The organism is Sutcliffiella rhizosphaerae (genome assembly GCF_917563925.1).
GTDB classification, from domain to species: domain Bacteria; phylum Bacillota; class Bacilli; order Bacillales; family Bacillaceae_I; genus Sutcliffiella_A; species Sutcliffiella_A rhizosphaerae.
This window is the reverse complement of record NZ_CAKJTJ010000001.1, coordinates 1-115,343: the sequence shown is the minus strand read 5'-3', so window position 1 is coordinate 115,343 and position 115,343 is coordinate 1. Positions and strand designations below refer to the sequence as shown.

Below are 115,343 nucleotides of genomic sequence, written 5' to 3'. Positions count from 1 at the left end.
CTTCATGGTGATGTACAAGAGCTAACTGTTGCGGAACTACTGCCTGGAGCCTTTTCACCGGAGGACTTAAATGCATAATATAACTAATACGGAATATAAATCAGGCTTTGTTTCTATAATTGGCAGACCGAATGTAGGTAAATCGACATTTTTAAATCGAGTGATTGGTCAAAAAATTGCCATAATGAGTGACAAACCACAAACTACTAGAAATAAAATTCAAGGTGTATTTACACAAGATGATGCACAAATTGTATTTATTGATACACCAGGTATCCATAAGCCGAAGCATAAATTAGGCGACTTTATGATGAAGGTTGCACAAAACACGTTAAAAGAGGTAGACCTTATCTTATTTATGATTAATGCAAAAGAAGGTTTAGGTAAAGGTGACGAATTTATTATTGAGAAGCTTAAGGAAACATCTACACCTGTTTACTTGGTAATCAACAAAATTGATGAAATTCACCCTGATGACCTACTACCACTAATGGAGACATATAAAGGCTTGTTTCCATTCAAGGAGATTATTCCGATTTCTGCTCTGCAAGGGAACAATGTAGAAATTCTATTGGAGCAAATAAAGAAATTTCTTCCTGTTGGTCCGCAATATTATCCAGCAGACCAAGTAACCGATCACCCGGAACGCTTTATCATTGCTGAGCTCATTCGTGAGAAAGTACTTCATCTAACAAGAGAAGAAGTTCCACACTCCATAGCAGTGGCCATTGATTCGATAAAGAAACGGGAAAATAAAGATATTGTCGATATTCAAGCGACTATCGTTGTGGAGAGAGATTCACAAAAAGGGATCGTTATTGGAAAACAAGGAAAAGTGCTAAAAGAAGTGGGACAAAAAGCCAGAACTGATATTGAAGCATTATTAGGTTCAAAAGTATTCTTGGAACTTTGGGTAAAGGTACAGAAAGATTGGCGTAATAAACAATCACAACTTAGGGATTTCGGCTTTAAAGAGGATGAATATTAATCTAAAAAGACGAGCGTAATCGAAGTATTTGCCCTTGCAATAAATTTACAATATTTATCTAACATGTTTTGACCCTCCTAAGGTCATCATAGTCATATAGGAATTGGAACAAGTATGCTGGTCTTTATTACAGAAAGGGTGGGATTTGCAATGTTGGATTTTACCTGGAAAATATTTAAGGAAACAGGTAATATTGATACTTATCTGCTTTTTAAAGAGCTTGAAAAAGATAATGTTGATTTGCCCGAACAATCAGAGGAGCTAGCTAATCGCGACTTACCAATTTCATAATATTTATTGACTGATGCCATAAGGCAATCTGCATAATTAACTGTAGATTGCCTTTTATTATGCATGACATTACAATAAATAATATATTAATGACGGATGGTGTCCAACTTGTTGCATAAATGTGAAGGAATTGTAATCCGTACAAATGCCTACGGAGAAAATAACAAAATATTAACTATCTTCTCAGAAGAACTTGGTAAAGTTGGTGTGATGGCAAGAGGGGCAAACAAGCCAAGCAGTCGCTTTACTGCTGTTTCACAACTGTTTTCACATGCGACTTTTGTATTTCAAAGAGGTACTGGTTTAGGAAGTCTCCAACAAGGCGAGATCATGGACTCCATGAGATCTATTAGAGAGGATATTTTTTTAACAGCCTATGCCTCATACATAGTAGAATTAATGGATAAGGTAACTGAGGAAGGAATAAGGAACCAAGCCTTGTACAAGCTGTTATATCAAGTACTGCATTTTATGGACGATGGATATGACCCGGAAATTTTGACCTTTATTTACGAATTGAAAATGTGTGATAGGATTGGTATCACGCCTCAATTGAATGGTTGTGCATCTTGTGGTGCTAAAGAAGGGAACTTTGCCTTTTCAATCAAAGAAGGTGGTTTTCTCTGTAATCGATGTTTTCATAAAGATTCTCATTTAATTAAAATTAGCCCTGCAACTTTAAAAATTTTAAGAGCTTTATATTATTATGATTTAGACAGAATGGGCAATATTACATTGAAAGAGGAAACTCGAAAAGAAATCAGATTTGTCATCGATGAATATTATGAAGCATATTCTGGTATTATGTTAAAATCAAAACGTTTTTTGAAGCAAATGGGGGCTTTGAAGGCGAATTTTGAACAAAATGACCGTACGTGATTGACTTTATTATGGAAATCATTTATTATCCAATTACGTTCATTATGATTGCTTTGAAGGAAAGTAGTACTTATCCAACCTGATTAAAGCGAACCTGGGATAGTGCGAGCCGGGGAATACGGGCGATAAAGAAGGCGTTCTGGAGCAATACGGATAAAGTGGTAGAAGGATATTTTCTTTCTACAAGTAGGGTGGAACCGCGGGAGAACCTCTCGTCCCTATGCTAACAATTGCGTTGGCGTAGAGACAAGAGGTTTTCCTTTTTCTTTTGCCAACAGATTCTTCAAAGGATGGTGTCACAATGAATATCCAAAACATGATATTAACCTTACAAAAGCATTGGTCAGAACAAGGCTGTATCTTAATGCAAGCTTATGACGTCGAAAAAGGAGCAGGTACGATGAGTCCGTATACTTTCTTAAGAAGTATTGGACCAGAACCTTGGAACGTTGCCTATGTGGAACCTTCAAGAAGACCTGTCGATGGGCGTTACGGAGAAAACCCAAATCGTCTTTACCAGCATCATCAATTTCAAGTCATTATGAAACCTTCACCTGACAATATTCAAGAGCTTTATTTAGAATCTCTTGAAAAGTTGGGCATTGACCCACTTAAACATGACATTCGCTTTGTGGAAGACAATTGGGAAGCTCCGACATTAGGTGCTGCAGGTCTAGGTTGGGAGGTTTGGTTAGATGGAATGGAAATTACTCAATTTACTTATTTCCAACAAGTTGGTGGTATTGAATGTAAGCCAGTTTCAGTAGAAATTACGTATGGTATTGAGCGCTTGGCTTCATATATCCAAGATAAAGAGAATGTGTTTGATCTGGAGTGGACAGAAGGATTTAAGTATAGAGATATCTTCTTACAACCGGAATATGAACATTCTAAATATACATTTGAGACATCCGATGCTAATATGCTGTTTTCTTTGTTTGATATTTATGAAAAAGAGGCGCATCGACAAATGGATCATGGACTTGTCCATCCAGCCTATGATTATGTTTTAAAGTGCTCCCATACATTTAATCAATTAGATGCAAGAGGTGCCATTTCTGTAACGGAAAGAACAGGATATATCGGCCGTGTTCGTAATTTAGCAAGAAAAGTTGCCAGAACTTTCTATGACGAAAGAGAAAAATTAGGCTTTCCTATTTTAAAAAAGGAGGAGAATCTACATGAGTAAACGGGATTTTTTGTTTGAAATTGGTCTGGAAGAGATGCCTGCAAGATTTGTAACCGACTCCATGAATCAACTTCATGAGAAAGTGGCTGCATGGCTAGCAAATAACCAATTACCTTATGATTCAATTCGTGTGTATTCTACTCCGAGAAGATTAACGGTCCTTGTAGAAGGTCTGGTAGAAAAGCAAGAGGATGTTACTTTAGAAGCTAAAGGTCCAGCAAAAAAAGTAGCTCTTGCAGAGAACGGAGAATGGTCTAAAGCAGCCCAAGGTTTTACGAGAGGTCAAGGCCTTAGTGTGGAGGATATCTACTTTAAAGAAATAAATGGAGTGGAATATGTCCACGTTCAGAAACATGTAAAAGGTAAAGAAACGAAAGAACTTCTCTCTTCCATTTCAACGGTGGCAACAAGTCTCCACTTTCCAAAAAACATGCGCTGGGCAGACGAAGAACTACGATATGTGCGTCCGATAAAATGGTTAATTGCATTATTTGGAACCGAAATAATACCAGTTGAGATTGCAAAGGTAGTAGCCGGACGAAAAACCTTTGGACATCGTTTCCTTGGTGGAGAAATGGAACTAGCAGGTGCAGCGAGCTATTCAACCAATCTGTTGGCTAATTATGTAATTGTTGACCCGGTTGAAAGAAAAGAAGCGATTAGACAACAGCTTTCCCGTCTTAGTGAAGAAAACGGATGGAATATTCCAGTTGATGAAGACTTGTTAGAGGAAGTGAATAACCTTGTCGAGTATCCAACTGCACTATTTGGTACGTTTGAGTCTGAGTTCCTATCGTTGCCGGAGGAAGTCCTTATTACTTCTATGAAGGAACATCAGCGTTATTTTCCGGTAAAAAGTAAAGACGGTAAACTTCTTCCTTATTTCGTAACAGTCCGTAATGGAAATCATGAGAATTTGGACATTGTTGCAAGAGGAAATGAAAAAGTATTACGAGCAAGATTATCAGATGCAGCCTTCTTTTCAAAAGAGGATAAAAAACTAGTTATTGATGAGGCTGTAAAAAAGTTGGATAAAATCGTATTCCATGAAGAAATCGGGACAACAGGAGACAAAGTTAGACGTGTACAATCCATCGCATTATCACTTGCAAAACTGTTAGACATGGATGAAGAAGCGATTATTCACTTAAGTCGTGCAGCATCTATTTATAAATTCGATCTAGTTTCACATATGGTATATGAATTTCCAGAATTGCAAGGAATCATGGGAGAAAAATATGCCATTGAAAAAGGAGAAAGTCCTGAAGTTGCTCAAGCGATCAATGAACACTACATGCCACGCTCTGCAGAAGACCAAACTGCTTCAAGTGACATCGGTGCAGTGCTTAGTATTGCAGAAAAAATGGATACCATTGTCAGCTTTTTTGCAATTGGAGTAACACCGACAGGATCACAGGATCCTTACGCATTAAGAAGACAAGCATCGGGTATTATCCAGACATTAATCAATAAAGAATGGGCGGTTTCAATTGAAACTACTGTTTCTTCACTGGTTGACAGATATATTAGTGACGGAATCGCAAAAAATGCTAAAGAGAATATTCTTGCAGAGTTATTAGCGTTCTTTAAATTAAGAGTAAAACACAATTTATCAGACCGTGGAATCCGTTATGATATTGTAGATGCCCTTCTTGACCTTCCTTTAGATAATGTTTGTGCTACTGTAAGAAAAGCAGAAACATTAAACATAAAAAAGGATGATGCAAGCTTTAAAGAAACGATGGAATCATTTAGCAGAGTTTGCAACATCGCAAAGAAAGCAACTTCCTCCGAACTAGTTCAAGAAAGCCTATTACAACAAATAGAAGAACAAAACTTATATAACCAAATTAAAGAAAAAAGGGAGCAAATAACTAGAGCTGCTAATTCACAACAATTTGCCTTGGTTTATGAAGAGCTAGCTTCCTTAAAAATGGTAATCGATGAATTCTTTGATAATACGATGGTGATGGTAGATGACGAAAAGATCCGCTCGAACCGATTAGCTCTCATGGTAGAATTGGCAGATTTAATTTCCATTTTCGGAAATGTAAATGGGATTCTTGTAAAGTAAGTGTATATTTTTCAAGTAATAATATCTAAAGAAGCTTTGATTAAGACAAAGTTCACCCCTTGTGATAAAATAGTTCAACAGAAATAGGCTGGCTAGTATCAACTAAAAGAGGTCAGCCTCTTTTCATTTTTTCTGTTTAAAAGTATAATTAGTATATATTTTTAACTAAATAGTATGTCATAAATGATAGCAATAAATAATGTTATTTCTACATAAGTTGAACTTGCAAACTTTTTTATATAAGGCGGTGAACGACAATCGAACTGAATAAAAGACAAGAAACAATCCTGCAAATTGTGAAAGAGCAAGGCCCTGTGACCGGTGAAGCCATTGCAGAACAGTTAAGTTTGACAAGGGCGACCCTTCGACCGGATCTTGCAATATTAACTATGGCAGGCTATTTGGATGCAAGACCACGTGTGGGATATTTCTATACTGGCAAAACTGGATCGCAATTGTTGTCTGAAAAGATAAATAAAATTCAAGTGACTGATCATCAGTCCATTCCGGTTGTTGTGCATGAAAGTGTATCGGTGTATGACGCCATTTGTACAATGTTCCTTGAAGATGTGGGAACCCTATTTGTAGTAGATAAGTTCTCTATTATTGTCGGTGTACTCTCAAGAAAGGATCTTCTGCGTACAAGTATCGGAAAACAGGAGTTAACTTCTATACCTGTAAATATTATTATGACAAGAATGCCCAACGTGACCTATTGTTTCAAAGAGGACCTGATTATTGATGTCGCGAAAAAATTGATCGAGAAACAAATTGATGCTCTTCCAGTCGTTAAGCAGACGGATAAAGGCTATGAAGTAATTGGTAGAATCACAAAAACCAACATTACAAAAGTACTTGTCGCCTTGGCACATGATGAAATCATTTAGATTGGAGGAGAACTATGGAGAAGAGAACGGTATACATTGTATCAGATTCTGTTGGGGAAACAGCAGAGCTTACAGTAAAGGCAGCTATTAGCCAATTTAATGGGGCAAACTTTCATTTGAAAAGAATTCCATATGTGGAAGATATCGCGACGATAACAGAAGTGATTTCAATTGCTAAGTTAAATAAAGCACTTGTTGCATTTACGCTTGTCGTTCCTGAAATGAGAAATCATCTCATTGAAATAGCTAAAAATGAAGGAGTACCAGTTTACGATATCATTGGACCGCTTGTTGACTTAATGGAACAAGAATATGGAGTTACACCTAAGTATCAGCCTGGCCTTGTGCGTAAGTTAGATGATGACTACTTTAAAAAGATTGAGGCAGTGGAATTTGCCGTAAAATATGATGATGGGCGAGATCCAAGAGGTATTATCAAAGCAGACATAGTTTTAGTAGGTGTATCAAGAACTTCTAAAACCCCACTATCACAGTATTTGGCCCATAAACGCCTGAAAGTAGCAAACGTCCCAATCGTTCCCGAGGTTGACCCACCGGAAGAACTTTATAAGGTTAACCCTCAAAAATGCTTCGGTTTAAAAATAAGTCCAGAAAAATTAAACGATATCCGGAAGGAACGCTTAAAGGCTTTAGGGTTAAATGACAAAGCAGCTTATGCGAATCTAGAAAGAATAAAGGAAGAATTAACATTTTTTGATTCTGTCGTAAATAAAATAGGATGTGAGGTTATTGATGTTACCAATAAAGCTGTAGAAGAAACAGCCAATCTTATTGCTAATATTTACAATAGCCGCCTAAAATAAGAGCGCTTCTACAAGTGCTCTTTTTTATGGTCTAGACGGTCTAAATATCACTAGTTAAATTAGTAGTAAAATACATAAGTTTATATTATAATAAAAAATTGTGATAAAAAAATTAATCCATTAGGTTTAGAGTGGTGGATTATCGAATAAACTAAAACTAACAATATGTCAAGGACACATCTAAAGTTTCGTTCGACAACTGCAAAAAAGATATCGAAAAAAGAAGGTTTTTGGGAAGGGATGTAGAAACCATTTAACATGCAAAATAATCGTAAACCTACAATATGGGTGGACGCTGATGCTTGTCCTGTAAAAGAAGAAATTAGCAGAATAAGTCATACATATAAATTGGATGTGTATTACATTGCTTCCTATTCCCACGTCATGACCAATAAAACGGAAGGACACTGGACATATGTTGATGATGAAAAAGAGTCAGCAGATATGTATATTCTAAATCATGCGAAAAGACTAGATATCGTAGTTACCCAAGATATTGGTCTTGCAAGTATGCTTGTGTCACGAAACGTTTATGTTCTCTCTCCACGTGGAAAACAGTATGAAGAGAGTGAAATGGAAACGAGCCTTCATATGAGATTTCTTTCCGCAAAAGAACGAAGAAAAGGGAACCATTCAAAAGGTCCAAAAGCTTTTACAAATACAGACAGGGAAAGATTTGTCCATACACTTAAAAAAACTTTGTCGAAAATTGCAGGAATTCTCGAATAGAGAGAGAATTAATAGTCACGGAGTGTTGTTATGAATTATCGAATTCCTGAACAAACCATTGATCAAATCAGACAGTCTAACGACATAGTTGATGTTATAAGTGAATATGTGCAATTAAAGAAACAAGGCCGTAATTATTTCGGACTTTGTCCTTTTCACGGAGAAAGTACCCCCTCTTTTTCAGTTTCTCCTGATAAACAAATCTATCATTGTTTTGGTTGTGGTGCAGGAGGAAATGCTTTTAATTTTGTGATGGAGATAGAAGGTATAAGCTTTGTAGAGGCTGCACAAAAGCTTGCAAAGTCCGCCAATGTGGAAGTGGATGTACCTGATACTTCTAACTTAGAACAAGCCAAAAAGCCAAGTGATACAAAATGGATGATGGACGCCCATGCTTTACTTCATAAATTTTACCATCATTTATTGTTAAATACAAAAGAAGGGCAAGAAGCGTATGACTATATCACCGGGAGAGGCTTTACCGATGAAGTATTAAAGAGGTTTGGAGTTGGTTATTCTCTTAATAGTTGGGATTTTGCATTGAAATTCCTTAGTAAAAGAGGATACAGCTCACAGCTTCTCGAAAAGGCAGGCTTATTAATTGAAAAGGAACATACTGCGGAGTACTATGATAGATTCAGAAATAGAATTATGTTTCCGATTCATGACCACAAAGGGAATGTCATAGCTTTTTCCGGGAGAGTATTATGTGAAGGAGAACCGAAATACTTAAATTCTCCAGAAACCACCATATTTAATAAAAGCAAGATACTTTATAATTTTCACCAGGCACGCCCTCATTTTAGAAAATTAGAACGTGTCATTCTCTTCGAGGGATTTGCTGATGTTATTGCTGCAGACGGGGCAGGATTTCCAAACTCTATCGCTACAATGGGGACTTCTCTTACAGAGGATCATGCAAGAATAATCCGAAGACACGTCGAAAATGTCACCATCTGTTATGATGGAGACAATGCTGGTGTGGAAGCGGCATACAAGGCGGCATCACTTCTTATCCAGCAAGGTTGTTATGTAAGAATTGCTATGCTTCCTGATAAAATGGACCCTGATGACTATATCCGCAGCAAAGGACCTGATTCCTTTAAGCAGGATGTAATAGGGGCAAGTTTAACGTTTATGTCATTCAAGCTATTGTTTCTGCGTAGAGGTAGAAACATGAAGGATGAAGGAGAAAGAATCCGGTATGTAGAAGATGTGTTAAAAGAAATCAGCATGCTTAACAAGGCGGTTGAGCGTGATCACTATCTACGTCAATTATCAGATGAGTTTTCCATTTCACTGGATGCTTTAAAGGAACAGCAATTCCAAGTTTATAAATCTCTTAAGCAAAAAAAGGATTATACTGAACAAAATAGAATAAATATAGCTAATAGGCCAAAAGTATTCACCCAGGCACTAAAACCCGCCTACTTAAATGCTGAAAGATACTTAGTGGCACATATGTTGAAAAACAAAAGTGTATCTGAAAAAGTTCAAGATTCCATTCAAGGGTCCTTTATTTTAGAAGAGCATCGTGCCATAGCTACCTATCTTTATGCTTTTTATGAAGAAGGATATGAGCCTAATGTCAGTATTTTCATGGAACGCATCCCAGAGCCGGATTTAAAGAGGGTCATTTCTGAACTGGGAATGTTGCACCTTGAGGAAGAAATAAGTGAGGCAGTCCTGCATGATTATATGAAACAGGTGTTTAATTATCCAAAGTTGTTAACAATAAAAGATAAAGAACAAGAAAAGAAACAAGCAGAAGCACAAAGTGATTTTCTAGGTGCTGCAAAAATCGCGATGGAAATTATCCAAATGAAAAAAGAGTTAAAACAATAAATATACCTCTTTATCGCGTTCAATGTTGGAAGGAGGGGACATTTGATGCCTGAAAAATCAGCGCAATCAAAAGAGATGGAAACAGAATTAACCATCGACCAAGTAAAAGAACAGTTAACAGAGATAGGTAAAAAACGTGGTGTCCTAACCTATGAAGAAATTGCCGAGAAGATGGCTGGATTTGAGATAGAATCAGATCAAATGGATGAATACTACGAATACCTTGGAGAGCAAGGGGTAGAGATTATCAGTGAAACAGAAACTGATGATGATCCAAATACCCAACAACTTGCAAAAGAAGAAGAGTTTGATCTTAATGACCTTACAGTACCTCCTGGGGTGAAAATCAATGACCCAGTTAGAATGTACTTGAAAGAAATTGGGCGAGTAGACCTTCTTTCCGCCGAAGAGGAAATCAATTTGGCAAACCGAATTGAAGAAGGCGATGAAGAAGCAAAAAGACGCCTTGCAGAGGCAAACCTTCGTTTAGTAGTTAGTATTGCAAAACGATATGTCGGTCGTGGGATGCTCTTTCTTGACTTAATTCAAGAAGGTAATATGGGGCTTATCAAAGCAGTAGAAAAATTTGATTACCGAAAGGGCTTCAAATTTTCTACATATGCCACATGGTGGATTCGACAAGCTATAACACGTGCAATTGCTGACCAAGCAAGAACGATCCGTATTCCAGTTCATATGGTAGAAACGATAAATAAATTAATTCGTGTTCAACGTCAACTCTTGCAAGATTTAGGACGTGAACCATCACCTGAAGAAATCGCAGAAGACATGGACCTTACCCCAGATAAAGTACGTGAAATTCTAAAGATTGCTCAGGAGCCTGTTTCACTTGAAACACCGATTGGGGAAGAGGATGATTCTCACCTAGGTGATTTCATTGAAGACCAGGATGCTACATCACCTTCAGATCATGCAGCATACGAACTCTTAAAAGAACAATTGGAAGATGTTTTAGATACGCTAACTGATCGTGAAGAAAACGTATTAAGACTCCGTTTTGGCTTAGATGATGGTCGTACAAGAACTTTAGAAGAAGTCGGTAAAGTGTTCGGTGTTACGAGAGAACGTATCCGTCAAATTGAAGCCAAGGCGCTTCGTAAATTAAGACACCCTAGCCGCAGCAAGCGTCTAAAAGATTTCCTTGAATAGAAAAATGCGTTATGGAAATAGTTTGCTTTTTATAAAAGAGTAGACTATTTCTCTTTTTTTGCAATTCAGTAATTTTTAAATTTTCAGTTATCTGCTGATACACCTGCATTAGGAGTGTAAGATGTGAATAGACAAAGGAAAGAAACCATTATCCAGGAAATAGAATATTGGAAAAAAAGTCGCCTATTACCGGAGCAATACTGTAATTATTTGATGGCACTATATACAGAGGGCGAAGAACCCATTCGTTTAGTAAAAAGAAAAATATTTAAACAAGTATATGCGATACTATTGTGTTTGTTGGTACCAATAACATTTCTTGTCATTTATTTTACTGAAATGCAAGTTGATTTGCAAATGCTCCTAGTAACTTTTTTTGTTTTCCTTTCTATTATTGGTTTTTTTGTTTTTCGGGAAGAACAATTACTTCAGCACATTACAGTAACGATAAAAGCGATTTTAATTCTTATCCTAACGATAAAAGTATTGGATATTATGGAGATTCAAATGCCAGGAACCTTTATATTCATAACAATCCAAGCTTTAATATGGTTTTTGATAGGCTACTTGAAGAAATGGTACTACCTAAATATTGCAGCAATATTAACGATGGTTTTGTTAGTGGTGAAAGTTATCGTAATGTAGTTTTTAAATAATTTTATAATTTTAAAAAGTTGTGAAAATTCCCTTGAATCCATTATAATACAAATGAAAGCGTATTCAATAGGTGTTAGATGGAAGAAAATGATTAGCTCTGGCTTTTGTTTTCTAAACAACAAGGGGGGAATAGTTTTGAATTTTGATTTGACGTCAGAACAAGCGATGATTAAGAAAACAATTAAAGAGTTTTCTGATGAAGTGGTGGCACCTGGTGCACTACAACGTGATCGTGATAAAAAGTTTCCGATTGAGATTTTCAAACAATTATCAGATTTAGGAATGATGGGTCTCCCATTTCCAGAAGAATATGAAGGGGCAGGAGCAGATACTGTAAGCTTTGCCATAGTGGTCGAAGAATTGAGCCGAGCATGTGGATCCACTGGGATAACTTATTCTGCACATGTCTCTCTAGGTGGAGCCCCACTTAACCTTTTTGGTACAGAAGAACAGAAGCAGAAGTATTTAGTGCCAATCTGTAGAGGTGAATCGTTAGGTGCATTTGGGTTAACGGAACCAAATGCCGGATCAGATGCCGGTGGAACCCAAACTACCGCAATAGAAGATGGAAGCGACTACATCATTAATGGGAATAAATGTTTTATTACAAATGCAACATACTCCAAACATCTTGCCTTGACAGCCATAACAGATAAGCAAGGGAATGAAAAAGAAATTTCTGCAATTATTGTTCCGACTGATGCAAAAGGTTTTGAGGTTATAGATAACTACGAAAAAATGGGACTAAATGCTTCCAATACAACCGAACTGGTTTTAGAAGATGTCCGAGTACCACAAGAGAATTTACTGGGTAAGCGCGGAGAGGGCTTCAGACAGTTTTTAATTACTCTAGATGGTGGGCGTATCGGTATAGGTGCTATGGCGGTTGGTATTGCACAAGCCGCTTTTGAGCGAGCGCTCGCTTACTCTCAAGAGAGAAAACAATTTGGACGTTCCTTATCCAGTTTTCAAATTAATCAATTTAAGTTGGCTGATATGGCCATGAAACTTGAACTGGCAAGAACGATGGTATATAAAGCCGCTTGGTTAAAAGATCAAGGTAGACCTTTTTCAAAAGAAGCATCTATGTGCAAACTATATGCATCAGAGGTTTGTATGGAAATTGCAGACCAAGCCGTTCAACTCCACGGTGGTTATGGCTACATGAAAGAATATCATGTAGAGCGTTTTATGCGTGACGGAAAGCTATTAGAAATAGGAGAAGGGACATCAGAAGTGCAAAGAATGGTGATTGCCCGCTCTTTAGGAATATAATTACAAAAATATTTTGCCATGACACATGCCTTTTCTTTGATTGAGGTATAATAACTATTAAGTTTCAAGAAAACCTTCATCCGAAAAGATGAAGGTTTTTGTCTAAACTGTGAATTTCAGAGAGAAGTTAGCATTTTAGTCTTTTCCTATAGTAAAATATAAAGTAAAATAGAGAGTGCTTGTATAAGAATTGACTCACGTACATGTACATAAGGAGGTTTGAATAGCATGAATCGTAACCCACTTATTCCTTTTGCATTCATTGCAGTACTAGGTTTAGGACTCATGTTCTTATTATCTTTCGTTGGACTTAATCAAGCGGAAAAAATTGCGTCCGGCGAAGATGAAGTAGTAGATTTATCTGCAGAAGAAATTTATCAGCAAGGCTCTTGTATCGGCTGTCATGGTGGAAACTTAGAAGGAGCAGGTGCTGCGCCGGCATTAACGGATGTTGGTGAGAAACTTTCCGAAGAGGAAATTAAAGACATCATTATTAATGGACAAGGTTCAATGCCAGCTAACCAAGCGACACCTAAAGAAGCAGAAATTCTTGCTGAGTGGCTTGCTAATGGAGCTCAAAGTGAAGAAGGCGAAGAAGGCGAAGAATAATTTAGTTCATTAAGAAAACGTTTTACTATATAGGCTATGTTAAAGTGGACGGTCTAACCCTTGCAAGTCTTGATGAAAATCAACTTCCAAGTTTAACAGTGCTATAAAATAAAAAAATCCTTTGCATTTGTGAAGGGTTTTTTTTACTAAATATGAAAGAATAATGGAAGCCCCTCAAGTTCCTAAACAATTCATCATGAAGGTAAAACCTAATGTTATGCTTTTCAGGACTGAGAGGGGTGCTAAAACTTTTTGTAATAAATACAAATACATAAGCAGTGAGGAATTTATAAATGAATGAACTAAAGCTTTCAAAAAGATTAGAAGCAGTAGCTGCACACATTCCTAAGGAAAGTATACTTGCTGATATCGGATCAGATCATGCCTACTTGCCATGTTATGCATATTTACAAGGGATAATAAAAAGCGGTATCGCTGGGGAAGTAGTAGAAGGCCCTTACCAATCTGCCCTTCAACAAGTAAGAAAAACAGAATTAGAACATGTTATTGAAGTTAGAAAGGGAGACGGCTTAGATGTTATTTTTCCTAATGAAGTAACTTGCCTTACCATTGCTGGTATGGGAGGGACATTGATTCAATCCATCCTTGAAAAAGGCAAAGAAAAATTAGAAGGTGTTCAAACGCTTATTCTTCAACCAAACATTGGTGCAAAAAAAATTCGGTTATGGTTACTTCAAAATAAATGGGAGCTTGTAGCAGAGACCATACTTCAGGAAGACGGAAGAATTTACGAGATTTTGGTTGCCAAGCGTGGGGAAGAAACACAGCCTTATAAAGATAATAAATCTGCTTACTTATTGGTTGGTCCATTTTTAGCAAAGGAAAGAAATGAGATATTCCTTAAGAAATGGTCTCATGAACTTGCCCACTGGAAAAGAATCGTAGAACAACTTGAGACTGCTGCAAAATCAGAAGCGAATGAAAAGAAAATGAAGGAACTAAATGAAAATATACGATTGGTGGAGGAGGTATTGAAGATTGAAAACAGTTAATGGCTATGAAGTAATTCAATGGTTTGAACAATTCTCTCCCAAGAAGTACGCAGTCGAAGGAGATAAAATAGGTTTACAAATAGGCACATTAAATAAGGCTATTAAAAAAGTAATGGTGACATTAGATGTTTTGGAACATGTTGTGGATGAGGCAATTGATAATAAAATTGACTTAATAATTGCTCACCATCCTCCGATTTTTAAAGCATTGGCTACTGTAACAGATTCAAGTCCTGCTGGAAAAATCGTTACAAAATGTATCAAAAATGATATTGCGGTTTATGTAGCACATACGAATCTAGATGTTACGAATGAAGGCGTTAACGATTTGTTAGCAGATGCTTTAAAGCTTAATGATACAGAAGTGTTAGTTCCTACCTATGAAGAAGGACTTCGGAAATTAAGTGTATTTGTACCTGAGAGTCACGAAGATGAGGTCAGAAATGCACTTGGTAACGCAGGAGCAGGTCATATTGGACACTATAGCCATTGTACCTTCACTATCAAAGGAGCAGGTCGTTTTCTTCCGCTAGAAGGTACCGATCCATTTATCGGGGAAAAAGGGCAGCTTGAAAAGGTTGCAGAAGTGAAAGTGGAAACTATCTATCCCGTTTCGTTGGAGAAAAAAGTATTAAACGCCCTGATCAAAACTCATCCATATGAAGAGATAGCATATGATATATTCATGTTGCAAAACGAAGGAGAAAAACTTGGTCTCGGTCGGGTAGGAAAGCTAGCAAAATCCATGACATTGGCAGAATTCGCAGAGTATACAAAAGTATGCTTGGATGTTCGAAATGTACGTGTAGTAGGAGATGTTAATAGTAGTATCAAAAAAGTTGCTGTTCTTGGTGGAGATGGAAACAAATATATTCATGCTGCCAAGTATTCAGGAGCAGATGTCTATGTGACAGGAGATCTATATTTCCATACTGCCCATGATGCAATGGCACTTGGACTCAATGTAGTAGATCCAGGGCATTACGCAGAAAAAATTATGAAGCAAGGTGTGGCAGATAAATTGCAAGCTACTGCAGAACGGAAGAAGTGGCAGCTTGATGTAATAGTGTCTAAAACAAATACAGATCCTTTTACATTTATGTAGTAAAACAAAAAGAAGCGGCCAACAAATGGCTGCTTACTTTTTGTTTTCAATGCCGCATCCCCTCGAGGTCATTAACTAATTCGTCAAGAAAGGAAATATCAAGACTAAGATAGGCTATATGCAATCATTATGAAGTTTTCGCTTTTTTTACTTTAGGTAATATTTTTTTTAATGGTACAGTTTTTTCTGTTTTCCATGTTTCTTGATTAAAAGGATCAAATTGCTGAATAAATTGAATGACTTCTTTAGTAATAGGAGTCGGAGTGGAAGCTCCTGCCGTTACTGCTACAGTTTTCGCTTCCATTAGCCATTCCACATTAAGTTCACTTATATCGGAAATGCGATAAGCTTGAGTGCCAGCAATTTCCATTGATACTTGCGCGAGCCGGTTAGAGTTGTTACTCTTTGGATCTCCCACGACGATCGTGACATCCGCCTGTCCTGCTTGTTCCGCAACTGCTTCCTGTCTAACTTGAGTAGCTAAGCAAATTTCTTTATGCTGCTCCACATGCGGATATTTCTTCTGAACTTTTACCATAATGTCAGCTACATCCCACTGGCTCATAGTTGTTTGGTTTGTAACAATAATTTTTTCGCTATTGATGGAAAGCTGATCGACATCTTCCTCATTTTCAACTAGGTGGACGATGTCAGGAGCAACCCCTATAGCTCCTTCAGGTTCTGGATGTCCTTTTTTACCGATATATATTACTTCGTATCCTTGTGCTTCTTTTTCACGAATTAAATCATGAGTTCTAGTAACATCTGGACATGTGGCATCAATCGTTGTTAATCCTTTCTCCCGTGCTAGTCGCTTAACTTCTGGTGAAACACCATGGGCAGTAAAGATTACAGTGCCTTCTTGTATCTTATCTAAAATTTCAAGGCGGTTTGCACCGTCCAATGTGATAATACCTTCTTCTTCAAAAGCATCTGTTACATGTTTATTATGAACAATCATACCTAAAATGTAGATTGGGCGAGGCAATGTTGTATCTAATGCGGCATTTCTAGCAATCACCATCGCATCCACAACGCCGTAGCAATAACCGCGAGGGGCAATCTTAATAATCTCCATTAGGTTTACCCTCCTAACATCAATAAAGAGAGTGGATGAACACTCTCTCATTACTTACTCTTATTATAGTATAAATTAGAAGGATAGTACAAAAGAAGATATTAGGAGCCATCAGATATACAGCTTAGGGGCAGGAGTTCCTTTAGGTTTATCTTCCGCAGCTTCTGTTGACTCTGGCTTTTTGGTGACACGTTTCTTTTTCTTCTTAGGTACTTTTTTTTCAGTTGAGGCTTCTTCTGAAGCATCCTCTTTTGAATCCTTTACTTCTTCTTCCTTCTCACTTTCTTCCTCTGCATCATCTACATTTTTAAGCTCACTATACAGTTTAAGCATAGCTGGTACATTGCGTACAAGAGGTCCATATTGCTGAACCATTGGCATAACTCCCTCTGCCATCTTCAATGCTTTTTGAACATTTCCAAGCATACCAGTTAGATTGTTCGGATTAACGAGTTGTTGTAGGGTACCAGCATTAGCTAATTGTCCAAGACCTCCTCCAGTATTGGCAAGCTGTCCAAGACCGCCACCACCACTTGCTAGTTGCCCAAGACCACCCATATTGCCGATGCTTCTTGCACCTGTTCTTCCGAGTAATCTTGCAAGTAGTCCGCCACCTCTACTACCTCCTCCAGCATTCATGATTCCTCCAGGATTCATTCCACCTCCCACATTTCCCATACCTCCCATAAAAGGTGACTGATTTCTCATCATCATCATGGGATTCTGCATATTGGACATGCTTGGATTGCGCATATTAAACATATTAAATAAGTTTTTAGGTGCTTGTTGCATAAACGGAGAGGGGTTATTACGAAATAAAGATGGTTGCTGCATTGGCGACATAGGTCGATTTGGTCCAAATAACATGGTAATCCTCCTTTCATAAATATCTTTCGTCTATATGCTCTTCTTTAATTTATGCGACAAAGGCTTGACATGTTTATTGTATGTAAAGAATGGGCACAACCGTAATGTAGCCAAAAGGGGAAAAGTCCTTTATAATAGTTGTTTGGGGTTTAAATCGGGAGACATACTCGTATAGAGAATATGCGAGACATAGATCTGGTAAATGTAAATATGATCAATACTTCAATAAAACAACTATTTATATATCTAGAAATATATATGATTTTTCTGATCAAATGGAGAAGGCTCGCTCACACTAACTTAACCTATTAGACACATATGCAACCACGGAGGTAAAAATTATATGACAAAAAATTTCGAAAGATTTCCATTAAAACCGTTTATCCTTAATGCGATAAAAGAACTTCGCTTTCAAAAACCAACCGAAGTGCAAGAAAGAATGATTCCAGCACTATTAAACGGTGAAAGCGCCATTGGGCAATCACAAACAGGAACAGGGAAAACTCATGCATTTCTTCTTCCAATCATAAACAACATTGATCCAACCGTTCAAGAAGTACAAGCAGTTATTACAGCACCTACAAGAGAACTTGCAAACCAAATTTATCAGGAAGTTTTGAAAATTACCAAATTCAGCGAAGAAGATCAAATGATTAATGCACGATGCTATGTTGGTGGAACGGATAAACAAAGAATGATTGACCGTCTAAAACAGCAGCCGCATATTGTAGTTGGTACTCCAGGCCGTATTAAGGATCTTATGGTAGAGAATGCATTGCTTGTGCATACCGCGAAAACAATTGTGGTTGACGAAGCAGACCTTATGCTTGATATGGGGTTCATTGAAGATGTGGACAAAATAGCAGCTGCCATGCCGGAAAAATTACAAATTCTCGTTTTTTCTGCGACAATTCCTGAAAAATTAAAACCATTTTTAAGAAAATACATGGAGAATCCAAAGTACACACATGTTGCTCCAAAACAGATTACAGCAGAAAAAATTAAACATCAAATTATCCCACTAAAATCAAAAAGCAAAACAAAATTACTTCATGATATTTTAGTGAAATATAACCCATTTCTTGCTATTGTGTTCACTAATACGAAAAAGAAGGCTGATGAAGTTGCAGATTCCCTATTAGAGCAGGGACTGAGAGTGGGGAGAATTCATGGTGACTTAAACCCTCGAGAGCGCAAAAAAATGATGAAACAAATAAATGATCTCGAATTCCAGTATGTTGTGGCAACAGATTTAGCGGCAAGAGGGATTGACATAGAAGGGGTTAGTCATGTCGTTAACTTTGAACTTCCAACAGATTTAGACTTTTATGTACACCGAGTTGGTCGTACAGCGCGTGCAGATTATTCTGGTATTGCTGTAACAATTTACGAACCTTCTGACGAAGCGGCACTAAGTCATATTGAAAACCTTGGCATACAGTTTACACAAGTTGATTTAAAAGCTGGTGAACTGGTGGAAATTGGCCCAAGAAATAAACGGAAAAACAGAAAAAAACAAGTGAATGAGGTGGATATCGCAGCTAAAACTGCCGTTAAGAAGTCCACCAAGGTAAAACCGGGTTATAAAAAGAAACACAAGTATGAAGTGGAGCAATACAAAAAAAGACAAAGACGCTTGAAAAAAAGATAAGAACAAGCAATTTCATAACCATTCCCAACATCCATATGTTAAAATTAAAAATGAATTTTAATGAGGTGATGTTTGTGGAAAACTTATTAATCGGCTCTCACGTATCGATGAGCGGCAAAAAGATGTTATTGGCAGCAAGTGAAGAGGCTGCATCATATGGTTCAAATGTATTTATGATTTATACAGGTGCTCCTCAAAATACTAGAAGAAAAAAGATAGAAGATTTAAATATAGAGGCTGGCCTTACGCATATGAAAGAGCATGGTATTCACGAAATAGTAGTACATGCTCCGTATATTATTAATATTGGTAATTCACAAAAACCAGAAACGTATGAGCTTGGTGTTAATTTTCTTGCAGAAGAAGTAAGAAGGACCGACGCAATTGGAGCAAAACAAATTGTTTTGCATCCAGGTGCACATGTTGGAGCTGGAGCGGAAGCTGGAATTGCCCAAATTATAAAAGGTTTAAATGAAGCCCTTACGAAGGAACAAAATGTTCAAATCGCGTTAGAGACAATGGCAGGAAAAGGATCTGAATGTGGTAAAGCCTTTGAAGAACTAGCGACTATCATTGATGGAGTTCATCTAAACGAAAAGATTTCGGTATGCTTGGATACATGCCACGTTCACGATGCGGGCTATGATATTGTAAATGACTTTGATGGTGTATTAAAACATTTCGACGATTTAATCGGACTTGATCGTTTAAAGGTTTTACACATTAATGACAGTAAAAATATTAGAGGTGCTGCTAAAGACCGTCATGAAAATATTGGATTTGGGAACATCGGATTTGATGCCATCAATTACATTGTGCATCATGACCAATTAAAGCACATTCCAAAAATCCTTGAAACGCCTTATGTTGGTGAAGATAAAAAAGATCGTAAACCTCCATACAAATTTGAAATAGAAATGCTTAAAAACAAGCAATTTGATGAAGAATTGTTAAAAAACATTATTAATCAATGATTGTAGAGCCTTTATAAGTTTAAAATGAAATAAAATTAAGCCCAAGAATGCTATTTTTCTTATTAGCATCCCTTGGGCTTTTTATATTTGGTATTTCATACACCATTATTTTAGCATGGTGAATTTTATTTACTTTGTAAACTCCAAAAACAATTGATTTACTTTTTTGGCGGTTTCATGGCCAGTAATTTTTGCAACTTCTTTCATGAGTTGAATTCTTTCAGACGTATTAAAGACATTTACTTTTTTAGAATTTAACAATGCAGCGACTTTCGTTGCTTGATCATTTGTTAGTGAGATGTCGTATTCGCCACTATACTTTAATAATTCCTGAGCTGTAATTGTGTGGAGCTTTTTGTTTACGATTTGTTGATAAATATTCATCTGTTATCCCTCCCATCATAGCCTATGTTAAAAAAACTAAAAGGCTACCTTTACGAAATAATATGACAACGGTTGGGAAATTATTGTATAATTAAAATATTCCATAAACGAATGATATTCATTGGTAACAAGGGGGAGTCACCTTGTCGTTTATTATAGATAAGAAGGAACAGAATATTTTTCAAAAACTAAGTTCAGATTTAAGAATTATCTTGAATGCAAATGGGTTTATAGAAGAGTGGAATGAACAAGCAAGTAAGTTTTTGGATTCTATTGGGGAGGAACGTTCTTTTTTTCTAAGTTTTCCTTCTAGTAACCGAAATGAAGTATATACATATTTGCAACAAATTATCAAAGCAGATGGAAAAAGTTTAAAACGTTTTTTGTTTCATCGGTTAAATGGTACATATTACGAAGTTGCCTATTCGGGGCTATATTCCGATGGGAGAATCTATCTGAGTGGGCATATCATTGAAGGTAAAGATAGTTCAGTTGTATTGCCACTCCATTATGGAACAATAGAACAGTCACTAAAAGTTAATGAATTTATGACGAACCTATTAGATATTGCCATACTTGTCCTTTCAAAGGGAGGCAATATTGAATACATAAACAATAGATGTATGACATTACTAGAACTGGATGTTGATGAAAGCTACAATAATCTTGCCTTTCAAGATCTTTTAACACCTGTTTTCTTAAAAGAAAAGCTATATGAGATCTATGAAGAGGTATTGGCAAATAAGACATTTAAAGAGCGTATCTGCTATGATGATGATATGCTTTTTCAAATACAAGGAATTCATTTTGAACGCTCTCAAAAAGTATTTTTTATTATTCATGACAGATCGTATCAACAAAGGTTTGAAAACCTCCTGATATACAAACAACAAATGGAATCAGTGTCACAAATTTCAGCAGGGATGGCTCATGAACTAAGAAATCCGCTTTCGGTCATTAAAGGATTCATACAACTTTCCCAAATAACAAATAATTGGAACAAGTATTATGACACCATCATGGCAGAAATTAATAGGATGAATGCTATCATTGAGGACTTTCTTGCCGTTTCCAGAAAAAAAGTGAAAAAGCAGTCGGTCCAGCCTCAGGCAATATTTCAGTCATTAGTGTATATTTTTCAATCAGAATGTCTTCTACATAATATAGATTTCGACTTTGAGATAGATGAAGTGGAAGAAAATGTGATCGTGAATGAGGCAATGATAAAGCAAGTGATGCTAAACTTTCTCCGTAATGCAATTGAAGCATATCCTGCAGACCAAAAGAATAAACTGTTTCTACTTCGAGCTAAACGAATAGATTCTTTTTATGAGATAAAGGTGATTGATAACGGTAGAGGGATGAACGCGGAAGTTTTAGACCGAATTGGCAAGCCTTTTTTTACTACAAAGGAAAAAGGGAATGGGCTTGGAATTCCACTATGTAAAAAAATTATTGAAGATCACGACGGAGAGTTGTTTATCGATAGTAAATTAGGAGAAGGGTCGACTTTTTGTTTCCGACTGCCCCTAGTGAAATAAAGGGGATATTGAGTGTAATTAGTAGGATTAGTGCCTGATTTTAACCTTGATTGATAACGATTGTCAGTTGGAGTAGAGTAATTTATTGCAGGATGATTTAAGAATGTTTAAATATGAAGCCTGAATAAGGCTTTTTTTGTTGAATAATTAACAACGTAGATAATTGTGGCATGGATCATTTCCTTCTAACTTCAGTCGCCTTATGTTTTACTTCTCTCCAGTAATTCAAACTGGCATCATGATTTACTTTTTCCTTCACGTCATGTATACTAATCTATTGTTATAAAATCGTAATGATTCTTATCTTTAAGGTGTGATTATGTTGGAAAATGTATTGGAAATAAAAAATGTATCTTTTAAATATGAAAAACAGAACGTGATAGAAAATATAAACTTAAGTATCCCAAAAGGAGCTTTTTTAGGGTTGGTTGGTCCGAATGGATCTGGAAAATCTACTCTGTTAAAATGCATTCTTGGCCTGTTGCGTCCGAATAAAGGAACAATCGAGCTTTTTGGGAAAGATATTCGCAAATTTAAAGATTGGAGCCAAATTGGATTTGTTTCTCAAAAAGCGAACAGTTTCAATTCAGGTTTTCCTGCAACCGTTTTTGAAGTGGTATCAACTGGTTTAGTATCAAAAGTGGGTTTATTCCGCTTTTTTAATAAGTCACATAAGGAGCAAATTTTGGAGGCTATTCATTCAGTTGGAATGGAGGAATTTGCAAATAGAAATATTGGTGATCTCTCTGGTGGTCAGCAGCAACGGGTTTTTATTGCAAGGGCATTGGTAAGCGAGCCGGAGCTCCTAATTTTAGATGAGCCTACAGTTGGGGTAGATATAAGAAATGTGCAAAACTTCTATTCGATGCTAGCTCATTTGAATAAGAAGCTAGGTATCACGTTAATTCTTGTCACACATGATGTTGGAACAATTACGGAAAAGGTAACGCATGTTGCTTGTTTAAATAAAAATCTACATTTCCATGGCGTAACCGATGAATTCGAAGCTATGCGTAATACTGACCTTTCTCAGTTTTATGGTCATGATGTTCATGTTCTGAGTCATAATCATCATGATGGAGGGCATAGATCATGATTTCAGCGCTGATGCAGTTTGAGTTTTTAAGGAATGCATTTTATACAGGAATACTGATTGGTTTTCTTGCTCCATTGTTAGGTGTGTTTGTAGTTGTGAGGAGACTATCATTGATTGCCGATGCACTTAGTCATGTCACACTTGCTGGCATAGCCGCAAGTTTGCTGGTGGAAAAGAGATTTGGCTTGATGGTAGGAGTTAGTCCCATTTATTTTGGAATGGCTTTTTCTGTAACAGGGGCACTATTTATTGAAAAATTACGTGCGGTGTATAAGCATTACCAGGAGCTTGCGATACCAATCATTCTTTCTTCGGGGATTGGGTTAGGAGTTATCTTTATTTCATTAGCAGACGGCTTTAATACGGATCTATTCAACTTTCTTTTTGGGAGTGTAAGTGCGGTCAGCCGCAGTGATTTATGGACAGTGTTAGTTGTTGCGGTTACAGTGGTTATTACAATTGTTCTTTTTTATAAAGAATTTTTTGTCCTATCCTTTGATGAAGAACACGCAAAGGTGTCAGGCGTTAATAGTAAAGTGTTCCATCTCATATTTATTGTAATGGTTGCATTGGTGATTGCTGCTTCCATGCGAATTGTTGGAATCCTTTTAGTGTCTTCCTTAATGACGCTTCCAGTCGCAGCAAGTATGAGGTTAAGTAGGGGATTTAAACAGACTATTTTTCTGGCGATTTTATTTGGTGAGATAGCGGTAATCGGTGGACTTATATTATCGTATTATCTTGATTTGGCTCCAGGAGGGACAATTGTCATTATTTCAGTTGTTATATTAACGATGACAATTATCTGGAATAAGATAAGGGGGACAAAAAAGTGAATGTTTCACAGGCACTAACGTTAATGAAAAATCAAGGATATAAATATACAGGCAAAAGACAAGAAATGCTTGAACTTTTCTCAAAAGAAGATAAATACCTTACTGCCAAAGATGTATTAGATTCGATGAAGGATCATTATCCTGGACTAAGTTTTGATACCATTTATCGTAATCTTGCCTTGTTTGTGGACTTGGAGATTTTGGAATCAACGGAGCTTTCAGGTGAAAAGCACTTTCGTTTCACGTGTTCGACAAGTCATCATCATCATCATTTTATTTGTTTAATGTGTGGAAAAACAAAAGAAATTGATACTTGTCCGATGCAAAACCTGACTGAAAATTTAAAAGGATATGATGTTACAGGTCATAAATTCGAAATATATGGCAAATGCCCAGCGTGTGTTTGATGGCACATTTTTTCCCTCCTATCATATATAAATAACTAACACCTATTTCGTTTGAGTGCCCTCGAAAAATGGTGATTGCACACGAATCATGTCTTAAATGAACTAAGTAAGGGTGATTCTTTTGATAACAGCGAATCGACAGCTTTCTTCCTTGAGGAGAGAAGATTTGTTAACCATTATGATGAAACTAAAAGAGATGGGTTCAAACGGAAATAAAATCAGCACAGAGGAATTTGTAAAAGAGATCGAAACCCATCTAACGCGTGCGATGTCGAAATAAGAAAGTTGTGTTTTGCAATCTATTAATAGCAACAACTATAAAAAGGCTGCATGATCTCTTAAAAGAGGGTCACGCAGCCTTTTTTGTCAATTTTAACAGTGTCAGCTTAAGCACAAAGGCGTGCTATTATTTTTGAATCGCCATTCTCTCTAAAAGAGATTGAACCACTTGGTTAGCTTCTAACCAATTTTGCACCCGATAAACATTTTGAGGGATTGGTTCTCTATTGTAAGGAGTGTCAAATAATATAACAGGAATTTTACATTCCTCACTAATATCACATGCATTGTCATGTTTATCTTCGAAAAAGAGATCGATACGATGTTTTTTCACTGAGGCGATTTTATTATGTGTACCAATAAGCTCCAAGTGATTATAATCTATTGCCTGCTTAGAAAACCAATTTTGAGTTATTTCAAATAAATGTTGACGTCTTGCACTAATAAAGTATAAATCAAACTCATTCTTCCATTTTTGGACAATGGATTGGGCTCCTTGTGCGAGAGGAGCGTCTTTGTATATAACGGGTTCCATCTCATCCATCCATTTCCAAAATTCTTCTTCTGTCAAGCCCATTAATGGCGTAAGGTCATATTGCTTCATATCATCTAAAGTTATGTTTCTGTTAAGTGTTTCATTAATAAAGGGTACAAACGTTGTAGGACAAGTTAACGTACCATCAATATCGATGCCAAATCTCTTCTTCATAGTATCCTCCTGTCATATGCCTTTTATTATTTTATCATAATTTTCCCTTAGTCAAATTAATATGTAGACTATATTTTTCCTTAAGCATAGAAAAAACTTAGCAAAGATTAACATCCATGTTTTTGTGGTACTTGTTAATACTAAGTAATGCTCCTAACTTCTTAGAAAGCGAGGGATACGAATGGCGAGTGAATTTGAGAAAAACGAAGAGAAACTTGACCGTTATGATTCAGACGTAGCTTACGAAGAGCCTCATATTTCTAGAGCGAAAGGACATCGTGATTTCTTAGAAGAGCATGCTGCCGAAATAGGAGTTAACGGTGTTCCTGTCGTGGAATCGAATAGAAATAGGGACAGAGAAGCAGTATTTGAAGAAGAGCGCAGTGATGTGATGGGGATGAGTGGACGAGGGCTTGGGATATTAGGATTGGCTTTATCCATTCTTTCCTTGTTCTTCCTTCCAATAATCATGGGTGCTGCAGGTATTATCGTCGGCTTTATCGCACGTAAGCGAGGAGCGCAAGGGTTAGGAGCATGGGCGATTGGGATCGGTATCGTTTCCATCGTTGTAGGAATTTTTGTTTTGCCATTGTTTTAACCACTCAGCCTATGACTGAGAAAAAAAGCTTGACACCAATTTTGGTGTCAAGCTTTTGCCTTTTCTGCTTCTTGTTTTTCAAAATATTCTTCCGCAATTTTGTCGATCTCTTTCTTTAGTTCTTCTACCATAATCGCTTCAGGAACTTTTCGAACAATTTCCCCTTTACGGAACAGCAGACCTTCTCCGCGTGCACCAGCAATTCCTATATCTGCTTCTCTTGCTTCGCCAGGACCGTTAACTGCGCAGCCAAGCACCGCCACTTTAATTGGGGCTTTAATTTTAGAGATATATTCTTCCACTTCATTCGCAATGCTAATTAAATCAATTTCAATACGACCACAAGTCGGACATGAAATTAATGTTGCTGCATTGGAAGAAAGACCAAATGATTTTAGTAATTCACGAGCAACCTTTACTTCTTCTACAGGGTCTGCGCTTAAGCTAATACGTAAAGTATTCCCAATCCCTTTATTTAAAATGGCACCTAAGCCAGCGGCACTTTTTACAGTTCCAGCAAAAAGAGTACCGGATTCCGTGATGCCTAAATGTAGAGGATAATCGAAAGCTTTTGCAGCCTTCTCATATGCTTCAATAGCTAAGTTCACATCTGACGCTTTCATGGAGACAATGATGTCATGAAAATCGAGATCCTCGAGAATTTTTATGTGATGAAGAGCGCTTTCCACCATCCCATCCGCCGTAGGATATCCATATTTTTCAATGATTCTTTTTTCAAGAGATCCGGCATTTACTCCAATACGGATAGGAATCCCTTTTTCTTTACACGCCTTTACTACTGCTTCCACTTTTTCGCGTCGCCCTATGTTTCCAGGGTTAATGCGGATCTTATCAACTCCACCTTCAATAGCTTTAAGGGCTAGCTTGTAATCAAAATGAATATCTGCTACAAGTGGAATATTAATTTGACGCTTTATATCGGCGATTGCATTTGCAGCTCGCTCGTCTGGACATGCAACACGCACTACCTGGCAGCCTGCTTCTTCCAATCGTTTAATTTCTGCTACCGTTGCCTCAACATCATGGGTCTTTGTTGTTGTCATACTTTGTATAAATAATTCGTTACTTCCACCTATTGTGAGGTTACCTACCTTCACTGGGCGTGTTTTTGTACGATGTATTATTTCATTCACGAATGAATCGCTCCTTTAGGAATGATCTAGAAATCAAAACATATCTACCTTCAGATTACTTGTTCATGTAAAAAAAAGCTAGTATTAACCACTAGCACCAAACATATTTTAACAATCGTCTGACCTTATGACAAGTGAAAAAGATAGGTGTTTTCGCAAACCTTGTTGTTTTTATGAACTTAATTAGAATTCCTATCCTGCATTTAGTTTACAAAAAGCTTTCAAACAACATGCAAGTAGAAAACTGAAAAGATCCCTGTTAATAGACAGGGAATTTGTATATTTTACCTATTTGAATTTTTTCAGGAGAAATTCCTTCATTCAAAGTTTGAAAGTCCTCAATTAGTTGTTGAATGGAAACGGGTATGGGTTTATTAGCAATTTTTTCGGCAATGGTGAGCACAGTATCACCTGCCATAACTTCCACTTCTAAGTAAGGTTCATTTGAAGAAATCTCTTCAAATTGGTTAGAAGAGTCGTCTGTGAGAGGAGCAGAGGCAATGGCTGATGTTCCTTCCGGTATTGTTCCAGAAGTTAAATCAAAATATATGCTGTATATAGTAATACAAATTAAAGCTACAACTAGTAGGCGAATCATTTTATTCCCTCCCAAACATGAAAACATAATTCATTCTATGCTTGTCCGGGAATAATATGACGAAAAAAACACCGAAGAATCGGTGTTCTAAAAGATTGTAACTCGTTGCTTGAAAACTACTGTTAGGAAAGGTGCTCGACAATAACGTTTATTAGGTGAAATTAATTAAAATCGTAAAAGCAACTTACATCTTATTTGATGGCGGTTGTGGTTTTCTCACTTTAACTTGTTTAATAACTAGGAAAAGGATAAAGAGACAAATTGTGAAACTGATGATGGGATAAAGAGTCTCGGATCCTAGAGAAGCAATCTGAAATGCCTGCAAAAGAGAAAAGATAATGGTAGGTAATGTCACCGCATAAGCCGATAATAACCATAAATGACGATATTGTAGGTTATGGCGACCAGTCCATTTTTTAATAATTAATCCAAACATTGCCAAAATACTAATTTGAACAAACTTTATTCCACTGAAATATATATAACCCAAAACGATAAAGATGACCATTAATTGGTCAAGGTCTGCAGTTGATTCATCTAAATTATCTAAAATATCAAATGCGTTGGTTCCAAAACTAATAAAGAGGGGAATAGAAGTAACTAGTACAAGAAAAAATACGTAAAGTATTGTTTTGCCTATTCCTTGAAAGCGGAAAGCAGCCATAGTTTTTGGAGAATAAAGACTTTTTATTAATTGTAAGAATATACTCAATCCAGTCAGTCCTTTTGTTTAAATATCACTTCTTATCGTACCTTATCTCGTCATAGTGGACAATAAAAAATCATCAATGATTCGTATGTAAATTTCAAGTTACAGATTGTAAAGTTAATGTAAATTTATTGTGAATGATATTTACAAAGTCGTTACTTTACGTTAATAATTGTAGGGGGTTTTTTATTGTAGTTTTTTGTCGACTGTAATTAAGCTTTTAGATTAAGGGGTTGAAAGTATTGGACTTGGATGTTCAAAAGATTATTTTTGAATTTATTGGTGGTCTTGGTATTTTTCTTTTCGGGATAAAATACATGGCTGATGGACTGCAAAAATCAGCGGGTGATAAGCTGAGGGATATTCTAGATCGTTTTACGACAAATCCGTTTATGGGTGTATTAGCGGGTATTTTTGTAACGGTTCTTATCCAATCCAGTTCTGGAACGACTGCCCTGACAGTTGGTTTAGTTAGTGCAGGGTTTATGTCTTTACGTCAAGCAATCGGTGTTATAATGGGTGCTAACATCGGTACGACTGTAACTGCTTTTATTATTGGGATAAAGATTGATGAGTATGCCTTACCAATCATTGCGGTAGGAGCAGTTCTTTTATTTTTCTTTAAAAACCACAAAATTCAATATCTAGGGCAAATCGTCTTTGGTTTTGGAGCTCTTTTCTTTGGGTTAAAAACAATGGGTAACGGTCTAAAGCCACTAAGTGAGCTGCAAGCATTTGCTGATCTTACCGTATCATTGAGTGATAATCCTATTTTAGGTTTAGTTGTAGGTACAGTATTTACGCTAATTGTTCAAAGTTCCACAGCAGCAATCGGTGTACTTCAACAGTTATATCAACAAGATGCAATTGAGCTTAGTGCTGCATTGCCTGTTTTAATCGGGGACAATATCGGTACGACAGTTACAGCAGTTCTTGCTGCAATCGGTACTAGTGTTGCTGCTAAACGTGCTGCTATGTCTCACGTAATGTTCAATGTAATCGGTGCGATTATTATTATGATATTCTTGATACCGTTTCAAATATTCATTGAGTATTTACAAGCAACGTTAAACCTGAATCCAGCAATGACCATTGCTTTTGCGCATGGTTCATATAACGTAGCGAATGTGATTATTCAGTTTCCGTTTATTGGTTTACTCGCCTTGATTGTAACGAAAATTATTCCTGGTGAAGACCATATTATGGAGTATAAGGCAAAACATCTAGACCCTATATTTATCGAGCAATCTCCTTCTCTTGCGTTAGGGCAAGCAAAAGAAGAAGTACTTAGAATGGGTGAATTCTCCATAGCAGGTCTAGAAACTAGTCACGAGTACTTAAAAACAGGAACGTCCAAATATGCTGAAAAAACATATCAAATAGAAGATGCCATTAACAATTTAGATCGTAAAATTACTGACTATCTTGTGAAGCTGTCTTCAAGTTCTCTTACCGATAATGAATCTGAAGAGCATTCTGTTTTAATGGATACAGTTCGCGATATTGAACGAATTGGAGACCATTTTGAAAATGTTGTAGAATTGGTTGATTACCAAATTCGAAACAAAGTGGAGCTTACAGAGGCTGCAGAAGTAGATCTTGAAGAAATGTTTAATTTAACAATTACTACAGTAAAAGAAGCAATTGAATCCTTAAAAACAAATAACAAAGAATTGGCTAATGATGTAAGGAAGAAAGAGGACCAGATTGATAAAATGGAACGCTCACTTCGTAAAAAACATATCATTCGTATGAATGAAGGCTTATGTACCGGACAAGCTGGAATCGTTTTTGTTGACATCATTAGTAACTTAGAACGTATTGGAGATCATGCAGTAAATATCGCTGAGGCAGTATTAGGTGAAGATCACGAATCTTTATAAGCATCCATTACGTATGGAAACCAGACTCTTTTTATAGGGTCTGGTTTTTAATATCATGAAGAGAAGGATGGTAAAATTGTGGATATATTATACTGGATAATTATTATCGCATTATTTGTTATAGCGTTTATTGGTCTTATCTATCCGATTATCCCGAGTGTTCTCTTTTTGTTGGGCGGGTTTATTCTTTATGGCATCTTTTTTTCTTTTGAAAAGCTAACCTTATTATTTTGGGTCATTACCGCTTTATTTGTTGTGTTACTATTTGTCGCAGATTATTTTTCAAATCTTTTAGGTGTTAGAAAATTTGGTGGTAGTAATGCTTCTATTTGGGGCAGTACGATCGGGCTGATTGTCGGGCCATTTCTGATTCCTGTTGCAGGAATCATCCTTGGACCATTCTTAGGGGCTATACTAGGAGAGATATTGTTTCAGAAGAGTGATTGGAAAACATCTGTAAAGGCAGGGTTTGGTTCTGTTGTTGGTCTTTTTAGCAGTGCAATCGTAAAAGGGATAATCCAAGGTATTATGATTGTTGTCTTCATCATTTTTATTTAATCAGCCATTTCTAAGACTAGTATAAAAGCATCATGAAGTGATTTAATAAGGTTATACTAAAATTGTTTAACTTAATTACTTTGGTGTAATAGCAATGATAGGACCTTAAAAGGAGTGAAAGAATTGAAATCAATAGGAGTATTGACAAGCGGTGGGGATTCACCTGGAATGAATGCAGCCGTTCGTGCTGTTGTTCGAAAAGCAATCTATCACAACCTCAATGTCTATGGCATTTATCAAGGGTATGCAGGATTAATGGATGGGAATATTAAAAAAATGGAGCTAGGTTCTGTTGGTGATATTATACATCGTGGAGGAACCGTTTTGTACACCGCAAGAAGCGAGCAATTTAAAGCATTGGAAGGACAACAAAAAGGAATGGAACAATTAAAGAAACACGGGATAGAGGGACTTGTGGTCATTGGGGGTGACGGTTCATACCGCGGGGCTCAAAAACTGACCGAACATGGATTTCCTTGTATAGGACTCCCAGGCACAATTGACAATGATATTCCTGGAACTGATTACACAATAGGTTTTAACACAGCTCTACATACAGTCATTGATGCTATTGATAAAATAAGGGATACAGCAACTTCACATGAACGCACTTTTATTATTGAAGTAATGGGGCGTCATGCAGGAGATATTGCACTTTGGGCAGGTCTTGCAGGTGGTGCGGAAACAATTATTATCCCAGAAATAGACTATAAATTGGCGGATGTCGTAGGAAGAATTCAAAATGGACAAAAACGTGGCAAGAAGCATACCATTATTGTTTTAGCCGAAGGAGTCAGCAATGGGATTGACTTTGCGAAACGGATTGAACAAGAAACTAATTTAGAAACACGCGTATCTGTTCTTGGTCATATTCAAAGAGGTGGAACGCCAACTGCGTTTGATAGAGTGCTGGCCAGCAGAATGGGTGGCCATGCTGTAGAATTACTAATGAGTGGAAAAGCTGGAAGAGCAGTTGGTATGGAGAGGAATATGCTTGTTGATTACTCATTCGATGAAGTCTTTTCCATGCCCCACAAAGTGGATGAAAGTATGTACCGCCTTTCACAAGAATTATCTATATAATAATAATCTTTTCTACTGGAGCAGATTGATTGAAAGATTGTACAAGTTTTGGTAATCTGAACATAACAGATATTAAGAAGCAATCTTCTTATGATTCTGAACCTTACATAAAAATTAGGAGGAGATAATTATGGCATACGAATTACCACAATTACCTTATGCTTATGATGCATTAGAGCCTCACATCGACAAAGAAACAATGAACATTCACCACACGAAACACCATAACACTTATGTTACTGGAATCAATGCTGCTTTGGAGGGTAACACTGAACTTCAAGGTAAAAGTGTAGAAGAGTTAATTTCTAACATGGAAGCTGTTCCTGAAAACATTAAGACTGCAGTTCGTAACCACGGTGGTGGCCATGCGAACCACAGCCTATTCTGGAATATCCTAACTCCTGGTGGTGCTTCTGCTCCAACTGGTGAATTGGCAGATGCTCTTACAAGCAAATTCGGTACATTTGAAAATTTCAAAGAAGAATTTTCAAAAGCTGCTGCTACTCGCTTTGGTTCTGGTTGGGCGTGGTTAGTAGTAAACAACGGTGAGCTTGAAATTACTAGCACACCAAATCAAGATTCTCCATTAATGGAAGGTAAAACACCTGTTCTTGGATTGGATGTTTGGGAGCATGCTTACTACCTAAACTACCAAAACCGTCGTCCTGACTACATCAATGCGTTCTTCAACGTTATTAACTGGGATGTAGTAGGTAAGCTTTACAACGAAGCAAAATAATTTTCTAGTGAAACCTCCGTATATTTTGATACGGAGGTTTTTTGTGGAAAGAAACATAAAATGATATAGTATTCAGTGTTCATATAAATTCTGAAACCTCCACTCTTTTTAGAAGCGGAGGTTTTTCTTTTTGTACATAACTCCCGTTTTTTTTAGCCACAATAAGCGTAGATAAAGGAGCGGGGTAATGATGGCAGTATTTAAAAAAATTATTGGTGATGTAGAGGTAAACAGAGACTTGATGCTACTATTAGTAATCGGGGGGCTATACTCACTCAGTATCGCCTTATCTAATACTTTTGTTAACGTTTATTTATGGAAACAATCCGGCGAATTTAGTCACTTAGGGTTTTATAATTTAGCAATCGTAGTGTTTCAACCACTTACCTTTATTCTGGCAGGAAGGTGGGCAAAAAAAATCGATCGTGTCATAGTGTTACGACTTGGTGTTGTATTCTTGGCACTTTTTTATTTGTTTGTCCTATTTATTGGAGATAAAGCATCTTCATACTTGTTGGTACTTGGAGCTTTATTAGGAATCGGGTATGGATTTTACTGGCTGGCCTTCAACGTATTAACGTTTGAAATAACAGAACCAGAAACTAGGGATTTTTTTAACGGATTTTTAGGGATATTGAATTCTGTAGGTGGGATGATTGGCCCATTTGCAGCGGGATTTATCATTTCGAGACTAGACAAATTCACTGGTTATACCGTTATCTTTTCTGTATCCCTTGTACTATTTTTTGCTGCTGTTATTTTTAGTTTGTTCCTAAAAAGACGTGGCGCAGAAGGTGTGTATGAACTAAAACGAATTCTCCATGAAAGAAAGAATAATCTTAACTGGAAATACATTACAAATGCTCATATTTTTCAAGGCTTAAGAGAGGGTACTTTTATTTTTGCCGTTTCCGTATTAGTTTTTATTACAACAGACAGTGAACTTGCTCTTGGTACATTCGGATTAATAAATTCCGCAGTAGCCTTTGTCTGTTACTACTTGGCTACACGATTGATCAAAAAACAGTATAGAAAGAAAGCGATACTTACAGGTGGATTAATACTATATGCCTCCATAGGCTTTTTAGTTTTTGACATTACGTATACGAAGCTGATTATGTATGCAGTGACCATTGCAATTGCTTATCCTTTGTTGCTCGTCCCATATGTCTCTCTAACATATGATGTAATCGGGAGAGGTTGGAGGGCAGCTGAAATGAGAATCGAATATATTGTAGTAAGGGAGTTATTTCTTAATATTGGAAGAGCAACGTCCATCATTTTGTTTCTCATAGCCGTTACATTCTTTGATACGGATAAAAGTATCTCAGTTCTAATGTGTTTTATCGGGGCGGGACATGCGCTAATCTATCCATTTGTGAGAAAAATCGACATGGATTCCCTTCAGCCAAATCAGCTAAATGAAGAACCACAACCAATTGTGACAACTTTAAGAGATGGAGAAGGAGAATCATCCCCATAATTCCATTTATTAATAGATATTTTTTTCAAATTCTTATACAATAAAGATAGACTGAAGACACCTAACCATACATCATTTAGGTGTCTCTTACTTTTTGGAAAAAATCTAAATGAAAAGGTGTATGGAATGACCAAACAGAAACAAAAAAAGAAGAAAAAAAATTATGTGCCGTCAAGATTGAATCTTTTGTTTTTTGCGGTATTTCTTCTTTTCTCCGCACTTATCCTTAGACTTGGATTTGTGCAAATTGTATTTGGGGAAGATTACCGAAAAGAAGTAGACAGAACTGAGAATGTAACCGTTAATACGCTCGTACCGAGAGGGAAAATATTCGATCGCTTTGAAAATGTCGTAGTGGATAACACTCCGTTAAATGCAATTACATATACGAGGATGCAAACTACCACATCGAAGGAGCAGCTAGAAGTAGCCAAAAAGCTTTCAGAGATAATCACGATGGATACGGATAATATACCGCTTCGGGATAGACAGGACTATTGGATACTAACTCGTCCAGAAGAAGCAGAAGCGCTCATTACAGATGAAGATAGGGATAAAGTAGCAAATGGAGAAATCGAGGAAAGTGACCTTTACCGCCTACAATTAGACAGAATTTCAGAAAGTCAACTAGCTGAAATTACAGAAGAGGAAGAGGAAGTACTTGCCATTTTCCGTGAATTTAATAGAGGCTATTCCCTTACTCCGCAAATTGTAAAAAACCGTGATGTATCAGCTAAAGAATTTGCAATGGTAAGTGAAATGTTATCTGAGTTACAAGGGGTAGACATTACAACTGACTTTGTGCGGTCTTACCAATTTGGCAGCACATTAAGCTCTATTTTTGGAAAAGTTTCAACTTCAGATTCAGGTCTGCCTAGCGAGCGTGTAGACGAATACCTTGCGCGTGGATATAATCGTAACGACCGAGTTGGCACGAGTCAGCTTGAAGCACAATATGAAAATGTCCTTCAAGGTAATAAAGCAAGAGTAAGAAATGTAACAGATACTGCAGGTAATCTACTTCATCAGGAGAAGGTTTTCGATGGGCAGCGCGGAAAAGATCTTATCCTTTCAGTGGATATGGAGTTTCAACAAAAAGTAGAAGAAATCTTGTCTAACGCAATAATTGAAACGAGAGCAAACCCGAGCGCTGGGGCGAGATTTTTGGACCGTGCATTTGTAGTCGTCATGAATCCGAAAACTGGCGAAGTGTTATCTTTGGCAGGGAAACAATTACTTCGAAATGAAGAAACGGGACAAATGGAAATCAATGATCATGCTTTAGGTGCTATACAGGAAGCTTACGAACCGGGATCTACCGTAAAGGGTGCAACAGTTTTGGCGGGTTATCAGCATGGAGTCATTGCCCCTTATTCTTCCTTTTATGATACACCACTTTATATTGGGAGAAGTGAAGCTGCACTAAGAAAGGCTTCCTATACGAACATGGGTAGTATTACAGATTTAACAGCTTTGGAACGGTCATCAAACGTATATATGTTCCGCATAGCCATGGCCATTGCAGGAGCAAATTATACCCCAAGGCAGCCATTATTTATTCCGCCTTCCGCTTATGATACATTCAGAGCATACCTTGCCCAATTTGGACTGGGAGTAGAAACGGGAATTGACTTACCAAGAGAGTCCTCCGGAGTAGAAGGTCCGGATAAAAGCTTACCTGGTCTATTGCTTGACTTGTCTATCGGACAGTATGATACGTATACAACGCTTCAACTTGCTCAATATGTTTCCACTATCGCTAATGGTGGCTATCGTATGAAGCCGCAGCTTGTTAGGGAAATAAGGGAACCGAGTAATGATGAAGGATTGGGACCAGTAGTTAAGCCTTTCCAACCAGAAGTACTCAATCGTGTGGATATGACAGATGCAGAAATTGCACATGTTCAAGAAGGCTTTAGACGTGTATATCATGGAACAAGTGGAACTGCCAAGAGTTCCACGGCAAAAAAATATAAGCCTGCTGGTAAATCAGGTACGGCAGAGTCAGTTTATAGGGTTCAACATGATGATGGTAGTAGATCAAATTATGAGACGCTAAACTTCAATCTAGTAGGTTATGCACCTTACGATGATCCGGAAATTGCATTTGCCATTATGGTTCCTTACGCTTCAACAGACTTTAATGTTACAGGGGGTGTAAGTACCCGTATTGGAGATGCGGTTATGGAAGCATATTTTGATTTGAAAAATAAGCGTGCTCAAGGTCAACCTAAGTTGGAAGATCAACAAACAGATGAAGAAAATGAAGAATTAACAGAAGATGATATAGAGTAAACTAGTTTTAGCCCGAAAGAATATCTTTCGGGTTTTTTATGTGCCAAAATTTATTCATTTTCCCCATAATTCGTGTAAATACTCCGCAAATAATCGACATTTACAAAATCTTTACACTTGATTCATACGGGATTAACACAGAAGTTATATTCTAATATTCGTAGGGCAAGATAACAGAAACATCAAACATATCCTTAGGGGGAATAATGAAATGAAAAGCTTTAAACGTTTTTTATTACTGGCTATCGTAGCATCTTTGGCAGTTTTTGCTGCAGCATGTGGTAGCTCCAACAGCGGATCTTCTGAAGGGGATCTTGAAGGTAGTGTCGTAATTGATGGATCTGGAACAGTATTTCCATTTATGTCTGTCGTGGCTGAGAAATACATGACTGAAGCGCAAGAAGGTGTTTCTGTTGAAGTAAGTCGCGCAGGAACTTCAGCTGGATTCAAAAAATTCTTAGTTGAAAATGGTACAGACTTTAATAATGCATCTCGTCATATTAAAGAAGAAGAATCAGCAGAAGCAGATGCACTTGGAATTGAAGTGAAAGAATTGAAAGTTGCCCTTGACGGTTTAACAATCGTTATTAACAAAGATAATGACTGGGCTACTGAATTAACAGAACAAGAGATTATTGATATTTTCTTAGCAGATGGAAATAAAACAAATTGGTCTGATGTACGTTCTGATTTTCCAAACGAGCCAATTAAAACATACGGTCCAAATGAAAACCACGGAACTTACGAGTTCTTCTGGGAAACGATACTAGAAAAGCAAGATTTAGTAGGTTCAGCTAACTTACAACAAGAATACTCTACTCTAGTTGATCTTGTTTCTAAAGATAAAAATGCAATTGGGTTTTTCGGTTATGGTTACTATGCTAGTAACACAGATAAATTAACAGCAGTAAAAGTAGACTTCGGAAACGGACCTGTTGAACCATCTCTTGATACAATTGCAGAAGATGGAGATTATGCTAACTTCACTCGTCCGGTATTCACCTACTTAAATACTGGTCTTGCAAAAGAAAAAGAACAAGTTTTAGATTTTGCTATCTATATGATGCAAAACGCACAAGAAGTAGCAGGGGAAACAGGGTTTGCTCCTTTAACAGATGAAGAAGTAAAAGCAACTGTTGAAGAACTTGAAGGATTAAAGTAAAACCTGTTTTGAAGGTGAGTGGCATTTTGCCTGCTCATCTTCTCTATGTTTGTAAGATAGGGTGAAGGATGAAAGGGGATTTCAAAATTGGCTAATCAAAAGGCTGACATTAGTGTAAGGGAGTTAATCAAACAGAATAAATCTACCCTTAACACTAATAGACTTATTGAAGCACTTGTTCCAAAATTCTTATTAGTAATTGCAACAATATCTATTTTCACCACAATAGGTATTGTTTTTACACTTTTATTTGAAACAGTTGAATTTTTTACAAGAGTTCCAATAGTTGAATTCTTTACTGGAACAGTACTTAAACCGTTAGGTGATAATGCACAGTTTGGTGTTTTACCTCTTATAACAGGTACTTTAATTTCTTCAGCAATAGCTATGTTTGTAGCAATTCCTATAGGTTTAATGTCTGCCATATTCTTAAGTGAATATGCATCTGATAGAGTAAGAAGGGTAGTAAAGCCTATTTTGGAAGTACTTGCAGGAATTCCAACAATTGTTTATGGATTTTTTGCATTCACTTTTGTTACACCTTTGCTGCAAAAAATCATACCTAGCTTGGAGCCAACAAACATTTTAAGTCCAGGGATTGTAATGGGAATCATGATCATTCCGATGGTTGCTTCATTATCGGAAGATGCGATGAGCTCCGTGCCAAACTCTATGAGAGAGGGTGCGTTGGCACTCGGTGCTACAAGATTAGAGGTTTCTTGGAAAGTAGTTGTTCCAGCAGCGATGTCTGGAATTGTTGCATCATTTGTTTTAGGAATTTCTCGTGCAATCGGTGAAACGATGATCGTAACGATTGCAAGTGGAAGCACGAAGAATTTTACGTTTGATGTTACACAATCAATGCAAACAATGACCGCATACATTGTGGAAGTTACCGGTGGGGATGCACCAGCTGGTTCAACTTTATATTATAGTTTGTATGCTGTAGCGATGACATTATTTTTATTCACTCTGATAATGAATCTTATCGCTCAGTATATCTCTCGCAAGTATAGGGAGGAATATTAAGATGAAGTATGTTGATGCTGAACAAGTTCAAAAGAAAATGAATGCAAGATTAACGGTAAATAGTATTGCAAAATCAATATTTTTAGTTGCAACATTAATTGGTCTTGTTGTTCTTGTTATTTTATTTTACCGTGTAATTTCACAAAGTATGGGCTGGATTGATCTTCAATTTATTACGAATAAACTTTCCACAATGCCTGAAAGAGCTGGAATTATGGGAGCTATTCTCGGTACGTTATGGCTGATGATTGTAGTTGCACCAATTACGCTGTTTCTTGGAGTAGGCACAGCAATCTACTTAGAAGAGTATGCTAAAAAAGGTCGTCTGCAGCGCTTTTTACAAATCAATATCTCTAATTTAGCCGGTGTTCCTTCCATCGTATTTGGTATATTGGGATTAACGATATTTGTAAGAGCAGCAGGGCTAGGAAATATTGTACTAGCTGGTGGACTTACGATGGCATTGTTAGTTCTTCCTATCGTGGTTGTGTCTAGTCAGGAGGCTATCCGCGCAGTTCCAGGATTTTTACGTGAAGCATCATATGGAATGGGTGCAACGAAATGGCAAACAATTAAAAATATTGTTTTACCAGCTTCGATACCGGGAATTTTAACTGGAACAATTCTAGCTTTATCTCGAGCTATTGGAGAAACTGCACCACTTGTTGTATTGGGGATTCCAGCATTATTAATTCCACTTCCTGATGGAATTTTTGATAAGTTTACAGTTCTCCCAATGCAAATATATTACTGGACAATAGATGCAGCGTTAGTTGCAGAATATGCAAACTTGGCAGCCGCTACTATCGTAGTTTTATTGTTCATCTTATTAGTAATGAACTCTATTGCAGTAGTTATCCGTAATAAATTCCAAAGAAGATATTAATTCAAGGAGGAATCATCCATGCAAATTGTGACATCAATGCGAGAGAGTATGAATGGAACATCTACTTCCGATACCCCTGTTGAAAAAAATATGGTTTACGAGACAAAGGATTTTCACTTATGGTACGGAGATAAATTGGCATTAAAAAACATTAATTTACCTATATATGAAAATGAAGTGACTGCAATCATAGGACCATCTGGTTGTGGAAAATCCACGTATATAAAAACATTGAATAGAATGGTCGAGCTTGTACCAACTGTACGTATCTCTGGTGATATTCTTTACAGGGATAAAAGCATTCTTTCGAAAACTTTTAAAGTTGAAGAATTACGTACAAGTGTAGGAATGGTATTCCAAAAACCGAACCCATTCCCAAAATCAATTTATGATAATATTGCTTATGGACCACGTATACATGGAATCCGAAACAAAAAAGTATTGGATGAAATCGTCGAAAAAAGCTTGCGTGGAGCAGCTATTTGGGATGAGGTAAAAGATCGATTAAAAGAAAATGCGTACGGTCTTTCTGGAGGACAACAACAGCGTATTTGTATCGCTCGCTGCCTTGCTATTGAGCCGGATGTAATTCTAATGGATGAACCAACATCTGCCCTTGATCCAATCTCTACTATGAAAGTAGAAGAGCTAGTTCAGGAACTGAAAAAAGAATACAGTATCGTTATCGTAACACATAATATGCAACAGGCAGCAAGAATTTCTGATCGTACGGCTTTCTTCTTAAATGGAGAAGTGATAGAATATACCGCAACAGATAAGCTTTTCTCAAATCCTTCTGACAAGCGTACAGAAGATTATATTACAGGTCGATTCGGATAAAAAACCAGAGAGGAAGAGTCGTGTGGTACAACGTCAATTTCATGTTGATTTAGAAACGTTAAGGGATAAATTGCTTGAGCTTGGTAGCCTTGCTGAGATTGCATTAGGAAAATCCATCAATGCATTAACGAATAAGAATATTGATTTAGCACTTCAGATTATCGAAGAAGATAACAAATCGGATCGTCTTGATGAAGAAATTAATGATTTTGCAATTCTTTTAATTGCAAAACAACAGCCTGTAGCGATTGATTTAAGAAGAATTTTCGTTGCTATAAAAATTTCCACAGATGTAGAGCGCATAGCAGATTTTGCAGTAAATATCGCTAAATCTACTATTAGAATTGGAAAAGACACAAAGCCATTATTATCACTTGAGAAGATTGAAAAAATGCATAACATTGCAACGGAAATGCTCTCTCTTGCTTTAAAGGCATATTACGATGAAGATGTTGTTCTTGCAAAAAAAGTAGCAGATATGGATGATCAAGTTGATGAGCTGTATGGACAAAATATTCGTGAGCTTCTTCAGTTAACGAAAGATCACCCTGATTTAATACCAGAAATTACACAGCTAAGCTTTATTTGCCGCTATATCGAACGGATGGCAGACCATACGACAAATATCTCAGAAAATATATTTTATTTAGTAAAAGGCAGTCACTATGTGTTAAATGACTAATGCCAAGAAAAGATTGGGACTATTCAGAAGATGATTTTTGTCTTCGTGTAGTTCTATTTTTTTTAAGAATGCTCATGGCTTTATGATAAGTTCAAAATATAAAAGAGGCTGGCAGAAAGTCAAATAACTTTCTGCCAGCCTCTTTTATTACTTAATTAAAACATCAGCAGCTTCCGGATAACTCATACCCTTTTTCATGGTGAATGTTCCAGAACGAACCTTTGTTGCAATTCCTTTTTCTTCTAGATACGCATCAAATTTCTTGTCATCTTCAATGATTCCTTTTTCGGAAAGAAGAGCGGTTATCTCATACGTTGCTAGTCCGTCAGGTATGACAATCTCAAAGGGTTTATTGGCTTCTTCTTCTTTATTCACTTCTTCTTTATTCACTTCTTCTTTTTCATCTGCTTCAGCAGAAGAATCTTTATCACTATCTTGATCTTTGTCGGCTTGTTCGTTTTCTTGGTTCTCTTCAGGTTCTATACTTGGTAAAAGCTTATTATATTCTTCTTTCGATAATAGATGCAACCCATTTTCTTCGACATATGTTGCAACATTTTCTTCATTTAAAGTAGTTGCACTAGTACTGACGATGGAATATGCGACACCCATAACTCCTGTTGCGAAAAGGATACCGATGGCAAATGCTCGTAAATTAACTCTCATTTGCTACATTTCCTTTAACATTTGCAGATTGAATGATCTCTTCGACTTTTTCAATAGATGTAGAAGTAAATTGTGAAATCTGTGAAGGAGTATAACCTTTTTGATAAAGAGAGATTGCCACATCTTTTTCACTTACAGAATGAATGGCGGATTCCTTTTTTTCATTAAATTTATGTAGAGGGGTGGATCCACCTAACAATTCCTCCTCTAACACTTTCATTTTTCTTTCCAACTTATACTTATCTTGAACCACATCAAAGGAAAGTTGTTCCATCTCTTTTTCCAAATCGGAAAATTTGTCATTAACAAAAAATGAAACGACAATTAACGCTACAGCGATAACAATCAAACTTATACTTACAATTAACATATTGTCACCTCATAAAAAGTATCTCTTCTTTTTATATCATAGGAGAAGAGATGTAAAAATACTCTTTCGACAAATTCCTCAAAAACAATCGACGATTTTGTGAACATTTTGTGACTACGGACATAAACTAGCGAATCAATTTATGCTTATTACATTAAAGTTTAAAAGACGACAAAATATGGCTGTTGTAGATTAAAAAAAATACGTGATAAGATGAAAGAAAGTGAGATTCATGGAGGTAGGAATTAATTATGATATGCCATGATGAAGCAAACGAATATTTGCACCTTACATTGAATGAGGACGGCAGCTGGAAAATAGATTGGAATATTGCCAATTGGAGAATTGAATTTGCTAATTTATACTTCAATGAATCAATTTCTCACACAACCATTCGATTAATTGCTTGGAAGGGAAACTTACAGACTAATGGGAATAAGGCATACTTCGTAGATATAATTGCTAAAGGTAGTAAAGGCAGTATAGTAATTACTGAATCCATCCCATTTACTAACGCACGTGCTGAAGTAGGTGCACGAATAAAAGAATCATTTTTTCCGTTTTTTCATACGTATGACATTCCGATCAAAAAGAGCATTAATAGTGATAGTGCTTATAAATGGACATTATTTGAACTAGTAGATAAACAGGAATTCGAGGCTTACACCTCTACTTATACATACTATAGTATGACGGGAGGTGTCCGAGCTGGAAAAACAAATTCTTGATAATATTTACCACTCTGTATCCTATAATGAATTCTATTCCAATAAATTTCCACATAATTATCAGGGAGATAATTGTAGTAATTATAACATTTTAATGCTTTCATGGGAGTTCCCACCTGCTGTGACTGGAGGCCTTGGGAAACACGTTTATGAGCTATCTAAACATTTGGTAACCTCAGGGCATAAAGTAATAGTCGTGACGCTTAATACACTTGGAGCACCCTCCTTTGAAGAAGTAGAGGGGATTAGAGTTCAAAGAATTAAAGATGTAAACCCTACTTATAAAGATTTCCATCTGTATATTGCCATGGTCAATATGAATATGGTAGAAACGGTCCGAAACCTTTCTAAAACTTATAATTTTGATATTATTCATGCCCATGACTGGCAGGTAGGCTTAGCTGCCAGAGCATTAAAGTCTTATCTTAACATTCCGCTAGTTACTACCATACATGCACTTGAACTAGGAAGAAGCAACTTGGAAACCATACTACAAAAAAGAACCTACATGTATGAATGCCAACTAATCCAAAACTCAAATAGCATAATCGTATGCAGTTCGTACATGAAAACAGTAATAGAAGAAAGTTATCATAGTAACACTGACATTCATGTTATCCCTAATGGTATAACGCATCATTCATTAAAAAGCAATAGTATGGAAGAATTCTTGAAGCAGTATGACTATTCTCACCTTATTCTCTTTTTAGGAAGGATGGTACCTGAAAAGGGGGTTGAAACCCTCCTTCATGCAGCAGAGGAAATAATCTCGTTATATCCAAGTTCATTATTTATTCTTGCAGGGAAAGGGCCGATGCTTGAAGTATACAAAAATATAGTAAAAAATAAAGATCTTGAAGAATCTATACTTTTTATTGGATTTTTGAATGAAAATGAAAAGGCGACAGCGCTTTATCATTGTGACATTTTAGTAGTGCCAAGTCTATATGAACCATTTGGGATTGTAGCTTTGGAAGGTATGGCTGCAAAAAAAACTGTCATTGCAGCAAAGACTGGAGGTTTAACTTCCATTATCTCAGATGAAAAAAATGGCCTTCTATTTGAACCAAGCGATGCCGTTGATCTTGCCGAAAAGCTAAAACATTTACTTAATCATCCTGTTTTATGCAGAAAACTTGGAGAAAATGCCAAGCAAGAAGTGAGAGAAAAATATAAATGGGAAGATGTAAGAGAGCATACAGAAGCACTATATACAGAAATAGTAACCACTTCTTCCATCAAGTAGGAGGGATAAGGAGATGAAGGCTGTTATTTTGGCGGGAGGGAAAGGTTCTCGCCTCCAACCGTTAACAATGAAGCTTCCAAAGCCCCTAGTACCACTTCTTAATAAACCTGTGATGGAATATAGCATTGAATTATTAAAGAAACATGGCATAAAAGATATCATTATTACTCTTCAATATTTAGGTGATAAGATTAGAGATTACTTTAGAGATGGAAGACACTGGGGAGTAAATATAACGTATGTATATGAAGATTTACCTCTAGGTACAGCTGGGAGTGTAAAAAATGCAGAACATTTATTGGAAGAACCTTTTCTTGTCATAAGTGGGGATGCATTAACCGATTTAAATTTGATGGACGGGGTGGAATATCACCATCACAACCATTCCTTGTTAACCATATTTATGAAAGAAGTCAAAAATCCAACCCAATTTGGCATCATGGTAACAGATGATCATGGCCATATAACCAATTTCCTCGAAAAGCCCCAAAAACATGAAATATTCAGTAATGTTGTAAATACTGGTGTATATGTGATCGATCCTTTTATGCTTTGTATGATGGAAAAAGGAAAAAGGTATGACTTTAGTACAGATATTTTCCCTAAACTGATAAAAGACGGCAAGTGTTTGCTTGGATATCATGCAACCGGATATTGGAAGGATATTGGCAGTCATGAGGATTATCGTCAGGCACAATATGATATGCTGGACAAAAAGGTTTGTGTTCATATCGGTGCAGAAGAGATACTTCCAAATTTATGGATTGGTTCCAATGTTCAAATGGAAAATAATGTTACAATTAACACTCCAGCCTTTATTGGGAACGACACTTATCTTGGAGATGAAGTTGTTATTGGGAAATACACGATTATTGGTAAAAGTAGCAGAATTCAAAATGGTTGTAAAATTAGTCGCAGTATCTTATGGGATGATGTGAATATTTATTCGACGAACAAATCTAGTATTAAAAATGTCACAGTGGCACCAAAACATCAAATAAGTGAAGGATATAAAGTAGGGGTTTCTCTAAAAATAAAAAACAAAAAGAATATTTCTCCTGTAGAAGCAGGGTAAAAAAAATAAGCAGACAGGAAATTCCTGGCTGCTTATTTTGTTTCACGGTGTACAGTTACTTTTTTCAATCTTGGGCTGTATTTTTTAAGCTCAAGACGATCTGGATTGTTACGTTTATTTTTAGTAGTGATATAGTTACGATCACCAGTTTCAGTACAAGCTAAAGTTACGTTAACGCGCATCATTATCCCTCCAAACATAAAAAGCTTTCCATTCAGACCTTACTATAATATCACTTATTATTGTTGAATGCCAGTTTTTTTTAAGAGATTACTCAATATATAATTGGCTAGCTCCAGCCCAAAGCCCTTGAGGTAATATGCTGAGACGTCAACCTACTATCTCACCAACTCTTCTTATGATTGAAGGGGATGGTCAAGGCGGGTGAGCTAGACACTTTTTGAACGATTCATAGTAATTAAAGCACTATTTTGGTATCTTTATATTCGCGGGTACTAAATGGGAGGATATGTTTATGAATGAAAAAATCCTGTTAAGACGAGAAATGAAAGAAATACTTAGTAGATTAAATATTGAAACATATAGGGAAAACTCCCTCAACATTCAAGATAGATTATTTTCGTCAGATGATTGGAAAAATGCAAATACAATTGGGGTCACGATTTCTCGTTTTCCAGAGGTTGATACTAAAAGGATTATCGAAAAGTCTTGGGAAATGGGAAAGAAAATAGCGGTGCCTAAGTGTCACTCAAAGAATAGAGAGATGCAATTTTATTACTTAGAGAGTTTTTCACAACTCGAAACCGTTTATTTTGGCTTACATGAACCGATTGTATCAGAAGTGAAACCATGTCAGAAAAAAGAAATAGAGTTGATGCTTGTTCCAGGTCTTGTCTATGATTACAAAGGATATAGAATTGGATTTGGTGGAGGCTATTATGACAGATACCTACTAGATTTCATTGGTGTGAAAATAGCACTTGCATTTGACAAACAGGTTGTAAAACGTATTACAAAAGACGAATACGATGTACCAGTACATAAAATCATTACAAATGAGGGTATGTATGACTGTACTGCTGGGGAATAGTTTAGTATTAATAGTTGGAATCTTAGTCCTTGCGTTTTGCGGTTACTTTTTTAAAGCGCTAAGTTTTTCAGGAGCCATAGGTACACTTATAGTTGGAGCCTTGATTGCGTTGGGGTATCAGGGATATGGCTTATTATTGATTGGTATTTTTTTCATTACCTCAAGCTTTTGGAGTAAATTTAAACGAGGAAAAAAAGAACATACAGAAGAACTTCATGAAAAGGGTTCGAGAAGAGATATAATTCAGGTACTGGCAAATGGTTTTGTACCAGCTCTTTTTAGTGGCCTAAATTTCTTGTTTCCAGCTGAATATTGGGTGTACGGCTTTATTACAAGTATTGCAGTAGCGAATTCTGATACATGGGCTTCGGAAATAGGTACACTAAGCATAAAGAAACCCTTTTCTATTCTCTCTTGGGAGCAGGTAGAGCGGGGAACATCAGGTGCCATTTCTTGGTTAGGAACATGTGCCGCAATTGCGGGGGCTACTTTGATTGCCTGCTTTGCCTACATATTTTGGAATGCAATAACAATAGAATCAGTTATTTATATTAGCATTATTGGGGTACTAGGCTGTTTTATCGACACAATATTTGGAGCTACGATTCAAGCTTCCTACTGTTGTAATGTATGCGGCCTAGTCATGGAGAAAAAAGAACATTGTAATCAAAAAGGTAAATTACTAAAAGGTCATCCAATTGTTACGAATGATGTAGTGAATATATCAGCAATTATTCTCGCCAGTATAATCGGTATCTTTATTAAATTCATTTAGGCTGTTATCGCAAACCTTGTTCTTTACTAATAACTAGTTTACCGGTTATATAGTAATTATTATTTAGAAAAGAGCCTTTATTTATTAATAGGAAAAACATGTCTTGTGGCATGTTTTTTCTATTTTTAAGCAGAATAGGAATAGGAGGGATGATAATGGGATTTTTATTAAGGTTACTTTTTATTATTGTGGGTGCATATGCCATTTACAAAAACCGTTATAAAGTCTTAAACTACATTCTAGGAATTAGTAGCATCAGAAAATTTGTAGTAGCATTTGGAATGGATCTTCCATTTGTTCGTGACCGCTTTTTACAAACTGTCTTTCGAGGTTGAAGAGTTGGTATTCACAATAAGAAAAGTAAGACGGAAAAACAGGTAGTTTTTTCGTCTTACTTTTTTAAATTCTTTTAAAAGTGATTTCAATAAGCAATTAGTTTACGATTATACATAAAAATTACATATTATTTACAATTCATTAATAATCCTCCTGTAAAATTTTTGTCGATACATATAAAAGGGTCGTGAACAGGGGGATTTTATGTTGTTTCTTCGTTTAAAACGTAAAGTGAATGAATGGAAAGAGGTGTTTGTGTCTTTAATAGAAAAAATGAATTTGGGGACGCGTTTACTCTTACTTTTTAGCAGCTTGTTTCTGCTTTCCATTACGATAATGGGAGGAATTTCTTACTTAAAAGCAAGAGAAATAACAAATGAGAGCATTGAAAAAAGATTGATCAGAGAATCGGAATTAATGGATTACATTGCTGAGAATTTAAAATTCACTTACATTAGTGATGAAGATTATTTTATGCAGCAGTTAGAAGGAAATGTCCGTTCACAACAAAAAAAGCTAGAAGATGATGGAATCGAAGCTCATTTCTTTTACATACATCAAGGGGAAGTTACTCCGTTTAACGTTAGTGATAATTATTTGCCAACAATTTCTGACACGTTAATTAGTGAAATGGTATCACTAGAAAAAGGGGTACAACATACAACGATTGATGGTAAAAGTTATACCATTAGTTTTCAGAAAATGAATGCTATCAGTGGAGTATATGGCTTGATACTGCCTGCTAGCTCCTATCTTGGACCAGTAAATGATATTGGATATTTTACTCTTGGAGCCGCCTTCATTAGCCTTATATTATTTACCACATTTACAATTTTGTTTGTTCGTACTTTAACAAAACCACTATATAAGCTACGCGAGACGATGAGAGAAGTTAGAAGTGGAAATCTGGTTCCTTCAGAGGAAGTACGTACAACTATTCCAGAAGTATTGTCCTTAAATAAAAGTTATAACACTATGATTAGCCATATGAAGGAAATATTGATAGAAATCCAACAAACCACGACGCAATTAGAAGAAACTGGTAAGAAATTAGGAACACAGTCTGAAAGTTCCCTAGTTTCCACAGAACAATTAATTTCTTCGGTACATATTGTAAAGGAAGGTGCATTACAGACTGCAGTAAGTTCTGAAGAAAGTGTCAGACATTTTAAAGAGATGAAAGAGCAAATTTTAGAAATGCAAAAGAATATGAAAAATTTGTTTCAAAGCTCAGCAAGCATAAAATTATCAGGTGTAAACGGTTTCGAAAATATGAACACTGTTATTAAGAGTATCTCGGACCAGAAAGAAGAATTTGACCAACTTGCAAAAACAATCCAACAAGTCAAAGCTTATTCAAGCTCTATAACTGGACTAGTTGGATTAATAAAAGGAATTGCAGAGCAGACCAAGCTTCTTGCTTTAAACGCTACAATCGAAGCTGCAAGGGCGGGTGATGCTGGAAGAGGGTTTGCTGTGGTAGCTGCGGAGGTACGAAATTTAGCTGACCAAGCATCATTAGCGACGGTAGAAATTACAAATTCTATTGAGCAAATGGAAGGGAAAACCATATCGGCAGCGATAGAATTTACAGATATGCATTCGAAAATGATAATCAATCTTGAAAACGCAACACAATCAAAAACTGTATTTGAAGATTTGATGTATGAGATAGATGGGGTACACAATGAACTATATGGGATGGAAAGAGATTTATTAAAATGGGAGAAACTTTTACCAAATTTAGAAAATGCAGCAGATAGCCTTCTCTCTATTTCCCAAGAAACTTCTGCAAGTTCAGAAGAGATGTTACTAGCTAGTGACAGTCAGATGTCTCAAATGAAAGATATGAATTCAATCGGTAAAAGATTGCAGGTTTTATCAGCTTCATTAGCACAAATTTCATCACGATTTCATAAACATTAAGGAAATACTTTAACGATGAACACTTCTGCTAGGTAATAGTAGAGTTCTCATCGTTATTTTTTTACTTTTTATACTAGAGCAGATAAAATAAATAAAGAAACGAGGGAGGTGCGCATTTGAAACAGGATATAGTATTATGGCAATTGGTCCAACAATTGGTTGTAGACCAAGATTATCGCGTGTTACATATATCACCTGAACAAACTGAAATTTGGTTGGAAGGGCTTTCCAATAAAAAAGCACCAATTATCCGTTTATATAGATACGACTTGGATTGGAGCAATTGGCTTCAAAGGGATTTAGAATATGTTTCAAAGCATGTTATAAATTTTAAAAAACAGCTTGGCAAACGTAGCTTAAGCGCATTGAACATATATGTATCGACCTATCCACCAGTCGATGATTGGGAATTTCGTGTGAAGGAACCATATGAGGCAAATAAAATAAAAATAAAGTCTGTTGTGCTCCATGAAGGAAATATTGAACATGCCGTAAAACAGATCTCTCGTGATATTGGGGAAGAGCTAAAAATAAATGAACACATTGAAATGGAAGAATTGGAACTTTATCATTTAAGAGAAAACACATTGAATTTCTCAGCTCAAAAAGTTCAAAAAGAAAAGCAAATTTTTCAACAGGGGAAACCTTTCTTTACGTATATTTTTATACTCCTTCATTTGGTCATGTTCTACCTGCTAGAGACAAATGGTGGCAGTCAAAATCCGGAGACTTTAATAAAACACGGGGCCAAATTTAACCCATCTATATTGGAAGGGGAATGGTGGCGCTTTTTCACCCCAATTGTTCTCCATATTGGCTTATTGCATTTACTACTTAACACGATGGCGTTGTTTTATTTAGGTACTGCTGTGGAGAGGATTTATGGTAATGTGCGCTTTTTAATCATTTATTTGTTTGCGGGCTTTGCAGGGTCTTTGGCGAGCTTTGTTTTTACTTCTTCCTTATCTGCTGGAGCATCAGGTGCTATTTTTGGCTGTTTTGGCGCGCTACTGTTTATTGGACTCGTGCATCCAAAGCTATTCTTCCGTACGATGGGAGCTAATATTCTTGTGTTGATTGGGATCAACCTTGCTATTGGATTTACAATTCCAGGTATCGACAATGCTGGCCATATTGGTGGACTAATAGGGGGATTCCTTGCATCAGCAACTGTACATCTTCCGAAACACAAGAAACCAATCCAAAGGCTATTAGGTTTTGGATTGGCACTAGTATTAACTAATTTGCTCATAAACCAAGGCTTTCATGAAGAAAATCCAAATATGCTATTAAATCAAGCAAAAGCTCACATACAGCAAAACGAATATCAGGTGGCTCGTAACATTCTTTCCAAGTTGGAAGATAGAGAGGAAGAGTACCCAGAGACACTATTTCATTTATCCTATATAAACCTCCAGGAAGGAAATTATGAAGAGGCAATCGATCAGTTAGAAAGGCTTGTTACTCTAACACCAGAATTACATGAAGCTCATTATAATCTCTCGTTAGCATATGTACAGCAGCAAGATTGGAATAATGCGCTGGAGTCAATAAATAAAGCTATTGAATTGGATTCGACAGGTGAAAATTATCAAAATGTTAGAGCGGAAATAATGAAGCAATTGGAATCAGAATAAGAGATGGATGGTCTTGCGGGATCAGCCAGCAAATAATAGTCTATATGTAAGAATCAATCGTGTCGTTCCATATACCAATAAATAAGGGCTACCAAGAAATCAGTTTCTTGGTAGTCCTTATTTTTTCACTAAAGATTACAGTTGAATGCTCAATAAAAAATTTGAACTACTAAAAAAGCTTTTCATTTAATTGCATGTTTTACATATCTTTAGCAAAAAATGAATGAGAGCTTTGTGAAGGAGGTGTTCATATTGACTTGGCACAAACCAACCAAAATAATGTCAGGAAACTTTGATGAAGATATAAGCTATTTAAAAGAGAGAATGGCTGTCGAAAAAAGTTTTGATTTAATCTATTTGGATCTACATTATGCAGGTAGAAAAATCGGCATGTTTTTAGTGGATGGGTTCGGAAAAGATGAAATCATGTTATTTCTTATGAAATTCTTATCCGAACTTTTACCCGAAGACTTAGAGGAACATCCCCTTGATAAGTTGTTAAAGACTTACATACCTTACGTTGAAATTGATAAAACAGATGATTTGGAAAAAGTAGTGGATCAAGTATTGGCAGGACCAACTGTAATGGTAGTGGAGGGTCTTCAGGAGGCAGTTATTATTGATTCAAGAACCTATCCAGTTAGAGGTCCTGAGGAGCCAGACATGGAGAGAGTGGTTAGGGGATCACGGGATGGGTTTGTCGAAACATTGATTTTTAATTGCGCATTAATTCGCCGCAGAGTAAGGGATAGCTCGCTTAGAATGGAATATTTACAAGTAGGAAGAAGGTCAAAAACAGACATTAGCTTGTGTTATTTGGATGAGTTGGCAGATTCGAAGCTAGTAGAAGAAATAAAAAGATCGTTGGAGAAGATAGATACAGATGGTCTACCGATGGCTGAAAAAACATTGGAGGAATTTGTCGGAGGTAGACATTGGAACCCTTATCCGACGGTAAGATATACTGAAAGACCTGACACAGCAGCTGCTCATTTATATGAAGGGCATGTTTTAGTTATTGTCGATAATTCTCCAAGTGTCATAATCACACCAGCTACCTTTTGGCATCATTTGCAACATGCCGAAGAATATCGAAATAAACCTATTGTAGGTGCTTATTTAAGATTAGTTAGATTTATAGCAGTTTGGGCTTCCATTTTTATTCTTCCTTTATGGTATTTACTTGCTACTAATACCAATCTACTACCTGAACAGCTTTCTTATATTGGACCAAGTGAGATTGGGGTAGTTCCTTTAATTCTACAAATTCTTATTATTGAAATAGGGATGGATATGCTAAGGATGGCAGCTATTCATACGCCAACCTCCTTAGGGACAGCCCTCGGACTAGTAGCAGCAATACTTATAGGGGATGTAGCTGTTAAAGTGGGCTTGTTTGTTCCAGAAATTATATTGTACTTAGCTATTGCGGCAATTGGAACATTTGCTACACCTAGCTATGAGCTTAGTTTAGCTAATCGACTGTTCCGTTTGGTCTTGCTTGCAGCAACTTATATCTTCGGAGTAATCGGCTTTATGATCGGCCTTGTTTTCTTGGTCCTATTTTTACTAAGGATGAAGTCATACAATGTCCCTTACTTATGGCCGTTCATACCGTTTAATTTTCGCGGATTTAGAGACGTGTTAATCCGGTCGCCTATCCCTTTAAAAAACCGAAGACCTGTCATTTTACACCCTGAAGATCCAGATCGATAAGAGTGCACACTCAGGAAAAAACAGCACTAGAAAAAGGTAGTAATCAATTTTTTTACTCACTGTAAGCCCAAGTTTTTGGGCTTTTTTTCATGAAGAAAGGGGTGGCTTCTCGAGAAATCAAAAGCATTGAGGTCATAAGCCGTACCATCAAGTATGAGAAATCGGCTCGTCTTATGATTGCCAGTGCATAAAGTGACATTCCTGTTCACCACGACAATTTTTGAAAGTGAGTTGATGCGAAAATGAGGAAAGTTCGTGCGGAATAGCGATAAGTTGGAGCCAAACTAATTGAAATTCGTGCGAAAGGCTCTGCTTCATGATATAGTGCCATGCCATTGATCAAAATCCCGACATGTCTAGCGCTTTTCTTGGTATTGACGTTGGATTGGAATGCTTTATACTAAGTAAGAGCAGCTACCCTTTTACATAGTAATGGAGAAAAGGTGAAGTCATGAATACAATATATGATGTAAGACAACTATTAAAGCGTTATGGTACCTTTATTTACACTGGTGATAAATGGGCTGACATTGAAATGATGGAAGACGAAATCAGAGAATTATACCGATCTAATGTACTGGACGCCAAAAGTTTTCAGGCAGTCATGATCATATTAAGAAATGAATCTTCAAAATTAACATAGAAAAGGTGAGAAGAGTGGAAAACAAATGGTTGGTTGGAGTAGACCTAGGTGGGACTACTATTAAAATGGCATTCATTTCACTATACGGTGAAATTGAACATAAATGGGAAATAGCAACGGATATTAGTGAAAAAGGCAAGAACATTACAACAGATATTGCAAAAGCTATTGATAGAAAATTGGAAGAGCTTGGTGAATCAAAATCTAAATTGAAAGCGCTTGGAATGGGAGCGCCAGGACCTGTAAACATGGCTACAGGGCTAATTTATGAAGCAATTAATCTTGGCTGGGAAAACTATCCACTAAAAGACCTTCTGGAAGTTGAGACAGGGCTGCCGGTTGTAGTGGACAATGATGCAAACTTGGCCGCAATCGGGGAGATGTGGAAAGGTGCTGGCGATGGCTCTAAAGACCTTATCTGCGTGACGCTTGGTACAGGGGTAGGCGGTGGAATTATTACCAATGGTGAAATTGTGCACGGCATTAATGGAGCTGGTGGTGAAATCGGACATATTGCAGTTATTGCAGAAGGTGGAGCACCATGTAATTGTGGGAAAACTGGCTGTCTTGAAACCATAGCATCTGCTACTGGTATCGTTCGAATTGCAAATAACTTAATAAATGAAAATCCAGGAAGTAAGTTGGAAGAAGTAGCGAAGAAAGAAGGATTATCAGCAAAATTAGTATTTGACCAGTATGCAGCTGGGGAGGAATTAGCTAGTAAAGTTGTCAGTGTCGTTACGTCTCATCTAGGACTTGCACTTGCCAATCTTGCCAATGCAATGAATCCTGAAAAGATTGTCATTGGTGGTGGGGTCTCAAAAGCAGGAGAAAAGCTGCTTGAGCCAGTTCGTGAACAATTTGTGAAACATCTTTTCCCTAGAACAAAAGTTGGTATAAAAGTTGTGGAAGCAATTTTGGGAAATGATGCAGGTGTAATTGGTGGAGCATATTTAGCAAAAACAAAATTATAAATGGATGGTTTATACTTTCTTTTTGTAGGGTAAAACTAAAGAGAGAAGCGTATACAACCTGATATCAAGAGGCTTCTTCGTCGAAGAGGTCTTTTTGTTTTGAAAATTCAGAAAATATAAACATTGTTTTTCTGTGAAACTTTTTTGCTTGTACATCGTCTATATAATATAAGTCCTTTTGCGATCCGACACTACTATTCTAGCTTTCCCAAATTAAAGCAGTATTAATTATCCATTGATTTTTTGTAAAAAAAGTTTTAAGATATGTCGTAGCCTAAAAAATTGGCTTCTTAAATGTTTTTACCCACTTACATCTAATAAGAATTTTTATGAATAATAATAAAGAGCTTCCCTGTCTTTCTTAGGAGGTATAAAGATGAAGCAAGCTTTTAAATCAAAAGTGCCGTTTATCCTGATTGCAGTTGTCCTGCTTTGGATAAAAACGTATATTGTTTACAAAACAAGCTTTAATATTACAATTGAATCCTTGAAACAAGAATTTATCCTTTTTATAAACCCGCTAAGTTTCATACTTTTGATAGCAGGATTAGGATTATTATTTAAGGAAAAGGGGATGAAGCGATATTTAATCATTACAAGTTTTATCGTTTCGTTTGTCCTTTATGCAAATGCCGTTTATTACCGATTTTTCAATGATTTTATCACTATCCCCCTTCTTTTCCAATCAGGGAATATGAGCGATCTTAGCGGTAGTATTACAGAATTGATGAAACCAATAGATTTATTAATGTTTTCTGATGTAATTATTTTAATAATTTTAGCCAAATGGACACCTTCTTTTGTAAGCATGTCTACATGGAGACCAAAAGTACGTAAAATGTATTTCTTGTCCATTGTTGGTATATTCCTTTTTAATCTTGGATTGGCAGAAACAGAAAGACCACAATTATTGACGAGAACATTTGACCGTGAAATTCTTGTGAAAAACTTAGGTACGTACAATTATCATGTATATGATGCCGTGCTACAGTCTAAAACCCGTGCTCAACGCGCACTTGCAGATGGTAGTGAATTGGCTGAAATTCAAAATTATATTTATGCTAATTATAAAGAGCCTAATCAAGACTTATACGGTATCGCAGAAGGAAAAAATGTTATTGTCGTAAAACTGGAATCATTACAAAGTTTTGTTATCGATAATGAAATTAATGGTGAACCAGTTACACCATTCTTAAATGAGCTCAAAAATCAAAGTTACTACTTTAATAACTTTTATCATCAGACTGGGCAAGGGAAGACGTCCGATTCTGAATTCTTATTAGATAATTCCTTATACCCAGTTGGGCGTGGGGCAGTATTTTTCACTCATGGAACTAATGATTTTCATACAGCTACACCAAATGAGGTTCAGGAGCAAGGGTATACACCGGTTACTTTCCATGCCAATAACAAAAGCTTCTGGAACCGTGATGTAATGTATGACGCATTAGGATATGAAAAATATTTTGACATTGAAAGCTATGACGTGAATGAAGAGAATTCTGTAGGATGGGGTTTGAAAGACATTGAGTTTTTCAAGCAGTCAATTCCTCATATGCAGGGACTTGAAAAACCGTTTTATGCAAAGTTTATTACGTTGACGAACCATTTCCCATTTGTTTTGGATGAAGAAGATAAGTTCGTTGATGAGTTCGATTCCAACAGCCGGACATTAAATCGTTATTTCCCTACTGTACGCTACTTGGATGAATCAATAAAAGTATTTTTTGATGAGCTAAAAGCTGCTGGTTTATATGAAGACTCTATCATTATAATGTACGGAGATCACTATGGAATTTCTGAAAACCATAATGAAGCGATGAGTCAGTATCTAGGGAAAGAAATTGGACCTTTTGAAAATGCTCAATTACAACGAGTGCCTTTGTTTGTCCATATTCCTGGTGTTACAGACAAGAACCCAAAAGAGTTTGATACAATTGGAGGTCAAATTGACCTTAAACCAACAATCAAGCATTTAATGGGTATGGAAACGAAGAATGATATCCAATTCGGTGAGGATTTATTCTCAGCAGAACACAGTGATTTCGTTGTTTTCCGTGACGGAGGCTTCGTAACAGATGAAGTAGTCTATACGAAAAATGCTTGTTATGATAAAGAAACTGAAGAAGAAGTTGATCAATCTGCATGTGAACCATATATGGAGAAAGCAAAAAAAGAACTTCAATATTCTGATCAAATTATTTATGGAGACCTTCTCCGCTTTTATGATGGTACTTCCATCCAACTAGATGAGACAAAATTAGTGGAGTAACACAATTATAAGAAGCTGGATGCCCAATGGGTTATCCAGCTTTTTTCATTTTTAAAAAAATGGGTCTTGCGACAATCATGCTTCCCTTGGCGTTTGCGCTTTTCCTAAGATTCAATTATTCACTTCCCTGCGTTCTAAACCTTACTCTGTATCCATAAGGTAGAGTAAAAGGCATTGTTTGGTAGGTGGATAGGGTGAAGGTAAGGGTAAGAAAAGGAGATTCTATATGGTACTATAGCCAATTATTCAATATCTCTCAGCAGTTAGTCGAGGACTCCAATAAAGACAAACAATTAAATCCATTAGCGAATGGAATTGAAATTGCCATCCCAGGGTTCATTCGTATCGGTTATATAGTAAAACCTGGTGAAACGATTGAGGTAATTGCAAATTTATTTAATTTGCCAGTGGACAGTATTTATTTACTAAATCAAAATTTAAGGCTTTCGCTGCCAGTGGCTGGTGATGAAATTCTGGTCCCTAAAAGAGTAGTTGAAAGTGTAGTGCAAAATAATAAACCATATGACTTTCATTCACTTCAACGCGATATCTCTAAGTTACAAGAAATTTATCCTTTTTTAAGCTGCAGTACGATTGGACAATCTGTGATGGGGAAACCGTTGCTTCACTTAGGGATTGGAAAAGGGAGTAAAAAGGTACACTGGAATGCAAGCTTTCATGCTAATGAATGGATAACATCAGCAGTTACGATGAATCTCCTGAATGAGTACTTGCTTGGATTAACAAACTCCACTCCTATAAGAGGATTATCCATGGAAGCGTGCTATCATCAGACTCGACTATCCATTGTCCCTATGGTGAATCCAGATGGGGTAGACTTGGTGGTGAATGGGCCACCGTTCCAAACTAAGTATGATCATTTGGTGAAGGAAATAAATAAAAATCATCAAGATTTTCAAGGCTGGAAATCCAATATTCGAGGTGTCGACCTAAATAAACATTTTCCAGCTAATTGGATGATTGAAAAGGAAAGAAAAGAAGAAAAGGTACCTTCTCCAAGGGATTACCCTGGTGAGACACCATTAACAGAGCCTGAGGCAATAGCGATGGCAAAACTGGCTGAAAAAGAAAAGTTTGACCTAGTGGTGGCAGTTCATACGCAAGGTGAAGAGTTCTACTGGGGTTACGAAGGATTGGAACCGGAGGTATCGTGTAGTATTGCGTATGAATTTGAAAGAGTTAGTACGTATAAAAGCGTCAGGTATGTAGATAGTCATGCAGGGTTTAAAGATTGGTATATTCAACAGTTCAGAAAACCAGGGTTTACACTAGAGCTTGGAAAAGGTATTAATCCATTGCCACTTTCACAATATGGGACTATTTATCAAAAAACACTTGGCATATTTTTAGCCTCACTTTACCTTTAGGAGGAAGTATATTCTTCAAATGGCACTGAGTAATCTAGTGCCTTTTTATTATGAAAAAATGATTAAATATTACTATAGGAATATGAAAATGATTTTGCTTGTCTTGAAACCTTTTCTGCTTCATAATCGTAATATAGATGGACTTATTTTTGGAAAAGGAAAGAAATACATTAATTACAAGTATTTCGAAGTTTGCCGTATTTAAAAGATAAAGAAAAGGAGGGGTGCAATGAAAAAAATTCTGATTAGTTGTTTCATTTTTTCCATTATTATTATGTCAGGATGCCAATCTTCCCCTCACCCCAAAATAGTTAATAATGCACCTTTTCTTTCAAATCATATCAAAGAAAAATCATTCAACCCTTTTTTCTTTCATCATGTACAATTAGAAAAGCTAACAATAAATACAGACTCTTTCAGTTCCGTTGCTGAATGGCTTAACGATGAAACAGTCCTTTACATTACGAGTAATGAATCTGGCTCGAAAATTGAAACTTTTCACTTTTTGACAGGCGAATCAAATTTGTTTTATGAATCAGATGAACAAGTGATGTCTGTTACTGCGAATTATAACAATAGCTTGTTTTTGGTTCGGACTTCTTCTGACTATTCGAAAGGGAGGCTCACTGTCTTAAATCGTGAGGCGCAAGTACAGGGAAGTTGGGAATTTGATGAATCCTATGACCTTGTATTCTCATGGAACCCATTCACAGGAAGTGAAATCATCGTTACTTCTTTTAAGGAAGATTGGACATATACAAGCTTTATGCTTGATGTGAATTCAGGAAATATGGTAAAGAAGGATTTAGAAGATCCATTCCCTCAGTGGTTATCACAAGACAAGTTAGTATACCTTGACTGGAATGATGAGACACCGAATCTTACTGCCCCACTGTACAGTTTGGATAGGATAGAGTATAAACAAACAAAACTCTTGGATGATGTGGTGATGTTCCGAAGTTCTCCTGATTTTCTCGTTACATTAGGTGATATAGATGAGCAACATAAAGGAATGTATACTTTTTATCGCCTACCACATATGGAGCGTCTTCATTTTCAGCCAGTACCTGTACTAACATTGTACTCAAATTATTTTATTCCTTATAATGATGTTGTAAACCCATTTTTTTATACTTTTCTGCCTCATAATGGCGGCAGTATCGAAGGTTATACGGAAAATTTTCAACTTGTAGCCATTGATATGGAAGAAGGGGAAAAGAAGGTTCTGAAAGAAAATTTGGAAAATAAGCCAATACGGATTTCCCCCAATGGACTTTATTGCTTATATGGTTATCAATTAGAGCAATTGATCATTTTGCCAACAAGTGAAACCGTGGATTTGGTTGAGTTTTCTTAGAAAAGAGGAGATTAGATTGGCAATAATTGATGTTACTGTCATACCAATAGGTACGAATGGCCCAAGTGTTAGCGAGTATGTGGCAGATATACAAGATATTCTGGAAGAATTTAAAAAGGAAGGTCAAATTAATTATAAACTAACTCCTATGAGCACTATTATCGAGGGAGAGTTGCCAACACTTTTGCATGTTGTACAGGTGATCCATGAAGCACCATTCCAAAAAGGTATGCATAGAGTAGCAACAAATATCAGGATTGATGACCGTCGAGATAGAAGTGTTCAGATGGAGGATAAACTACAATCCGTTGAATCAAAACGTACAATAAAATAATGCTGTTATAAATGAAAAGAGGCTGTCCGTAAGATACGAACAGCCTCTTAATACGTTAAAAATAATTAGTGAGCGACCGGGTAACCAGATTTAATGATTGTCATAACTGTAAACCATCCGAAAACAGCCACTGTTCCAAAAGAGAAAAGTACTCCCATGAAGTTCTTTTCTTTTACGGAACGTACTAATCCAAGTACGGATAAAATAGTTACTAGCCCAAAAATAATAACTAATGGCAAGGTTAACGCCCCTTTCAGAGATCATTCTATTGCTGTGTTAATAGTTGAAAATAAGTATGTAATGGTAAATTACACTCCAACTACATTTTAAAGCTTTTTAGATTATTTGTCGAGGTCAAAAAATGACACTTCTATGTCATATGCCTTTGCAACTTTTATAATATATTCTGTACTATCTTTATCAATAATATATAATTTATTATTTTCTATCCCAATAATTGTTTCCTCAAATTGAATGAGTGCCATCTCTATATCTTCCTTTTTCCCACTTACTATTTTAAAGATAGAAACCATATCCTTGTAGACGAAATGATTGTGTTGGTCGGTCATAAACCCATAATCAGTAAATAAGGGGCTAGCATTAGGAGTTTCGAGAAAAATTAATGCATATGATTCTTCTAGAATACTTCGATCGGTTAACAGATTTTTTACCATTTTTGCTTCCAATGATGCGTTAGTTATTAATAAATTCCCATCAACATCAAAAATACTTGTTATTTCTTTGAGTTGTAAAAGAAGATTTTGAAAATATGCTGGTTGTTCTTCTCCGCACTGAATTTCTAACCCAAACATTAACCTCATTAGCAGCTTCCTTTCGTTTCTCATGTACTTGTACTTAGTGTAGAATAGATGAATAGATACATCAAGGAAAGGTGTGGGAAAAATTGAAATGGATTCAGTTACCTTTAGGCCCAATACAAACAAACGCTTACATTTTAATTAATAATAAAAAGGAATGTTTGATCTTTGATCCCGGAAGTGAGGGGAAAGCGTTTAATGCATATATAGAAGAACATTCACTAAAACCTCTTGCAATCTTACTCACTCATGCTCATTTTGATCATATTGGCGCAGTGGACGAGGTAAGAGAAAAGTGGGATATTCCTGTTTATGTACATAAAAAAGAAAAAGACTGGTTGACGGACCCTGCTTTAAATGGCTCACATCGCTTTCAGTTCGGTAAAATAACTGCCCGTCCTGCTGATAATCTTCTTAGAGAAGAAAGCAAACTGGTTATCTCTACTTTTGAAATGGATGTTCTTTTTACTCCTGGACATTCTCCTGGCAGTGTAAGTTACTATTGTCCTGCTGCAAAAGTCGTTTTTGCAGGTGATGCTTTGTTTGCTGGTAGTATTGGTAGAACTGATTTACCTGGTGGGAACCAAGATTTGCTTATCAAGAGTATTCACGATAAATTGCTGACACTGCCAGAGGAAACAACCGTACTTTCTGGACATGGAATGACAACGACGATAGAAAGAGAGATGGACAGCAATCCTTTCTTAAATGGGTTTTAACATGCTTCCATATCAGCTTAAAGAGAAAATCGACGCATCTACAGATCAAAAAATGAATTATGCAGCTTATATGCAGGAAGTTCTTTATAATCCGGTTAATGGGTACTATATGAGGGAGAAGGAGAAGGTCGGTACGAAAGGTGACTTTCTTACATCAAGTAATATTCATGATATATACGGAAAAGTTTTTGCAAAGCTTTTTGTAAATTATATTTATCAGACCGGAATCCCCCCATTTTTCTTAGAAATAGGAGGAGGGAATGGGCGGTTTGCACGCCATTTTCTTGAAGAAATTAGAGAGCTTGATAAACAATTATATCAAAGTCTTACTTATTATATGATCGAAGCCAGTCCCTATCACTTGAAATTACAGGAAAAAGAAATTCCTGCTGATGCTCCTATCCGTTACTATCGTTCGCTTGATGAAATGCCACAACATACTTTTGAAGGGATGATTTTTTCCAATGAACTGTTCGATGCCCTGCCTGTCCATGTAATTGAAAAAAATGGGTCGGATATCGTAGAAGTATTCGTAACGCTTGATTCTAACGAGGGTTTGAAAGAGAAAAAATCACCATTACAAAATAAGGACATTAGAGAATATTTGACTAGTAATAAATTGGACTTAAGTGAGGGACAACGGGTAGAAGTACCCTTAGCTATGCTAGAGTATGCCTCTACTGTAGCAGAAAAGCTCAATAGAGGATCTATTATAACGGTGGACTATGGATATAGGTTAGCTGAGCTATCTAGGGAAGAATTGAAGACAGGAAGCCTAAGGGGGTATTATCAGCATTCGATGATCCCAAATCCTCTATTACACCCGTACGAAATGGATTTGACGACCCATGTTCACTTAGATTCACTTGAAGATGCATATAGTCAAAAAGCTCTAACGCATATTTGTACAAAAAGGCAAGGGGAGTTTTTAGTAAAGGCAGGGATAATGGAATACCTCCAAGAACATTACAATCCTAACCCTTTTTCCGAAAAAAGTAAAAGGAATAGGGCGATTCGATCTCTTATCATGGATGGGAGCTGGAGTAACTCGTTTTATGTGCTTATTCATGAAAAAGGTGCAGATGGATGGAGCAAACAAATAAAAAGCGATTGACTCTAGTCAATCGCTTTTTATGGTAAAACTACGTATGTTTAATGACCGCCACCTGGAACCATTAAAAATGTTGTATAATACGTGAAGGCAACAAAGAAAATGGTTAAATATGCTCCGAAAACATAAATGTACATACGTTCAGATAGCTTAAGATAACTTAATAAAATGAAGAATACCGTTTGTCCGAAGAAAAGTAAAGACGCTTGAGTCATGTGGCCAAGATAGAACATAACTGCAAAAATCCCTGTCCAAAAACCCATTACACGGTACATACGATCCATATGTATCCCCTCCTTACGCACTAATCCTTATGCTTGTCACTTACCTATTATAATGTAGGAGTACTTTACTTGTAAACAAGCGTTTGTATCTAGTTTGTGACGATTACATGATAAGTTCATTTTTTCCAAGCTTATCTAGTTTATGCATACATATTTTTTATATGAGAGTGCATGAAATCATTCATTCAACATATTATCGTGCAATTTGTAAGGTTAAGGAAATGCATAGGGATTTTGACCAAATTAATAGAGAATATTTCAATAGGTGGTCTTCCAGCCTGTTCCTCGTTATAATGGAGTGGAGAAAGTACATGAAGGATGATGAAAGAATGACAAATAAAAAGATTGTATTTACAGGCGGTGGGTCAGCAGGCCATGTAACACCAAACATTGCTATTATGAATAAATTAAAAGCTGATGGATGGAGCATTACATATATCGGCTCACGGAAAGGCATAGAAGAAGAAATTATCGGCAATGAAAAAGTACCTTTTCATGGCATATCCAGTGGAAAATTAAGACGATATTTTGACTGGAAAAATTTTACCGATCCTCTGCTCATCATGAAAGGTGCATTCGAGGCGCTGTTTATTTTAAGAAAAGAAAAACCAAAAGTAGTTTTTTCCAAAGGGGGATTTGTCACTGTTCCAGTGGTAATGGCAGCAAAAATGCTCCAAATACCGGTTATCATACATGAGTCTGATATCACTCCTGGTCTTGCTAATAAAATTGCAACAAAGTTCGCTACAAAAGTACTTGTTACCTTTGATGAGACGTTAAACCACTTTCCTAACAATAAAGTTCTTTTTACTGGTTCACCAATCCGGGAAGAGCTGTTCAAAGGGAGAGAACTTGAAGGAAGAGCATGGCTTGGTTTTCATGATAAAAAGCCAATCCTCACCATTATGGGAGGAAGCCTTGGAGCCAGAAAAATCAATGAGACTCTTAGGAAGCTTTTAGATTCTTTAACAGAGGAGTATCAAATTGTCCACATTTGTGGAAAGGGGAATATGGATCCTTCTTTCCAAGGGATAAAGGGATATAAGCAGTTTGAATATATTAATCAAGAGCTTCCAGATGTACTTGCCGCATCTGAATTTATTATTTCAAGAGCAGGTGCAAATTCGATTTTTGAATTTTTGGCATTGCGAAAGCCAATGCTTTTGATTCCACTTTCCCGCCAGGCAAGCAGAGGAGATCAAATATTAAACGCACAATCTTTTGAAAAGAAAGGCTTCGCTAAAGTACTTTTTGAAGAGGAGTTAACAACAGAGTCATTAAAAAGTCAATTAGATTCCTTAAAAGCAGAGAAAGCAACATTGCAGAAGAAAATGACGGAGAATAGCGCACCGAACACGTTAGAAATTATACTTCAAGAAATTGTGAAAGCAGCGAAGTAAACCAAGAACCAATCTACATTACTAGTAGGTTGGTTTTTTTATATATGTAAAATGTAACATTAAGGGCAGACTAGAAACATATACAGTGCTAGCAAGAGATTTTTTGAGAAGGGAGGCTTATATCTATGAAAAAGCAATCATTAAAATTGTTTACTATTTCTTTGATAGCCTTTGTCATTATCATTTCAGTACTTCTATACTTCTTTTCAGAACACTTCACACGTTCTTGGCTACCAATTGATAACGGCTTTGGAGATTCTATCTCTATTTCTCCCAATGACGATACCATTATTTTTTCTTTTTATCAAAGCGGTGATGCTGCTTTGTATCAAGCAAATATAGATGGGACGATGGTAAATCAATTAACCTATCCAAGAGAAGATGAAAGTCACATTCAACCTCGCTATTCTAACGATGGGCGTAAGATTTTATTTCTTTCTCAGGAAAAGGGAAAGGGAGAGATAAAACAAACACTATATGTGATGGACGCGAACGGATCCAATCTTACAAAGGTTACGGATGGGGAAGAACTAATTACAGATGCCATCTTTTCAGAAGATAATCAATGTATTTATTACCTCAGTGCACAAAGCTATATGGACGATGAAGGTCCAACTACGATAAACCTTTTTAAAAGAACACTTGCAGGAGGAGACAAGCAACAACTAACATCTGATAACAGTTTCAAAAAAAGAAGTTTATCCCTCACTTCGAGCGGAAGGAAGCTAGGATATATAGATTATCATATAAACAAAAAAAATGAGGTGGATTCTTCTTTCGTCATATTTGATACTACAACAAATGAAAAAAAAGAAATAATCCCAGAAATGGATTATCACTATAACATCTTATATAGCGCCAAAATATCACCTGATGGAAGTGTCATTGCATTTTCAGCTGGAAGTGAAAATCCAAGGGAAAAATCAGAGTACATTTACGAACTCTACACAATGGATCTCACTAATAATGAAGTACAGAGCATTACAAGCTTCCGTACTTTAATAACAGAGCCTGTATTTTATTATGGAAAGGACAGGTTGTTATTTATTCAAGATCAAGGATGGATGCGGAGAAAGCCGAACTATAAGCTGTGGGGAGTTGATATCGAAGGTAATGATATCCACTTCATCACCTTGCAAATGCCACAATTTTCAGGTACTGCACTTTAGTACATTTATAGTTAATTCATTTAAACCTGATAAGCATATAAAAAGGCATGGTCCAAGATAGCTTGGACCATGCAACTACTGAAAACTATAGTTGTTTTACCTAGAAATTTTTAAAACATTGGTAATAAGTAATTGATGATAAACCAAATGACACCGAAGAATATTACTAAATAGGCGGTATATTTTATGAAAGTGGAAGCGACCATTCCTCTATCTTCTTTTGTTTCTCTTTTATCAACTCTTACATCTTTGTCTTCCATGGCTTATTCCTCCTCGTTCGTTTACCTACTATTTACCCTTATACTTAAGGACTAAACTACTTTTATTTGAAATAAAATAAATACAATTATATGGATGAAAAATGAAGTTTAGGAAAGTTTAGTGTTAAAATCCATCATAATTCGACAAAAACAGAGACAACTTTCCCAACCAGGACTTTATATCTATAACTGTTAGGAAAAGATATAATAAAAGGTAACTTAAATATTAGAAATAATAGTGATTACATTCTTATTCTACAATTTGTACAAAATGAATATGTCAGAGGTATAATATGAAAAAGAAATGGCAGCAATATATTCCTTTAATCTATTTATTATTTGGAGTGATATGGCTAACTCTTTCTGATTATTGGATTTACGTCCTAAAACAAAATAATTATATCGAATTATCCGAGTATATTAATTTACTGAAGGGTTGGTTTTTTCTTATCTTAACTACCATCCTAATTCATCTGACAATGAAAAAGCATGTTGCTTTTAAGGAGTTGGAACAAAAAGAACAAGAACTTTCCACCCTTATTAATAACATGCCCGATTTTGTTTGCTTCAAAGATGGTGAGGGACGATGGTTAAAGACCAATGACTATGGTCTTTCCTTGTATGAATTACAGAATGTTGACTATAAAGGGAAAACAGATCTAGAACTTGGAGAGTTCTCCCCTTTTTTTAAGGAAGCGTTTCAGTATTGTACAGAGACAGATAGACAAACTTGGGAAGGTCGGGAAATAAGTCGAGCGGAAGAATCCTTCTTTTTGGCAAACGGAGAAAGGAAGACCTTCGACGTCATTAAAGTCCCTCTTTTTTATCCAGATGGAAAAAGAAAGGCGCTTGTCACTATTGGAAGAGATATTAGTTCTTTGAAAAAGGCTGAACAATTACTCCTCATGAAAGAAAAATTGTCTGTGGCAGGAGAGTTATCAGCAGGTATTGCACATGAAATAAGAAATCCTCTTACATCTATAAAAGGTTTTATGCAACTTATAGATAGATCTGGTAAAGCAGACAAGCACCATGTTGATCTTGTTTTATCAGAGATAGATAGAATCAATGAAATCGTCTCGGAGTTACTGGTCCTCTCCAAACCACAAAATAAAGAACTTCAATCAGTTGAAGTTTCAGAAATTATTGAATACGTCATTAAATTAGTCGATAATGAAGCCCGTAATAATAATATTACGTTAAATATTCAGCAACAGTATGAGGGAATAACGGTAAAAGGTGATAAGAATAATCTGAAGCAAGTACTCATTAATCTTATCAAAAACGCAATGGAGGCAATGCCATCCGGGGGTACCATCGTTATCAACTGTCAACAAATCTCGAATAGACAAGTTAATCTTGAAGTGATAGATGATGGGGATGGAATCAGTGAAACTGACATTACAAAGATAGGTGATCCATTCTTTACCTCAAAGGAAAGAGGAATGGGTTTAGGTCTTACCATTACCAAAAAAATTATCCAGGATCATGATGGATCCTTACAAATCAATAGTAAAAAAGGGAAAGGTACAACTGTTAGCATTATTCTACCTACACCATAAAAAATGTGCTTTTGATAGAAGATAGATGACCAAGCCATTTATAGCATCATGCATAAACTATATCGTGTGCAGCTTCCTTCTCCTTTCGTACACGGGATTATTTTGGACAGAGATGCTTCTGTCCTTTTTTTGTTGAAGAGAATTTACAGTATGTATAAAGCTATTTTTGGTACCAGAACCAAATCACTGAGAGAGTTCATATCAAGTCAAATTTTGCGTGGCGCTTTTCTAATATTGCAGGGTGTAAAAAGAAAAATGAGGGTATATACATGATATTAGTAGGAAAAAGTGGGGGATAAATTTGACTAAGAAAATATATGACTTAATTGGAGTAGGGATTGGTCCTTTTAATTTGGGAATTGCTGCTTTACTGGATGATGTGCCAGAAGTGGAGGCAATTTTTTTTGATCAAGAGGAAAGCTTTAATTGGCATCCTGGGATGTTGATAGAGCAAACTGATCTTCAAGTTCCGTTTCTTGCGGATTTAGTAACATTTGCAAAGCCAACAAGTAGATACAGTTTTTTAAATTTTGTACATGAAAAAAACAGATTATATCAATTTTATTTTTACAGACGTTTTGATATACCTAGGCGTGAATATAATTTATATACAAAATGGGTAGTTGAGCAGCTTCCTAATTGCCATTTCAAATCAGAGGTAATGAATGTAACGAAATGCAGCGAAGGTTATGAAGTAAAAGTGAAAAACACAGTAACGAATGAAACCCATGTTTATTTTACCAAACATATTGTTGTTGGAACTGGGAGTGTTCCATTCCTTCCAGAAAATGTAGTACAAAATGAACATATCATACATACAAGTGATTATCTTCAAGCAGCAGAAGATATCAAAAATGCTCGCTCTGTTCTTGTCGTTGGCTCAGGACAAAGTGCAGCTGAGGTTTTTTATGAGCTATTGGAAAATCAGAAGCATTTCCAATATTCATTAACTTGGTTAACCAGGTCTCCGCAAATTTCACAGCTTGAAATGGCAAAGTTGGGGCAGGAAGTGTTTTCACCGGATTATGTGAGCTATTTTCAAAGTCTATCCTATAGTAAAAGAAAAGACGCAATCGATAGAATGGATACAGTTAGGAATGGCGTTGATAAAGAAACGTTAATTAACATCTATAATCTATTATATAATCGCTCAGTTGAAGGGAAGGAGAGGAACATAACGATTCAGCCATTAACGGAGATAACAGGTATAAATGAAACCGACGGGAAACTAGAGGTCCATTGCCTGCAATGGGAAAAAGAAATGGAATTTTCGATAGAAGTGGACAAGGTAGTGTTGGCAACCGGATATAAGCCAAATATTCCACAATGGATATGGGATAAAAAAGAGGAATTAGAATGGGAAAGCCCAAGAGAGTTCAAGGTCGATGAAAAATTCCGACTCATTCAAAAAGGAAAAAAAGACCATCATATTTACATTTCTACAAATTTAGAACATTCACATGGCACAGCAGCGACAAATTTGAGTCTGGCAGTTATGCGAAATCAGGCTATTATCAATGATGTCGCTGGAAAAGAGGTTTATCCAATTCCGAAGAATACGATCTTTCAACAGTTTGTTCCAGGTGATTGAAACACGTTTACTTTATAGCAAGACGGGTATTTTATTGGTGTATAACCTTAGGCAGGGCACCCAGCCAATTATTGAACAAAGGAGACGTTAGAGATGAGTAAAAAAATCGCAGTACTATTAACCAATGAATTTGAAGACTCAGAATACACGGAGCCTGAAAAAGCATTTAAGGAAGCTGGACATCAATTAACCGTTATTGAAAAATCAAAAGGAGAGACGGTAAAAGGAAAAAAAAATCAAACAGAAGTTACTACAGATGCAGGAATCGAAGATGTAGATCCATCTGATTTTGACGCTCTTTTTATTCCAGGAGGTTTTTCACCGGATATTCTCCGCGCAGATGATCGCTTTGTCACGTTTGCGAAGGCATTTATGGATGATAAAAAGCCAGTATTTGCAATCTGTCATGGTCCACAACTTCTAATTACAGCTGAAGCATTAAAAGGTCGAGATGTGACAGGGTACACATCTATTAAAGTCGATCTGCAGAACGCTGGAGCAAACTATCATGATAAAGAAGTGGTAGTCTGCCACGATCAGCTTGTTTCCAGTCGGACACCAGATGACATTCCAGCGTTTATTAGAGAGTCATTAAAGCTTTTGTAAAACAAAATAAAAAAGGACTGGCTATTTGATAGTTCCAGTTTGTAGATAAAAGGGGTTCGGAATGGTCATATTCCGAACCCCTTTTGAGATTCAGTGACGAAAGGGTTCACAAAAACCTGTGGAAAGCACCGTGCTTGGAACGGAAGGGTCATACAAAATTTGTAGACGCTCCCACTTAATTTCGGGGGTTCCTAAAGTAAGGGCTAGAAGAAAAAGCAAGTTCTTTTTTTGAAACATTTAGTCTGATTTTATTGTCAATGTTTCTTTTTTTGGAAAGTATATATTAATTAGAAATAATTAAATCTATGTGTATAAGGCTAAAAGCACAGTGTGAAGACAAAGGTACTTTTTCTTAAAGTTAATGCAATTCCCATGTTGATCGTAGTGAAAGACGCGAAGACTCCTGCGGGAGGAAGGGACATGGGAAACCCCACAGGACGCAGTCCGAGGAGGTTCCCGGACCGCCCGCGGAAAGCGAAGCGTCTGTAACGAAGATCAACAGTTCAATGCAAAGTCTAAAAAAATGGGTTTGTCACCAGTCTGAGCATTTTCTATATAGAAAATACAATTCCTTTGCCAATAATTAGTGAAATAAAATCCCTTCTTTTCCCATAAAATTTTACTGGAATACGATTTTAATTATCTTCTTTTAATCTATAAAATGGCAGTGGAAATTGTTCTATATATTTCAATGTCAAATTATCTAGTAATTCTATAGGTTCGACAAACTATTGTAAATTATTTGAATAATTAGACTCATATTTTTATAGTTTAATTGAATCAGAATAATAATACTGTTATAATATTAAGAAAATTGTAAGTATTTTGTAATATAAGGGGGGAAGTCAATGAATTTGTATATTTCCGTGGATATGGAAGGTATTAGTGGTTTAGTAGATCATACCCATGTGGACTCTCGATTACATAATTATGAACGTGGTCGAAAAATAATGACACAGGAAGCTAATGCGGCAGTAACGACCGCATTTGAAAAGGGCTGGAATGAAGTAGTTGTCAATGACAGTCATTCCAAAATGAACAATATATTAATAGAGGAGCTCCATCCTGATACAAAGTTAATTACTGGTGATGTGAAACCCTTCTCAATGGTACAAGGATTAGATGAAAGCTTTGATGCTGCCATTTTTATCGGTTATCATGCGAGAGCATCTTTAAAAGGCGTCATGACCCATTCCATGATATTTGGAGTAAGAAATATGTACATAAATGATGTTCAGATTGGAGAATTAGGGTTTAATGCTTATGTAGCTGGATATTATGGAGTTCCAGTAATCATGGTTGCTGGGGATGATCAGGCAGCTCTAGAAGCTGAAGCACTCATTCCTGGGATACATTGCGCAGTTGTAAAGGAAGCCGTATCCCGATCGGCCGCAAAATCATTCACACCTGAAAAAGCACAATCTTTAATAAAAAAACAGGTTTCCATTGCATTAAACGATTATCAAAACATCAAACCTTTAGTTCCACCAGATAAACCTACCCTACGTATTGAATTTGCTAATTACGGTCAAGCCGAATGGGCAAATCTAATGCCTGGAACCCAGATTGAACCTGGAACAACAACTGTTACATTTCAGGCAAAAGATATTAAAGAAGCCTATCAAGCAATGCTTGTCATGACGGAGCTCGCCATGAGAACAACTTTTAATTAAGCCATATAGGGTAAGAAAGCGTGAGTGAAAGAATGGGAACTTTTATAGCGAAAAGATTAGTTGCAATGCTCATTACGTTATGGGTAATCATCACATTGACTTTTTTTCTCATGCATGCCATTCCTGGGTCCCCGCTCAATGAAGAGCGATCTACCAGTGAGGTAGTACAGCGAAATCTGGAAGCTCATTATCATTTGGACAAGCCGATTCCTGTTCAGTATGTGATGTATTTAAAAACGCTTGTGACATTAGATTTTGGTCCATCTATCAAACAACCATCCCAAACAGTTAATGATATGTTAGGGAGAGGATTTCCCATCTCCTTTGAACTTGGGATGATCACACTGACAATTGCAGTAATATCAGGGATTTTTCTTGGTGTCATTGCCGCACTGAAACGTAATGGTGTTATTGATTATATGGCCATGACATTTGCCGTGTTTGGTATTTCGATACCCAATTTTGTTCTAGCTACATTTTTAATCCAACATATTGCCGTGGGATTAGGGTGGCTTCCTCCTGCTACATGGGCAAGCTGGAAGCATATGATATTACCGACACTCGCACTTGCAACTGGTCCGATGGCGATTATTGCAAGATTAACGAGAGCTAGCATGGCAGAAGTTCTTACCCAAGACTACATACGTACAGCTAAAGCAAAAGGGTTATCTCCAGTGAAAATTATTTTCAAACACGCTTTGCGTAATGCTTTACTGCCAGTTGTAACTATCCTAGGAACTTTAGCTGCGGGAATTTTGACTGGGACGTTTGTCATCGAAAAGATTTTTGCGATACCAGGAATGGGTAAATATTTCGTGGATAGCATTAATACCCGTGACTATCCGGTAATTATGGGAACGACTGTATTTTATAGTGCCTTTCTGATATTGATGCTTTTTATTGTAGACATTGCTTACGGGATATTAGACCCTCGAATAAAGCTGCATAAGAAGGAGGGGACCTAATATGGCAGAGCGGAAGTGGAAAGAAAACCAGCACAACAATGTGCCTGATGATTGGTTTAAACCCCTTGATAAGAAGAAGGGTGATGCAGAAGCTGTTGTAAGGCCAAGTTTGTCCTATTGGCAGGATGCTTGGAGGAGATTGCTAAAAAACAAGCTTGCTATGGCTGGCTTAGTTTTCTTAGTTCTATTGACGATTATGGCCATTTTCGGACCGATTTTTTCCCCGCATAGTGTGACCCAAACTAACTTACCAAACCAAAATCAAGCACCATCCTCTACTCATCTTTTTGGCACAGATGAACTAGGAAGGGATGTATTCACCAGAACGTGGTATGGTGCTCGAATTTCTTTATTTGTCGGATTGATGGCAGCATTAATAGATTTTCTCATTGGTGTAATTTATGGTGGAGTTGCTGGTTATAAAGGTGGTAGAACGGATAATGCCATGATGCGTGTGGTCGAAGTGTTATATGGGTTACCTTATCTACTTGTCGTTATTTTATTGATGGTGGTAATGGGACCTGGACTTTTGACGATCATTATTGCGTTAACTGTTACGGGATGGGTAGGGATGGCCAGGATAGTCAGGGGGCAAGTCCTACAGATTAAAAACTATGAATTTGTACTTGCATCTAAGACTTTCGGAACCAAGACGTCTCGAATTATTAGAAAAAATCTATTGCCCAACACGATGGGGCCGATCATCGTTCAAATGACATTGACTGTACCTGCGGCAATATTTGCAGAGGCATTTTTAAGTTTTTTAGGTCTAGGTGTACAAGCTCCATATGCAAGCTGGGGAGTAATGGCGAATGATGGTTTATCTACCATCATATCTGGTCATTGGTGGCGCTTGTTCTTTCCTGCATTTTTCATCTCCATGACGATGTTTGCTTTTAATGTACTCGGAGATGGACTGCAAGATGCCCTTGATCCAAAGTTGAGGAGGTAATGGACAGCATGGAAAAAATTCTACAAGTAAATGACCTGCATGTATCTTTCTCAACATATGGTGGGGAAGTCAAAGCTGTAAGAGGAGTGAATTTCGACCTTCATAAAGGAGAAACTCTGGCTATTGTAGGAGAATCCGGTTGTGGGAAGAGCGTTACCTCCCAAAGTATCATGCGGCTGATACCAGAGCCGCCTGGTAAAATCACCAAAGGTTCGATTCTTTTTAAAAATAAGGATCTAACGAAACTTTCTGAACCGGAATTGCGCAAAATCAGAGGGGCAGATATTTCCATGATTTTTCAAGACCCAATGACTGCGTTGAATCCTACTCTAACTATTGGGGACCAAATAATGGAGGGAATTATCCAACATAAAAAAGTGTCAAAAACAGAAGCAAAAAAACAAGCACTTGAAATGCTTCAACTTGTTGGAATTCCTAGTCCGATAGAACGACTTAAACAATATCCTCACGAATTTAGTGGTGGGATGAGGCAGCGTATTGTCATCGCGATGTCACTCGTATGCCAGCCGGAAATTTTGATTGCAGATGAGCCGACAACTGCTTTGGATGTCACTATACAGGCGCAAATCTTACGTTTATTTAAAGATATTCAACAAAAAACGGGTGTTTCCATTATTCTTATCACACATGATCTTGGTGTGGTGGCACAAGTTGCGGATAGGGTTGCCGTCATGTATGCAGGAAGGATTGTAGAAGCAGGTAACAGGCGAGAGATTTTCTACAAAGGGGAGCATCCATATACAAAAGGTCTCCTGAATTCTGTTCCACGCTTGGATTTAGATGGAGAGGAGTTAGTCCCAATTGTCGGCTCACCGCCAGATTTATTTTCACCACCTGTTGGATGTGCGTTTGCTGCAAGATGTGACTATGCCATGGAAGTTTGTGAACGGGTGTATCCGATGAAGACGGCTTTGTCAGAGGAACATTATGTGGACTGTTGGCTTCAAGATCCGAGAGCACCTAAACCAATAAAAACAGTGATTTCTACTATAAGATAATACTTATAGTGAAATAGATTCATGGTGTCATCTAATATAAAACAAAGGGGAGTTTTCATGAAGAAGCTATTGTTTTTACTAATGACAGCGATGCTTGTGTTCGTTCTTGCTGCCTGTACAGCAGGTGAAAATGCAGGTACAGACAACACAAGTGAAGGGAACAACAATAATGATAATACTACTGAAGAGAAGATTTTACGTCTGAACAATGGATCAGAGCCAACGTCTTTAGATCCACCGATTGGGTTTGATTCATATTCCTGGAATGCCTTAAACAACTTGATGGAAGGGTTAACACGATTGAACGACGAGCATCTTCCTCAAGAAGCTACTGCAGAGAAATGGGATGTCTCAGAAGATGGAAAAACATACACTTTCTACATTCGTGACAATGCAAAATGGTCCAATGGTGATGATGTAACTGCAGGAGATTTTGAATTTGCCTGGAAGCGACTTTTGAATCCGGATACTGCATCTCCAGCTGCTTTCCTTGGCTATTTTATCGAAGGGGCAGAAGCATTTAATAATGGAGAAGGTTCTGCTGAAGATGTAGCAGTAAAAGCGTTAGATGAGAAAACGTTGGAGGTTACACTTGTAGCACCCCAAACATATTTCTTGAGCGTCATTACAAACCCGGCATTCTTCCCAGTAAATGAAAAAATAGCAACGGATAATCCGCAATGGTTTGCAGAGGCAGAATCATTTGTCGGAAACGGCCCGTTTAACTTAGCAGAATGGCAACATGAAAGCCACTTTGTGATGGAAAAAAATGATCAATATTGGGATGCAGCAACCGTTAAGCTCGATAAAGTCCATTGGGCGATGGTAAACGACTCCAATACCGAATACCAAATGTACCAAACAGGAGACCTTGATACTTCTGGTGTACCAGCAGATGTGAGTGAATCGTTATTTGCAGAAGGAAAAGTAAATGTAGGAGAGCAAGCAGGAACTTACTTCTTCCGCTTTGGTGTAGAACAGGAGCCATTCCAAAATGCTAATATTCGTAAAGCTTTTGCACTGGCAGTAAATCAACAGGACATTGTGGATTACATTACAAAACGTGAAGAAGAGCCTGCGAAAGGCTTTGTTTCGACAGGATTTACAGATCCGTCAGGAAATGATTTCCGTGCAACAAATGGGGATCTTGTTTCTTTCAATGCCGAAGAAGCAAAAGCGTTATTGGAAAAAGGAATGGAAGAGGAAGGGTATGAAACTTTACCGGAAGTAACCTTAACGTATAACACTAGTGATGAGCACAAACGTATTGCCGAAACCATTCAGCAAATGTTTAAAGATAATCTTGGAGTAGATGTGAAGCTGGCTAACATGGAGTGGAATGTTTTCCTTGATGCTCAGCGTAATCTAGAATTCCAATTTTCACGTAGCTCGTTCCTAGCAGACTACGCAGATCCAATTAACTTCCTAGAGAATTTCCAAACGGGTCACACAATGAACCGTACTGGTTGGACAAATGCAAAATATGATGAGTTAATTCAAAATGCATTAAATGAAGCCGATGAAGCAAAGCGTTTTGAATTAATGTATGAAGCTGAAAAGGTTTTATTTGAGGAAATGCCAATCATTCCACTGTATTTCTATAACCATGTTTATTTACAAAACGAAACGGTTAAAGGAATTGTTCGTCACCCAGTAGGTTATATTGAACTGAAATGGGCAGATAAAGAATAATATGAAAATGGGTGTTCATTGAACACCCATTTTGATGAAATTACAGCTTATTCTATACATATACATCTAAAAAAAGGTATATCAGAAGGGGGATAAATCTATGCTGCCACAAAGGTTGAAAAAAGGGGACACAGTTGGCATCATTGCACCTGCAAGTCCGCCTAAGCAAGAAAAATTGGAAAAGGCACTAACCTTTTTAGAAGAAGATCTGGGATTAAAAATAAAGCTCGGAAAGTATGTGGATTCTCCGTATGGCTATCTTGCTGCAAAGGATGAGGAAAGATTAGAAGACCTTCATGCGATGTTTCTTGATAATGAAGTGAAGGCAATCATTTGTGCATGTGGAGGCTATGGGACTGCTAGAATTGCTTCTAATATAGATTATGAGATTATCAAAAATAATCCAAAAATTTTTTGGGGCTATAGTGATATTACCTTTCTTCATCAGTCTTTCCTTCAAAAAGCAAATCTAGTAACCTTTCATGGACCGATGTTAAGCTCTGATATTGGTTTAGATAATCCTCATCCGATTTCTAAGCTTGGATTTCAACAACTTTTTGAACCAATGGAAACGGTATATTCCGAAGACTTTTCGTCCCTTGATGTACTAAAGGAAGGGATTGTGAGGGGAGAAATAGTTGGAGGGAATTTAACACTATTAGTTAGCTCACTAGGCACTCCATTTGAACTAAACACGAAAGGGAAAATACTATTTTTGGAAGATATTGACGAACAGCCTTACAAGGTTGATAGAATGCTAAATCAATTAAAGATGGCCGGAAAATTTGAAGATGCCAATGGAATTGTAATCGGTGATTTCCATAATTGTGTACCTGATGAGGGAAAAGACTCTTTAAGTTTAGAAGAGGTCATTAGCCAACATGTACTTGGTGCGGGAAAACCTACTATGAAAGGCTTTAAATTTGGCCATTGCACCCCTCATATCGCTATTCCACATGGAACACATGCTGAACTCAATACCCACAACAAAACACTGATCATTCAACCCGGAGTACAATGACAGGAGGAATTGTATGTTCATTCAACAGCTAGAAACATTCCGCACGAACGTTCCATTAACAAAACCCTTCAAAACCGCACTGCGCACTGTTTATGAAGCAGAGGCGGTGATCGTTAAACTAATGTGTGATAATGGTATCACAGGTTGGGGAGAGGCACCTCCAACTCATGTTATAACAGGTGACAGTTTGGAGAGTATGGAGTATGTCATTCAACATATTATGAAACCGTTATTTATGAACCAAAATCTTTTAAACTATGAACCTTTATTACAGCAATTACATAAAGCGATAATTAGAAATTCGAGCGCAAAAGCAGCCGTAGATATGGCGATATACGATTGTTTAGCACAGCATAGTAAGCTACCACTTTATCAATATTTGGGTGGTGCTAGGTCAGAACTTGAGACCGATTATACAGTTAGTGTTAATTCCCCAAAAGAGATGGGAGAAGATGCGCTATTTTACTTAGAGCAGGGCTTTAATGTATTAAAGATAAAGGTTGGAAAAGATACAATTAACACAGATATTGAAAGAATAAGGGAAATACGTGACCGAGTTGGCAGCAAGGTGAAAATAAGGCTGGATGCAAATCAAGGGTGGACTGCGAAAGATGCAATTCGAGGAATTCGAAAGATGGAGGATCTTGGACTAGATATCGAACTAGTCGAACAGCCGGTTATTGCACACGATATAGTGGGATTAAAGCAAGTGACCGATCAAGTAGACACTCCAATTATGGCAGATGAAAGTATTTTTACCACAGAACAGGCAATTCAGGTGTTAAAAACAAGAAGTGCAGACCTTATCAACATTAAGCTAATGAAAGCTGGAGGAATCTTTCAGGCTGAAAAGATTAATAGTATTGCAGAAGCATTTGGCGTTGAGTGCATGGTTGGGAGTATGATAGAAACTCGTCTAGGGATAACAGCGGCAGCCCATTTTGCAGCAAGCAAACAAAATATTACCCGCTTTGATTTTGATGCACCACTTATGCTCGCGAAAGATATTGTCATAGGAGGAATCCTTTACAACGGAAGTAATATAACGTTTCCAAAAGACTATGGGCTTGGAATAACAGACGTAAAAGTGCAAGGGGGAGTTAGTGTTGAGTAAATATATCATAAATGTACCAGTAGCGACAATTTGGACTTCCTATGATTCTCCTAGATCAATCGACCAAAAAGCAGTTAGTAACCCAACAGATATAAAAGGTTGGCTTTCCTCATTGAATTATGAAACGAGGCTGGAGCTCTGCAATGCTAACCTTATACAATCCCAGCTGCTTTATGGACAGGAACTGTTGATGCTAGACGAAAAAGAAGAATATTATCATATAATTGCTTTGACGCAAAGCTCTTCAAAAGATGAACGGGGGTATCCAGGCTGGATTCCTAAAAACCAGGTAGCAGAAGTTGAAAATTGGGATATTACAAATGGTGCAATTGTTATTGTTCAAAATAATATTTCCACTCTTTCTTCTAAAGATGGAGTACCTATTACTGAACTAAGCTTCCAGACAATTCTACCGTTTTTAGAGAGTAAAGAAAACGTTGTAATGGTCAAGCTTCCCAATGGTGAAGTCGGTCAATTAAAAAGAGGCGATGTTACCGTTATTGATAGTTGGAATGATGTAACGAAAGGATCCGGAGAGGATATTGTCAGTTCGGGAGAAAAATTTTTAGATCTCCCCTATCTTTGGGGAGGAATGAGCGGTTTTGGAATGGATTGCTCAGGATTTAGTTACACAATGTGCAAAGCGAATGGCTATATTATCCCTCGTGATGCAACAGATCAAGCAAAGGAAGGGAAAGAAATAGCGATTCATTCAATTAAACCAGGAGACCTATTGTTCTTTGCTTATGAAGAAGGAAAAGGAAAGATTCACCATGTAGGTATCTATTATGGTGAAGATAAGCTTCTTCATTCACCTAAAACAGGTCGAGATATTGAAATCCTACCGATGAAGGATACGATTTATGAAAAGGAATTATGTGTAGCAAGAAGGTATTGGCTAAAGGACGGCGAATAGATGATGACAAAAAAAGTATTACTGCAGGTGAAAAATCTGCAAAAGTTTTTTTATATGGGAAAGAAGAAGACGCTAAAAGCAGTAGACGGTATCTCTTTTGACGTTTATAAAGGGGAAACCTTTGGACTTGTTGGTGAATCAGGCTGTGGCAAGTCAACAACAGGCAGAACCATCATCGGACTTTATAGTAAAACGTCAGGTAATGTAGTATTTGATGGAAAAGATGTACATGCATTAAATGAAAAGGAGCAATTTTCTTTTCATAAAAATATGCAGATGATTTTTCAGGACCCTTATGCATCTTTAAATCCCCGTTCTACAGTAAAAGAGATTATATCTGAACCGATGGAAGTTCACGGAATCTATAGAACTAGTAAAGAACGAACAGCAAGGGTGTATCAGCTACTTGAAGATGTAGGATTGAACCGAGAACATGCCAATAGATACCCACATGAATTCAGCGGAGGACAGCGACAACGTATCGGTATTGCACGAGCATTAGCCCTTGATCCTGATTTTATTATTGCAGATGAACCCATTTCAGCTTTAGATGTTTCCGTGCAAGCACAAGTTGTCAATCTTATGAAGCGACTTCAAAAAGAAAAGGGACTAACCTATCTATTTATTGCCCATGATCTTTCCATGGTGAAGCATATTAGTGACAGAATTGGTGTGATGTATTTAGGGAGAATGATGGAGTTAACAGAAAGTAAAAGTTTATACAAAAAGCCATTACACCCATATACTCAAGCACTTCTATCAGCAATACCTATTCCAGATCCTGATGTGGAAGACAAAAGAGAAAGACAAATTGTCAAAGGGGAGATCCCAAGCCCAATCAATCCCCCAAGCGGCTGTGTGTTTCGTACCCGCTGCCCGCACGCCATGGAAGCATGCAGTAAAAGTGTGCCACAGTGGCAGGAAGTTGAATCAAAACACTACGTTGCCTGTCATTTGTATAATGAAAGTATTGTTGGCGCTGATAAAGCAAAAGAATTGGTTGCAGCTGCAAATGAATCCGATTAATCCTCAACAGCAGAACTTAGTGAAGCGTGTTCAGAATGTGGTAAATACCACTCCTGGACACGTTAGTTGTATCATTAAAGAAGGAAAGGAAACTTTGGTTGAAATTCATCCGAATGTAAGGAAAAAAGCTGCTAGTTTAATAAAGATTCCAATATTGTTAACAGCTTTCTACCTTGTGGATAAAGGAAAATTGGACTTATCAAAAAGATATAAAATAAATCAGATTAGAAAAGTTGGTGGAGCGGGAGTCATTCAATATCTGGATAGTGCCACCGAGCTCTCATTATTAGATCATTTGACATTAATGATTGTAGTCTCAGATAATATGGCCACTAATAAGGTAATAGACGTGCTAACGATGGAATCAATACAACAATTCTGCCATGAAAAAGAATTGTATAAAACCACTCTTCTAAGAAAAATGATGGACAATATAGCTTCAAAATCTGGGCTTGAAAATAATACATCAGCCATTGATATGATGACATGCATGGATATACTACAAGATAAACGTCATTTCTCAGTAAAAAGCAGAATGCAAATGCTTGAAATCATATTTGGTCAACAGTTACAGGATAAACTGCCATTTTACATAAACGAAGAAGACATAAAAGTTGCAAACAAAACAGGAGAGTTACCAGGGGTAGAGCATGATTGCGCAGTCTTTTCTTTTCGAGAGAAAAATTTAATTGTTATCGTCATGATAGATGGGTTAGTAGATAATTCTGCGGGGAAAAGAGCTATTCAGAAAATTGGCTGGGTAGTAAAATCCTATCTGTTGGAAACACCGTTATTTAGGAAGTGATAGGTTAATTCTAAAGGCAGATTTTATATGCATTTTTGCCATAGATAAGCTACTAGGAAATTACCGGGTCCGTTTTACACATTCTCTTCCTAAATAAATGTTTTTTCTATAGCCCTAAAGAAAAAGTGATAAAAATCTAAAGTAGAAGGTAACATTTATCACTTAGAAAAGAGAATATCAAAAAAATACAAAAACTTGCAGGATTCTGTCAAACTATGTAGAAAATCTTATAGGCAGTAAATTTTATTAGAAAGGAGAACAGGTTTTTATTGCCCTAGCTTTCCCCTATCCAAACACTAAATAGAATGAGGTGAGAAATGAATATTGAAAAAAAGTGTGAAGAAATAATTCGCCAAGCTGTCCGCTTACAAGTTTCAGATATCCATATTAAACCCCTTGAACAATCTGCCAATATTTTATTCCGCTTAGATCATTATCTCTATGATCAAGAAGAAATTCCACTTGCTATCTATAATAGAATGCTGTCCCATTTGAAATTCCAAGCCGATATGGATATTGGCGAAACACGAAAGCCGCAGAACGGTGCACTTACTCTACTTGTTGATACAAACAAAATTAATCTTCGACTCTCCACTTTACCTACATTTAACAAGGAAAGCCTCGTTATCAGAATTCTCCCACAAGAAGACAGTCAATTCTTATTTAAGCATCTTTCGTTATTCCAGAATTCCACTAGGAAAATTATGTCGTTAATGAAGCATTCACACGGATTGTTTTTGTTTACTGGGCCAACGGGATCTGGTAAAACAACTACTCTTTATTCTCTTTTGGAACAATCTAAAAACCTGCTGCAAAGAAATATCATTACATTAGAAGACCCAGTGGAAAGAAAAAGCAAACATGTGCTACAGGTACAGGTGAATGAAAAAGCCGGCATTTCCTATGCTTCTGGATTGAAAGCAATATTGAGACATGACCCAGACATTATTATGGTTGGAGAAATTCGTGATGAGGAAACAGCAAAAATTGCGACTAGAGCTGCCTTAACGGGGCATCTCGTCCTTAGTACATTACACACTAGAGATGCTAAAGGAGCAGTTTACAGGTTAATGGAATACGGGGTCACTCAACAGGAACTGGAACAGACTCTGATCGCTGTTTCAGCTCAACGGCTTGTAGAATTGAAGTGTCCATATTGTGAAGGGAGATGTTCGGCATTTTGCAGAAAATACCGAAGTCACAGGCTTGCAAGTGTGTATGAACTACTCTATGGGAGTGAGTTGAAAAAAGTGTTAGATCAATGCAAGGGTAAAGCTGTGGAATTGCATTATCCAACCTTGAAGGAAGTGATTAAAAAGGGGATTGCACTTGGATTCATTCATGGGCAGGAATATGAAAGATGGGTATATGATGGGAAAGAAAAATAAAGCTTGGCAGTTAAAAGACCAGGAAGAATTTTTGAAACGGGTGGGGGAGCTTTATGAAAATGGCTATTCATTGTTGGATGCATTGATATTAATGAGTATTCACTATGATTATGCAAAGAAGAAAAAGATGGTTGGGGCAATTAATCAGTTGAAAAGTGGTTTAAGTATACATGCAGTTTTAGAGAAACTTCATTTTCATCAAGATGTATTATCACTACTATTTTTTTCTCAAAAGCATGGGAATTTAGGTCAAGCATTCCTGTCAGCTGGCACGTTAATGGAAAGAAAAAGATATTATCGAGAAAAATTAATTACGCTTGTCACCTATCCCATAATGCTACTATTTTTTGTGATCGTCATGTTTATTTTTGTACAAACCATTCTGTTACCACAATTCAATCAGTTGTTTATACAGATGAATATTCAATTAAATCCAGTTATCTCTTTATTTTTTTCGATTGTAACGTATGTGCCCATCATGATGAGTGTTTTTTTAGGTCTAAGTATTCTATCTTTTCTTTTCTTTCGAGGCAATAAGAAGTTAAAACCCTCAAAGAAAATTGATTTCTTCATGAAGCTACCTCTATTAAAAACCTTTCTCTCTCTACATTACTCTCATTACTTCACTCAACAATTAAGCACCTTGCTTCAAAGCGGACTTACTATTAATGATTCGCTTTCTGTATTTGAACAGCAGAATTACCAGCCTTATTTTCAAGGGAAAGCAATAGAATTTCGTAAAAGATTATTAGAAGGAGAGAAGCTTGAAACGTTGGTAAAAAAAGAGAAGGTATTTGTCGAGGGGCTCCCCCTTGTGATAGTACATGGACAAAAGAATGGAAAATTGGCCCAGGAACTGGAGCAGTTCAGTAAATTATTGTTGGTGAAATTGCAGGAACGTGGGGAAAAAGTAATGTCCAAAATACAACCGTGTTTGTTCGTGTTTGTTGGTGCATTTGTGTTTTTGTTGTATATCTGTATTTTTATTCCAATGTTTCAACTACTGGGAGGTATTTAAAGATGAATGAACGTGGTTTTACACTTGTGGAAATGTTACTGGTAATGCTAGTCATTACAGTTCTACTTTTAATCATGATTCCAAACATTACGAAAAACAGCAGTGTGATAGGAGATAAGGGATGTGAAGCTCTCGTAAGTATGGTTGATGCTCAAGTACAAGCATACCGTCTTGACAATGGCACAATTCCTTCATCGATAAATGATTTAAATACGCCAGAATATTTGGAGGACCGGTTTGATAATGATTCTGGAGAATTGAATTGTCCTAACGGAAAAATTATTACCATTGAAAATGGAAAGGCAGTTCCAAGTGATCCATCTTAAATGGGAAAAAGTAGAAGAAGGCTTCACTCTTTTAGAATCATTGCTTATTCTGTCTTTTGTTTCCATACTATTATCTATTACAGTACTGAAGCTTTCCACAATGGAAGATAAACACATAGGAAGATATTTTATCGAACAGTTCAATAATGATCTTTTGTTTGCCCAACAATACGCACTAAGTACTAGATCGAATGTCCATGTCATTTTTATGCCGACTAACAATTCCTATTTGATACGTCAAGGAACATTTCAGGCAACAACTCTTGTTACTAGAAGTTACCATCGGACGATTCAAATTGATACGAGAACAATGGGAGAACGCTTTGCGTTTTTAGGGAACGGGAGCATTGATAAATCAGGAGCTTTGATTGTCAGTGTTGATGGATTAGAGAATTACCGGTATGTATTTACGTTAGGGAAAGGTCGTTTTTATGTGGAAGAAAGATAGTGGTTTTACTTTGTTAGAGGTTCTTGCAGCGTTATTTGTATGGATAGTCATTGCTTCGGTCCTTGTTCCGGGACTAGTGAGGATGAATCAGGAACGTAAAGGGTTTTTACTAGAACAAGAGGCGAGATATATCTTAAACATGGAACAAGATAAAATACGGATTGGTCATCAAGCTGAATACCCTTTGTTGATTAGTAAAAAGACGGATTATTTGGTGGAGTTTCACCTCGAATCACAGATATCCGAGCTATGTGTGTCATATAAGGAGTATAGACAGAATAAGAAAGAAAGGTGCGTTTATGTTCATTATCCGTAAAGAGCAAGGATTCACCTTACTCGAAGTAATGATTAGCTTTTCTCTCGTTCTCCTTCTTACAGCTTTGTTTCCTATTTTAATGAAAAGTATTTACCATTTAACCGAAAAAAAAGACGGCATACATCCACTAGAGTTAGAAGTGTTTATTCAACAGACGGCTAGAGAGGTGAGGAATGCTAGTGAAATTTCAGTGAATGGTTCTGTGGTGAAATTGACCAACCAAATAGGTCAACTCGTGAGCTTTGAACATTATGAAGATAAGCTTCGACGCAGAGTGGATGGAAAAGGTCATGAACTTATGCTGCATGGTGTTATGAGCGCAGCTTTTGAAGAAGTGTCGGGAGGGGTAATGATTAAATTAAAAGGGAGAGACGAAAACCAATATGAAATTCTTATCCGGAGAATACCTGTTCCATAATTGTCAGAAAAAAGAAGATGGGTATATATTACCGGTTACTATTATTATGTGTAGTTTGCTGAGCTATATGTTGCTTCATCAAATAGAAAACTATCGGCTTGAAAAAATGTTCTATTTTGAAGCAGATCAGCAGTTTAAATTGGAAGCAATGATGAAATATTCATGGGATGTGGTCCAAAATGAATTGGAGAAGGACGGTCAAATACGTGCTGATTCTATACATTTTCCATATGGATCAGCATCAATTAACATAAAAGAGCTAGGTGAAGAGTTAGAAATAACCATTCTTTGTATGACGAGAGAAGAGAGAAGCTATCAAGCTAAAGTAATTTATGATATTGTGAATTTTGAATTTTTAAAGTGGACAGAAAATTTGTAATGTGAAAGCTGGCAGGCTGACACTTTGTTACCTTATAATAAAGGTTGAAATAAAGATTGTTGCTAATAATTAGAATACATTCCAATACTTATTTTTCGCATGAGCATCAGTCTAAGAGCGGGGGGAAAACAGTGAAAAGCATCTATCTGACCGGATTTATGGGTGCGGGTAAAACCACAATTGGCGAAGAACTTGGCAAAGCCCTTCAATTACCGGTATATGATACAGATCAATTAATTGAGAGCAATGAAAAAATGACCATAAAAGAAATATTTGCTCAACAAGGTGAGGAGTATTTTCGAAAATTGGAACGAAAGGCATTAAAGGAATTACCCGTTCAAGATGCCATTATTACAACCGGGGGTGGTGTAGTACTTTCCGGAGAAAACGTTGATTGGATGAAACAAAATGGTTGTATGGTGTTCTTATATGCAGAAATGGATAAGGTTTGGGAAAGGCTAGAAAAGGATCAGACTAGACCATTAATAATGCAGAAAAGCAGAGATGAAGTAGCAGCAATCTTTGAAATGCGTTTACCTCTATATAGAGAGGCACAACTTATTGTAGATACAACTAATTTGTCTGTAGTTGAATCAGTTAAAAGCGTGGTTGATGTGGTTAAATCATGGGAAAAGGGTCAACACTAAAATAATAAGTACTACATGGTGGTGATTCCAAATGAAAACGAATGATTATGTTAAATATGTGACACAGCAGCTAGTTACGTATATGGACAAACCAAAAGAAGTTAAACGAGAGCAAAGAAAGCTTAAGAAGCAAGAGCGTACACCAATGCTTTACCAACTTTTTGGTATAATTCCTTATGCTCTCATGATGTTTTTTAAAAAGAGGGATACATGAGTCAAAAGTATTGCCAACCCTTTCATTTTTATGCTACAATCTCTTCGGATACTAAAGAAACATTCAATTGTATGTCCATGCAAATATTTACAACATAGATAAGAACTTTTACGTGTTACTGATACGATCAGGCATGAGTAAAGTGGTTTTGATCAATACTAAGGGTTATGTTTACCCTTTTTGAGTGAAAAGCCCCCTTTCTCATGCCTTTTTCTATACAATATTGTACATACTCATAGTGATACAGGGTATAGAAAAAAAGAAAAAGTTCTTGCTGAATGTTTCGGTACATAAATTTTTCCTATTGCTCTTCAGTTGAAACAAGGAAGAAATCCATGTACATTAAGAACTATTGAAAATAACCTATTTCAAAGGAGAATGATTACAATGGCAGAAAAAACATTTAAAGTAACAGCGGATTCAGGAATTCACGCACGTCCAGCAACTCAGTTGGTGCAAGCAGCTGGAAAGTTCGATGCAGACGTAAACCTTGAGTATAACGGGAAGTCTGTAAACTTAAAATCTATCATGGGAGTTATGTCTTTAGGTATTCCTCAAGGAGCAGAAATCAAAATTGTTGCTGAAGGTTCAGATGAGAGCGAGGCTTTAGTAGCTATTGAAGAAACTTTGAAGTCAGAAGGGTTAGGGGAATAATGTCTAACAATATTCAAGGCATCGCTGCTTCAAGCGGGATTGCTATTGCAAAGGCATATCGTCTTGAAAATCCTGAATTGAGAGTGAAAAAAAAAACGATTGATAATGCAACTGCGGAAGTGGAAAGATTTGTACAAGCAGTAGAAACTTCTAAAAATGAATTGGAAAAAATCAAAGAGCATGCTCACAAGGAGCTCGGAGCAGACAAAGCTGAAATATTCTCTGCCCATCTGCTTGTCCTAAGTGATCCAGAGCTCTTAAATCCAATTAAAGATAAAATTAAAAACGAAAATGTAAACGCTGAAGTGGCACTTGATGAAACAGCGGGTATGTTCATTACTATGTTTGAGCAGATGGACAACGAATATATGAAAGAGCGTGCTGCGGACATCCGTGACGTAACGAAACGTGTATTAGCCCATCTTTTAGGTGTTGGCGTTTCAAATCCGAGTTTGATTTCAGAAGAAGTAATCATCATTGCTGAAGATCTAACTCCATCTGATACTGCTCAATTAAATCGCCAGTATGTTAAAGCCTTTACAACAGATATCGGTGGTAGAACATCTCATTCTGCGATTATGGCGCGTTCTATGGAAATTCCTGCTGTTGTTGGAACTAAAAACGTAATGGAGATAATACAAAATGGTACGATGGTCGTTGTAGATGGTCTTGACGGTGTAGTAATCGTCGACCCAACAGACGAAGAAATAACTGCATACACAGAAAAGCAGCAGAAGCATGAAGGGCAGAAAAAAGAGTGGGCAAAGCTAGTTAACGAGAAAAGCTTAACCTCTGACGGACAAGAAGTAGAGCTTGCTGCGAACATTGGAACTCCTAAGGATGTTAAAGGAGTTTTAGCAAATGGTGGAGAGGGCGTTGGTTTGTACCGTACGGAATTTCTTTACATGGGCAGAACGGAACTTCCATCTGAAGAAGAGCAGTACAACGCCTATAAAGAAGTCCTTGAGAAAATGGAGGGCAAGCCTGTTGTCGTTCGTACTTTGGACATTGGTGGCGACAAGGAATTACCTTATTTAAATCTTCCTAAAGAGATGAATCCATTCTTAGGCTTTCGTGCAATCCGTCTATGCCTGGAGGAACAAGAGATTTTCCGTACTCAGCTTCGCGCGTTGTTACGTGCAAGCTCATATGGTAATTTGAAAGTTATGTTCCCTATGATTGCAACATTAGATGAGTTCCGCCAAGCAAAAGCGATTCTTTTAGAAGAAAAAGAAAAACTTGTGCAGGCAGGCACTACTGTTAATGAAAACATTGAAATCGGAATCATGGTAGAAATTCCATCTACAGCAGTGATGGCTGATATTTTCGCTAAAGAAGTGGATTTCTTCAGTATCGGAACAAATGATTTAATTCAATATACGATGGCTGCAGACCGTATGAACGAACAAGTCTCTTACTTATATCAACCATACAACCCTGCAATTCTTCGATTAATTGATAATGTCATCCAAGCTGCACACAAAAACGGCAAATGGGCTGGAATGTGTGGAGAGATGGCTGGTGACCCAATCGCAATACCTATCCTTCTTGGACTTGGATTGGATGAGTTTAGCATGAGTGCAACATCCATTCTTCCTGCTAGAAGCCAGCTGCGTGGAATTTCCAAAGCAGAAGCAGCTTCCTATCGGGAAGAGATTCTGAGCATGAGCACTGCTGAAGATGTAGTGGCATTTGTAAAAGAAAAATTTAATGTGTAATTTTTTCACCGACCTTTCCAAATGTGTGGAAGGTCGGTTTTTATGTTATGAAGCTATCTCATTGTATTAATATACCCCCCTATCGTATGATACAATAGTGTCATACACAAGAAGGAGGAAGATCACTTTGATGAAAGATAAATTAACTAAATATGCTGAGCTTGCTGTGACGGTAGGTGTCAATCTTCAACAAGACCAGCCACTTGTAATAAATGCACCAATTACTGCAGCACCATTTGTAAGAAAGGTTGCTAAGATTGCCTATAATTTGGGGGCAAAATATGTACATACAGAGTGGAACGACGAGCAATTAACAAAGATTACTTTAGAAACTGCAACAGAAGATTCTTTAGGTACTGTGCGTGAATGGAAGGTTAAAGGATTGGAGCAAATGGCCGAAGAGGGAGCTGCATTCTTGTCTATAGTAGCCTCCAACCCCGATTTACTTAAAGAAGTGGACTCCAAAAGAGTGTCCATTGCTAATAAGACACAAGCAGAAGCGATGCAACAATATCGAAAATACATTCAGACTGCAAAGGTTAGCTGGGCAATTGTTTCGGTACCCTCTCAAGAATGGGCTGCAAAAATATATCCTAACTTAACACCAGAAGAACAGATAAGCTCTCTATGGGAAAATATTTTTGAGGTAACTAGGGTGAACGAGGCAGATCCTATTGCTGCTTGGAACACACACATTGATACTCTTCAAAATAAACTAAAAGTCTTTAATGAGAAAAAATATAAAAAACTATATTACAATGGACCCGGTACTGACTTAACGATTGAGTTACCAGACGAACAAGTGTGGTTAGGTGGCGGGTTGAACAATGAACAAGGAACATATTTTGTCCCAAATCTTCCAACTGAGGAGGTCTTTACACTTCCTGTCAAAACCGGAGTGAATGGGGTCGTTTCTTCTACAAAGCCGCTAAATTTGAACGGTAACTTAGTGGAGAATTTTAGTTTTACTTTTAAAGATGGCAAAATTGTAGAATATCAAGCAGAGAAGGGCTATGATGCTTTGAGAAATATATTAGAAACGGATGAAGGAGCACTATATCTAGGGGAAGTGGCATTAGTGCCAAACAGCTCACCAGTTTCTAAACAAAATGTCATTTTCTACAACACGCTTTACGATGAAAATGCTTCTTGTCACCTTGCTTTAGGTTCTGCCTATCCAATTTGCATTGAGGGTGGAGCAAAATTATCTAAGGGAGAACTAGAAGCTAAAGGAGTTAATACAAGCATGATTCATGTTGACTTCATGATTGGGTCTGCTAGGTTAAATATTACTGGTGAAACGCCAAATGGAGAAAAAGAGCCTATTTTAGTTGATGGAGAGTGGGCAAACTAATTTTCGTGCCAGTTTAAAAAGTTAGGGGACTTCTTCATCCCCTAACTTTTTTGCATTCTGAAAGTCTATTTCTATTTTAGGTCGATTATTAACACACTAAAAATTATAAAGTGATATCATATTTCCGAATTATATAGTGTAATATTCTGAATTGAATTTTCTTAAAGTGATTTATTATATACTTACATTTGTTAAAATAAAATGAAAGATTTTCCAAACTTTTTTGCAATAGTTACGTCCAATCTTATAAAGGTATGTGTGGAGGAACCCTAATGAAAAGACGAATGGCTGGTTGTTTACTTCTCATTTTTGTGTTTGCTTCTCCTGTTTATGCGCTTGATTGGGCTTATTCATTTGTTGTATGGAATGGAAACGTCTATGAAGTGACAGATGTACAAATAAGCCAGAATGACTTAGGTCCTGTAATTGGAGAGGTGAAAAGGAAGGCGAATGACACAAATGGCAACTACTATGGTGATGCTTCGAATACTTACGAAAAAGGCACAAAGTATTTTGAAATTAAAGAAATCGATTCGCTTGAAGCAATTGCTGTTGAGGATAGTCAACATATATGGAAGAAAGCAAATTACCTTCATGAAGCACCTTCTCACTGGATGGATTGGATACCGTACATCCTAGGAGGGGGAGCATTTTTAGTTGGCCTTGTCTATTTTGCCATAAGATTTTCCAATAAAAAAATGCTGCACCCGAGATAGGTGCGCACTTTGTATACTAATCATGTTTCTGTTTATACGTATATGGGGGATATTTTACAACTGGCACTTTGTCTTTTTTAATATTTTTTGAAAAAGAGGATGGAACACGTACATTGCTGTCCACAAGTTGAGTAGGGGTAAGAGCCATCCATTGTGCAAGCGAAATATCGGCAAAGCGATCGCTTTTGAACATTTCAAGAAACCAAACTGTATCATTCCCCGTGTTCTGCACATAATGGCCAGTTGCGAACGGAACATAGCCAACATCACCAGCTTGGTAATCAAATGTCCTTGCTGTGCCGTTACCGAAAAAAACAGTCATACGTGCTTTACCAGTTAAATAGTATTGCCATTCATCATTGTTTGGATGCCAATGTAGTTCTCTCATGCCCCCAGGCTTTATCTCTATAAGTGCTGCAGCAATGGTTTTGGATATTTTGAAAACCGATGAATCAACGATCCGAACAGAGCCTCCAGAAAATTCTAGTGGAGGTTGTTTAAGCAGTTCGTACTTAAAAGGATGCGGTACTTCACCTGCTGGTGAGTTGATTTTTTGGGAGTGAATTGGTCCAGGAACATCATCTTGGTAAATATAAACTTGTTTGCCTGGCTGTTTATCAAATCTACTTTCGGGAACTCCGAAATTAGCAGAAAGAACTTCCGGTGGTGTGTGTGCAAACCAATCTGAAATCGAAAGTGTACTTAAATCTGAAAAGTTTCCATTATCAAAGACTAATAGAAACTCACATTGTTCTAGCCCTTGTATGGAATGGGGAATTCCAGGTGGGAAATACCATAGATCTCCTGGGCCAATATCAGCGATAAAATTTCTACCATTTTGATCAACGGCCGTTATCCGAGCTCGCCCTAAGATCATATAAGCCCACTCGGCTTCCTTATGCCAGTGAAGCTCACGGACTCCGCCTGCAGTCAGGCTCATATTAACACCAGCTAGAGTAGTAGCAATTGGAAGCTCTCGGGCAGTAATTTCACGAGACCATCCACCATGTTTTAAAATCATGGACGTATCAGAAAAGGAAAATCGTAGATTAGTGACTGTACCAGCATCAGTTTTCGGGGGAACGAGTAAATCTGGATTCTGAATGTCTCTTAACACGTTACGAGGGCCATAATCGGGAGCTCCAGCACCGTCACTTCTGATCGGCTGTGGAATTCTGGGATCATGTGTTGCCATAGTAAATCACCCTTTTCAAATTTGTAAATAGCACTACCTACAAATATGAAAAGGATTATTCAACTATTACATCGAATTACTAACTTTTGAGATAAACAAATAGAAAAAAGAGGGAAGGAATATGGGAGAAATATTTTCATTAAAACCAATTACGGAAAAGAACTGGGAAAAAGCAATAAACTTAAATGTAAGAGAAGCACAGAAAAATTTTGTTGCCTCTAATCTATACTCGATAGCACAAGCACAATTTCTGCCAGACTTTAAGGCGATGGGAGTATTTAAAGGCGAAGCGATGGTAGGCTTTGCATTATACGGAGTTGATTCTGATGATGGTAACTATTGGATTACACGATTAATGGTGGATAAATCTCATCAAGGTAAAGGATATGGGAAGGCAGCATTACATGAGGTGTTGAACGATATTAATACGGATAACATTGGTAGATCCATCCCCTATGTAATGATTAGTTATGAGCCTGAAAATCTTGTTGCAAAGCAACTATACTTAAAAGCGGGATTTGTTGAAACAGATATGGCTACATGGGGGGAGCAGATGGCAAGACTGGAATTGGGTGTCTCAGAAAACGATACAAACCATATTGTTTTAGCTACTATCGCTCACAAAAAACATTATGTAGAGCTTGCCCACTCCTTATGGCCAACGAGCACAAAAGAGGATTTGGCAGCAACATATCACGATATTGTACCATCAAGTCGCAACCGAATTTTATTTTACAAGGAGAATAACGAGATTGTTGCATTTATGCATCTTTCGATAAGAGAGGATTATGTGGAGGGCTCTGAGTCTAGTCCAACAGGTTATGTGGAAGGTGTATTTGTGTTAGAGGAACATCGTAGAAAAGGCTTTTCCAAAAAGCTATTACATGCAGGAGAATCATGGCTTAAAGCTAGGGGGTGCCAACAAATTGGATCTGACATTCATTTGGAGAACGAGATAAGCTATTATTTTCACACAAGTCTAGGATTCCAAGAATCAAGTAGATTAATCGCTTTTATTAAATCGATAGAGTAAGGATGGGGATATGGGTGAATCACGTATTGAGCAATAATAAAAAAAGCTGGGATAAGGTTGCCCATCACTTTAATGGTGTGGATGCATTACCAAGCTATGGACCTTTTGCACAAACAGAAGATGAGCTGCATCTTTTGGATGATTTGCAGCAAAAGATTGTTCTAGATATCGGCTATGGTAGCGGACATTCACTTAAATATATGCGTGATATTAAAGGAGTGAGTGAGCTGTGGGGAGTCGACCTCTCCACAGAACAAAAGCGGGCAGCAGAAAAAACCTTAATGGGTTACAATCCGAAACTGTACAACGCAGCAATGGAAGAAGATATCGGGCTTCCTAAAACTTATTTTGATTGTGTCTATTCCATCTATGCACTAGGTTGGACAACAGATTTAACAAGTACCTTGCAGCTTATTTACTCCTATTTGAAGCCAGGAGGAACCTTTGTGTTCAGTTGGGACCATCCCTTATACGCTCATATTAAAAGTGAAGCAGGTATTTTAACACTCGATGGAAATTATCAAAATGAAGGAACTCAAAGCTTTGAAAGGTTTAAGGGAGAGGATGCCCCAATGGTAATCCACACCCGTAAGTTAAGTACGTTCATAAATGAACTGATTTATGCAGGATTTGTTATTGAAAGAGTAGTAGAAAGTGAGGTTGGGGAGCGGTTTGATGGAGAGGATGCCCCTATTACGGATCGTTACTATTCATTAAACAAAGCGAGAAAGTTCCCTTCTACACTTATTATAAAAGCACGTAAGTAGGGACGTATATTGTTAGAGAGAATTTCGGGATTGCCAATTATCTAAAAACAGGAGGGATAGGATGTTTTTCATTAACGTTGAAGCAGCTATGTATCGTGAAGATAAGTGGCTGATGATTGAACGCAGTACAAAGGAAGAACATGCAGGAGGGCTACTCGCTTTTGTTGGAGGGACTGTGGACAAGGAAGGAGCAAGTTCTGATATTTTAGAAAGAACGTTAAGGCGAGAGTTAATGGAAGAAGTAGGTGTTATTGCATGTGAAGAAATGACTTACATAAGAAATACTTCTTTTGTTTTACCAGATGGTAGAGAAGTCGTGGACATTATCTTTCTATGTGAATGGCAGGAAGGAGAGCCATTTCCAAAAAGCCCAGATGAAGTAGATGCAGTTCATTGGATGACAACCGAAGAGATTTTACATCATCCGAAAACAGAAATTTGGTTGCGAGAAGGGCTACTGGAAGCAGATAAAAAGCGGGCTTTACTTGTTAAATAAAGGGGAGAATACCAATGTTCATGGAATTTGAAAAAGGGGATTTATTGTTTGCGAATGGAAGTAATTTTAGTAAAGACGAAGTGGTGTACAATTTAATACATCGAATTGTTGAGACTGAAGGAACAGTATGTTTGACAAATTCAGGTAGAGATTTAGTGTTCGCGCAAACACCTGACCATAATGGATGGATTTGGTTATCTGATGATATCCTAAATCAAGGAACACTTAATGAACTAGTGGAGCATCTTGGCGATCGAGATATTCCAGGGATTACTGGTAGAGTAGAGGTTGCAAACTTGTTTGCCGATTATTATGCGAAATTACGCAATAAACAATGGAATACCCATATGTGGATGGAAGCATACGAATGCCCAGAAGTGATTCCTGTACATGGGGTTTTAGGAAATCTGCTTTTAGCAAAACTAGATCATGTAGAAAAGGTGGCGTCATTCTTAGCTGGTTTTATGAAGGATGCATATGGTGAGCATGTTGAACCATCATCTCAATTATCTGGAGCGGAGAGGATGATTCGTAGTGGAAATGTGTATCTATGGGAGGCAGCTGGTGAAATTGTCTCTATGGCAAATATTGCGCACCGTTCTCCTAGACATGGAAGGATTAATGGCGTATTTACACCTGAAATATTTAGAAAACAGGGTTATGCTAGTGCTTTAGTCGCTAACGTTAGTTCAGTCATTCTGGAGGAAAGGCTTACTCCCATGCTTTATGCTGACTTGAAAAATCCTGCTGCCAATAAAATTTATCAGGATATTGGCTTTAAAGAAAAGGGAAAAATAGCTGACATTCGATTTGTCTAAACCTGACAAAATAGAGCATTTCTAAACAGGTCAGGGGATTAGTTGCCTGATAGGATATAAGTAAGGAGTGAGAGCTAAATGGCAATGGTTGAATCCATTCAAAGAGCGATAGAATATATCGAAAATAACCTTAGAGAGCAAATAGACATCGAAGAAGTTGCTCGTCATGCAACAATGTCTCCATTTCACTTTCAACGGGTATTTACGATGCTGACAGAGATACCAGTAGGGGAGTATATCAGACGCCGCCGACTTTCTATCGCAGCACAAGAACTATTAACCTCAGATCGTAAAATCATCGATATTGCCTTTCAATTTGGTTACGAAACTCCCGAGGCTTTCACAAAAGCATTCCGCCGTCAGCATGGGACTTCTCCAACAGAAGTGCGAAAGCTCCAAGGAAAGCTGCAATCCTATAATCGCCTGGTCATCCAGGTAACTTTGAAAGGGGCAGATCCGATGAATTACAAAGTAGTTAGCAAGAAAGCGTTTAAAGTAGTGGGAGTAAAGAGAATTTTTTCTTATGAGAATGATGCACAAACATCAGAGATTCCAAAGTTATGGGAAGAGGTGAATCAAAATGGAGTCACAGCAAAACTATTTCAAAGGAATGATGGACCTGTAACAGGTGTCCTTGGTGTTTGTAATGTGTCATCTGATGATATGAAAAAGAAGGAGCTTATTGAGTATTGGGTTGCAACTGCAGCCGAAGGTGATGCACCTGAAGGGATGGACAGTATGGAAATACCTGCATCAAGATGGGCGATATTTGAAGTTAGAGGTTCGATGCCAGATGCCATGAAGAAAGCTTGGAAACAAATTTTCTCCGAATGGTTTCCATCTACTAGTCACGAGCATGCTGGTACACCTGAATTTGAATTGTATACCGATGAAGATCCGTCCAGTCCAGATCTTTATTCAGAAATATGGATTCCTATTAAGTAAACAGCTAGCAAAAGAGGGCAGTATGTTATCTGCTCTTTTTGATTTGAGAAGTGGGGTTTAGAACATGAAAAGTACTTTACAATCAGCTCATAGGTTTAGCAGTAATCACCGGGAGCATTTAAAGAAGGATAATAGATGTGGATGTTTTTATTGTTTAGAAGTTTATCATCCAACTGAAATAGTAGAATGGATAGACGATGAAGATACGGCTATTTGTCCTAAATGCGGAACAGATGCGGTAATAGGTGAAAGTTCAGGACTTTCAATTACGCCATTATTTTTGAAGGAAATGAAAAATTATTGGTTCTAAAAGAGAGTAAGTGGCCCATATGTGGCTGCTTTTTTTGTTAGAGCGGCAATAAAACAGGGAATAAATCCAAAACAAGTATTATTAATCCGAGACCAGCAACTTTAAATCCTATCGAATACCATTCGTTATTCTTAATAAAGAACAAAAAAGTTTGCGTTACTTACTGTGATAAATTATAATTGTTCTTAAAAAAGAACAAAGAGGTATTACTATGATAAAAAAGCTACTACTCCTATTACTTATTCTAAATATCTTTGACGGCGTTGCCACATTTTATGGACTTTCGTTCAAACTCATCGAAGAAAGCAATCCTCTAATGCGTTCTCTCTATGAAACTAATCCGCACATATTTATCACGTTGAAATTGGGTCTATCCCTTCTACTGATATACTTTATTAAAAGTAAGAAACTCCTTACCTCTACCGTCTTAAAATCATTCACAATAATTGCTGTAGCGTGCTATAGCTTTGTATGTGTTTTACATTTATATTGGCTATTCAATAAAACGTAAGATTCTGTAAAATATTCTGCTAGTAGTCTAGGCGCGTGTGATTCAAATAAGGTAAGATTTTCACTATTTACCCTCAGAGGGAACAAAGGAGAATGGAAATATTTGTTCATTGAGCTTTTGCTTTGTATGGATCATCTGGAGTACACAGTGATAACGGTCAACTACCACTGTGTACCATTTGCAAAAACGAAGGACTTAAATAGAACAAGCCACCGTTAATAGTATTAACGTGGATTTTTGGTTCGTATTGTTCTTGTAAGGCTTTCATTTCAGTTTCATAAGAATTAGGCTTTTCATCCACATCCTCATAAAAATGCTCTAGAAGTCTCCTGTCATTATCCCATCTTTTTCTAGCATCTTCTGCCCATTTATGGTCCTGACTTAATATATATCCATTTATATAATGTTCAAGTCTTGACAAACCGCTGACAGGCATTATGATTGGTGTCATCGTAAAGCAGAAGTCAGGGATTTTCGGTGTAAGGTTGACCCTCTCCACTTCAGTTTGAAAATTTTCCACAATTGCCCCGGTAATAAGATGAATTCCAAGTGATTTAATCACATCTCTTTTCCTGTCACATTGAAAGCTTATTTTTAAATTTACATTCATCCATGGATGTAGGGGGAAATGGCCTGCGTTATGATGAGTGGAGACGTTCTCATATAAACGGATATAGCCAGCCAAATTTTTCGTTGATTCAAATATTTGGTGCATTCTTGGTGATCCGAAGTGAACATGATCTCCTTTAAGCTCTTCAGGTGCAAGATTGCTGTCTGTGATCAACGTTAATTTCATGGGGTTTGGAACTCCACCTGTTTTTTCAAGATAGTGCCAATAAAATGGTCTGTTCATCAGTTCCTTATCCATATCAACCGTTAATTGGACAGTAAGGTGGCTATTTGTGTTTTCAATCACTTCACAACTATTTGCAGAAAAATAACGCTCCAGAAATCTATGAATTTCCCGCTGCTGCATGGGGTTCATCCTCCTTATTCAATTGGTCAGCATATTCAATTATGGAAGAGAGGTTCTCCATTTTTATTTTCATTTCACCTTCTGATTTTGAGTGAAGCATAATATCCTGAATATGTTCCTCCAGATTTTTTATCTCTAGCTTCGTTAAGATATCATCCAACTCACCAATTACACGTTCAAAAAGGTTTATCTTTTCATATAGTAACTTTAAAATATGTTCTTCTACTGTATTGCTAGTAGCAAAATTGTAGATATTAACATCTCGTTCTTGACCAAGACGATGGATACGACCGATTCGTTGCTCTAATCTCATCGGATTCCATGGTAGGTCATAGTTGATGATATTATTACAAAATTGAAGATTAATACCTTCACCGCCGGCTTCAGTTGCTATCAGTACCTGTACATGATTTTTGAAAAGCTCCCGCATCCAGTCTTTTTTACCTCTTTTAAATCCACCACGAAATGGTACTGAGGTTATACCATTTTGTTTTAAAAACCATTGTAAATACATTTGGGTGGCTCTGTATTCTGTGAAAATAATTACTTTATCATTTACCTCATTTATTAATTCCAACACTTTTTCGGCTTTAGAGTTCCTTCCAACAAGGTCAATTTTTTGAAAAATATTCACTAGACCATCCGACGGTTTATAATGGGGGTTTTCGTTCTGTTTACGCTCAATCATATTTTTCACGGTGTAATAGACGGCTTCCCTACTGCTACATGCCTCTCTTTGAAGGGTCATAATGGAAAATTGACTTGTAATCGGAACAAATGGGTCTTGCTTTAATTGATTAATGGCATCATATAGATTCTGTTCTTCCTTCGAGAATTCAATGAGGCATGACTTGACATTTCTTTTTGGCCATTCAATACCTGTGTCTCCGCGTCGGTTTCTGATCATAACCTTATTGACAAGTTCCTTTAAATACTCGTCATTTTCTAGTTTACGATTCTTTGCTTGGAACACTTCTGTAAAATTACTCTCACTTCCAAGATGGCCAGGTTTCAACAAAGATACGAGATTAAAAATCTCCTCGACTTTATTTTGAATGGGAGTGGCGGTTAAAAGTAGACAAAATTTCTTTTTAAGGTTCTGGACAAACTCATAGTTTTTGGTTTTATTATTTTTTAATTTATGTGCCTCGTCGATGATAACCATGTCATATTCAAGACTGTTAATTATGTCACGATGAGGGTTTCTTTTGGCTGTATCGATGGAAGACACCACGACATCGCATTGTTCCCATACATAACTTTTTTTTTGTGCGATGGCAGGGATGTAGAATTTTTGATTCAACTCCATTGCCCATTGAGAAACGAGGGATGCTGGTACAAGAATGAGCACTTTTTTTACTAATCCTCGAATCATATATTCTTTTAATACTAGTCCTGCTTCAATGGTTTTCCCAAGTCCTACTTCGTCAGCTAAAATTGCTTTACCATTCATTTCTTCTACTACATTTGTTGCCACTTCTAATTGATGTGGAAGAGGTGTTAATTGTGGAAGATGAGCAGGTGCTAATAATCCTTCAAACGCTGGGATACTTAGATTCTTTTCCACTTCTAATGCCAATTTATATAATTCATAATTTGCCCAAGGACCATCATCCGTCATTCGTTTTTGCAATTCTTCCTGCCACTGATGATCAAAAACAACTTCAATATTCATTGCAGTGCATCCTTTCTGAATTCTCCGATTTTTAGTTTGTTGCAAAAGGATAGCGTTTTCATTTGGAAATTATAATAAAACCTAGTGATAAAGACGAACATTTAGCTATATAAAAATAATAATAATAAGTGTTTTTATATTGCCAGATTCCTTTATGTAATGGTAGGATAATAGTGTGCTTTTAGTAGCAATAAGCCTACTTGGTTTCCACTATTTAATCTAGTATGACCATGTTAGGGAAAATTATAATAAGCGAATGAGAACAAGGGGAGAGACTGCCTTTTATATACGGGCAGCGCCGAAGGAGCAAGCAGTATCCATGTGAATCTCTCAGGCAAAAAGACTCTTGTTGGACGCGGCTCTGGAGAGAGTTCATGCACAGCTTGTGGCGTGAACCACCAAAGGGGAAAGCCTTGATACATAAGGTAAACTTTCAGGTGCAAAGGACAGGGACTCTTTAGTTATAAGGAGTTTCTCTGTCCTTTTTTTGAGCCCAAAACGAATGATAAAGGGGAGATAAGTAATGACGGAATTGAAAAAAACACCCTTGTATGATGTTTACAAGGAGAACGGTGCCAAAACAATAGATTTTGGTGGATGGGATCTGCCAGTGCAATTTTCAAGTATTAAAGAAGAGCATGAGGCAGTGCGAACGAAAGCCGGATTATTTGATGTCTCCCATATGGGTGAAGTGGAAGTAAAGGGAAAAGAAAGCCTAGAGTATTTACAAAAAATGATGACAAATGATGTCTCCAAGCTAAAGGATGGTGGTGCACAATATACCGCCATGTGTTATCAAGACGGTGGAACAGTGGATGATTTACTTGTCTATAAAAAAGCGGACAATGATTACTTGCTTGTTGTTAATGCATCTAATATTGAAAAAGACTACGACTGGTTAAAGAGTAACGCGACAGAAGAGGTAGAAGTAACAAATATATCCCAGGGCATTGCCCAGCTTGCTATACAGGGTCCTTTAGCTCAACAAATTTTACAAAAGCTAACTGAAACTGACTTATCAGAAATTAAATTTTTTAAATTTAAAGAAAATGTCGTGATTGACGGGGTGTCCGCACTCGTATCTAGAACAGGCTATACAGGGGAAGATGGATTTGAAATCTATTGTCAAAAGGAAGATGCTGTATCGCTTTGGAACTCTCTTTTAACAAACGGTAAAGAAGATGGATTGGTTCCATGTGGGCTTGGTGCTCGTGATACCTTGCGTTTTGAAGCGAAGCTTGCCCTTTATGGTCAAGAGCTTTCTAAAGATATTACTCCAATTGAAGCGGGTATCGGATTTGCAGTTAAGACAAATAAAGAAGAGAACTTTTTTGGGAAAGACGTTTTAAGGGAACAAAAAGAAAATGGCGCACCACGTAGTATAGTTGGAATTGAAATGATTGATAAGGGAATTCCACGTCATGGTTATGAAGTGTATGTCGGGGATGAACTAGTAGGGGAAGTAACGACAGGAACGCAATCTCCAACCTTAAAGAAAAACGTAGGTCTTGTCCTTTTGAAAAAAGAATTTACAAATCTTGAAACAGAAGTGGAAGTACAAGTTCGAAAGAAACGTTTAAAAGCAAAGGTTGTTCAAACACCTTTCTATCAACGCCCAAAAAACTAACAGGAGGGAACTCACATGAAACATCGTTACTTACCTATGACGGATCAAGATATTCAAGAAATGCTACAAGTTATTGGAGTAGAGAAAATAGATGAATTATTTTCTGATATTCCAGAAAGCGTTCGTTTTGATGGCGAATTAAAGATCAAACGTGCGAAATCTGAATCAGAATTAATGAGAGAATTGAGCGTACTAGCTTCTAAGAATAAAGATTTAAAAAATCACGCATCCTTTTTAGGTGCTGGTGTTTATGACCATTACATGCCAGTCATTGTGGATCATGTTATTTCACGATCTGAGTTTTATACAGCTTACACGCCATATCAGCCAGAAATTTCTCAAGGGGAGCTACAAGCAATCTTCGAATTTCAAACTATGATCTGTGAATTGACTGGAATGGATGTTGCCAACTCCTCTATGTATGACGGTGCAACTTCCTTTGCAGAGGCTGCTATGCTTGCATGCGGACATACGAAGAAGAAAAAAGTATTAATTTCTGGCGCTGTACATCCTGAAGCTAGAGCTGTGGTTAACTCATATGCTAATGGGCAATATGTAGAAGTGGTTGAAATCCCTACGAAGAATGGTGTAACCGATGTTGCTGCATTGGAAGAAATGATGACAAATGATGTAGCAGCAGTGATGGTTCAATATCCAAACTTCTTTGGACAAATTGAACCATTAGTAGAAATTGAAAAACTGGCACATACAGATAAAGGTATGTTTATCGTATCCTCTAATCCGTTAGCGCTTGGTGCATTAACACCTCCAGGTAAATTAGGAGCAGATATTGTGACAGGTGATGCCCAACCATTTGGTATCCCAACACAATTTGGTGGACCACACTGCGGTTATTTTGCTGTAACCAATAAATTGATGCGTAAGGTTCCTGGAAGATTAGTTGGACAAACTGTTGATGAAGAAGGACAACGTGGCTTTGTGTTAACCCTTCAAGCGCGTGAACAGCACATCCGCCGTGACAAAGCAACATCCAATATTTGTTCTAACCAAGCCTTAAATGCACTTGCAGCATCTGTTGCTATGACAGCACTAGGTAAAAAAGGTGTAAGAGATATGGCAGTCCAAAACATTCAAAAAGCCCAATATGCGAAAACCGCACTTGAAGAAGCAGGCTTAGAAGTTACATTTAATGGTCCTTTCTTCAATGAATTCGTTGTAAAGCTAACTTCACCGATCAAAGAAGTAAATTGTAAGCTTCTTGAACAGGACATCATAGGCGGATATGACCTTGGAGTTTATTATCCAGAGCTTGAAAACCACATGCTTTTGGCTGTTACGGAATTACGGACAAAAGAAGAAATCGACACACTTGCGAGAGAATTGGGGGCTAATCAGCAATGAATAAGCAAAATCAACCACTCATTTTTGAATTGTCCAGAGAGGGTCGTATAGGTTACAGCTTACCGGAAAACGACGTTCCGGAAGTAGATTTAGCAGAACTTTTCCCAGCAGAATATATCCGCGAGGAAGCACCTGAACTACCAGAAGTTTCAGAGCTTGATATAATGCGTCACTACACTGCACTTAGCAATCGTAACCATGGTGTGGACTCTGGTTTCTATCCGCTTGGATCTTGTACGATGAAATACAATCCAAAAATTAATGAAAATGTTGCACGCTTTCCTGGCTTTGCCCATATTCACCCATTACAGGATGAATCTACTGTACAAGGCGCACTTGAATTAATGTACGATTTGCAGGCACACCTTATTGAAATCACTGGTATGGATGAAGTAACATTGCAACCAGCAGCTGGAGCGCATGGCGAGTGGACTGGTCTTATGATGATTCGTGCGTATCATGAAGCAAACAATGATTTTAACCGCACAAAAGTTATCGTTCCTGACTCTGCCCACGGGACAAACCCTGCTTCAGCAACTGTTGCTGGACTTGAAACGATTACAGTTAAGTCCGATGAAAACGGCTTAGTAGATTTAGAAGACCTACGTAGAGTTGTAGGAGAAGATACTGCGGCTTTAATGCTCACAAATCCTAATACACTAGGGCTTTTTGAAGAGAACATTTTAGAAATGGCGAAGATTATACATGAAGCTGGCGGAAAGCTTTACTATGATGGAGCTAACTTAAATGCGGTTTTAAGCAAAGCACGTCCTGGAGACATGGGCTTTGATGTTGTTCACTTAAATTTACACAAAACATTTACTGGTCCTCACGGTGGTGGTGGTCCTGGTTCAGGTCCAGTGGGAGTAAAAGCAGACCTTATTCCTTACTTACCAAAACCACTAGTTGTGAAAAAAGATGACGGCACATATGGCTTTGACTATGATCGTCCAGATTCTATCGGCCGTGTAAAGCCATTTTACGGGAACTTTGGCATCAACGTACGTGCCTACACATATATTCGTACAATGGGGCCAGACGGATTAAAGGCCGTAACAGAATATGCCGTGTTGAACGCAAACTATATGATGCGCCGTCTAGCAGAGCATTACGACTTACCGTTTGACAGACACTGCAAGCATGAATTTGTACTTTCTGGAAAGCGCCAGAAAAAGCTAGGAGTGCGTACGTTGGATATTGCCAAACGTCTGCTTGATTTCGGTTACCATCCACCAACTATCTACTTCCCATTAAATGTGGAAGAGTGTATCATGATCGAACCAACGGAAACAGAATCAAAAGAAACATTGGATGCTTTCATTGAGGCAATGATTCAAATTGCCCGTGAAGCTGAAGAAAATCCAGAAGTTGTACAAGAAGCACCTCACACAACGGTGATTAAGCGTCTGGATGAAACACTGGCTGCTCGTAAGCCAGTTTTGCGTTATCAGAAAGAAGCATAATGAGGTAGTTATAGAGGACAGGGAGACCTGTTCTCTTTTTATGAACGTTTTTGGAAGAATAAAATTATCTAGTCACAACTAATATCTTGTATGATAATAGTATAAGAATAAGGAGGGATTACACATATGTACTACGAGGAGACCTACAATATAAGAATGGAATTGCTCGAACTAATTGCTAACATCCCAGAAGAAAAGCTACACAAAAAAAAGCCAGATAACAAATGGACAATCGGACAGAATGTAGAGCACCTTTATCTTGCCGAAAGTAAAATTGTTGCCGGGCTGCAAAATGCAGTTCACAAGCAAAAAAAAGTAGAAGAAATAGAATTGAATCTTGCGAAAATCCTTGCTAACCGTACTAATAAAATGGAAGCTCCTGATGAACTTGTACCAACTGAAGAAGCATTTTCCAAAGAAAAGCTAATAAAAATGTTAAATAATTCAAGAGATATGCTTAATGCCTTTATCATTGAAGTGGACGATAACGCCTTACATAATTTCGGTTTCAAACACCGTTGGATTGGTTACCTTTCTATACAACAATGGGTTAAATTAATTGGTTTTCACGAGCAGAGACATATGGAACAAATTCGAGAAGTTCTTGCTATCAAATAAAATGAATAAAGAGCACTCCCACGCAGGTAAGTGCTCTTCATAAACGATCAGTTTTTAGATCTAATTTTACCGCCCCAACGCTTAAAGCCGCCTTTTAGCTGGTAAAGCTGTGTATAACCTTTGCGTTTTAACATTTGAGCTGCGCGGCCACTGCGCAATGTATTTTGGCAGTATAGGTAAATTGGTTGGTCGTGTCGCACTTCTTTCATTCTCATTTTTAACTGAGAAATAGGAATATTTCTTGCCCCTAAAATATGGCCACCTTCGTATTCCTTTTGTTCGCGAACATCAATTAATTGAGCCTTGCGATAGCCAGCACGAAAATCTTCCTCAGATAATGAAGTAAGAATTTTTCGTTGATAGATAAACATAATGACGGAGTAGGCAATAAATCCCCCAATAATAGCTAATGTTACGTATAAACCCAAACTAGACAACCCCTCTTAATCTTTTTCTACTAAATTATATTATATAAAAGCTTGTCTTAAATGTCATCCTTTTCAGTAAGTTCAATTATCGCAATAGGAAAGATATAGCAATTGTATGTCCTATTGATGATTGAAAATATTGGCACTTTGCGTCATTTTAGAATTAGAGGTATTAAAAATACTGTATTATAGAGAGATTATGTTGTTAACGCTTAAATATCCAGGAAATATTGAAAAATTTATGATTGATTTTTCCCAAGCTTTAACTTTGAATTTAAGGGGAAAGTTTGATAGAATCAGTCATCATAAAGATGTAAATGAGGTACATAGTATGACAAAGGAAATTTGGAGATTTATTGATTCGAAAAAACAATCTCCTGCTTTTAACATGGCATTGGATGAAGCGTTGCTTGACTGGCAAAATGAGGGGATGATTCCTCCAACTATCCGCTTTTATGGATGGGATCCTCCTACGTTATCTATCGGTTATTTTCAAAAAGTAGCAAAAGAAATAAACATGGAAAAAGTAAAATCGACGGGACTTGGTTTTGTGAGAAGACCAACTGGTGGCAGGGGAGTGCTTCATGATAAAGAGCTCACCTATAGTGTCATCGTGTCTGAAAATCATCCGGAAATGCCGAATACCGTAACAGAAGCCTATCGTGTCATATCAGAAGGGATATTGGAAGGATTTAAAGCTCTTGGACTTGACGCGTATTTTGCTATTCCTAAAACGGAAGAGGAAAAACAAGGACTTAAAAACCCACGCTCGGCAGTATGCTTTGATGCACCTTCTTGGTATGAGCTTGTAGTAGAGGGTAGAAAAGTTGCAGGAAGTGCTCAGACTCGTCAAAAAGGAGTCATCCTTCAGCACGGCTCTATCTTACTTGATATTGATGAAGACTTATTGTTCAGCCTTTTTAACTATCCAAGTGAAAGAGTAAAGGAAAGAATGCAAAATAACTTTAAAAATAAAGCGGTAGCGATTAACGCATTAAGAGAGACTCCAGTTACTATTGATGAAGCAAAACAGGCATTTTACAATGGTTTTGAAAAGGCACTTAATATAAAGCTTGAACCACATGAACTAACAGTAGAAGAACTGGCAAAAGTTCATGCAATAATGCAAAAAAAATATTCCACTGACGAGTGGAATTATAAGAGATAACGGGAAGTAGTATTCTCGTTATCTTTTTGTTTTTTACTATATCTAGTTGAGAGAAAATTAAGATAAACAAGATATGTAAAAATAAACCCGGAAAAATATATATTTTTTTTTCGGAAAAAGGGAGGAATTTCTTCAAACGTTGATTTCATCACTTCGCTATAATTTGCAATTTTACGCAACTGACAAAATCCGTTGTTTAAAAGGAAAAAAAGAACTAGAACGTTAATTTTCTTTATTTTTCTCACTATATTAAGGATTTTGCAATTTGACAAATTTAGATTTTATTCACCAAAAATCAATATATAGTAGTATTTAAAATATTTTAAGTACTATATGTTGATATCGAATGCATTTCTGTGATAACGTATGAGTACAAACAAATTTTACTTAAGTAAATTTTGATAGAAATAATAGTTTTAGAGGAGTTGTAAGCATGACGATTGCATTGAATGAATACAAACAAAAAATCGATGTAGAACGCCTAAACAAGGATATTAGCTTGTTCCCACAAGTATTCCCCGTTACAGAAAACATGACCACAACCCATAAAGGTGTTTCCCGTCTTGTTATGTTAGATCGCTACGCATTCAAAGATACAGAAAAAGTTACCTTGACAGCAGGCGACTTTGTTGTGTTAACAATCAAAGAAGATCCAAAATTCCCTGCAAGAGGTCTTGGTTACATACAAGATATTGACATGACTACCAAAAAGGCTTCTGTCCTAATTGAAGAAGAATATCGAGGAGTGCTGACAAAAGAGGGAGAAGTAGAAACCGGTGTCGTCGTCAGATCTTTAGATGTTATTGAAAAACCTTTGGAGATTTTCTACGAACAAATTGCAAAACGAAATGCAAGGGGCCTTGCAGAGGTTGAAGAAACAGAAGAAAAACGTCAAGAATGGTTTGAGAAGTTCTACCATGAGCTTGTCAATATGAACTTCGTACCGGCTGGAAGAGTATTGTACGGAGCTGGTGCAGATACAGATGTGACATATTTTAACTGCTATGTCATGCCATTTGTACAAGATTCAAGGGAAGGTATTTCTGAGCATCGTAAGCAGGTAATGGAAATTATGAGCCGCGGCGGGGGTGTCGGAACAAATGGATCGACACTTCGCCCCCGTAACGCACTGGCTCGTGGTGTGAACGGCAAATCCTCAGGGAGTGTATCTTGGCTTGACGATATTGCAAAGCTAACACATCTTGTGGAACAAGGTGGTTCAAGACGTGGAGCACAAATGATTATGCTGGCAGACTGGCACCCAGATATAGTAGAATTCATCATTTCAAAGATGCAAAATCCGAGAATTCTTCGCTATCTAATAGAAAACACGAATGATGAAAGCATTAAAAAAGCTGCAGAAGATAAATTGAAATTCACCCCACTTACTGATCAGGAAGTGACCATGTATCAATCTATTACGAATTTCAAGCATATCCCTGGCTATGGTGGATTTACAGAACAGAACATAAAAGATGCAGAACAAAAATTAAAAGTTGGCGGTACTTATACCGTTCATAATTCTGAGTTCCTAACAGGTGCAAATATTTCTATCACACTAACAAATGAATTTATGGAAGCTGTGGAAAAAGATGAAGAGTTTGAGCTTCGTTTTCCTGATGTGGAATCATATAATAAAGAGGAAATGAACGTTTATAATGAAAGCTGGGCTGAAATCGGAGACGTTCGCGAATGGGAAAAGCTTGGTAAAAAAGTACGTGTGTACAGAAAAATAAAAGCAAAAGAGCTTTGGAACCTTGTTAATATTTGTGCCACATACTCAGCAGAACCTGGAATTTTCTTTATCGACAATGCTAACGATATGACAAATGCCAAAGCATACGGACAAAAGGTTGTAGCAACCAATCCATGTGGGGAACAACCCCTCGCACCATTTTCAGTCTGTAACTTGGCAGCAGTAAACTTGGCACAATTTGCGAATAAAGAAACTAAGACGGTAGACTTTGATAAATTGAAGAAAACGGTGGAAATCGGTGTGCGCATGCAAGACAATGTTATTGATGCGACTCCATATTTCTTAGAGGAAAATAAAAAGCAAGCACTTGGTGAACGCCGAGTTGGTCTTGGTGTAATGGGACTGCATGACTTACTTATCTACTGTGAAACGGAATACGGAAGCAAAAAAGGTAATGAATTGGTTGAAAAAGTATTTGAAACCATTGCTACTACTGCATACCGTGCTTCTATCGAACTTGCAAAAGATAAGGGAGGTTTTCCATTCTTACAAGGAGCAACAGCAGAAGATACAAACAGGTTGCGTGAAGCTTTTACAAAAACAGGCTTCATGAGCAAAATGCCTGAAGATATTAAAGCTGGAATTCTTCAATCTGGTATTCGTAACTCCCATTTGTTGACCGTTGCGCCAACAGGCTCTACTGGAACAATGGTGGGAGTATCAACTGGACTTGAGCCATACTTCTCCTTCTCTTATTTCCGTAGTGGACGATTAGGGAAGTTCATTGAAGTAAAGGCAGATATTGTCCAGGAATACTTGAATGCCAACCCAGAAGCAAATGGAGAGAACTTACCGCATTGGTTCATTTCTGCCATGGAATTATCACCAGAAGCACATGCTGATGTTCAATGCATTATCCAAAACTGGATTGACAGCTCAATTTCAAAAACGGTTAACGCACCGAAAGGTTATACAGTCGATCAAGTGAAAAAAGTGTATGAACGCCTCTATAATGGTGGTGCAAAAGGTGGAACGGTTTATGTTGACGGAAGCCGTGATTCACAAGTATTAACCTTGAAGGCGGAAGAAAACTCCATGGAAGAAGAAAGTGAACAAATCCAGATGGAAGATGTAGTTAAAAAACCAGTAGTGTTACTGGAAACCATTAATGATCTTCGTTCCACAAATGTTCAATACGGATCGGAAGTCGGAAATACTTGCCCGGTATGTCGTGTTGGAACAGTAAAAGAAATTGGTGGATGCAACACATGTACAGACTGTGGTTCACAACTGAAGTGTGGTTTATAATGACCAATCGAACGAACACAATATCTAGATGATGTTGTGTTCGTTTTTATTGATGAAAAGAGAGGGTGAAAACTATTGAAACGAGTCGATGTCGCGTATGTACTACTTTTTGACGAGATGAAAGAAAAAGTATTAATGGTTAAAAACAAAGGATCAAATGGTTCTTATTTTACTTTACCCGGTGGAGCGGTAGAAGCAGGAGAGACTCTGCAGCAAGCAGCAGTGAGAGAAGTTAGAGAAGAAACCGGTTTGGATGTAAATATTCATGATGTGTTTACCATTCAAGAAGCTTTCTTTGAAGATAGAGGACATCATGTAATATTTTTTCTTTTTACAGGAAGTATTTCCGGCGGTAAAATTAATATTTCCATGCCTGATGAGATAGAAGATGTAACATGGATGAAAGTGGATGAAGCAGAAAGCTACATATATTTAACTAATCAACCAATAAATTTTTCAGAAAAAATATCGACAGTACCTTACCTACTCAGAAAAAAGACTTCTTAAACTAATCAATCACTTGCTTGTCATCCTTTCTAAGTTAAGGTATCATTTTATTGGACGGCTTTAGGACGTGGATTGGAAATGGAGGGATATCATGCCAACCCCAAGTATGGAAGATTACATAGAACAAATTTATAAGCTTATTGAAGATAAAGGGTATGCACGGGTATCAGATATTGCAGAAGCACTAGCAGTTCATCCATCTTCAGTTACGAAAATGGTTCAAAAACTTGATAAGGACCAGTACTTAATTTATGAAAAGTACCGAGGCCTTGTGTTGACGGCTAAAGGGAAAAAAATAGGAAAACGCTTACTATATCGTCACGAACTATTAGAACAATTTTTACGGGTAATCGGTGTAGAGGAAGAAAATATCTATGACGACGTGGAAGGTATTGAGCATCACTTAAGCTGGAATGCCATTGATAGAATTGGTGATTTAGTCCAATACTTTGAAGAAGATAAAATGCGAATAAATGCGCTTCAATCCATACAAAAGCAAAGTGAAGATAACTAAATAAACATGCAGGGGCTGATAGACGACAGTTACGTCATTCTGGACAGCCTCTGTTTTTTTATTTGTCGGAATAATCTAGGCTCCCCCACATTATGATGTAAAAGGAGTATGGTGATTGAGGGGGTCCCTATGAAAATAGATGGCGTTTTTTCGGGTGGGGGAATCAAAGGTTTTGCCTTAATTGGTGCGTTGAAAGCTGTGGAAGCTCGAGGCTTACAGTTTCAAAGGCTTGCAGGAACGAGTGCAGGCTCCATTGTGGCTGCATTTTCAGCTGCTGGATATACGGCAAATGAAATCTATGAAATGATGGCAGAAACAGATATTATGAACTTCTTGGATCAACGAAGGACATTTTTACCTTCCCCGATTACAAAATGGATATTACTTTATTGGCGTCTAGGGCTATATAAGGGGGATGTTCTGGAAAAGTGGTTAGCAGAAAAATTAGCCAAAAAAGGAGTAACCACATTTGGGGATCTTCCTAAAGATTATCTGCGAATTATTGCATCTGACTTAACAGGTGGTAGAATAGCTGTGCTTCCAGATGATCTTCCGCAATATCAAATTGATCCTAAGAATTTTTCAGTGGCCAAAGCAGTTCGAATGAGCTGTAGTATTCCTTACTTTTTTGAACCAATCAAAATAAAAAGCAAAGGTGTCACCTATTTATTCGTTGATGGGGGTGTACTGAGCAATTTTCCTATATGGCTTTTTGATAATGATAGAATACCAAAAGTTCGTCCGGTGCTTGGAATTAAATTAAGCGCCAAGCAAGAGGATCGTCCAGTAAATCAGATAAATAATGCCATTACTATGTTTGGTGCATTATTTGAAACGATGAAAGATGCCCATGATGCGAAACATATTTCCTCCAGGCATGAAAAAGATATTATTTTCATCCCAATGGATCACATTTCTGTCACAGAGTTTGCCTTAACGGAAGAACGAAAAAGAGGACTTGTGGAAATTGGCAAAAAAAGAGCAGAGGCATTTTTGGTGAGGTGGTGTTACTGAACAAAATTCGGTAACTGAATCGTTATTGTGATCTTTAGGTGCAAGGCACTAAAGAAGAAAAAAAACCGCACTTCCGTTAAAAGAAAGCTCGGTTTTTCTTTTTGCCCTTTTTTCCATCAATTACTGTAAGATGAGTTGGTGCCTTTCTTTTTGGTACCGCAGGCTTGGATTTTGCACGATCCTTATTTGTAATTGGGCTGACACTTGAATTGGATGCACTTGAAGAACTTGTTGAACCTGTGGAACCGTATCTCTTTTTAGATTGTTTTACTGCCTTATTATAGCGTGAATCTGTTCCCCCACCCAATCTACCTTGGATAAAATGACGGAAAATGAGATAAAAGACAGTCACACCACCAATTATTAAAAGGATACTCCTAAATAATCCACCTGGATTTTCAAACAAATTCACTATTAAAGCAAAAGCTGCTAATGATATGAGAGTATAAAATATCGGTTTTCGAAAGCTTCCTTTCATCTGTGCCACCTCCCAGGTAACCAGCAAGTTACCATCACTGATTGTTTTATAGTATATTTTCTAGGATAAGGCTTGTTGCTGATTTTTATACTATTTCTTCTGTAATCTTTTTCTCTGAATCTTCTTCTAGCTCTAACAGTTTGTTAAAAGAATGTATGGCAACTTCCACTTGATCGTCTGTTGGCTCCTTCGTTGTAAGTAGTTGAAGCCAAAGTCCAGGATAACCTAATAATTTTAAAACTGGAATATCGCGAACTTTATTGGTTAACTGTAACACTTCAAATGAGATCCCAAGAACAACAGGAATAAGTGCTAAACGATTTAAAATACGCGCCCAGAGTGGATCTGTTGGAACAAGCAAATAAACAAAGAAACCTACAATTACAGTAAATAGGATAAAACTACTCCCACAGCGATAATGCAAACGAGATTCTGCTTGGATATTGCTTACAGTTAACTCCTTCCCGTTTTCAAAAGCATTAATCACTTTATGCTCTGCCCCGTGGTATTGAAAAACCCTCCTGATAATAGGGGTGAAAGAAATAAAATATATATAGGCAAACAAGAGCATCAATTTAAAAATAGTTTCAATGAAAATTTGTGAAAAGTCAGTAGAAAAAATCGGCCTTGTTAATTCTGCTAGAAATACAGGAACAAGTGTGAAGATAAACTTCCCGAAAATAAAAGATAGGATTCCAACAGCTGCAACACTAAGTATCATTTCAAGTTTGGAAGGTTCCTTTTTATTAAATATTTCTTCCTCATCTTGACTAGGATCTACATCATAGCGCTCTGTTGAGAAGTTTAGATGCTTAGAACCATTTCCTGCTGCCTCTACAATCGCTACAATTCCTCGTAAAAAGGGGATTTTTTTTAGTTTCTGTAAGGAGGGATTTGATTTTCTTGGAACATGAAGATATTCAATAGAATCATCTTTTCTACGGATGGCGGTAACATAATGGCGTTTACCTCCAAACATTACACCCTCTACTACCGCTTGTCCTCCATAAACTGGTTTTGAATCATTTGACATAATAGCACCAACCTAACTTTTCTTAGAAGAAAATAATTCTTTTTACTTAGAATTTAATCATTGATAACATGACAAAAATTACAATACACTAACCTATTTACACTTATAGCAAAAATGTGCCTTCATTTAATATTCTACCCGAAAAGCTCAAAAACCTCTACTCTATAACATTTTCTTGTTTCCTCTTTTTCATGAATGTTTCATTCTACTTTTTGGAAGGATAAGGGTAAATTATCATTATAAAAGGGAGAAAAAAGATGAGTGAGAAAAAGAAATTAGAACAAAATGAACGGGAAGAACCAATGAGCTTTATGACCAAGGTAGTAGTAACTGGCTTCATTGGAGGTGTTTTCTGGAGTTTAATTGGCTATTGTGCATATAGTTTCAGCTTTACCGAAATAAGTCCGAATGTTGTACTACAGCCTTGGGCACTCGGAAATTGGAAGGAAGGTTGGCTTGGTCATATTATCAGCGTCATTCTCCTTGGACTATTTGGAATTGGTGCAGCTCTTATTTACTCTATGGCATTAAAAAAATTCAACCAGTTTTGGATAGGAATTATCTATGGAGGAGCTCTTTGGGCACTAGTTTTCTTTCTATTAAACCCAATGTTCCCATCTATTAAAACAGTTAGAGAACTGACTTTGGATACGAATGTGACAAATATCTGTCTCTATATCCTCTTTGGGGTATTTGTTGGATATTCCATATCTTTTGAGCATAATGAGATGCAAAGCCAAAAACAAAGCCTAAAAGAACAAGGGCATTCATCATCAAATGAGTAGTAGGAAATGAGGAAATATGATAGAATGTTCAGTAATTGAACATTTTCATTGTACAGACAAGGTATTAAAAATTACAGATGTGCCAGTCGGAGCATTTGACCTTGGTAATTTGACTGTGTGGGTATATGTGCAAATGACAAAGTCGACAAACGAAAACAATTGTCTGAGAATGTTCAGTAAGTGAACATTCTTTTCTTTTGAAAGGAAGTGTTGAAGCAATGCGCTTACTAATTCTCAATGGACCCAATCTTAACCGGCTTGGGATGAGGGAGCCAGATGTATATGGCAACCAGACATTGAAAGATCTAGAAGAACGGCTGTTAGCTTATGGGAAGATACAGAATGTGGATATGAATTTCTTTCAAAGTAATCATGAAGGTGAGCTGATTGATATACTCCATGATTCAGAAGAGAGCTATGATGGTGTAGTAATGAATCCTGGGGCATTTACACACTATAGTTATGCCATACGTGACGCTATTGCAAGCATTAGCATCCCAGTAATGGAAGTTCATATTTCCAACATACATAAACGAGAAGAGTTTAGACATACCTCTGTTTTAGCGGCTGTAACCGCAGGACAAATTGTCGGACTTGGGTTCCATGGCTATGAGTTAGCAATACAAGCAATAATGAAAAAAGTAGAGGGGGAAACACAATGACAAAAATAACCAAATTGAGAGAGTCATTCCAAACTTCTGGAATTGATGCATTACTCGTTACAAGTGCGACAAATCGCCAATATATTACTGGCTTTACTGGGACTGCAGGAGTTGCTGTCATTTCAGGGGAAAAGGCGGTTTTTATTACTGATTTCCGCTATACTGAGCAAGCAGCAAAGCAATGTGAAGGATTCGATATCGTTCAGCATAAAGGCGGGTTAGTAGAAGAGATCGCCAATGTCGTGAAGGAATTAGGGATTACGAAGCTAGGTTTTGAGCAGGACCATGTATCCTTCTCCACCTATTTAAACTATAAATCCACTATTAAAACAGATCTTGTTCCAGTTTCAGGAGTTATTGAAAAGTTACGCTTGATTAAGAGTGAGCAAGAGATTAAGATATTAAAGGAAGCTACCCAAATTGCAGACGCTGCTTTTGAGCATATTCTTACATATATTAAACCTGGACTAACAGAATTAGATGTTTCTAATGAGTTGGAATTTTTCATGCGCAAACAAGGTGCAGTATCTTCATCGTTTGATATTATTGTTGCTTCTGGCTACCGTTCAGCACTGCCTCATGGTGTTGCGTCTGATAAGGTAATCGAAAAAGGCGAATTTGTAACGATGGATTTTGGAGCTCATTATAAAGGTTTCAATTCTGACATTACGAGAACCATTGCAGTAGGAGAGCCAAGTGATGAGCTTCGTAACATCTACAATATTGTTTTAGAAGCGCAATTACGTGGAATGAATGGTATTAAAGCCGGAATCACAGGCCGTCAAGCGGATGCACTTACCCGTGACTATATAACAGAAAAAGGCTATGGGGAGTATTTCGGTCATTCCACTGGCCATGGCCTTGGAATGGAAGTACATGAAGGCCCTTCTTTATCAGTGAAATCTGAAACGGTGTTAGAGCCAGGAATGGTTGTAACTGTAGAACCAGGAATTTATGTAGCTGGATTAGGTGGAGTGCGTATCGAGGACGATACAATCGTTACAGAAACAGGTAACGAAACACTTTCCTTCTCTACAAAAGAACTTATTATTTTGTAAAAGGCATCTCTTTTTTCGTGTACTAGAGTTTTCAACTCAAGGTTACAATACGAATAAGTTATCCCTAATTACATGGCTTTAGGAGGAACAATTTAATGATTTCAGTAAACGATTTTCGTACAGGATTAACAATTGAAGTGGACAATGGTATTTGGCGTGTTCTTGATTTCCAACACGTAAAACCTGGAAAAGGTGCAGCGTTCGTTCGTTCAAAACTTCGTAACCTTCGTAACGGTGCAATCCAAGAAAAAACATTCCGTGCTGGTGAAAAAGTGGCAAAAGCACAAATCGATAACCGAAAAATGCAATACCTATACGCAAATGGCGATATGCATGTATTCATGGATACTGAATCCTTCGACCAGTTGGAACTTCCTTCTGCTCAAATTGAATATGAGCTGAAATTCTTGAAAGAAAACATGGAAATATCCATCATGATGTACCAAAGTGAAACTCTTGGAGTAGAGCTTCCAAATACAGTAGAATTGAAAGTGGCAGAAACAGAGCCAGGAATTAAAGGTGATACTGCTTCTGGTGGTTCCAAGCCTGCAGTTATGGAAACAGGTGTGACTGTAAACGTACCATTCTTTATTAATGAAGGCGATGTTTTAATTATTAATACGACGGACTCTTCTTACGTTTCTAGAGCGTAATTTCAAAAATGCCCCCAAGAAGTGATGGGGGCATTTCAGACTGTTGACAAACCCATTTTTTTAGTCTTTGCATTGAACTGTTGATCTTCGTTACAGACGCTTCGCTTTCCGCGGGCGGTCCGGGAACCTCCTCGGACTGCGTCCTGTGGGGCTTCCCATGTCCCTTCCTCCCGCAGGAGTCTTCGTGTCTTTCACTACGATCAACATGGGAATTGCATTAACTTTAAGAAAAAGTACCTTTGTCTTGACACTAAAATGCCCCCAAGAAGTGAATAGGCCACTGAAAAAGTTACGTTTTTTATTTCAGTAATCTAAAATGAATGCCCAAAGGCAATTTTCCGTCTGCTTTTTAAGCGGAAAATTGCCTTTTTCCTTTTCTTTTTTATTCTTTTTC

121 protein-coding genes, 1 pseudogene and 2 riboswitches (1 of these 124 running past the window's edge) are annotated in these 115,343 nt (G+C 37.2%); of the genes and pseudogenes, 102 read left to right on the top strand and 20 right to left on the bottom strand.

The window, feature by feature from the left end:
• From LRP81_RS00605 to LRP81_RS00530, 16 genes are all read left to right on the top strand, one after another.
• On the top strand, positions 1–78 hold the 3' portion of the coding sequence (locus tag LRP81_RS00605) for a cytidine deaminase (protein ID WP_230499294.1). The gene continues 321 nt to the left of window position 1, outside the view; only the last 78 of its 399 coding nucleotides appear in the window; its start codon lies beyond the left edge, outside the window; it ends in the stop codon at positions 76–78.
• Positions 71–988, top strand: coding sequence for a GTPase Era (gene era, locus LRP81_RS00600; RefSeq protein ID WP_263458215.1), 918 nt, complete (start codon positions 71–73; stop codon positions 986–988). The genes LRP81_RS00605 and era overlap by 8 nt, the downstream gene beginning before the upstream one ends.
• 150 nt (positions 989–1,138) lie before the next feature.
• A complete protein-coding gene (locus LRP81_RS00595; RefSeq protein ID WP_230499293.1) occupies positions 1,139–1,279 on the top strand; it encodes a YqzL family protein in 141 nt (46 codons plus the stop codon).
• 108 nt (positions 1,280–1,387) lie between these two features.
• Complete coding sequence (gene recO, locus LRP81_RS00590; RefSeq protein ID WP_230499292.1) at positions 1,388–2,158, top strand: DNA repair protein RecO; 771 nt, start codon at positions 1,388–1,390, stop codon at positions 2,156–2,158.
• Positions 2,159–2,459: 301 nt separating this feature from the next.
• Positions 2,460–3,347, top strand: coding sequence for a glycine--tRNA ligase subunit alpha (glyQ, locus tag LRP81_RS00585; RefSeq protein WP_230499291.1), 888 nt, complete (start codon positions 2,460–2,462; stop codon positions 3,345–3,347).
• The gene (glyS, locus tag LRP81_RS00580; protein ID WP_230499290.1) at positions 3,340–5,421 is read left to right on the top strand and encodes a glycine--tRNA ligase subunit beta; all 2,082 of its coding nucleotides are present in this window, start codon (positions 3,340–3,342) and stop codon (positions 5,419–5,421) included. The genes glyQ and glyS overlap by 8 nt, the downstream gene beginning before the upstream one ends.
• A gap of 257 nt (positions 5,422–5,678) precedes the next feature.
• Positions 5,679–6,308, top strand: a complete 630-nt coding sequence (locus LRP81_RS00575) for a helix-turn-helix transcriptional regulator (RefSeq protein ID WP_230499563.1) — start codon at positions 5,679–5,681, stop codon at positions 6,306–6,308.
• Positions 6,309–6,322: 14 nt separating this feature from the next.
• Positions 6,323–7,132 (top strand): pyruvate, water dikinase regulatory protein, encoded by an 810-nt coding sequence (locus LRP81_RS00570; RefSeq protein WP_230499289.1) that lies wholly within the window; start codon positions 6,323–6,325, stop codon positions 7,130–7,132.
• A 258-nt stretch (positions 7,133–7,390) separates the two neighbouring features.
• Positions 7,391–7,861: a YaiI/YqxD family protein gene (locus LRP81_RS00565; RefSeq protein ID WP_230499288.1), complete on the top strand. Its 471-nt coding sequence runs from the start codon at positions 7,391–7,393 to the stop codon at positions 7,859–7,861.
• A 30-nt stretch (positions 7,862–7,891) separates the two neighbouring features.
• The gene (gene dnaG / locus LRP81_RS00560; RefSeq protein WP_230499287.1) at positions 7,892–9,706 is read left to right on the top strand and encodes a DNA primase; all 1,815 of its coding nucleotides are present in this window, start codon (positions 7,892–7,894) and stop codon (positions 9,704–9,706) included.
• Positions 9,707–9,751: 45 nt separating this feature from the next.
• Positions 9,752–10,876, top strand: a complete 1,125-nt coding sequence (gene rpoD / locus LRP81_RS00555; RefSeq protein WP_230499286.1) for an RNA polymerase sigma factor RpoD — start codon at positions 9,752–9,754, stop codon at positions 10,874–10,876.
• 123 nt (positions 10,877–10,999) lie between these two features.
• Positions 11,000–11,521: a hypothetical protein gene (locus LRP81_RS00550; RefSeq protein WP_230499285.1), complete on the top strand. Its 522-nt coding sequence runs from the start codon at positions 11,000–11,002 to the stop codon at positions 11,519–11,521.
• Between the two features lie 147 nt (positions 11,522–11,668).
• Positions 11,669–12,808, top strand: a complete 1,140-nt coding sequence (locus LRP81_RS00545; RefSeq protein ID WP_230499284.1) for an acyl-CoA dehydrogenase family protein — start codon at positions 11,669–11,671, stop codon at positions 12,806–12,808.
• Between the two features lie 228 nt (positions 12,809–13,036).
• Positions 13,037–13,417: a cytochrome c550 gene (gene cccA, locus LRP81_RS00540; RefSeq protein WP_230499283.1), complete on the top strand. Its 381-nt coding sequence runs from the start codon at positions 13,037–13,039 to the stop codon at positions 13,415–13,417.
• A 293-nt stretch (positions 13,418–13,710) separates the two neighbouring features.
• Positions 13,711–14,430: a tRNA (adenine(22)-N(1))-methyltransferase gene (locus LRP81_RS00535; protein ID WP_230499282.1), complete on the top strand. Its 720-nt coding sequence runs from the start codon at positions 13,711–13,713 to the stop codon at positions 14,428–14,430.
• Complete coding sequence (locus LRP81_RS00530; RefSeq protein ID WP_230499281.1) at positions 14,417–15,535, top strand: Nif3-like dinuclear metal center hexameric protein; 1,119 nt, start codon at positions 14,417–14,419, stop codon at positions 15,533–15,535. The genes LRP81_RS00535 and LRP81_RS00530 overlap by 14 nt, the downstream gene beginning before the upstream one ends.
• A 127-nt stretch (positions 15,536–15,662) precedes the next feature.
• Here the strand turns inward: LRP81_RS00530 and LRP81_RS00525 are convergent, their stop codons facing one another.
• On the bottom strand, positions 15,663–16,613 hold the full coding sequence (locus LRP81_RS00525; RefSeq protein WP_230499280.1) for a 4-hydroxy-3-methylbut-2-enyl diphosphate reductase: 951 nt from the start codon (positions 16,611–16,613) through the stop codon (positions 15,663–15,665).
• Between the two features lie 111 nt (positions 16,614–16,724).
• On the bottom strand, positions 16,725–17,480 hold the full coding sequence (locus LRP81_RS00520; protein ID WP_230499279.1) for a YqfQ family protein: 756 nt from the start codon (positions 17,478–17,480) through the stop codon (positions 16,725–16,727).
• 343 nt (positions 17,481–17,823) lie between these two features.
• Here LRP81_RS00520 and LRP81_RS00515 point away from each other — a divergent pair, with 343 nt between their 5' ends.
• Positions 17,824–19,131, top strand: coding sequence for a DEAD/DEAH box helicase (locus LRP81_RS00515; protein ID WP_230499278.1), 1,308 nt, complete (start codon positions 17,824–17,826; stop codon positions 19,129–19,131).
• A gap of 68 nt (positions 19,132–19,199) precedes the next feature.
• A complete protein-coding gene (locus LRP81_RS00510) occupies positions 19,200–20,105 on the top strand; it encodes a deoxyribonuclease IV (RefSeq protein WP_230499562.1) in 906 nt (301 codons plus the stop codon).
• 129 nt (positions 20,106–20,234) lie between these two features.
• Here LRP81_RS00510 and LRP81_RS00505 read toward each other — a convergent pair whose 3' ends face one another.
• Complete coding sequence (locus tag LRP81_RS00505; protein ID WP_230499277.1) at positions 20,235–20,489, bottom strand: DUF2624 domain-containing protein; 255 nt, start codon at positions 20,487–20,489, stop codon at positions 20,235–20,237.
• A gap of 143 nt (positions 20,490–20,632) precedes the next feature.
• On the opposite strand from LRP81_RS00505, the gene LRP81_RS00500 reads away from it, so the two are divergent.
• From LRP81_RS00500 to LRP81_RS00480, 5 genes are all read left to right on the top strand, one after another.
• Complete coding sequence (locus LRP81_RS00500; protein ID WP_230499276.1) at positions 20,633–22,030, top strand: two-component system sensor histidine kinase NtrB; 1,398 nt, start codon at positions 20,633–20,635, stop codon at positions 22,028–22,030.
• 322 nt (positions 22,031–22,352) lie between these two features.
• Entirely contained in the window at positions 22,353–23,126 is a 774-nt protein-coding gene (locus LRP81_RS00495; RefSeq protein WP_230499275.1) for a metal ABC transporter ATP-binding protein, read from the top strand.
• Positions 23,123–23,962: a metal ABC transporter permease gene (locus LRP81_RS00490; RefSeq protein WP_230499274.1), complete on the top strand. Its 840-nt coding sequence runs from the start codon at positions 23,123–23,125 to the stop codon at positions 23,960–23,962. The genes LRP81_RS00495 and LRP81_RS00490 overlap by 4 nt, the downstream gene beginning before the upstream one ends.
• A complete protein-coding gene (locus LRP81_RS00485) occupies positions 23,959–24,369 on the top strand; it encodes a Fur family transcriptional regulator (protein ID WP_230499273.1) in 411 nt (136 codons plus the stop codon). Before LRP81_RS00490 ends, LRP81_RS00485 begins: the two co-directional genes overlap by 4 nt.
• Before the next feature lie 121 nt (positions 24,370–24,490).
• Complete coding sequence (locus LRP81_RS00480) at positions 24,491–24,649, top strand: hypothetical protein (protein ID WP_230499272.1); 159 nt, start codon at positions 24,491–24,493, stop codon at positions 24,647–24,649.
• 126 nt (positions 24,650–24,775) lie between these two features.
• On the opposite strand, the gene LRP81_RS00475 is transcribed toward LRP81_RS00480, so the two are convergent.
• A complete protein-coding gene (locus tag LRP81_RS00475; RefSeq protein WP_230499271.1) occupies positions 24,776–25,357 on the bottom strand; it encodes a 5' nucleotidase, NT5C type in 582 nt (193 codons plus the stop codon).
• Positions 25,358–25,538: 181 nt separating this feature from the next.
• On the opposite strand from LRP81_RS00475, the gene LRP81_RS00470 reads away from it, so the two are divergent.
• Positions 25,539–25,955, top strand: a complete 417-nt coding sequence (locus LRP81_RS00470; RefSeq protein WP_230499270.1) for a DUF308 domain-containing protein — start codon at positions 25,539–25,541, stop codon at positions 25,953–25,955.
• 47 nt (positions 25,956–26,002) lie between these two features.
• On the opposite strand, the gene ispG is transcribed toward LRP81_RS00470, so the two are convergent.
• The 3 genes from ispG to LRP81_RS00455 all read right to left on the bottom strand — a co-directional run bounded on the left by ispG (position 26,003) and on the right by LRP81_RS00455 (position 28,419).
• The gene (gene ispG, locus LRP81_RS00465; protein WP_230499561.1) at positions 26,003–27,100 is read right to left on the bottom strand and encodes a flavodoxin-dependent (E)-4-hydroxy-3-methylbut-2-enyl-diphosphate synthase; all 1,098 of its coding nucleotides are present in this window, start codon (positions 27,098–27,100) and stop codon (positions 26,003–26,005) included.
• Positions 27,101–27,368: 268 nt separating this feature from the next.
• Complete coding sequence (locus LRP81_RS00460) at positions 27,369–27,707, bottom strand: hypothetical protein (protein WP_230499269.1); 339 nt, start codon at positions 27,705–27,707, stop codon at positions 27,369–27,371.
• A gap of 184 nt (positions 27,708–27,891) precedes the next feature.
• Entirely contained in the window at positions 27,892–28,419 is a 528-nt protein-coding gene (locus LRP81_RS00455; protein WP_230499268.1) for a DUF1189 family protein, read from the bottom strand.
• Between the two features lie 239 nt (positions 28,420–28,658).
• Here LRP81_RS00455 and LRP81_RS00450 point away from each other — a divergent pair, with 239 nt between their 5' ends.
• The 11 genes from LRP81_RS00450 to phoU all read left to right on the top strand — a co-directional run bounded on the left by LRP81_RS00450 (position 28,659) and on the right by phoU (position 41,056).
• The gene (locus LRP81_RS00450) at positions 28,659–30,299 is read left to right on the top strand and encodes a Na/Pi cotransporter family protein (RefSeq protein WP_230499267.1); all 1,641 of its coding nucleotides are present in this window, start codon (positions 28,659–28,661) and stop codon (positions 30,297–30,299) included.
• A gap of 78 nt (positions 30,300–30,377) precedes the next feature.
• Complete coding sequence (locus LRP81_RS00445; RefSeq protein ID WP_230499266.1) at positions 30,378–30,857, top strand: DUF456 domain-containing protein; 480 nt, start codon at positions 30,378–30,380, stop codon at positions 30,855–30,857.
• Positions 30,858–30,980: 123 nt separating this feature from the next.
• Positions 30,981–31,940 (top strand): 6-phosphofructokinase, encoded by a 960-nt coding sequence (gene pfkA, locus LRP81_RS00440; protein WP_230499265.1) that lies wholly within the window; start codon positions 30,981–30,983, stop codon positions 31,938–31,940.
• 130 nt (positions 31,941–32,070) lie between these two features.
• Positions 32,071–32,679, top strand: a complete 609-nt coding sequence (locus LRP81_RS00435; RefSeq protein WP_230499264.1) for a superoxide dismutase — start codon at positions 32,071–32,073, stop codon at positions 32,677–32,679.
• 190 nt (positions 32,680–32,869) lie between these two features.
• Positions 32,870–34,162 carry an MFS transporter gene (locus LRP81_RS00430; protein ID WP_230499263.1) on the top strand — a complete coding sequence of 431 codons (1,293 nt, stop codon included), beginning with the start codon at positions 32,870–32,872 and terminating at the stop codon, positions 34,160–34,162.
• A gap of 126 nt (positions 34,163–34,288) precedes the next feature.
• Positions 34,289–36,457, top strand: coding sequence for a peptidoglycan D,D-transpeptidase FtsI family protein (locus LRP81_RS00425; protein ID WP_230499262.1), 2,169 nt, complete (start codon positions 34,289–34,291; stop codon positions 36,455–36,457).
• Positions 36,458–36,668: 211 nt separating this feature from the next.
• Complete coding sequence (locus tag LRP81_RS00420; protein ID WP_230499261.1) at positions 36,669–37,619, top strand: PstS family phosphate ABC transporter substrate-binding protein; 951 nt, start codon at positions 36,669–36,671, stop codon at positions 37,617–37,619.
• An 87-nt stretch (positions 37,620–37,706) separates the two neighbouring features.
• Positions 37,707–38,648, top strand: coding sequence for a phosphate ABC transporter permease subunit PstC (gene pstC / locus LRP81_RS00415; RefSeq protein ID WP_230499260.1), 942 nt, complete (start codon positions 37,707–37,709; stop codon positions 38,646–38,648).
• 1 nt (position 38,649) lies between these two features.
• Positions 38,650–39,534 (top strand): phosphate ABC transporter permease PstA, encoded by an 885-nt coding sequence (gene pstA / locus LRP81_RS00410; RefSeq protein ID WP_230499259.1) that lies wholly within the window; start codon positions 38,650–38,652, stop codon positions 39,532–39,534.
• A gap of 48 nt (positions 39,535–39,582) precedes the next feature.
• Positions 39,583–40,374: a phosphate ABC transporter ATP-binding protein PstB gene (pstB, locus tag LRP81_RS00405; RefSeq protein ID WP_399206843.1), complete on the top strand. Its 792-nt coding sequence runs from the start codon at positions 39,583–39,585 to the stop codon at positions 40,372–40,374.
• A 22-nt stretch (positions 40,375–40,396) separates the two neighbouring features.
• A complete protein-coding gene (gene phoU, locus LRP81_RS00400; protein ID WP_230499258.1) occupies positions 40,397–41,056 on the top strand; it encodes a phosphate signaling complex protein PhoU in 660 nt (219 codons plus the stop codon).
• A gap of 147 nt (positions 41,057–41,203) precedes the next feature.
• Here phoU and LRP81_RS00395 read toward each other — a convergent pair whose 3' ends face one another.
• Both LRP81_RS00395 and LRP81_RS00390 read right to left on the bottom strand, forming a co-directional pair.
• Positions 41,204–41,722, bottom strand: a complete 519-nt coding sequence (locus LRP81_RS00395) for an endolytic transglycosylase MltG (protein ID WP_230499257.1) — start codon at positions 41,720–41,722, stop codon at positions 41,204–41,206.
• Positions 41,712–42,092 carry a hypothetical protein gene (locus tag LRP81_RS00390; RefSeq protein ID WP_230499256.1) on the bottom strand — a complete coding sequence of 127 codons (381 nt, stop codon included), beginning with the start codon at positions 42,090–42,092 and terminating at the stop codon, positions 41,712–41,714. The genes LRP81_RS00395 and LRP81_RS00390 overlap by 11 nt, the downstream gene beginning before the upstream one ends.
• A gap of 251 nt (positions 42,093–42,343) precedes the next feature.
• Between LRP81_RS00390 and LRP81_RS00385 the strand changes: the two genes are divergently transcribed.
• The 3 genes from LRP81_RS00385 to LRP81_RS00375 all read left to right on the top strand — a co-directional run bounded on the left by LRP81_RS00385 (position 42,344) and on the right by LRP81_RS00375 (position 45,141).
• Positions 42,344–42,820, top strand: coding sequence for a hypothetical protein (locus LRP81_RS00385; RefSeq protein ID WP_230499255.1), 477 nt, complete (start codon positions 42,344–42,346; stop codon positions 42,818–42,820).
• A gap of 94 nt (positions 42,821–42,914) precedes the next feature.
• Positions 42,915–44,066 carry a glycosyltransferase family 4 protein gene (locus tag LRP81_RS00380; RefSeq protein ID WP_230499254.1) on the top strand — a complete coding sequence of 384 codons (1,152 nt, stop codon included), beginning with the start codon at positions 42,915–42,917 and terminating at the stop codon, positions 44,064–44,066.
• Between the two features lie 13 nt (positions 44,067–44,079).
• Positions 44,080–45,141 (top strand): sugar phosphate nucleotidyltransferase, encoded by a 1,062-nt coding sequence (locus LRP81_RS00375; RefSeq protein ID WP_230499253.1) that lies wholly within the window; start codon positions 44,080–44,082, stop codon positions 45,139–45,141.
• A gap of 32 nt (positions 45,142–45,173) precedes the next feature.
• Here the strand turns inward: LRP81_RS00375 and rpmG are convergent, their stop codons facing one another.
• Positions 45,174–45,323, bottom strand: a complete 150-nt coding sequence (gene rpmG / locus LRP81_RS00370; protein WP_010194590.1) for a 50S ribosomal protein L33 — start codon at positions 45,321–45,323, stop codon at positions 45,174–45,176.
• A 293-nt stretch (positions 45,324–45,616) separates the two neighbouring features.
• On the opposite strand from rpmG, the gene LRP81_RS00365 reads away from it, so the two are divergent.
• From LRP81_RS00365 to LRP81_RS00310, 12 genes are all read left to right on the top strand, one after another.
• Positions 45,617–46,192: a 5-formyltetrahydrofolate cyclo-ligase gene (locus tag LRP81_RS00365; RefSeq protein ID WP_230499252.1), complete on the top strand. Its 576-nt coding sequence runs from the start codon at positions 45,617–45,619 to the stop codon at positions 46,190–46,192.
• On the top strand, positions 46,170–46,967 hold the full coding sequence (locus LRP81_RS00360) for a DUF92 domain-containing protein (protein ID WP_230499251.1): 798 nt from the start codon (positions 46,170–46,172) through the stop codon (positions 46,965–46,967). Before LRP81_RS00365 ends, LRP81_RS00360 begins: the two co-directional genes overlap by 23 nt.
• Positions 46,968–47,122: 155 nt before the next feature.
• Entirely contained in the window at positions 47,123–47,302 is a 180-nt protein-coding gene (locus LRP81_RS00355; RefSeq protein ID WP_230499250.1) for a hypothetical protein, read from the top strand.
• A gap of 205 nt (positions 47,303–47,507) precedes the next feature.
• The gene (locus LRP81_RS00350) at positions 47,508–49,229 is read left to right on the top strand and encodes a methyl-accepting chemotaxis protein (RefSeq protein ID WP_230499249.1); all 1,722 of its coding nucleotides are present in this window, start codon (positions 47,508–47,510) and stop codon (positions 49,227–49,229) included.
• Positions 49,230–49,345: 116 nt separating this feature from the next.
• Entirely contained in the window at positions 49,346–50,866 is a 1,521-nt protein-coding gene (locus tag LRP81_RS00345; RefSeq protein WP_230499248.1) for a rhomboid family protein, read from the top strand.
• Between the two features lie 279 nt (positions 50,867–51,145).
• Positions 51,146–52,582: a spore germination protein gene (locus LRP81_RS00340; RefSeq protein WP_230499559.1), complete on the top strand. Its 1,437-nt coding sequence runs from the start codon at positions 51,146–51,148 to the stop codon at positions 52,580–52,582.
• A gap of 451 nt (positions 52,583–53,033) precedes the next feature.
• The gene (locus tag LRP81_RS00335) at positions 53,034–53,225 is read left to right on the top strand and encodes a YqgQ family protein (protein WP_230499247.1); all 192 of its coding nucleotides are present in this window, start codon (positions 53,034–53,036) and stop codon (positions 53,223–53,225) included.
• 14 nt (positions 53,226–53,239) lie between these two features.
• The gene (locus LRP81_RS00330; protein WP_230499246.1) at positions 53,240–54,199 is read left to right on the top strand and encodes an ROK family glucokinase; all 960 of its coding nucleotides are present in this window, start codon (positions 53,240–53,242) and stop codon (positions 54,197–54,199) included.
• A gap of 376 nt (positions 54,200–54,575) precedes the next feature.
• Entirely contained in the window at positions 54,576–56,471 is a 1,896-nt protein-coding gene (locus LRP81_RS00325) for an LTA synthase family protein (RefSeq protein ID WP_230499245.1), read from the top strand.
• 194 nt (positions 56,472–56,665) lie between these two features.
• Complete coding sequence (locus tag LRP81_RS00320) at positions 56,666–57,859, top strand: M14 family metallopeptidase (protein ID WP_230499244.1); 1,194 nt, start codon at positions 56,666–56,668, stop codon at positions 57,857–57,859.
• A 229-nt stretch (positions 57,860–58,088) separates the two neighbouring features.
• Complete coding sequence (locus tag LRP81_RS00315; protein ID WP_230499243.1) at positions 58,089–59,216, top strand: YqgU-like beta propeller domain-containing protein; 1,128 nt, start codon at positions 58,089–58,091, stop codon at positions 59,214–59,216.
• 16 nt (positions 59,217–59,232) lie between these two features.
• The gene (locus LRP81_RS00310; protein ID WP_230499242.1) at positions 59,233–59,550 is read left to right on the top strand and encodes an MTH1187 family thiamine-binding protein; all 318 of its coding nucleotides are present in this window, start codon (positions 59,233–59,235) and stop codon (positions 59,548–59,550) included.
• A 65-nt stretch (positions 59,551–59,615) separates the two neighbouring features.
• On the opposite strand, the gene LRP81_RS00305 is transcribed toward LRP81_RS00310, so the two are convergent.
• Positions 59,616–59,789: a DUF2759 domain-containing protein gene (locus tag LRP81_RS00305; protein WP_230499241.1), complete on the bottom strand. Its 174-nt coding sequence runs from the start codon at positions 59,787–59,789 to the stop codon at positions 59,616–59,618.
• Positions 59,790–59,891: 102 nt separating this feature from the next.
• Positions 59,892–60,362 carry a hypothetical protein gene (locus LRP81_RS00300; RefSeq protein WP_230499240.1) on the bottom strand — a complete coding sequence of 157 codons (471 nt, stop codon included), beginning with the start codon at positions 60,360–60,362 and terminating at the stop codon, positions 59,892–59,894.
• 92 nt (positions 60,363–60,454) lie between these two features.
• Here LRP81_RS00300 and LRP81_RS00295 point away from each other — a divergent pair, with 92 nt between their 5' ends.
• Both LRP81_RS00295 and LRP81_RS00290 read left to right on the top strand, forming a co-directional pair.
• On the top strand, positions 60,455–61,087 hold the full coding sequence (locus LRP81_RS00295; RefSeq protein ID WP_230499239.1) for an MBL fold metallo-hydrolase: 633 nt from the start codon (positions 60,455–60,457) through the stop codon (positions 61,085–61,087).
• Positions 61,077–62,201 (top strand): class I SAM-dependent methyltransferase, encoded by a 1,125-nt coding sequence (locus LRP81_RS00290; protein ID WP_230499238.1) that lies wholly within the window; start codon positions 61,077–61,079, stop codon positions 62,199–62,201. The genes LRP81_RS00295 and LRP81_RS00290 overlap by 11 nt, the downstream gene beginning before the upstream one ends.
• 38 nt (positions 62,202–62,239) lie before the next feature.
• On the opposite strand, the gene LRP81_RS00285 is transcribed toward LRP81_RS00290, so the two are convergent.
• Positions 62,240–62,482 (bottom strand): DUF2626 domain-containing protein, encoded by a 243-nt coding sequence (locus tag LRP81_RS00285; protein ID WP_230499237.1) that lies wholly within the window; start codon positions 62,480–62,482, stop codon positions 62,240–62,242.
• A 329-nt stretch (positions 62,483–62,811) separates the two neighbouring features.
• Here LRP81_RS00285 and LRP81_RS00280 point away from each other — a divergent pair, with 329 nt between their 5' ends.
• Positions 62,812–63,882 (top strand): undecaprenyldiphospho-muramoylpentapeptide beta-N-acetylglucosaminyltransferase, encoded by a 1,071-nt coding sequence (locus LRP81_RS00280; RefSeq protein WP_230499558.1) that lies wholly within the window; start codon positions 62,812–62,814, stop codon positions 63,880–63,882.
• A 125-nt stretch (positions 63,883–64,007) separates the two neighbouring features.
• Positions 64,008–65,051, top strand: coding sequence for a TolB-like translocation protein (locus LRP81_RS00275; RefSeq protein WP_230499236.1), 1,044 nt, complete (start codon positions 64,008–64,010; stop codon positions 65,049–65,051).
• 110 nt (positions 65,052–65,161) lie between these two features.
• On the opposite strand, the gene LRP81_RS00270 is transcribed toward LRP81_RS00275, so the two are convergent.
• Complete coding sequence (locus LRP81_RS00270; protein WP_230499235.1) at positions 65,162–65,311, bottom strand: hypothetical protein; 150 nt, start codon at positions 65,309–65,311, stop codon at positions 65,162–65,164.
• Between the two features lie 293 nt (positions 65,312–65,604).
• On the opposite strand from LRP81_RS00270, the gene LRP81_RS00265 reads away from it, so the two are divergent.
• The 26 genes from LRP81_RS00265 to LRP81_RS00140 all read left to right on the top strand — a co-directional run bounded on the left by LRP81_RS00265 (position 65,605) and on the right by LRP81_RS00140 (position 89,849).
• Positions 65,605–66,873 carry an ATP-binding protein gene (locus LRP81_RS00265; protein WP_230499234.1) on the top strand — a complete coding sequence of 423 codons (1,269 nt, stop codon included), beginning with the start codon at positions 65,605–65,607 and terminating at the stop codon, positions 66,871–66,873.
• A 301-nt stretch (positions 66,874–67,174) separates the two neighbouring features.
• A complete protein-coding gene (locus LRP81_RS00260; protein ID WP_230499233.1) occupies positions 67,175–68,464 on the top strand; it encodes a lysine N(6)-hydroxylase/L-ornithine N(5)-oxygenase family protein in 1,290 nt (429 codons plus the stop codon).
• 93 nt (positions 68,465–68,557) lie between these two features.
• Entirely contained in the window at positions 68,558–69,070 is a 513-nt protein-coding gene (locus LRP81_RS00255) for a type 1 glutamine amidotransferase domain-containing protein (protein WP_230499232.1), read from the top strand.
• A gap of 848 nt (positions 69,071–69,918) precedes the next feature.
• Positions 69,919–70,743, top strand: a complete 825-nt coding sequence (locus LRP81_RS00250; RefSeq protein WP_230499231.1) for a M55 family metallopeptidase — start codon at positions 69,919–69,921, stop codon at positions 70,741–70,743.
• A gap of 32 nt (positions 70,744–70,775) precedes the next feature.
• A complete protein-coding gene (locus tag LRP81_RS00245) occupies positions 70,776–71,708 on the top strand; it encodes an ABC transporter permease (RefSeq protein WP_230499557.1) in 933 nt (310 codons plus the stop codon).
• Position 71,709: 1 nt separating this feature from the next.
• On the top strand, positions 71,710–72,660 hold the full coding sequence (locus LRP81_RS00240) for an ABC transporter permease (protein ID WP_230499230.1): 951 nt from the start codon (positions 71,710–71,712) through the stop codon (positions 72,658–72,660).
• 8 nt (positions 72,661–72,668) lie between these two features.
• The gene (locus tag LRP81_RS00235) at positions 72,669–73,679 is read left to right on the top strand and encodes an ABC transporter ATP-binding protein (protein WP_230499229.1); all 1,011 of its coding nucleotides are present in this window, start codon (positions 72,669–72,671) and stop codon (positions 73,677–73,679) included.
• Between the two features lie 57 nt (positions 73,680–73,736).
• Positions 73,737–75,371, top strand: a complete 1,635-nt coding sequence (locus tag LRP81_RS00230) for a peptide ABC transporter substrate-binding protein (RefSeq protein WP_230499228.1) — start codon at positions 73,737–73,739, stop codon at positions 75,369–75,371.
• Between the two features lie 100 nt (positions 75,372–75,471).
• Complete coding sequence (locus LRP81_RS00225) at positions 75,472–76,392, top strand: S66 peptidase family protein (RefSeq protein ID WP_230499227.1); 921 nt, start codon at positions 75,472–75,474, stop codon at positions 76,390–76,392.
• Between the two features lie 13 nt (positions 76,393–76,405).
• Entirely contained in the window at positions 76,406–77,506 is a 1,101-nt protein-coding gene (locus LRP81_RS00220) for a dipeptide epimerase (RefSeq protein WP_230499226.1), read from the top strand.
• Positions 77,499–78,422 carry a C40 family peptidase gene (locus tag LRP81_RS00215; RefSeq protein ID WP_230499225.1) on the top strand — a complete coding sequence of 308 codons (924 nt, stop codon included), beginning with the start codon at positions 77,499–77,501 and terminating at the stop codon, positions 78,420–78,422. The genes LRP81_RS00220 and LRP81_RS00215 overlap by 8 nt, the downstream gene beginning before the upstream one ends.
• Before the next feature lie 3 nt (positions 78,423–78,425).
• Positions 78,426–79,448: an ABC transporter ATP-binding protein gene (locus tag LRP81_RS00210; RefSeq protein ID WP_230499556.1), complete on the top strand. Its 1,023-nt coding sequence runs from the start codon at positions 78,426–78,428 to the stop codon at positions 79,446–79,448.
• Entirely contained in the window at positions 79,435–80,253 is an 819-nt protein-coding gene (locus tag LRP81_RS00205; RefSeq protein ID WP_230499224.1) for a serine hydrolase, read from the top strand. Before LRP81_RS00210 ends, LRP81_RS00205 begins: the two co-directional genes overlap by 14 nt.
• A 317-nt stretch (positions 80,254–80,570) precedes the next feature.
• Positions 80,571–81,641, top strand: a complete 1,071-nt coding sequence (gene comGA / locus LRP81_RS00200; protein ID WP_230499223.1) for a competence type IV pilus ATPase ComGA — start codon at positions 80,571–80,573, stop codon at positions 81,639–81,641.
• Complete coding sequence (comGB, locus tag LRP81_RS00195; RefSeq protein ID WP_230499222.1) at positions 81,595–82,659, top strand: competence type IV pilus assembly protein ComGB; 1,065 nt, start codon at positions 81,595–81,597, stop codon at positions 82,657–82,659. Before comGA ends, comGB begins: the two co-directional genes overlap by 47 nt.
• Positions 82,660–82,661: 2 nt before the next feature.
• Positions 82,662–82,985 carry a competence type IV pilus major pilin ComGC gene (comGC, locus tag LRP81_RS00190; RefSeq protein WP_230499221.1) on the top strand — a complete coding sequence of 108 codons (324 nt, stop codon included), beginning with the start codon at positions 82,662–82,664 and terminating at the stop codon, positions 82,983–82,985.
• A complete protein-coding gene (gene comGD, locus LRP81_RS00185; protein WP_263458217.1) occupies positions 82,954–83,433 on the top strand; it encodes a competence type IV pilus minor pilin ComGD in 480 nt (159 codons plus the stop codon). Before comGC ends, comGD begins: the two co-directional genes overlap by 32 nt.
• Entirely contained in the window at positions 83,417–83,749 is a 333-nt protein-coding gene (locus LRP81_RS00180; RefSeq protein WP_230499219.1) for a type II secretion system protein, read from the top strand. The genes comGD and LRP81_RS00180 overlap by 17 nt, the downstream gene beginning before the upstream one ends.
• Positions 83,733–84,167: a competence type IV pilus minor pilin ComGF gene (gene comGF, locus LRP81_RS00175; protein WP_230499218.1), complete on the top strand. Its 435-nt coding sequence runs from the start codon at positions 83,733–83,735 to the stop codon at positions 84,165–84,167. Before LRP81_RS00180 ends, comGF begins: the two co-directional genes overlap by 17 nt.
• A 46-nt stretch (positions 84,168–84,213) precedes the next feature.
• Complete coding sequence (gene comGG, locus LRP81_RS00170; RefSeq protein ID WP_230499217.1) at positions 84,214–84,546, top strand: competence type IV pilus minor pilin ComGG; 333 nt, start codon at positions 84,214–84,216, stop codon at positions 84,544–84,546.
• A 131-nt stretch (positions 84,547–84,677) separates the two neighbouring features.
• Entirely contained in the window at positions 84,678–85,193 is a 516-nt protein-coding gene (locus tag LRP81_RS00165) for a shikimate kinase (RefSeq protein WP_230499216.1), read from the top strand.
• A 31-nt stretch (positions 85,194–85,224) separates the two neighbouring features.
• A complete protein-coding gene (locus tag LRP81_RS00160) occupies positions 85,225–85,407 on the top strand; it encodes a YqzE family protein (RefSeq protein WP_230499215.1) in 183 nt (60 codons plus the stop codon).
• Between the two features lie 387 nt (positions 85,408–85,794).
• The gene (locus LRP81_RS00155) at positions 85,795–86,061 is read left to right on the top strand and encodes a phosphocarrier protein HPr (protein WP_230499214.1); all 267 of its coding nucleotides are present in this window, start codon (positions 85,795–85,797) and stop codon (positions 86,059–86,061) included.
• Positions 86,061–87,779, top strand: coding sequence for a phosphoenolpyruvate--protein phosphotransferase (gene ptsP / locus LRP81_RS00150; protein WP_230499213.1), 1,719 nt, complete (start codon positions 86,061–86,063; stop codon positions 87,777–87,779). The genes LRP81_RS00155 and ptsP overlap by 1 nt, the downstream gene beginning before the upstream one ends.
• 121 nt (positions 87,780–87,900) lie before the next feature.
• On the top strand, positions 87,901–89,133 hold the full coding sequence (locus LRP81_RS00145; protein ID WP_230499555.1) for an aminopeptidase: 1,233 nt from the start codon (positions 87,901–87,903) through the stop codon (positions 89,131–89,133).
• 272 nt (positions 89,134–89,405) lie between these two features.
• Positions 89,406–89,849 (top strand): hypothetical protein, encoded by a 444-nt coding sequence (locus LRP81_RS00140; RefSeq protein WP_230499212.1) that lies wholly within the window; start codon positions 89,406–89,408, stop codon positions 89,847–89,849.
• Positions 89,850–89,865: 16 nt separating this feature from the next.
• On the opposite strand, the gene LRP81_RS00135 is transcribed toward LRP81_RS00140, so the two are convergent.
• Positions 89,866–91,044 (bottom strand): oxalate decarboxylase family bicupin, encoded by a 1,179-nt coding sequence (locus LRP81_RS00135; RefSeq protein ID WP_230499211.1) that lies wholly within the window; start codon positions 91,042–91,044, stop codon positions 89,866–89,868.
• A 121-nt stretch (positions 91,045–91,165) separates the two neighbouring features.
• Here LRP81_RS00135 and LRP81_RS00130 point away from each other — a divergent pair.
• The 8 genes and pseudogenes from LRP81_RS00130 to LRP81_RS23425 form a co-directional block, all read left to right on the top strand.
• A pseudogene (locus LRP81_RS00130) lies at positions 91,166–91,615 on the top strand (GNAT family N-acetyltransferase); the annotation flags it as partial.
• Positions 91,598–92,077: an aminoglycoside 6'-N-acetyltransferase gene (aac(6'), locus tag LRP81_RS00125; protein WP_230499554.1), complete on the top strand. Its 480-nt coding sequence runs from the start codon at positions 91,598–91,600 to the stop codon at positions 92,075–92,077. The pseudogene LRP81_RS00130 and the gene aac(6'), both read left to right, overlap by 18 nt.
• A gap of 2 nt (positions 92,078–92,079) precedes the next feature.
• A complete protein-coding gene (locus LRP81_RS00120; protein ID WP_230499210.1) occupies positions 92,080–92,844 on the top strand; it encodes a class I SAM-dependent methyltransferase in 765 nt (254 codons plus the stop codon).
• A 61-nt stretch (positions 92,845–92,905) separates the two neighbouring features.
• A complete protein-coding gene (locus LRP81_RS00115; protein ID WP_230499209.1) occupies positions 92,906–93,340 on the top strand; it encodes an NUDIX hydrolase in 435 nt (144 codons plus the stop codon).
• Positions 93,341–93,354: 14 nt separating this feature from the next.
• Complete coding sequence (locus LRP81_RS00110; protein ID WP_230499208.1) at positions 93,355–94,158, top strand: GNAT family N-acetyltransferase; 804 nt, start codon at positions 93,355–93,357, stop codon at positions 94,156–94,158.
• Positions 94,159–94,236: 78 nt separating this feature from the next.
• The gene (locus LRP81_RS00105; RefSeq protein ID WP_230499207.1) at positions 94,237–95,103 is read left to right on the top strand and encodes an AraC family transcriptional regulator; all 867 of its coding nucleotides are present in this window, start codon (positions 94,237–94,239) and stop codon (positions 95,101–95,103) included.
• A 64-nt stretch (positions 95,104–95,167) separates the two neighbouring features.
• A complete protein-coding gene (locus LRP81_RS00100; RefSeq protein WP_230499206.1) occupies positions 95,168–95,413 on the top strand; it encodes a cytoplasmic protein in 246 nt (81 codons plus the stop codon).
• A 211-nt stretch (positions 95,414–95,624) separates the two neighbouring features.
• Positions 95,625–95,924, top strand: coding sequence for a DUF5658 family protein (locus tag LRP81_RS23425; RefSeq protein ID WP_399206695.1), 300 nt, complete (start codon positions 95,625–95,627; stop codon positions 95,922–95,924).
• 157 nt (positions 95,925–96,081) lie between these two features.
• Here the strand turns inward: LRP81_RS23425 and LRP81_RS00095 are convergent, their stop codons facing one another.
• A complete protein-coding gene (locus LRP81_RS00095; protein ID WP_230499205.1) occupies positions 96,082–96,900 on the bottom strand; it encodes a YqhG family protein in 819 nt (272 codons plus the stop codon).
• Positions 96,878–98,575, bottom strand: coding sequence for a DEAD/DEAH box helicase (locus tag LRP81_RS00090; protein ID WP_230499204.1), 1,698 nt, complete (start codon positions 98,573–98,575; stop codon positions 96,878–96,880). The genes LRP81_RS00095 and LRP81_RS00090 overlap by 23 nt, the downstream gene beginning before the upstream one ends.
• 256 nt (positions 98,576–98,831) lie before the next feature.
• Positions 98,832–98,931: riboswitch (glycine riboswitch) on the top strand.
• Between the two features lie 3 nt (positions 98,932–98,934).
• A riboswitch (glycine riboswitch) is annotated at positions 98,935–99,027 on the top strand.
• Positions 99,028–99,098: 71 nt separating this feature from the next.
• Here LRP81_RS00090 and gcvT point away from each other — a divergent pair.
• From gcvT to LRP81_RS00070, 4 genes are all read left to right on the top strand, one after another.
• Positions 99,099–100,202 (top strand): glycine cleavage system aminomethyltransferase GcvT, encoded by a 1,104-nt coding sequence (gene gcvT / locus LRP81_RS00085; protein ID WP_230499203.1) that lies wholly within the window; start codon positions 99,099–99,101, stop codon positions 100,200–100,202.
• A 15-nt stretch (positions 100,203–100,217) separates the two neighbouring features.
• Positions 100,218–101,564, top strand: a complete 1,347-nt coding sequence (gene gcvPA, locus LRP81_RS00080) for an aminomethyl-transferring glycine dehydrogenase subunit GcvPA (RefSeq protein WP_230499202.1) — start codon at positions 100,218–100,220, stop codon at positions 101,562–101,564.
• Entirely contained in the window at positions 101,561–103,027 is a 1,467-nt protein-coding gene (gcvPB, locus tag LRP81_RS00075; RefSeq protein ID WP_230499201.1) for an aminomethyl-transferring glycine dehydrogenase subunit GcvPB, read from the top strand. The genes gcvPA and gcvPB overlap by 4 nt, the downstream gene beginning before the upstream one ends.
• 126 nt (positions 103,028–103,153) lie before the next feature.
• Entirely contained in the window at positions 103,154–103,645 is a 492-nt protein-coding gene (locus LRP81_RS00070) for a DinB family protein (RefSeq protein ID WP_230499200.1), read from the top strand.
• Between the two features lie 47 nt (positions 103,646–103,692).
• Here the strand turns inward: LRP81_RS00070 and LRP81_RS00065 are convergent, their stop codons facing one another.
• Positions 103,693–104,016, bottom strand: coding sequence for a rhodanese-like domain-containing protein (locus tag LRP81_RS00065; RefSeq protein WP_230499553.1), 324 nt, complete (start codon positions 104,014–104,016; stop codon positions 103,693–103,695).
• 388 nt (positions 104,017–104,404) lie between these two features.
• Between LRP81_RS00065 and LRP81_RS00060 the strand changes: the two genes are divergently transcribed.
• The 5 genes from LRP81_RS00060 (at position 104,405) to LRP81_RS00040 (ending at position 110,280) form a co-directional block, all read left to right on the top strand.
• On the top strand, positions 104,405–105,241 hold the full coding sequence (locus LRP81_RS00060) for a lipoate--protein ligase family protein (RefSeq protein ID WP_230499552.1): 837 nt from the start codon (positions 104,405–104,407) through the stop codon (positions 105,239–105,241).
• A 433-nt stretch (positions 105,242–105,674) separates the two neighbouring features.
• Positions 105,675–108,245, top strand: coding sequence for a vitamin B12-dependent ribonucleotide reductase (locus tag LRP81_RS00055; RefSeq protein WP_230499199.1), 2,571 nt, complete (start codon positions 105,675–105,677; stop codon positions 108,243–108,245).
• Positions 108,246–108,320: 75 nt separating this feature from the next.
• A complete protein-coding gene (locus tag LRP81_RS00050) occupies positions 108,321–108,752 on the top strand; it encodes an NUDIX hydrolase (RefSeq protein ID WP_230499198.1) in 432 nt (143 codons plus the stop codon).
• Positions 108,753–108,843: 91 nt separating this feature from the next.
• Positions 108,844–109,266 carry a transcriptional regulator MntR gene (mntR, locus tag LRP81_RS00045; RefSeq protein WP_230499197.1) on the top strand — a complete coding sequence of 141 codons (423 nt, stop codon included), beginning with the start codon at positions 108,844–108,846 and terminating at the stop codon, positions 109,264–109,266.
• Between the two features lie 129 nt (positions 109,267–109,395).
• On the top strand, positions 109,396–110,280 hold the full coding sequence (locus tag LRP81_RS00040; RefSeq protein WP_230499196.1) for a patatin-like phospholipase family protein: 885 nt from the start codon (positions 109,396–109,398) through the stop codon (positions 110,278–110,280).
• Positions 110,281–110,356: 76 nt separating this feature from the next.
• Here the strand turns inward: LRP81_RS00040 and LRP81_RS00035 are convergent, their stop codons facing one another.
• Entirely contained in the window at positions 110,357–110,758 is a 402-nt protein-coding gene (locus LRP81_RS00035) for an SA1362 family protein (RefSeq protein ID WP_230499195.1), read from the bottom strand.
• Between the two features lie 85 nt (positions 110,759–110,843).
• Complete coding sequence (locus tag LRP81_RS00030) at positions 110,844–111,791, bottom strand: DUF1385 domain-containing protein (RefSeq protein ID WP_230499194.1); 948 nt, start codon at positions 111,789–111,791, stop codon at positions 110,844–110,846.
• A gap of 257 nt (positions 111,792–112,048) precedes the next feature.
• On the opposite strand from LRP81_RS00030, the gene LRP81_RS00025 reads away from it, so the two are divergent.
• The 5 genes from LRP81_RS00025 to efp all read left to right on the top strand — a co-directional run bounded on the left by LRP81_RS00025 (position 112,049) and on the right by efp (position 114,949).
• A complete protein-coding gene (locus LRP81_RS00025) occupies positions 112,049–112,576 on the top strand; it encodes a YqhR family membrane protein (RefSeq protein WP_230499193.1) in 528 nt (175 codons plus the stop codon).
• 16 nt (positions 112,577–112,592) lie between these two features.
• Positions 112,593–112,760, top strand: coding sequence for a hypothetical protein (locus LRP81_RS00020; protein ID WP_230499192.1), 168 nt, complete (start codon positions 112,593–112,595; stop codon positions 112,758–112,760).
• Positions 112,761–112,794: 34 nt separating this feature from the next.
• On the top strand, positions 112,795–113,238 hold the full coding sequence (gene aroQ, locus LRP81_RS00015) for a type II 3-dehydroquinate dehydratase (protein ID WP_230499191.1): 444 nt from the start codon (positions 112,795–112,797) through the stop codon (positions 113,236–113,238).
• Complete coding sequence (locus tag LRP81_RS00010; protein WP_230499190.1) at positions 113,235–114,296, top strand: M24 family metallopeptidase; 1,062 nt, start codon at positions 113,235–113,237, stop codon at positions 114,294–114,296. Before aroQ ends, LRP81_RS00010 begins: the two co-directional genes overlap by 4 nt.
• Before the next feature lie 95 nt (positions 114,297–114,391).
• Complete coding sequence (efp, locus tag LRP81_RS00005) at positions 114,392–114,949, top strand: elongation factor P (RefSeq protein WP_230499189.1); 558 nt, start codon at positions 114,392–114,394, stop codon at positions 114,947–114,949.
• Positions 114,950–115,343: the final 394 nt, after the last annotated feature.

What these genes read in the sequence shown, in the direction of transcription:
- LRP81_RS00265 (WP_230499234.1), top strand. Translation starts at nt 65,605, where the DNA reads ATGAAAAAGAAATGGCAGCAATATATTCCTTTAATCTATTTATTATTT.
- LRP81_RS00095 (WP_230499205.1), bottom strand. Translation starts at nt 96,900, where the DNA reads ATGCAGCAGCGGGAAATTCATAGATTTCTGGAGCGTTATTTTTCTGCA.
- LRP81_RS00245 (WP_230499557.1), top strand. Translation starts at nt 70,776, where the DNA reads ATGGGAACTTTTATAGCGAAAAGATTAGTTGCAATGCTCATTACGTTA.
- LRP81_RS00115 (WP_230499209.1), top strand. Translation starts at nt 92,906, where the DNA reads ATGTTTTTCATTAACGTTGAAGCAGCTATGTATCGTGAAGATAAGTGG.
- LRP81_RS00060 (WP_230499552.1), top strand. Translation starts at nt 104,405, where the DNA reads ATGACAAAGGAAATTTGGAGATTTATTGATTCGAAAAAACAATCTCCT.
- comGC (WP_230499221.1), top strand. Translation starts at nt 82,662, where the DNA reads ATGAATGAACGTGGTTTTACACTTGTGGAAATGTTACTGGTAATGCTA.
- LRP81_RS00570 (WP_230499289.1), top strand. Translation starts at nt 6,323, where the DNA reads ATGGAGAAGAGAACGGTATACATTGTATCAGATTCTGTTGGGGAAACA.
- LRP81_RS00350 (WP_230499249.1), top strand. Translation starts at nt 47,508, where the DNA reads ATGTTGTTTCTTCGTTTAAAACGTAAAGTGAATGAATGGAAAGAGGTG.
- LRP81_RS00435 (WP_230499264.1), top strand. Translation starts at nt 32,071, where the DNA reads ATGGCATACGAATTACCACAATTACCTTATGCTTATGATGCATTAGAG.
- glyS (WP_230499290.1), top strand. Translation starts at nt 3,340, where the DNA reads ATGAGTAAACGGGATTTTTTGTTTGAAATTGGTCTGGAAGAGATGCCT.
- LRP81_RS00255 (WP_230499232.1), top strand. Translation starts at nt 68,558, where the DNA reads ATGAGTAAAAAAATCGCAGTACTATTAACCAATGAATTTGAAGACTCA.
- LRP81_RS00230 (WP_230499228.1), top strand. Translation starts at nt 73,737, where the DNA reads ATGAAGAAGCTATTGTTTTTACTAATGACAGCGATGCTTGTGTTCGTT.
- LRP81_RS00315 (WP_230499243.1), top strand. Translation starts at nt 58,089, where the DNA reads ATGAAAAAAATTCTGATTAGTTGTTTCATTTTTTCCATTATTATTATG.
- LRP81_RS00120 (WP_230499210.1), top strand. Translation starts at nt 92,080, where the DNA reads ATGGGGATATGGGTGAATCACGTATTGAGCAATAATAAAAAAAGCTGG.
- LRP81_RS00565 (WP_230499288.1), top strand. Translation starts at nt 7,391, where the DNA reads ATGCAAAATAATCGTAAACCTACAATATGGGTGGACGCTGATGCTTGT.
- LRP81_RS00475 (WP_230499271.1), bottom strand. Translation starts at nt 25,357, where the DNA reads ATGAAGAAGAGATTTGGCATCGATATTGATGGTACGTTAACTTGTCCT.
- LRP81_RS00135 (WP_230499211.1), bottom strand. Translation starts at nt 91,044, where the DNA reads ATGGCAACACATGATCCCAGAATTCCACAGCCGATCAGAAGTGACGGT.
- LRP81_RS00100 (WP_230499206.1), top strand. Translation starts at nt 95,168, where the DNA reads ATGAAAAGTACTTTACAATCAGCTCATAGGTTTAGCAGTAATCACCGG.
- LRP81_RS00155 (WP_230499214.1), top strand. Translation starts at nt 85,795, where the DNA reads ATGGCAGAAAAAACATTTAAAGTAACAGCGGATTCAGGAATTCACGCA.
- LRP81_RS00470 (WP_230499270.1), top strand. Translation starts at nt 25,539, where the DNA reads ATGGCGAGTGAATTTGAGAAAAACGAAGAGAAACTTGACCGTTATGAT.
- LRP81_RS00420 (WP_230499261.1), top strand. Translation starts at nt 36,669, where the DNA reads ATGAAAAGCTTTAAACGTTTTTTATTACTGGCTATCGTAGCATCTTTG.
- LRP81_RS00490 (WP_230499274.1), top strand. Translation starts at nt 23,123, where the DNA reads ATGATTTCAGCGCTGATGCAGTTTGAGTTTTTAAGGAATGCATTTTAT.
- LRP81_RS00395 (WP_230499257.1), bottom strand. Translation starts at nt 41,722, where the DNA reads ATGAGAGTTAATTTACGAGCATTTGCCATCGGTATCCTTTTCGCAACA.
- LRP81_RS00510 (WP_230499562.1), top strand. Translation starts at nt 19,200, where the DNA reads ATGTTTGTGGAAAACTTATTAATCGGCTCTCACGTATCGATGAGCGGC.
- LRP81_RS00375 (WP_230499253.1), top strand. Translation starts at nt 44,080, where the DNA reads ATGAAGGCTGTTATTTTGGCGGGAGGGAAAGGTTCTCGCCTCCAACCG.
- LRP81_RS00385 (WP_230499255.1), top strand. Translation starts at nt 42,344, where the DNA reads ATGATATGCCATGATGAAGCAAACGAATATTTGCACCTTACATTGAAT.
- LRP81_RS00250 (WP_230499231.1), top strand. Translation starts at nt 69,919, where the DNA reads ATGAATTTGTATATTTCCGTGGATATGGAAGGTATTAGTGGTTTAGTA.
- LRP81_RS00340 (WP_230499559.1), top strand. Translation starts at nt 51,146, where the DNA reads ATGTCAGGAAACTTTGATGAAGATATAAGCTATTTAAAAGAGAGAATG.
- dnaG (WP_230499287.1), top strand. Translation starts at nt 7,892, where the DNA reads ATGAATTATCGAATTCCTGAACAAACCATTGATCAAATCAGACAGTCT.
- LRP81_RS00285 (WP_230499237.1), bottom strand. Translation starts at nt 62,482, where the DNA reads ATGGATCGTATGTACCGTGTAATGGGTTTTTGGACAGGGATTTTTGCA.
- comGG (WP_230499217.1), top strand. Translation starts at nt 84,214, where the DNA reads ATGTGTAGTTTGCTGAGCTATATGTTGCTTCATCAAATAGAAAACTAT.
- LRP81_RS00520 (WP_230499279.1), bottom strand. Translation starts at nt 17,480, where the DNA reads ATGTTATTTGGACCAAATCGACCTATGTCGCCAATGCAGCAACCATCT.
- comGB (WP_230499222.1), top strand. Translation starts at nt 81,595, where the DNA reads ATGGGCAGGAATATGAAAGATGGGTATATGATGGGAAAGAAAAATAAA.
- LRP81_RS00335 (WP_230499247.1), top strand. Translation starts at nt 53,034, where the DNA reads ATGAATACAATATATGATGTAAGACAACTATTAAAGCGTTATGGTACC.
- LRP81_RS00365 (WP_230499252.1), top strand. Translation starts at nt 45,617, where the DNA reads ATGAATGAAAAAATCCTGTTAAGACGAGAAATGAAAGAAATACTTAGT.
- LRP81_RS00390 (WP_230499256.1), bottom strand. Translation starts at nt 42,092, where the DNA reads ATGTTAATTGTAAGTATAAGTTTGATTGTTATCGCTGTAGCGTTAATT.
- LRP81_RS00070 (WP_230499200.1), top strand. Translation starts at nt 103,154, where the DNA reads ATGTACTACGAGGAGACCTACAATATAAGAATGGAATTGCTCGAACTA.
- gcvPB (WP_230499201.1), top strand. Translation starts at nt 101,561, where the DNA reads ATGAATAAGCAAAATCAACCACTCATTTTTGAATTGTCCAGAGAGGGT.
- rpmG (WP_010194590.1), bottom strand. Translation starts at nt 45,323, where the DNA reads ATGCGCGTTAACGTAACTTTAGCTTGTACTGAAACTGGTGATCGTAAC.
- LRP81_RS00430 (WP_230499263.1), top strand. Translation starts at nt 32,870, where the DNA reads ATGGCAGTATTTAAAAAAATTATTGGTGATGTAGAGGTAAACAGAGAC.
- LRP81_RS00110 (WP_230499208.1), top strand. Translation starts at nt 93,355, where the DNA reads ATGTTCATGGAATTTGAAAAAGGGGATTTATTGTTTGCGAATGGAAGT.
- LRP81_RS00240 (WP_230499230.1), top strand. Translation starts at nt 71,710, where the DNA reads ATGGCAGAGCGGAAGTGGAAAGAAAACCAGCACAACAATGTGCCTGAT.
- LRP81_RS00210 (WP_230499556.1), top strand. Translation starts at nt 78,426, where the DNA reads ATGACAAAAAAAGTATTACTGCAGGTGAAAAATCTGCAAAAGTTTTTT.
- LRP81_RS00030 (WP_230499194.1), bottom strand. Translation starts at nt 111,791, where the DNA reads ATGTCAAATGATTCAAAACCAGTTTATGGAGGACAAGCGGTAGTAGAG.
- LRP81_RS00355 (WP_230499250.1), top strand. Translation starts at nt 47,123, where the DNA reads ATGGGATTTTTATTAAGGTTACTTTTTATTATTGTGGGTGCATATGCC.
- comGF (WP_230499218.1), top strand. Translation starts at nt 83,733, where the DNA reads ATGTTCATTATCCGTAAAGAGCAAGGATTCACCTTACTCGAAGTAATG.
- LRP81_RS23425 (WP_399206695.1), top strand. Translation starts at nt 95,625, where the DNA reads ATGATAAAAAAGCTACTACTCCTATTACTTATTCTAAATATCTTTGAC.
- LRP81_RS00300 (WP_230499240.1), bottom strand. Translation starts at nt 60,362, where the DNA reads ATGTTTGGGTTAGAAATTCAGTGCGGAGAAGAACAACCAGCATATTTT.
- LRP81_RS00380 (WP_230499254.1), top strand. Translation starts at nt 42,915, where the DNA reads ATGCTTTCATGGGAGTTCCCACCTGCTGTGACTGGAGGCCTTGGGAAA.
- LRP81_RS00065 (WP_230499553.1), bottom strand. Translation starts at nt 104,016, where the DNA reads ATGTTTATCTATCAACGAAAAATTCTTACTTCATTATCTGAGGAAGAT.
- ptsP (WP_230499213.1), top strand. Translation starts at nt 86,061, where the DNA reads ATGTCTAACAATATTCAAGGCATCGCTGCTTCAAGCGGGATTGCTATT.
- LRP81_RS00025 (WP_230499193.1), top strand. Translation starts at nt 112,049, where the DNA reads ATGAGTGAGAAAAAGAAATTAGAACAAAATGAACGGGAAGAACCAATG.
- pstA (WP_230499259.1), top strand. Translation starts at nt 38,650, where the DNA reads ATGAAGTATGTTGATGCTGAACAAGTTCAAAAGAAAATGAATGCAAGA.
- LRP81_RS00040 (WP_230499196.1), top strand. Translation starts at nt 109,396, where the DNA reads ATGAAAATAGATGGCGTTTTTTCGGGTGGGGGAATCAAAGGTTTTGCC.
- LRP81_RS00460 (WP_230499269.1), bottom strand. Translation starts at nt 27,707, where the DNA reads ATGATTCGCCTACTAGTTGTAGCTTTAATTTGTATTACTATATACAGC.
- LRP81_RS00020 (WP_230499192.1), top strand. Translation starts at nt 112,593, where the DNA reads ATGATAGAATGTTCAGTAATTGAACATTTTCATTGTACAGACAAGGTA.
- LRP81_RS00035 (WP_230499195.1), bottom strand. Translation starts at nt 110,758, where the DNA reads ATGAAAGGAAGCTTTCGAAAACCGATATTTTATACTCTCATATCATTA.
- LRP81_RS00515 (WP_230499278.1), top strand. Translation starts at nt 17,824, where the DNA reads ATGACAAAAAATTTCGAAAGATTTCCATTAAAACCGTTTATCCTTAAT.
- comGA (WP_230499223.1), top strand. Translation starts at nt 80,571, where the DNA reads ATGAATATTGAAAAAAAGTGTGAAGAAATAATTCGCCAAGCTGTCCGC.
- LRP81_RS00270 (WP_230499235.1), bottom strand. Translation starts at nt 65,311, where the DNA reads ATGGAAGACAAAGATGTAAGAGTTGATAAAAGAGAAACAAAAGAAGAT.
- LRP81_RS00225 (WP_230499227.1), top strand. Translation starts at nt 75,472, where the DNA reads ATGCTGCCACAAAGGTTGAAAAAAGGGGACACAGTTGGCATCATTGCA.
- LRP81_RS00140 (WP_230499212.1), top strand. Translation starts at nt 89,406, where the DNA reads ATGAAAAGACGAATGGCTGGTTGTTTACTTCTCATTTTTGTGTTTGCT.
- gcvT (WP_230499203.1), top strand. Translation starts at nt 99,099, where the DNA reads ATGACGGAATTGAAAAAAACACCCTTGTATGATGTTTACAAGGAGAAC.
- LRP81_RS00105 (WP_230499207.1), top strand. Translation starts at nt 94,237, where the DNA reads ATGGCAATGGTTGAATCCATTCAAAGAGCGATAGAATATATCGAAAAT.
- mntR (WP_230499197.1), top strand. Translation starts at nt 108,844, where the DNA reads ATGCCAACCCCAAGTATGGAAGATTACATAGAACAAATTTATAAGCTT.
- LRP81_RS00180 (WP_230499219.1), top strand. Translation starts at nt 83,417, where the DNA reads ATGTGGAAGAAAGATAGTGGTTTTACTTTGTTAGAGGTTCTTGCAGCG.
- LRP81_RS00290 (WP_230499238.1), top strand. Translation starts at nt 61,077, where the DNA reads ATGGGTTTTAACATGCTTCCATATCAGCTTAAAGAGAAAATCGACGCA.
- LRP81_RS00205 (WP_230499224.1), top strand. Translation starts at nt 79,435, where the DNA reads ATGAATCCGATTAATCCTCAACAGCAGAACTTAGTGAAGCGTGTTCAG.
- aroQ (WP_230499191.1), top strand. Translation starts at nt 112,795, where the DNA reads ATGCGCTTACTAATTCTCAATGGACCCAATCTTAACCGGCTTGGGATG.
- LRP81_RS00280 (WP_230499558.1), top strand. Translation starts at nt 62,812, where the DNA reads ATGACAAATAAAAAGATTGTATTTACAGGCGGTGGGTCAGCAGGCCAT.
- LRP81_RS00220 (WP_230499226.1), top strand. Translation starts at nt 76,406, where the DNA reads ATGTTCATTCAACAGCTAGAAACATTCCGCACGAACGTTCCATTAACA.
- glyQ (WP_230499291.1), top strand. Translation starts at nt 2,460, where the DNA reads ATGAATATCCAAAACATGATATTAACCTTACAAAAGCATTGGTCAGAA.
- LRP81_RS00235 (WP_230499229.1), top strand. Translation starts at nt 72,669, where the DNA reads ATGGAAAAAATTCTACAAGTAAATGACCTGCATGTATCTTTCTCAACA.
- era (WP_263458215.1), top strand. Translation starts at nt 71, where the DNA reads ATGCATAATATAACTAATACGGAATATAAATCAGGCTTTGTTTCTATA.
- cccA (WP_230499283.1), top strand. Translation starts at nt 13,037, where the DNA reads ATGAATCGTAACCCACTTATTCCTTTTGCATTCATTGCAGTACTAGGT.
- LRP81_RS00425 (WP_230499262.1), top strand. Translation starts at nt 34,289, where the DNA reads ATGACCAAACAGAAACAAAAAAAGAAGAAAAAAAATTATGTGCCGTCA.
- LRP81_RS00360 (WP_230499251.1), top strand. Translation starts at nt 46,170, where the DNA reads ATGACTGTACTGCTGGGGAATAGTTTAGTATTAATAGTTGGAATCTTA.
- comGD (WP_263458217.1), top strand. Translation starts at nt 82,954, where the DNA reads ATGGAAAGGCAGTTCCAAGTGATCCATCTTAAATGGGAAAAAGTAGAA.
- LRP81_RS00325 (WP_230499245.1), top strand. Translation starts at nt 54,576, where the DNA reads ATGAAGCAAGCTTTTAAATCAAAAGTGCCGTTTATCCTGATTGCAGTT.
- pstB (WP_399206843.1), top strand. Translation starts at nt 39,583, where the DNA reads ATGAATGGAACATCTACTTCCGATACCCCTGTTGAAAAAAATATGGTT.
- LRP81_RS00160 (WP_230499215.1), top strand. Translation starts at nt 85,225, where the DNA reads ATGAAAACGAATGATTATGTTAAATATGTGACACAGCAGCTAGTTACG.
- LRP81_RS00505 (WP_230499277.1), bottom strand. Translation starts at nt 20,489, where the DNA reads ATGAATATTTATCAACAAATCGTAAACAAAAAGCTCCACACAATTACA.
- LRP81_RS00595 (WP_230499293.1), top strand. Translation starts at nt 1,139, where the DNA reads ATGTTGGATTTTACCTGGAAAATATTTAAGGAAACAGGTAATATTGAT.
- LRP81_RS00010 (WP_230499190.1), top strand. Translation starts at nt 113,235, where the DNA reads ATGACAAAAATAACCAAATTGAGAGAGTCATTCCAAACTTCTGGAATT.
- gcvPA (WP_230499202.1), top strand. Translation starts at nt 100,218, where the DNA reads ATGAAACATCGTTACTTACCTATGACGGATCAAGATATTCAAGAAATG.
- LRP81_RS00535 (WP_230499282.1), top strand. Translation starts at nt 13,711, where the DNA reads ATGAATGAACTAAAGCTTTCAAAAAGATTAGAAGCAGTAGCTGCACAC.
- LRP81_RS00275 (WP_230499236.1), top strand. Translation starts at nt 64,008, where the DNA reads ATGAAAAAGCAATCATTAAAATTGTTTACTATTTCTTTGATAGCCTTT.
- efp (WP_230499189.1), top strand. Translation starts at nt 114,392, where the DNA reads ATGATTTCAGTAAACGATTTTCGTACAGGATTAACAATTGAAGTGGAC.
- rpoD (WP_230499286.1), top strand. Translation starts at nt 9,752, where the DNA reads ATGCCTGAAAAATCAGCGCAATCAAAAGAGATGGAAACAGAATTAACC.
- LRP81_RS00525 (WP_230499280.1), bottom strand. Translation starts at nt 16,613, where the DNA reads ATGGAGATTATTAAGATTGCCCCTCGCGGTTATTGCTACGGCGTTGTG.
- LRP81_RS00090 (WP_230499204.1), bottom strand. Translation starts at nt 98,575, where the DNA reads ATGAATATTGAAGTTGTTTTTGATCATCAGTGGCAGGAAGAATTGCAA.
- LRP81_RS00055 (WP_230499199.1), top strand. Translation starts at nt 105,675, where the DNA reads ATGACGATTGCATTGAATGAATACAAACAAAAAATCGATGTAGAACGC.